The following is a 115343-nucleotide window of genomic DNA, read 5'->3' as shown; positions in this document are numbered from 1 at the left end:
AAAATTTTTGCACCAGCACCTACCACCACATCATTCCCTAAAGTAGGATGTCTTTTTCCGGTGTCCTTACCTGTTCCACCAAGTGTAACTCCTTGATATAATGTTACATTATTCCCAATTTCTGTCGTTTCTCCTATTACCACGCCCATTCCATGATCTATAAATAACCCTTTTCCTATTTGGGCCCCTGGATGAATTTCTATTCCAGTAAAAAGCCTAGCTATTTGTGATACAGCTCTAGATATAAAATAGATTTTATGGTTATATAGAAAATGAGCTATTCTATAAAATATTATAGCATGAGTAGAGGGATATAGAAATATTACCTCCACCCAATTCTTAGCTGCTGGATCTTTTTCTAATACATTTTTAATTTCATATTTCAGCATTTTAAACATATACCCATTCACTCCTACATAGCAATATTGTTGATTTAGTCATAAATCCCCATGGAGATATATTTTTCTCCTCCATCAGGTGCAACAGTAACAACTTTTTTACCCTTACCTATTCTACTCGCAATTTTTATAGCTGCTGCAATATTCGCTCCTGTTGAAATTCCTACTAATATGCCTTCTTCACTGGCCATTAGTTTTGCCATTTCAAAAGCCTCATCATCAGATATTTTTATTATTTCATCAACAACGCCAGCATCATAAATATCTGGTGTAAATCCTGCTCCTATTCCTTGGATTTTATGTGGTCCAGGTTCCCCACCTGATAATACAGGAGATTTTTCTGGTTCAACTGCAACTACCTTAATGTCTTTTCTAATTTCTTTTAATCTTCTTCCTACTCCAGTAATTGTTCCACCAGTTCCTACTCCCGATACAAACACATCTAAATCGGACACGTCTTCCACTATTTCTTCTGCGGTTGTAGCATAATGTTTTTCTGGATTTGCTAAATTAGTAAATTGCTGAGGTATAAAGAAATTAGGTTTTCCCTCGGCTACTTCCTTAGCCTTGTTTATAGCGCCCTTCATCCCCTTAGTACCATCCGTAAGCACAAGTTGTGCTCCATATGCCTTAATTAAATTTCGTCTTTCAACGCTCATGCTATCCGGCATTACAATAATCACCTCGTATCCCTTGATCTTTCCAATCATAGCCAAAGCTATTCCCATATTTCCACTAGATGGTTCAACTATAGTAAATCCTTCTTTTAATAGTCCTAAATTTTCAGCTTTTTCTATCATCCCAAGTGCCGCTCTATCTTTTATGCTTCCAGCTGGATTAAACTTTTCAAGTTTCACATAAATATCAGCCATGTCACCCTTTACTAATTTATTTAATTTTAAAACCGGTGTTGCTCCTATCATATCTAAAACGTTGTTATACATCATAATAATATCCCTCCAAATTTAAAATAATTAATTTGCTTTAAAATCTATCTATATTTCTACATTCCTACAATTCTCTTAAATGAAAAATGACAATTATATACTCGTCAGTAAATTTTCTGAAAAATTTTGGATACAAAAAAAACTCCCTCTAATCTAGAGACGAAGTTTTGCTTCGTGGTCCCACTCTAAGTTATAATCACTATAGTGATTATAAAGCCACTTTTTCAAGCACAGCGCTATGCTCTATCCCTATAACGGGGGAACCCCGATGCAGCCTACCAAAGACATATTCATATGCCTAATTCGGTGCACAACTCCAAAGGGCACTTCATATAAGTTTCCCATAAGAATCTTCTCAGCTTTAGACTCTCTCTCTGTATATTATTCTTATACTACTTTCCTTTTTCTCAGTATTTCCTAGTATTTTAGTATGAATTACTTTTCTTTATTATATTATATTCTTAACATTAAAATATGTCAATACCCTTTAGTTATTTTAGCCCATTGCTTTTTCGAGTAGTTATGATGTAAGTCCATCTGCGGATTAATACTCTTACAATTTCCTACAAAAAAACTGTTAGAATAAACTAACAGTTAATGCCTAAATTTTGTAATCCTTTAGGTATTGCGAAGTAGCAATCCCTATATTTTGACTTTGTTTTACTACTTTTCCAGAAAATTCATACCCACTAGCTACGTTTCCACAAGCAAAAATGCCAGCTATATTGGTTTGTGATTTTTCATTTACTTTAATTTGTCCCGTTGATGAATCAACTTCAATTTTTGCTTGTTTTGCGAGCTCATTATCTGGAAATAATTTTACAGATAAAAGTAATGCATCACAAGAAATATATTCCTCGCTACCTTTAATAACTCTATTATTATTATCCAATTTTACTAAAGTAACGCCTTCAATTCTACTTTTGCCTGAAATGGCAGTGATTTTTTGCTTTGTTCTTAATGGTATATTAAAATCATTAAGGGCATTACCCAGTTTTTTATCAACTGCTTCAATATAATCTTTATCTTCAACTATAGCTTTAACATTAGTTCCTTCAATAGAAAGTCTACTTGCCATTATTAATGCAATATCTCCTGTACCCAATATTATAATTTGTTTTCCTGGCATATATCCTTCTATATTTACAAACTTCTGCGCAGCCCCAACAGTATATATACCCGCACAGGTGCTACCAGCTAAATTAGAAAATCCTCTTGGTCTTTCTCTACACCCAGTGGAAATTATTATAGCTTCGGCTCTTATTTTAAAGATTCCATCATAAGTATTCACCGCACTAATTTCTTTAGTAGGAGTTAAATTTAAAACCGTAGTTTCTAATTTATATGAAATACCCAGTTTATTAACTTTATCTATAAGTTTCTGTACAAATTCAGGTCCAGTCAAGTCTTCACCAAAAGTGTTCACACCAAATCCATTATGGATACACTGATTTATTGTTCCGCCCAATTGATTTTCTCTTTCTAAAATCAGTATTTCACCCTCGTAGTGTTCTTTAGCTGAAATAGCAGCTGCAAGGCCTGCGATGCCTCCTCCAATTACTACTATGTCATATTGCTGCATTACATACCCTCCTATTTTAAGGCATCTAAAAAAAATGACTAGTCGCTATACTAGTCTATTTTTGGAAATGCCTAATACTAAAATTTGATAGTCCATTATAAATAAACGCAAAAACCCGTGAAAATAATTTCACAGGTTTAATTTGGCAGGGGTAGTAGGACTCGAACCTACAACCAATGGTTTTGGAGACCACTACTCTACCAATTGAGCCATACCCCTTTATTGCGTATAAAATTTTAAAAAAATGGCAGGGATAGTAGGGGTCGAACCTACAACCAATGGTTTTGGAGACCACTACTCTACCAACTGAGCTATATCCCTAAAATACATCCAAATTATATCATGTATTTTTAATAAATGCAAGTGTTTTATATTTCCAACTTATTAAGAAACACAGGAGAAATACCTCATGTACGCTCCGCGTTTCTTAATGTCTATTTTACTATTAACAAATTATTCTACTTTAAACCCTGCTGCCTTTACTTTTGCAATGATGTCATCAAAGTTATCTGTCTCAAGTCTTACAACAATCTCCTTAACCTCAGTAAGACTTTTTGGATCAATAACTACAAAACTAATTATATCACCTTTGTTTTCAGTTATTATTTTTGAAAGTTTAGAAATCTGACCTTGAATATCATAAGCTATCACAGCTAAGCGTTTTCCTTTATTAAGCCCAAATAACTCAGTAAATTCATGAAATATAGCATGATGTGTAACTATGCCCTTAAAATCACCATTGTTATCCACTACAGCAACAAAAGAAACACTTCTTGTCTCTAAAAAATGTGCTGCTTCTTCTGCTTGTTGCATTGGATTAATAAGAGGTACATCAGTCCTCATTACATTTTCAACTATAAAATCAGATAACAAGCATTTCTTATCAAGACAATTTTCATAATAGTAAGTATAAATTCTTTCTTTTGAAATTGTTCCAATGAATTTATTACCTTCAGCCACAGGAATTGATAAAAAATTATTTTCATCCATAATTTCTAAAGCTTTACCTATTGTCACCTTTGGTGTTACCGTAATCAATTTTTCTTTTAATACCATCAAATTATTAACAAACATTATTTTCCCCCCCTTAATAAGTATATAAGCTATTATACCTTATTTTATAATTTAAGTATAAACAATTGTTTTTTATTTTAGAAATATAATTATTAAAAATAAATCTATATATTATGAGTAATCACTTAGATTACCTTTTCTTTTTTTATTTTTTAGGATAAAATATCTAGTGAGGTGAAACTTATGGAATTTGTAGTAACTACAGTAGAAGAAACTTATAAAATAGGAGAACTAATAGGTGAGCTTGTAAATTCAGGCGATATAATCTGCTTAATTGGTGACCTAGGCACTGGCAAAACTCATTTAACAAAAGGAATTGCAAAAGGCTTAGGTATTGAAGATCATGTAACAAGCCCTACTTTTACAATTGTAAATGAGTATGCTGGTCGTTTAAAATTATATCATTTTGATGTATACAGGGTAAATGATCCTGACGAAATAGAAGCTATAGGCTTTGATGAATATATATTTAGTGATGCGGTTAGTATTATTGAATGGGCTAATTATATTGAGGAATTGATTCCACGGAATAATTTGACCATTACCATCGAAAAGCTCCCCGAATTTGGAGATAATTATAGAAAAATCAGCACAAGCTATTCTGATAAAAGATATGATTATATAAAGGAGATAAAAATATGAAAATTTTAAGTATAGATTCTGCTACAGCTGCAGCGACTTGTGCCATTCTTGAGGATGACAATGTACTTGGTGAAATAACTTTTAATTATAAAAAGCAACATTCTCTAATACTTATGCCTATAATCGACGAATTATTTAATAATGTAGGAATGTGCATAGGCGATATAGATGCCTTTGTAGCCTCAAAGGGGCCCGGTTCTTTTACAGGGCTTAGAATAGGACTTTCCACCATCAAAGGTCTTAGCCAGGGTACAGGAAAGCCATTTGCAACTGTATCCACCTTAGATTCCTTAGCATATAACTTAGCATATACAGATGGAATTATCTGTCCTATACTAGATGCACTAAGAGATAATGTTTATACATCCTTATATACTTTTAATAATTGCGAGCTTAACCGCATTACTGACTATATAAATATTTCTATAGATGAATTAATAATTATGCTTAAAGAGAAAAACTGCAATATTTCTTTTGTAGGAGACGGTGTTCCAAAATTCAGAGAAAAACTTATAGAACATTTTCCCCTGGCCAGATTTGCGCCAGCTCACTTAAATTTAGCCAGGGCATCATCCCTAGGAGAATTAGGTCTTAAGCTCTTATCTAAGGGGACAGTGGATGATTTATACGCGTCAGTACCTATTTACCTTCGAAAACCCCAAGCAGAGCGAGAGTACGAAGAAAAAATGAGGCAAAATAAAAATGAATAGCGATTTTAAAATTTGTCCAATGGATAAGTCGTCTATTAAATCTATCCTCAATATTAGCGAATTAAGCTTTCCGATTTCTTGGAGTTTAGAATCCCTAGAAAGCGAATTAGATAATAAATTCGCTAAATATGTAGTACTCAAGAAGGGCGATTCTATAGTAGGTTATGGAGGCATGTGGTTAATTATAGATGAGTCCCATATTACTAATGTTGCAATTCATCCCGATGCCCGAGGCCACGGTGGTGGAGATTTAATCGTAGAAGCCTTATTTAGAATTTGTAGAAAGCAAAAAGTAACAGCTATAACCTTAGAAGTTAGAAGTTCAAATTTTCTTGCTATAAACTTATATGAAAAACATGGCTTTGAAAAGGTAAGCGTTAGACCTCATTATTATGAAGACAACGGAGAAGATGCAGTAATTATGTGGAATCGTAATCTGTAACATAAATCATGAAAAATATTAACTAGTAAAGGGGTACCTATAAAATAGGTACCCCTTTACGTCTATGCCATTGTTTTCTATATTTTTGACTGATAATTGCCTTGTCTGTTTTTGTATTCTCTCTCTACATTTTCTTTATGAAGTATAGGAGAAACACTTTTATATAGAGCTAGGGTTACCGATGATACTACTATTCCTTTAATAAAATTGAAAGGAATAATTGACCAAATAATAAAGGAATTTAAATCTATAATTTTATGATTTATTTTTGTCCCCATTCCTACAACAGCAGCTACTGGGAATCCTAATACACTTTCGTATAGTGGTAGAACAACAAAATAGTTTAATATCCCTGCAAAAATCGACATGCAAATTACTCCAAGTAATAATGCAACAACAGCTCCACCTTTACTTTTACGAGCCTTATATATATATCCAGATACTAATACTAAACTTGAACCTACCAGGAAATTTGCAAGTTCTCCCACAAAGGCCGTTTTTCCTGCTAGCATTCCATGTAATATATTTTTAAAAAGTTCAATAACAACTCCCGCTATTGGTCCTAATGCAAAGGCCCCTAACAGCGCTGGTAGATCGCTGATATCAAATTTTAAGAATTCCGGAAATATAGGTATTGGTAATTCAATATACATCAAAAGAAAAGCCATCACAGATAAAAGTGAAATTTTAATAAGTTTAACAAGTTTTTCGTCTCTCATTTTTATACCCCCTAATTGAATATGTCTTCTAGGGATGGATATAATAAAAACCCTGACATAGAACTATGTCAGGGCGAATTCGCATATATCACATCTTCTTTTATCCAGACTTTACTGTCGGCTTCGGAGTTAAACCGAATCTGCCTTTCGGCTCGCGGGCTTTACCGCCGGTGGGGAAATTCGCCCCGCCCTGAAGATTATCAAATTTTATTTTATAACTTAATTATATATACGTTTAATAGAAAAAGCAATATACAAATTATATATTTTTCATAGATAATGATATTCTCTTCCTTTTCTCATCAACTTCTAGCACACTAACCTCTACTATATCTCCAACCGTAACTACATCCAAGGGATGCTTTACAAATTTATCTGATAGCTGACTTATATGTACTAACCCATCCTGATGGACTCCAATGTCAACAAAAGCTCCAAAGTCAGATACATTTCTAACTGTACCCATAAGTTTCATACCCGGCTTAAGATGGGACATTTGAACTACACCTGTTTTTAATAGTGGCTTAGGTAATTCTTCTCTTGGATCTCTACCCGGCTTTTTAATTTCTTTTATAATATCTCTAAGAGTTGGAACACCTATTTCTAATTTTTCAGCCAGTTCATTTAGATTAATAGTTTTAACTCGCTCATCCATATCTTTAAAATTTAGTGATTTTAGATCTTCCTTTGAATACTCTAATAAATCCAATAACTGTTTTGCAGCATTATATGACTCAGGATGAACTGAAGTATTATCTAAAAACTCTTTGCTCTCCATGACTCTTAAAAATCCCGCACATTGCTCATAAGCTTTTGCGCCTAATCTTTTCACTTTTAATAATTGTTTTCTAGCTATAAATTTACCATTCTCTTCTCTATAGGCTACAATATTTTGAGCTATAGCTGCATTTATACCTGATATATAAGATAATAGTGAAGGAGTTGCAATATTAAGATCTACCCCAACAGCATTAACACAGTCTTCAACTACTCCTTTTAAGGATTCATCAAGTTTTTTAGGAGTTACATCATGTTGGTATTGTCCAACTCCAATAGCTTTAGGATCAATTTTCACAAGCTCCACTAAAGGATCTTGAAGTCTTCTTCCTATAGAAATAGCTCCTCTAATAGATACATCTATATCTGGATATTCTTTTGATGCAAGCTCTGACGCAGAATATACTGATGCACCCGCCTCTGAAACTATAACGTAGTACAGATCTTTTGAGCATTCCTCTTTTAATTCTTTAATTATCTGAGCTAAAATTTCTTCAGATTCACGACTAGCAGTTCCATTACCTAATGATATTACTTCCACATTGTGCTTATTTACTAATGCTTTAATAATACCTATGGATTTTTGTACGCCATCCTTACTGCCCGCAGTAGCATATACCGTAGCCATATCTAAAACTTTCCCCGTATCATCAAGCACCGCTATTTTACACCCAGTTCTAAACCCAGGGTCAAATCCAAGCACTACCTTCCCTTTTATAGGAGATTGCATTAAAAGAGCCTTTAAATTAGCTTTAAATATTTCAATAGCCCCTATTTCACCTTTTTCTGTTAGCTCTGACCTTATTTCTCTTTCAATTGATGGAAATATAAGCCTTTTTACAGAATCAGCTATACTTAGCTCTATATACTTATCAGTTTCATTATTCCCCTTTAAGCATCTAGCTCTTAAGTACTCAATAATTTTATCATTGTCAGCTTTAATTTTAACAGAAAGTATCTTGCTATTTTCGCCTCTATTTATAGCAAGAATCCTATGTGGCGGAATAGATTTAACGCCTTCTTTATACTCATAATACATTTCGAATGGTGTAGTGTCGTCACTTCCACCCTTAGTTTCTACCATTCCTTGACTATGCACCAGGGCCCTAATCCACTTTCGGAAGTCAGCTTCGTCTGAAATCATCTCACTGATAATATCACCAGCACCTTCAAGTGCGTCTAAAGATGTAGTAACTCCTTTTTCTTCACTTATAAATTTCTGCGCATACTCATTTATATCACCACTAAACTCGCCACTAAAAATAATTTCAGCAAGAGGTTTTAGCCCCTTTTCTATTGCAATGATGGCTCTGGTCCTTTTCTTAGGCTTAAAGGGCCTATAAATATCCTCTATTTCTGTAAGGGTCTCACATTTTTTTATTGAATTTTCAATTTCCTCTGTTAGATTTTCTTGTTCTCCAATAATACGTAGTACGTCTGTTTTTCTTCCTTCTAAATTTCTAAGATATATAAGTCTCTCTGTGAAATTTCTAAGTACTATATCATCAAGTCCACCTGTTCTTTCTTTTCGATATCTAGCTATAAAAGGGACTGTGTTCCCTTCATCTAATAACTGGATTACATTCTCAGATTGCTGCTTACTTATTCCAAATTCACTTATTAATCTACTTTCTATATTTTCCATATTTTTTCTAGCTATCCTTGCAAGTCACATAAAATAAATACCTAGTCAGTATTCTCGTTATTTATTTTGTATGCCTAAATAGCCAATCCTCCTCTCGCAATTTATATTTTAAGTCTAAGGTCCCAAAATTAACATATTTAATCATACCCCAAGTTCTATCTTCATATCTATATAAAGATAAAATTTTTTAGGAGAAATATATGAAAAAATTAATATGTTCTTGTTTTTTAGCCCTTTGTATTTTATTATTCCTTTATAGTTCACATATATATTATACCCTATATAGATTCAATCCTACAAATGTGTACCAAAATATAAAATATATCTCCTCAAATCACTTCAAAGGTAGACTTACTGGCACTTTAGAAAATGCAGAAATTGCTACTTATATTAACTTGCAGTTCAAAAATAACGGTTTAAAACCTTATAAAGATAGTGAACTTCAAAACTTTAAAGTACTATATCCTAAAAAAATAGATGGCAGTCCATATTTAAAAGTATTAGACAACCAGGGCAAAATAGTAAAAGACTTTGTTTATAGTATGGATTTTAAAGAAGACATGCAAAACTTCAAAAGCAATGATTTAACCTTCGATAAAAATAATATAAGCGTAATAAAAGAAGACTATCTTGAAGTTAATACTATTGATGGATCCTTCATATTCTTTGTTCCTCGCGATAATGATCTGTCCTTTAGAAGTTCTTTTGTTTATGACTCTAATTATAACATGTATATTATGATTACTAAAGAAACCCTTGCATCACTTAAAGATTTATTAAACAGGAATTGCAGCGTTAATTGTTTTATCCCTTTCCGGGTCTCAGAGACCACTGTAAATAATGTTATGGGCTATTTAGAAGGCAAAGATGTCTCTGCTCCACCAATAATTGTTTCAGCACACTTCGACCATTTAGGTACGGATTTAAATGGCACTATATATAGTGGTGCTCTAGATGATGCATCCGGTCTTTCCTTTATGCTAGAAATGAGTAAATATTTAACTTCGCTTGGTAAACCAGATAGGAGCATTCTCTTCTTAGGCTTTAATGCGGAAGAATTTGGTTGCCTGGGCTCAAAGGCTTTTATTACGAAATATAAAGATTATATACAAAATAGTAAAGTATTTAATTTTGACATGATTGGAAGTAATAGTGCTGTTCCTCTATGCATCATGGGAGGAAAAAAAGACACCGATAAAACACCTTTTATAAAATCAGTTTCAAGTACTTGCAAAAAAGAAAAAATATTTTTCAATTATCTTTTTGAAGATGCTAGTGATCACGAAGGCTTTAGAAGTGAAAACATTGATGCTATAAGTTTCTGTGACAATGATATGACTCGAATACATACTCCCAAAGATACTGCTGAATATATAAGTTTAGAGTCTATACAAAGATGCTATGATGTGGCATCTAAAGAAATTATCAAATATACTTTTAAAAATAGCTTTATTATTATATATTATAAAGAATGCTTTCTAATTTCTATAATTGGAATCCTTATATTTTCTTTTCTTTATAAGAAGAATAACAAAGACATTTTTTAATATTTGTAAACAAAACACCTATATTCCATTAGATATAGGTGTTTTGTTATATATTTGTATTTTCTTCATCTAGCAAGACGACGTACTTTCATCCACTCTTCCTCTTCTAAAGCTGACTTTTGACTTGCCTGTATGAAGCTGCCACATATGCCAGAAAACATAAGGTACAATAATTGCAAAATTAAATATCCCCCAATAAAGCAGTACATCCGAGTTAAACCAAGCTGTAGAATCCATTAGTGCTGGAATAACTGGAGGGAAACATGCCTTTAAAAGCATCATAAAAGCTAATGTATATACACGAGATATTATATACAATTCTGGGCGCCTTTTAATAATGGGATATAATTCTGCAGCTACCAATATACATAGAGTACCAGCTAATGCCTTTGGCCACTCAGCAAATACGAAACATGCATTCCATGTGGTGTAAATAAAGTTCCAAGCTATAGTTGTATAACTTATAAGATCCCCAGGTTTCTCTTTTGAAAAGCTCCAAAACTCTGGTGCAAATGGCATTGTTACACAAAGCAAAAATCCACAAGCTGCATTAAAATAATTACCTAGGGTTACATCCTTTATTGTTGCTTCCATTATGTTTAAAAACAATATAGCATAGAAAAACCAAAGAACCCATTTCTTTTGTATTGATTTCCAAATTTTTCCTTGTTTTTTTTCATAAGTTGCGATACGACAAATACCAAGAAAAGCAGTGGGTAAAAGAACGCTGAGGGTCTTAGACCATCTGAACCATCCAATTACGCCTCCGCCAATAATCCAAAGCGGAAAGGTAAATAACGCTGCAATCCAAAACCAGCTTGCAAATTTGTAGTGAATTCTCATATAATCAATAAGAAATAGAAGAAATACAGTATATAAGCCCATTGAAAGTACATACTGCCACCATGGTATATTCATATAACATCCCCCTCTTTTTATGTTAAATTTATTCAAATATATAATAATAATATCATTTATTGTAAATTTATACAATAAAAAGAAAAGAGTTCAGTTTCAATATTTTCCATATATAAAGTTGGAATTTGGAATTTTTTCTGCAATATTTTTAAAAACAGTAAATATAGCATAGCAGTTGTATACATAATATTCATAGAACGTAAAAAAAGATGATTCCTGTTACTTTAACAGAATTCATCTTTTAAATTTAGCCTTTTTTTAAAAAGTCTTAGACAAAGGGTAATCTTTCTTTAAAACCTGTTTTTTTATTCAGATATATTTTATGCTTTTTGTTTAACTGGTTTTAAATAAGACATGAACATTGTAATAGCTGTATAAATTATAACCACAACAACAACCCATTTCAATATATCAAGTGGTAAGGATTTAACAATTTTTGCTGCAATAATTACGCCTATTACTCCAAATACTGTTATTGCCATAGAAGCTTTTCTATCATAAGCTCCTTCTTTAACAAATTTAACAGAAGCTGCTGGCATTAAGAATGCACAAGAACCCATCATAATTGGAAATGCAATTGCTGGGCTTAATCCAAGTGCATATATAAGTGCCATACACGGAGCATAAAGACCTATTCCAAGTGTCATTAAAGCACCAAGTATAAAGTTACCTATAATCGCGAAAATTAGTTTTGCTCCTGTAAGACCAATTGCATCTCCTCCAGCAGGGAACATTTTCAATTGTTGAAGCGTCATAACAACCGCTACAATTATTAATGCAATTGCCATTCCTAATTGAATTTTCTTTACATCGAGTTTAGCAACAAACCCAGCTCCAAGAATTGCTCCTACCGTTGCTGCGAAAAGCAACGCAACAAGTGTAATTGGGTCAACTTTTATAACTGTAATAAAAATAAATGCTTCCAATACTACTGGAATTGTACAGGATACGTTTAATGTTCCCGGTAGTGTTCTATCATTTGTAAGTTTGAATTGTTTTAATAGTGCAGTTGTAGGTGCAAAGCTACCAATACCTAGCGTATCAAAGAAATTTGTGAAGAACCCTACAAATCCTGTAGCTAAAAAACTTGGTTTTTCAAGTCTACCTTCCTTTGAAGCTAGCATGTAGTCCTTAATAAAAATTATTGCGAAATAAAGGGTTAAAAGACCTAGTGCTGATAATACTGCGATTAACATTTTAAATTCCCCCTTGTTTAATTAATATATCATTAGCATGCACCATTTAAAAAGATTTCTAAATAGTGCATGTTAATTGTTACCAAAATTCATACATTATTTGTATTTTAAATAGTTTAGTTAAAAAAGTCACATAAATTTATATTGTTTAGATTTTTATTCTACTACATTATACTTATATTGTCTATGAATTATTCATTTAATAGATAATTCAGTTTATTCCACTAATGGTATATACTAACGTTTAATACTAAATATTTCCTGTTAATTATAGCTTAAATCCATATTTTAGAGGATCTTCTTCATCAATAACAAATTGATTGAATCCAGTAATATATGCACTGCCTGTTATTTCTGGAATGACACCTTTGAACTGCCCTACTTGCACTTCTTCAAGTACTTTGCCTTTAAACATAGTTCCAACAATACTTTCATATACAAATTCTTCATTTTGTTTCAAATGGCCCTTTGCATACAAATATGCAAGTTTAGCACTTGTTCCTGTCCCACAAGGAGATCTATCTACTTGTCCGTCTCCAAATACTACTACATTTTGAAGAGTAGCCTTTGGATTTTTAGCAGGTCCATATATTTCAACCAAATCTACTGTGTTTATATGAGGTAGCAATGGATGCTTAACAGGAATAGATGCATTAATTGCATTTAGAATTTTCATTCCTACTTCACACAATTTCTGTGCATTTTTAGGACAAATATCAAGATCTAAGTCAACAGCTTTAACAAGTGCAAAAAAACTTCCTCCAAAAGAAATATCAAGAGTTATTTTACCGAGTTCAGGAACATCCACTTGTACATTTTCCTTATAAAGAAAAGAAGGAACATTTTGGATAGAAACTTCTTTTACCTTTTGATTTTCCACTTTAACTTTTGCCTTAACTAGTCCTGCCGGCGCTTCTAAAGTTAGATATGTGTAAGGTTCTACCATAGGAATTATTCCAGTTTCTACAACTACTGTTGCAGCTCCAATAGAACCATGACCGCACATATTTAAATATCCGCCACCATCCATAAAAATAATTCCTAAATGAGCTTCTGGCATTGTTGGAGCAGTAATAATTGATCCAAACATATCATTATGCCCTCTTGGTTCAAGCATAATTGCTGTTCTCAAATAATCCAAATGTTTTTCCAAGTATTCTTTCTTTTCAGGCATAGTATTTCCTGGAATTACCGGTACACCGCCAGTTATAATTCTTGTTGGTTCTCCCATGGTATGTGAATCTACTGCATTGATCATTCTCATTGCTTTCATAATTTATCCCCTCATCTTTCTATTCATTTTAAGTTTCAAAAGCGCTAGCGCTTTTTTTGCATCTAATTCACAAACTGTATTTTGTCCTACTATTTCTGTTTCAATACCCTCTACTGATTTGTTGAAATCAACAATTGTATCCATATATTTATTTGTAACTACAAATTGTGCTTGAGTACCTACAAAGCTAAGCCCTACTACCGGTATGTTTCTCTTTCCAATTTCTTCGATAGTATTAGCATAGTCTACATGACTATTACCCCAACCATCTACAGATATAATAACCCCATCAGCTCTCATAGCTTCTGTCCATGCTGCTGCTCTTTGTCCAACAAACAATTTATCTTCATTAGATTGAGGTGTTCCAACAATAATTATGCCTAACAAATCAATATCCGCATCCTTAGATATAACATCCAGCAGTGGATCTCTAAAATGATGCAACGTTGTTTCCTTTGTAGATGGACCAACTCCCATAGTATTCCTCCTCACCAGGATTACATAGTTTAACGACACTGAAAGAAGTGCCGATTAATGACACCAAAGATGATTATTAATGCATAGCCCTCAAAGCACCATCTCTATATTCATTCGGGCTCAATATTATTGGTACATTCCCTAAATCTATAATAGATCTGCCACTTTCAAAGCCACCCGGTTCTTTGCCGAGTAACTGTGTATCATACATTGCACCTTGACCCGCTACCTGTTTTATAACAACTACTTTCTTTTTTCCAAGTTTAATTTTGTCAAAATATTCAAACTTCTCATCATATACTTTTCCATTCATTTTCTTTAAAGCTTCCCTTATTTCCTGAACTAATCTATCACAGGCCCTATGTGCTGCTGTGGGTCCTATCCTTACTGCGCCCATTCCATCTTTGAGTATTACATCTACATGAATTATAATATCTGTTTCATTTGGAGTACCTGCACGACCAAACACTACTTGCTCTGATAAAATGCCTTCTGAAGATCCAAATTCTGCAACTTGAATTCCCATTTCATCTATACCCGTGAGCATAACATAGACTCCTGTTAAAGTATGTGTTATTCCATCACCAATTTTCCCTAAAACCTTAGTTGCTATTGGTGAAAAATCCATAATGCTATTAACAAAAAAATCATGTTGTTTTGGATTTACTATTTCCACTTCGATACACTTTATAATATCTATAGATTCTTGCATTAAATCCTTCTTTATATCTTCTCTTAAGTACAATATTTTATTTTGGATAATAGTTTTTTTACCAAACTCTACTTTTTCAATATGGAATGTTTTAATCAATAATTTTCGCATTTCAATTTCATTTTCCATACATCTCACCACAATTCATTTTTTTATATAGGAATGCGCCAAAATTAAATTTGGCGACATTCCTAATTTTATTTAATTATAACCTTCGCAGCTGTTCATCACCTTCGCAGCTGTTCATCACCTTCGGTGCTGCAATGTCGTTAAACTTTTGCTGCGTACTCATAAGGTAATGGAACAATTTTTCCAGCTGATGGTATAGCTATAAGTTGTAATAAAGTAGCTTTTAATATATTTGTTTGCATTTCTTTATCATTTGGTGCTCCAGCATTTGCTCCCATTGGAACAAGTGGTGCAACAGATCTTGGTGTTCCAGCTTGCCTAACTACTGGTGGCAGCGCTGCAATAAGTATCGTAGGAATCCCTGATTCCTCTATCGCTCTCTGTACAAGTACAGCGGAGCGGTGACAAGTTCCTCAGCCAGCTGTTAAAACAACTGCGTCTACACCTTCAGCTTTTAGTAACTTTGCAATAGCAGGACCAGTTTCGTTTTTAAACTTATCTTGGTCTCCGCCGCCGCCCATAAATCCATAATGCATTGGAGCAATTTCTTTTATAAATCCTTCAGCTGCAAGTTCTCTTAATCTATCAATGGGGAACATACAATTTATATCTTTGTTTACGTCTCCATTATCATATCCACCATGGGATACCATTAAGTCATTAGATTTTGTATTACCTGGAACAGCTCTAAAAGTAAAGTCTCCTGCTAAATTAAATCTCTTGTCTGTTTTCAAATGTACTCCTGAAGCAGTGGCAAAAGCAACTCTCATTTCATTTAATGGTTTTGTTACCGGTGTCCAAACTGGTGGTGGTGTAATTGGTACAAATATTTCTGATTGTAATCCTTTAACGGTTGTTAAACTCATTATACTTTCCCTTCCTTTCTGTTTCTTGTCTCTATATTACTAACGTATTTTTCGTTGGGTTCTTCAGAAAGAACCTCAATGAAACTCATTCTAAATCCGACTTCTTGACCTACCTGCACAGGATAATCTGTAATTAGCATCCTCATTGGTATCTTCATGTACCCTAATCTTCCTTTTAAATCGATACATACCATACCCTCATGCTTTTCTACTATAATTCCATACATTTCTATTATCTTATCGCCGTATTTCATTGTTTCTCCTTATTTTGCTGAATATTTTTCTAATCTTTTTTTACTTACTGGAATTGAAGTTTCATTTTCTACTCTTTCAATGGAAACTGCATATGTTTTCTCAACAGATTCAAGATTGCTTTCCTTAACATTTGCATTCCAATGTCTTTCTGCTGCTACTACTTCTTCTCCTGCTATTGCAGTTTTAAGCATTGCAAGCGCACGGATTGCATCTTCTTTGCAAAGTGTATTACATCCTAAAACTTCATTTTCAATTCCTGCTTCTGATTTATTGTTGTCAACCATGTACTTAGTATACTTATTACCAACAACTAGAGCACCTTGAACTCCACAGAAAGACATTCCTACAACGCCAATTCCACGCATACCTATTTGCTCAATGTGGCTAGCAAAGTCGATATGGTTATTTCCAAATCCTTCTGTTGTAACAATTGCACCTGCAACATCCATTGTCTCAATAGTCATTCCAAGTCTTTCAGATACATAAAACTTTTCACTATTGATTTGTGGGCTTCCTACAAGTACAACTCCGCAAAAATCAACTTCTGGATCATTCATTGCTGCTATAACAAGTGGTTCTCTCCAGTAATGTCTTGAACATTCTTTTGATGCAGGTCCTATACAAGTTAATGCATGAATTCCACCATCTAATACTTCTAATGGTGAAAGTACAATTGGTAAATTTCCAAGGTCAACGTTTGGTTTTCCACCAAGTATTCCAACTGGCTCTACTGGAAGAATTAAGTTATCATGCATTGCGCCTTGGCCCATGATTTCTTTTACTACTACTATTTTCTTTCTACCAGTTCTTCTGTATTGAACAAATTCTTCACTGTTTACTACTAAGCTTTCATCTAGTTTCTTTAGAGCTTCTCTAATTTCTTGTGTGATCATATCTGTTGCTTTATGAGCAGCAAAAGGTCCTGGTCTTTCCATGTTCATTCCTGCAAGTATTGTAACTTGAGTTTTAATGAAAATTTCACCTTTATCTGGTGCGCTTGGTCTTCCCCACATAATATTTTCTTCTAAAATACCTTCTGAAGAACCAAATTCTCCAATTTGAACGCCATTTTCATCTGTTCCGGTAACCATAACGATAACACCGTCTAATACTCTTGTTACCCCTTGACCTAATTTATGTTCTCCTTCTTTTGTAGCAATTGGCTGTACATCCATAATTGTTTCACTATATGTGTTGTACTTATCTGGTGTAATTATATCAATTTTAATATCTGTAACAAGTTCGCTGATTTTCACAGCATCTGTGCAGATATTTTCTCTAATATAAAGTGTTGTTCCTTCAATTTTAGTTTCAGGACCAAATTTAACTTCTTCTATTTTGAAGTGTTTTTTAACAAGCTTTCTTACAATTTTGTCTTCGAGCTTTACTTCTGGAGTCTTACTTTCTTTTACAGCTTCTTTAGCTACAGCCATTCCAGCGCTTGCTGTTTTTACTGTTTCTACTGCTTGAACTGTATTTTGACTAAATGAATTAAGAGGGATTTCTATATCAATACCCTTACCTTCTGCAATTTTAATTTTTAACACTCCACCACTTATAGCAGATGACATTACTGGTGCTTCAGCTTTCATAGATACTTCCTCCTTAAATCCTTCTAAAATGTTTGGAGTTACAGGAGTTAATGCTACTGCATCTACTTTTAAAGTTGCACCAATTACTTCGCTTCTACTTAAAACACTCTCATCTAATTTTAGAAGTAGAGAGTCTTGTAGTTTATCAAAATGCATTGGGTTTTCTAAATCCTCAGCTGTAATAACATCTCCTGCACTTTTATTATCTTTTAATACTGCCTTTTCATTACCATCAGTTAATTCTACTACTTTCTTCTCTTCTGTAGTAGCAATTACACCCTCTACTATTTCTGGTGTTAATGGTACTAGTGAATCAATTGTCTTAGTAAGTTTTGCCCCAATAACCTGACCTATTTTCAAACAGTTTCCAGGTATTGTTAATAATCCTGAATCCACTAAATCTGGGAATATTGATGGATCTTCTAAATTAGCTGCAGTAAGAATTGTTCCCTCTTCTGTTCTACAACATACAACTGCGACTTCATTTTTAAATTCTGCTGCGTGCTCATCACTCATTGACATGAACATAACCTCCTTATTTTTTTTACTTTTCTTCCATTGGTAATCTTCTTGTAAGCGGATAATCTATTGTTCTAAATACATGATCTGTGTGGTGATATACTGGAATCCCCATTTTAGGAGCACAACACATTACTGTATTTGAGCAGTCACTACAATTTGCTATTAATACTCTTTTTGCGCCTTGTTTTTTAAGGTAAAGTATTGCTTCTGCCTGCCCTGGACAATCTCCTGGGGTTAAGCATTTGTTTAAACCTCTTACTTTAACTACATTTTTGCATGTTGCAACCCCAACTACTTCTGAATGCATTTTTTCTGCAACATTCCGTAATCTCGCTTCATCTGCTGCGCAAGCACATACAAGAAGTCCTATTGGTCCTTCATATTTCGGAAGTGGTATTGTAACAATTGCACCACCTGATGTTTTTGTAACAACTGCACTTTCTATGTCTTCAGATTTTCCTGTATATGGTCCACCAATAATGATTTCACCATATTCTCCATCTATTCCACCCGCTTTTTCAATTAGGTATTTCACTGGAGTTCCTACAGGTACCTGTAAGAAAACATGACTTTCATTTCCACCTTTTAATTTTCCAACTATTGTAACGTCTTTATCTATTACTGGTTTACCTTGCTCTATGGCATTTGTTAGATTTTCTAAAGTTTCTCCATTTAGAACTACACATTTTGCTTCAAAAGGCAATTGATCAGGATTAAGCCATGTTCCAAATATTTCATGAATCAATGCTCTTTCCTCACCCATTGGATATATATCTCTTAACTCTTTTACTTCTACATCTATTGCTCCAGAAAGTGCCTTTTTAAGTGATGCAATAGCTTTTTTGTTTTTTGCTTTTACTGCTATATAACCCTTTGGCGCCCCAGTTGCAGTCATAGCATATCTTATTCCCTTAATAATACACTCTGGGTTTTTTTCTAAAACTTCTATATTATGATGTAATGCTGGTTCGCATTCAACACAATTTGCAATTACATATCCATCAGGCACCTGTGTTTTTAATTTAATATGAGTAGGAAATCCAGCTCCACCGGCACCAACAATACCTGCTTCATAGGCAGTATCTTCTATTTTCCCACATTTTTTAATTTTTATGTACTCCGTACTTTGATTTTCGTCCGCTAAAATAAAGATTTCATTTTCTGTAATTTTAGTTACTTTTCCAGTGATACTAGAATGAATTTTAGCACCGCATCCCTCTGGGTTTGCAATACATTCGCCTCTTTTAACAATTTGCCCTTCTTTTACAATTGTAGTAGAAGGTGCACCTACGTGCATTTTAAGAGGAAATTTATAGGTCATTGGCATAAAACCACCTCCATATTCTTTCACTTAAATATATACGCAATTAGTGTGCCAACTTTTCAAAGATTTTATACTTTGCCTATAGATGTTGTAAATACTGATTTGTCAGTCTATAGAGTTCTTCAATACAAGCTATTATTTTTTAATCAAAAAAAATAGCGTCTATTTTCCGACACTATTTTCACATTTCATTACCTAAAAGTCGTTTTATAACGCTTTTTAGCAGTATTAGGCGTGTCGGAAAACCGACACACTGTTTAGTTTTCTGACACTCTAGTTTTGCTTTTCTAAAAGACCATATTGATTTAATTTATAATATAAAGTACTTCTCTTTAAATTTAATATTTTTGCGGCTTTCTGTTTATTTCCACCCACGGATAGTAACACTTCTGCTATGGTGTTTTTTTCTACGCTCTCAACGATTTTCGCCAAATCATATTTATTTTGCTCTTGCTCCAAAATTTGACTTTCATTGGTATATATGTCTATTTTTTTTTTGTCTTCACTATTTTCTAGAATGTATTCCGGAAGTGTATCTAATGTAATCTTCCCTTCTGTAGAAAGTACAATCATCCTCTGTATTACATTTTTTAGTTCTCTAATATTTCCTTCCCACTTACAATTAACAAGCAGTGGGTATATCCCCTCATCTATGCTATCTATGTCTATATTTTCTTTATCAGCTACTTGCTTTATAAATAAATCTACCAACTCTTTTATATCTTCTTTTCGCTGCCTAAGTGGTGGTAATTCAATTTGAACAACTGCAAACCTATAATATAAATCATCTCTAAATTTTTTTTCTTTCATCAAATCATTTAAATTCCTATTTGTAGCAGCTATTATGCGTGTATCTGTAACAACGCCCTTTTCACTTCCCAGTCTATATACTATACCATCTTGCAGCACCCTCAAAAATTTTACTTGCATTTCCATGGGCATATCCCCAATTTCATCTAAAAACAAAGTCCCATTATTTGCAAATTCAAACTTTCCTATTTTGCCTTTCCGAATGGCACCAGTAAAAGCGCCTTCTACATATCCAAAAACTTCACTTTCAATTAATTGCTCAGGAATTGCACTACAATTCACTGCTACAAAATTCCCTACTCTACCACTAGCTTCATGAATTGATCTTGCAAAAACCTCTTTTCCTGTACCACTTTCCCCAGTAATTAATATGCTAGCAGAACTTTGTGCTACCTTTTGCGACATTGCAATAGCTTCAATTATTTTTTTGTTTTTCCCTACAATTGAAGAAAAATTATAGTTTGCCGCAATTTCTTTCTTATATGCAATCTGCAATAATTCAACTTTTCTTTTTTCTTTTTCTAATTGTTTTGATAATGTTACTACTTCCGTAACATCTCGATCCGTAGATACTACCGCCACTAATTTTCCTTTACCATTGAATATTGGCACTGTACTTAAAACAACAAACTTACCTGTAACAGGCTCATTTCCCTCATTGTCTCTTCGTTTACCATCTTTTAAAGTTTTCATAATTAACGCATTAGGAAAAAAAGACCCAATATACTTTCCAAGTATATTTTCTGCCCTTACACCATATAGTTGTTCAGAACTCTTATTCCAGTAGTTTACTATTCCACTATCACTACAAATACATACCGCTTCATGTAAGTTGTCAATAATATTATTTTGAAGATCAAACATTTCATCAATCTTCAGGTAAAAAGTATCCCTTATATTATTGCTGGTAATTACCCCTTTAATTATTTTATTTTCTATTACTGGTAATCTTCCTATTCCATTCTCTATCATTAGATTTCTTGCAGCTCTAGCAGAAGCATTCATATCTATTGTAACTACATTTTTGTTAGTATATTTTATAACTTCTTCCTGAAAAGATATGTTTTTATTTTTTTTAATTTTAGATATATCTTTTTTTGTAAAAACTCCAATTAGCATCCCCGCCGAATCTACTACTAAAACTTCATCTTTGTTTGCATCAATCATTTTATTTAAAGCCTCTTTGATGCTTTCACTTGTTTTTACTTTTATGAATTTTTTATTCATAATTTCCTTTACAGTGTAAAACATTTCTGCAATTACCAATTCATCACCCTCTTTATTATTTCCCCATTTATTTCATTATACTAACTTTATTTAAAATAACAAAGCAAACCCTTGAATTATATAAAATTTTTTATTATTTTTACACTCTCTAAATACTTTGCTCTATTTTTTAATATACATGCATATCTTCAATCATTTTTCATTAAATCATCATCTGTGAAGCTACAATATCAATGACTTCAGACGGATATTTAGACTCTCACTTATAGAAGCGAGGAAGCTTTCCTTCTAAAATGTCGTTAATTTGCACGTAAAATATTAAAACCCCTAATTTCAGGTAAAAATAGTCTTGACATATTATTATTTTTATTCTATGATTAATTCTAAAGTATAAAGTAAACTGTCATTAAAAGTGAATATACCCAATACAAAGAAAAGGATTAGTAAAAATGAGATCTTTTCACAGCGAGAAAATCATTGGTGTAAGATTTTTAAAAGATCATTTTGAACCCACCTTGGAGTTCTGTACGAAATGTTTTTTTTGCAGTAAGCTACAGCGGTTTTCTACCGTTATCTAGAATCTGAGTGGATATTTTTTATATCAACTAGGGTGGTACCACCGATATTTCTCGGTCCCTTTTCGGGATGGGGTTTTTTTTGTATTCATTTTTAAAAATTTTATTAAATGAGAGGAGATTAATTATGGAAAAAGATAAAAAATTTGTAGAATCTATCGCCTCTATGGAAGATGATTTTGCACAATGGTATACAGATATTGTAAAAAAAGCAGAACTCGCTGATTATGCAAGCGTTAGAGGTTGCATGGTAATAAGGCCTTACGGATATGCAATTTGGGAGAATATTCAGAAAATTTTAGATCAGATGTTTAAAGATACAGATCACGAAAATGTATATATGCCAATGTTCATTCCTGAAAGCCTTCTAAAAAAAGAAGCAGATCATGTTAAAGGCTTCGCACCAGAGGTTGCTTGGGTAACACATGGCGGTAACGAACTATTAGCAGAAAGACTTTGCGTGAGACCTACTTCTGAAACATTATTTTGTGATCACTATGCAAAGATAATTCAATCTTACAATGATCTTCCTAAATTATATAATCAATGGTGTTCTGTAGTAAGATGGGAAAAAACTACTAGACCTTTTCTTAGAAGCTCAGAATTTTTATGGCAAGAAGGACATACCGCTCATGCAACTGCGGAAGAATCAAAAGAAGAAACCCTTAAAATGTTAAATATATACGCAACTTTTTGCGAAGAAACCCTTGCGATTCCAGTTATAAAAGGTCAAAAAACTGAAAAAGAGAAATTTGCAGGAGCAAAAGATACTTACACAATTGAAAGTTTAATGCACGATGGGAAAGCACTGCAATGCGGTACTTCTCATAACTTCGGAGATGGTTTTGCCAGAGCATTTAACATTCAATATACAGATAAAACAGGAAAACTTGCTTATGTTCACCAAACTTCTTGGGGAATGTCCACAAGACTTATCGGTGCTATAATCATGGTTCATGGTGATGAAAGTGGTTTGGTACTGCCACCAGCAGTGGCTCCAATTCAACTTATCATAGTTCCAGTTGCACTCCATAAAGAAGGCGTAATTGAAAAAGCTACAGAACTTAAGAATATGTTGTCAAAGGTAGCTAGAGTAAAAATGGATACTAGCGACAAAATGGCTGGATGGAAATTTAGCCAATATGAAATGAAAGGTGTCCCACTAAGGCTTGAAGTTGGACCAAAAGATATAGAAAAAAATCAAGTAGTATTAGTTAGACGTGATACAAGAGAAAAAATCATTGTTCCAATGCCTGAACTAGAAGCATTAGTACCAGAAATTTTAAAAGATATTCAAAAATCACTACTTGAAAAAGCTAGAAATATACAAAATAAAAGAACCTTTAGCACAACCACAGTAGAAGAGCTAAAAGAGCTTCTTGATAAAACTTTAGGATTTGTTGATGCTCCATGGTGTGGTGAACTCGCTTGTGAAGAAAATGTAAAAGAAGTAGCTGGTGCATCTTCTAGATGCATGCCACTGGATCAACCAGATAAAAAAGGTGTTTGCTTATGTTGTGGAAAACCAGCTAAGGCTATAGTAACTTGGGGAAGAGCTTATTAAAATTAGACATTAGCTCTGAACCTAAATTTAAAATATAAATAAAAATCGCCTCACTTTATAAAAAAATGAGGCGATTTTCATTTGCATTTTAAAAATAGCATAATACCAAAAATTCAATGTTAGTAAGTGACAAGGATAAAAAATAAGGAGACGTTATTATGAATTGGTTTAAACAAAATATTCAAGGTATACTATTTGCATTTGTTCTAGCACTTATTTCCACTTGGCTAGGTAATCTTTTACCCATAGTTGGTGGCCCTGTATTTGGTATTATTATAGGAATCATTATAAATAATATATTTGGAAAGCCAAAAAATACTTTAAAAGGGATAGGCTTCACTTCTAAAAAAATACTTCAATGGTCAATAATTGTGCTTGGCGCTGGATTAAGTTTAACTACGGTGTTACAAACAGGCATGGATTCATTATCTGTTACATTTTTCACCTTATCAGCAGCCTTTATATCAGCTTATGGCTTTGGAAAATTACTAGGCATTCCTTCAAAGCTTAAATCCTTAATCGGCGTAGGCACTGCCATATGTTGCGGATCCGCCATTGCTGCAATAGCTCCTATAATAGAAGCTGATGAAATGGAAATAGCCTACTCAATTTCTACTATATTCTTATTTAATATTATTGCAGTTCTTATTTTCCCACCTCTTGGCCATTTACTTCATTTTTCTGATAAAGCCTTTGGACTTTGGGCCGGTACTGCTATTAATGACACTTCTTCTGTAGTGGCTGCGGGTTACGCTTATAGTAATGCAGCCGGCAGCTATGCAACTATAGTTAAACTTACAAGAGCTACTTTAATTATACCCATTTCAATTGTATTTAGTATTATAGTTGCTATAAAAAAGAAGAAAGAATCAAAGGTGGATACAACTGCTAACTTTAGTTTTAAAAAAATATTCCCTTGGTTTATATTATGGTTTTTAGTAGCTTCACTATTAAATACTTTGGGTCTATTTAAAGGAAACAGCATATCATACATAAATACACTAGGCAAATTTATGATAGTAATGGCTCTTTCAGCTATTGGGCTCTCTTCAGACTTTAAAAAGATGATGAAAAATGGTGTTAAACCTATCTTTCTCGGTCTTATAGTTTGGTTCACAGTTGCCATTGTTAGTATAGGTGTGCAAATTTTAACAAAACAAATGTAAAATCACCTTATTAGTTTTAATAATCATATATTTATATACGATCAAAATAAAAGTTCCAGCAGAATTCTGCTGAAACTTTTATTTAAAGCTGTATTTTTATTTGTTCATTCTAAGGTACTCCACAATGAAAATATCAATATCCCCATCCATAACCGCATCTACATTTCCCATCTCAGTATTGGTTCTATGATCCTTAACCAAATTATATGGATGAAATACATAAGATCTAATTTGACTTCCCCAACCATTATCTTTTAGATCCCCAGTTAAGTCTTCAATTCTATCCTTTTTAGCTCTTTCCTTTAAATCTAAAAGTTTTGCCATAAGCATCTTCATTGCAGTTTGTTTATTACTATGCTGACTTCTTTCATTTTGACACTGAACCACTATACCCGTAGGTATATGAGTAATCCTTATGGCTGACTCAGTTTTATTTACATGTTGACCTCCAGCACCACCTGACCTAAAAGTGTCTATTCTGAGGTCGTCAGGTCTTATATCGATATCTTGACTTTCAGTTAGCTCTGGAAGTACTTCGCAAGAAGCGAAGGAAGTTTGCCTTTTGCCATTTGCATTAAAGGGTGAAATTCTTACAAGTCTATGCACTCCCTTTTCAGCTTTTAGATATCCATAGGCAAACTCACCAGTTATTTTTAATGTAACTGCTTTAATACCTGCTTCATCAGAGGGCTGATAATCTAAAACTTCGATTTTATATCCCTTTTTTTCACACCATCTTGAATACATCCTATACAGCATTTCTGTCCAGTCTTGAGCATCATTCCCACCTGCACCGTTGTGAAGGGTTAAAATAGCATTATTTATATCATATTTTCCAGATAGTAAAATTTCAATCCTAAACCTGTCAATATCACGGGCTAAATCTCTTAATTCAATTTTTATTTCTCCTATAGAGGAATCATCTTCTTCCTCCGCGCTAAGCTCAATAAGCACATCTAAATCCTCTATTTTGCTAATCAATAGGTCAAATCGATCAATCCTATCTTTAATTGCCTTAGCTTTCTGAGCAATTTCTTGCGCAAGGTCAATATTATCCCAAAAACTAGTTTCTTGCATTTTAAATTCAAACTCTCTTAACTCTTTTTCCAATGTTGTTATGTCAAAGAGACACCCTGATTTCTTCTACGTTAACTTTTACTACATTTAATTCACTTACTATTTCTTCTATTTGTACTATCAATTATTGCACCCCTTTTTTAGTTTAAATTAAAAATTGACAGTAAACAGTTTAGTTTTCGTTTTTCCACTGGGAAAAATTTTATTAACTGTCAACTGTCATCTATCAATTTCCAACTATTACTATTCCTTGTTTTTGTCCAGAATTGCTAATCCTTATGAATTTCTCTGGTGAAGTTAATGATTATTATCCCCTGCCACAGCAGTTTTTATATTTCTTCCCTGAACCACAAGAACAATCATCATTTCTTCCTGGTTTAACTTCTTTTTTAGTTGGCTCTTTTTTAGCAGAATCATCATGATTGGTTGATGTAATCTTTGCAACCATTTCTCTTTCAGGCGCTTTTTCTATTTGCACATGGAATAGATATTTAACTGTTTCCGTCTTTATATTGTCAATCATTTCAGCAAACATATCACTACCTTCCATTTGGTAGGCTTGTGATGGATCCTGCTGTTTATAAGCTCGTAGTCCAATACCTTGCTTCAAATGCTCCATATCATCAATATGGTCCATCCATTTACTGTCTACAACCCTTAGAAGAATAACTCTTTCAACTTCTCTCATTTGTTCTTCACCGAAATGTTCTTCTTTCTGAGCATACATTTTCTCAGCTATATCTAAAAGAGTAGCCTTAATTTCATCATTAGATGTTTTACCCAATTCTTCTACTGAAACAATTCCCTTTGGAAGATATATTTGTTCAAGGAAATTAATTAATTTTACTAATTCTTCGTCGAAACTTTCCTCTATACCAGTAATATGAGATGCAACTGCAGTTAAAACAACATCTTTTATCATTTCTTCAACTTGATCTTTTATGTTTTCTCCTTGAAGAACTTCTGTTCTTTGTCTATATATTATTTCTCTCTGTTGATTCATTACATCATCATATTGAACAACATTTTTTCTTATATCAAAGTTATTTCCTTCAACTTTCTTTTGAGCGCTTTCTATAGCTCCACTTACCATTTTACTTTCGATAGCATCCTCATCAGTTAAGCCTAATTTTTCTACTACTCCTTGAAGCCTTTCAGAACCGAATATTCTCATTAAGTCATCTTCCAGTGATATGTAGAATCTTGAGCTTCCTATATCTCCTTGACGACCAGAACGTCCTCTAAGTTGATTATCAATACGCCTAGATTCATGTCTTTCCGTTCCAATTATCTTGAGTCCTCCTGCTTCAACAACGCCATCTTCAAGCTTAATATCCGTACCACGACCTGCCATATTAGTTGCTATAGTAACCATGCCAAGTGCTCCTGCATGGGATATTATATCAGCTTCTTTTTCATGATATTTAGCATTAAGTACTTGATGAGGAACTCCGCGTCTTTTAAGCATTTCAGATAATAATTCTGATTTTTCTATACTAACAGTACCTACAAGAACAGGTTGCTTGCTTTTATATGTCTCAACTATTTCATCCACTATAGCCTTATATTTCCCCTTAACAGTTTTATAAACTAAGTCTGCATTATCAAGTCTTGTGAGCGGCTTATTAGTAGGTATTACTAATACGTCAAGTCCATATATTTCTCTAAATTCATTTTCTTCTGTAAGTGCAGTACCAGTCATGCCTGATAACTTATTGTACATTCTAAAATAGTTTTGGAAAGTAATTGTAGCAAGGGTTTTTGACTCTTTTTCAATTTTTACGCCCTCTTTTGCTTCAATAGCTTGGTGAAGTCCATCACTATATCTTCTACCTTCCATAAGTCTTCCAGTAAACTCATCTACAATTATAACTTCTCCATCTTTATCCATGTAATCTTTATCTTTTCTCATGATATAATTTGCTTTTAAAGCTTGAACCACATGGTGCTGCACAGTCATATTTTCTGCATCAGCATAATTTTCTAGATGGAAATATTTTTCTGCTTTGTCTATACCAGCATCAGACATTATAACAGCACTAGCTTTTTCATCTATAGTATAGTCTTCTTCTTTCACAAGGCTCTTAACAAAAAAATCTGCTACTTTATAAAAGTCTGTAGATTTTTCTCCTTCTCCAGATATTATAAGTGGGGTTCTAGCTTCATCTATTAATATGGAGTCGACCTCATCCACCACTACAAAGTTTAATTTCCTTTGAACTCTTTCTTCTTTATAAACAACCATATTATCTCTTAAATAATCGAACCCAAATTCATTATTTGTTCCGTAGGTTATATCTGAATTATAAGCCTCTTGTCTTTGAGTTTGGTCTAAATCATGAATAATTACGCCCACAGAAAGGCCTAAAAATTCGTGTATTTGACCCATCTCGTCTCTATCTCTTTTTGCAAGATAGTCATTAACTGTAACTATATGAACACCCTTCTCTGTTAGCGCATTCAAATATGATGGAAGTGTAGCCACTAATGTCTTTCCTTCGCCAGTTTTCATTTCAGTTATTCTTCCTTGATGTAGTATTATACCACCAATTAGTTGTACTCTAAAATGCTTCTTGCTAAGAACTCTCCATGAAGCTTCTCTAACTGCCGCAAAGGCTTCAGGTAATATATCATCCAAAGTCTCTCCCTTATTAAGCCTAGTCTTAAATTCTTCCGTTTTTGCTTTAAGCTCTTCATCAGTTAAGCTAGTCATTTTTGTATCTAATTCCTCTATCTTATCTACCGTTGAAATTATTCTTTTTATTTCTCTATCACTATAAGTACCAAATAATTTATTGAAAAAATTCATAATTTTCATCCTCACTATTCATTTTAATAATTCCTATTAATAATTCCTAAATATACAATCTAAATTATACCACTTAATTTGCTCGTATTCAACTTATATGCTTTGTTAATTGTAAAATTATTGTTAATAATCTTCCATTGTCATATTATGTAGAATGCAGGTTTAATAAATGATATTGAAAAGCTATCATATTTTTTAAAATTAAAAAAGGACTAAAGTAAAGATAAACTTACTTTAGTCCTTTTAATTCAATATTTCTTAAAACTCTGGCTCTATCAACCCATAATTCCCATCTTTTCTTTTATATACTACGTGCACTTCTGATGTTTCATCACTCATATATACGAAAAAGCTATGACCAACGAGCTCCATTTGAAGAACTGCTTCCTCTGCTGACATAGGTTTAAATGCAAATTTCTTTGTCTTTACTATTTTGGGTTCCATATCTTCTTCATTATTATTAGTATATAGTGGTATACCCTTAAATTTAAGAGAAGTTCCACGATTTCTTTTTTCTAATTTTGTTTTATGTTTTCTAATTTGTCCTTCTAATTTATCAACAACAAGATCTAATGAAGTATACATATCATCATTTTCCTCTTCTGCTCTTAAAACAACTTCGTTAAAAGGAATTGTAACTTCTATAGTATGTCTGGTCTTATGAACACCTAAAGTTATCTGAGCTTCAACATCTGGATTAAAATACTTATCAAATCTAGATATTTTCTTTTCCATAATATTTTTCAAGGCCTCTGTTATCTCTATGTTTTTTCCTATTATTCTAACTTTCATACTGTCCAGCCCCTTTCTAATATCTATACAATGCTAGATTACTAAGCATGTTATATAGTTGTATTTCTATACTATTACTTTTAATACTAAATAGCAACCATTAAAATCAGAATTCACATAATATTAATTCAATTTAAAGCGTACTATCACAATATTGCTTATTATTCCCCTGTTTATTTATGTACATTGTCCATTGTTTTCAGGCAACCCTTATTGTATAGTTAAATTACATGAGTTTTAGAAAACATACTCAAATAATTATATATATATTGCATATTTTTTATATAATATAAAATAAAAACTCCCAATATAATATTAGGAGTTTTTATATATTAAGTTAGTTGACCTGGTCTTTGACCCCACACTCGCCTGCTGGAGCTTTTGCTACCCGGAATTATCCTCTCACTACTTACACTCTCGCCCGTTAAGACGGCAGGACTAACCTCTAAGCCGCACCATGCTCGCTAAACTTTGTTTAACTTACGTGGATCGTTTCGCCTGCGACTGGCATCGACTTTCAACCACAAACCTAACTTACTACAATAAATATTATACCTTACTTTTGGCTATAGTCAATATGCAAACATTATTTACTCCACTTTTTTTTAGCCTGCTTGCACAATAAAAGGCTGTAGCGCCTGTAGTTATAACATCGTCAACTATTAAAATTTTTTTATTTTGTATAAATTTATTTTGTTTAATCTGAAAACATTTGTCCATATTATTCCAACGTTCTTCACCACTTAAACCTATTTGATCCTTAGTATCCACGATTTTAATTAAATTGCAAATTACGGGAATATTTAAAAACCTCGCTAAGTAATTTGCCAAAAATTCACTTTGGTTATATCCTCTATTTTTTTGTGCTTTCTTAGTCATAGGTACATAAGCTATTAAGTCAAATTTTAATTTATTGTTTTTTACAAGTTCTAGCATGTACCCCGCTAAAATTTCTCCACATACAAAATCGCTTTTATATTTAAGCCTGATAATTAACTCTTTTACTATATTTGAATAATAAAACACTGACCAAACAAGATATTTCTCTTCATTATGGCATAGATAAAAACTTTCGGTGCATCGCCTCATTTTTTTCCTGCATTGCGTACATAATGCTTCACTTTCAACCGTATATTCATTGCAGATTACACAATGTTCATCGCCTGAATATATTAGCTGGATTAAACAATAAATTAGATTTTTTATATATTTAATAATCCTTTTTCCCACGCTTTCTCATTAAATTTTCTAGCTATATTTTTAGCCTTATCCATTTGCGCAGTTTCAACATTAGCTAAAAATATTGCCTCTCCCCTTTGTATATTTTCATATCTTCCAACCTTACTTGATAGATATAACAGCTGCTTATGATTAAATTTAATATTATCAGCAAAATAGACTATAACATCCACCGCATGGAATTCTAAGTAACTTTCTTCAAAGTCATTAGTTACTATTATCCCCTTATCTTTATTCATAAACGTTATAGGAATATCAGCATCACTTTTTTTACTAATATATAAAAATAAATTTTCACTCAACTTTTCTTTGAAATTACTTAGATACTCGAATACAGCCACAGCTTTTTCTCCATCTGGTGTAAAGATTATCACCTTTCTATTAGATATAATTGACCAATTTAAATATTCATAAACTACCAAAGGTATCTCAATATTAAGATTTATTCTGGTAGTTATGATTCTAGGCTCTATAATCGGAATTTTATTATTTGTTAACGGAAACATAATAGTAGCATCTTCACTTAAAACATTCTCTACGGAATAAGCTATAGCTGTGCCTCCTGCTCTGCACAGTTTAAATAATATTTTTTTTATTTGTTGTTTGCTATATTTAGGGAAACTTCTAATCTCATTATAAATAACTAAATCAAATTTTTCTTGGAGTCTTAATGTACTTTCATGATTGCATATATGTAAATATTCATTGACACTGCTATAATTTTCTCCATGGACATATACATATTTGCCTAAATTGCTAAAGTTATTCATATAGTAAACAATATCAATTTTGCGTACATCTTCGTTAGTTATATACAATATATTTTTCTTTTCATTAGCGTATGTAATTATAGTTTCCAGCAATATATCAGAGGAATTGTAAAACATAGACACAACATCAATTCTTTTTTTGCCATTTAATGAACATCTTAAAATTTCTTTGCTAATTTCATCTTTTTCCTTGCTAAGGTTTAAATTTGCGTAGAAATACATGTAAAATCTCCTTTACAGTTAAATATTTGTCTTAATTTAATTGTGCTGATTTTCATCATGGCTTAGATCTGCATCTACTATTTGTCTTATCCTCCAGCCTAGCGCAGAGTATCTTTCGAAACTTCTATTATTATCCTTCATAAAATTAATAGCTTTTGTTTTTCCCACTAAGACAACCATATGCTTTGCCCTAGTTATTCCTGTATAAAGCAAATTTCTATTCATTAAAAGTGGCGGTCCCATAAACATAGGCATAATTACCACTTCAAACTCACTACCTTGGCTTTTATGTATAGTAATAGCATAAGCTAAAGTTAGTTCATCTAAAAATACTCCCTCATATTCTACCCGCTTATCATCATCAAAAACTACAATGACATTTTCATTATCTTCATCGATATCGCAAACATACCCTACATCCCCATTAAAAATTCCAACGCCATCTTTTTCATGATTTGCACTCAATTTATTCCATTTCATAGAATAATTATTTTTAACTTGCATGACCTTGTCCCCTACCCTAAATATAGTATTCCTATATTCCTTTTCTTTTTTATATTTAGACTTAGGATTTAATATTGCCTGAAGTTTTTCATTTAAATTTTCTATGCCTAGTATTCCTTTTCTCATAGGTGAAAGTATCTGAATATGCTTCATTTTGTCCCACTCTTTGTTGAATTTTGGAAGTCTAGTATTAATTAAAGTAATTATGCTGTCTAAAATTTTGTCTGGCTCATCATTTTCAATAAAGTAAAAGTCCTTATCCTTTTTATTTAAGATGGGCATTTCACCATTGTTAATTTTATGAGCATTTACAATAATCATGCTTTCCCTAGCTTGCCTAAAAATCTCCTTAAGCTTAACTACTTTAACGCAGTTACTGTCAATAATATCTCTTAATACATTCCCTGGTCCCACAGACGGCAATTGATCCACATCGCCCACAATTATAAGCCTAGTCCCTACGCTGATAGCTTTTAATAAACTATTCATAAGCATTATATCTATCATAGAAGCTTCATCAATAATTAACACATCGCAATCTAAAGGGGCTTCCTCGCCTCTAAAAAACTGCGACCCATCATCGCCTCCCATTCCAAGCTCGAGTAACCTATGTATTGTTTTAGCTTCCCTGCCAGTAGCTTCTGTCATTCTTTTAGCGGCCCTTCCAGTAGGCGCTGCCATAAACACTTTCATTCCAGCTTTTTCAAACACATCTATAATACAATTGATTATAGTAGTTTTGCCTGTACCAGGTCCTCCAGTTATAACCTCCATACTATTCTCCGCAGCACCACATATAGCAGCCTTTTGAGACATTGCAAATTTTATACTTTTTTCGTTTTCAAATTTTTCGATTTCCTCTTCAATGTCTAAATCTAATTTTTCATATTTTGCTATAGATAAATTTATGACTTTTTTAGTAATACTTAATTCGCAATAGTAAAAAGGCATAGTGAATACACATTTTTCTTCATCAATATTTTCCACTTTCAATTTTCCCTGCACAACATTGTCAAAAATACTCTTCTCAATTTCTTCCTCAGAAACCCCAAGAATATTTTTAGCTTCCTTATGTAACTTTTCTAGTGGCATATAAGTATTCCCCATAGCACAAAATTCATTAACAACATAATTAATTCCACTTTGTATTCTAAAAGGTGACTCTTTGTCAATACCTAAGCTTCGAGCTATCTTATCAGCAATTTTAAATCCCACGCCAGCAATAGTTTCTGTTAACACATATGGATTATCTTGTACTACCTTTATAGAGTCTCCACCATATTTTTTATAAATCTTCACACATTGGTTAGGTGTTACCCCGTAGGTTTGAAGAAATATCATTATATTTTTAACTTCTCTTTGCTTAGAATAAGATTCCAAAATTAATTTAATCTTTTTCTCTCCCACACCATCAATTTCCCTTAGTCTTTGGATTTCATTATCTAGTATATTCATGGTATTTTCTCCAAAGTGTTGTACAATTTTTTTAGCAGTCACTGGTCCAATTCCTTGAATAACTCCTGAAGCTAAATATTTTTCTATACCTGCAATAGAACTAGGTATTATTTCCTCACAGGAAATTATTCTAAATTGCTTTCCAAATTGAGGATGATTAACCCATTCTCCTGTTAATTTTAAATTTTGCCCTTCACTTATGTAGGGTACAATTCCTACAACAGTTATTTGCTCTTTAATAGCATTTAAATGAGCAATAATATACCCATTTTCTTCATTGTGAAATACTATATCTCCTATGGTTCCTTGTATTTCTGGCATAAAATCTCCCCTATTTATAAATTTATATAGTAGCAATGCTAATAATATTATTATTTGCATTATTGTTGTTATTATATCATATGTACTTTAGGCTTTTTACCTTTAGTATACCCCTATCTTAAGTTTTATCATAATGCCAATTACTAATCAAGATAATGGATTAAAATTTAATATTTATAGAATTATTTCAATCGTTTAGCACTAACCTTTTAAATTCTATAATAAAAAGAGAGATAACAATTACTACTTGTTATCTCTCTTTTTATTATAGATATTTTTTTTATTTTATTTTATAAGTATTTTTTTATTTGTTCAACCTTGTTTAGTCTTTCCCAAGAAAGGTCTAAATCAATTCTTCCAAAATGTCCATAAGCTGCTGTCTGTTTGTAAATAGGTCTTCTAAGGTCTAATTCTCTTATAATAACAGCTGGCCTTAAATCAAATACTTTTCCAATTATTTCAACAATTTTATCTTCTGCAATTTTTCCTGTTCCAAAAGTTTCAACTTCTATAGATACAGGTTTTGCTACACCTATAGCATAAGCTAACTGAATTTCTAATTTATCTGAAACTCCTGCTGCTACTAGGTTTTTAGCAACCCATCTTGCAGCATACGCAGCGGATCTATCAACTTTTGTTGGATCTTTTCCAGAAAACGCTCCACCACCATGCCTTGCATATCCTCCATAAGTATCTACTATTATTTTTCTTCCCGTTAAACCAGAGTCTCCTTGAGGTCCTCCAATTACAAATCTGCCTGTAGGATTTATATAATATTTAGTGTTTTCATCTAATAACTCACTTGGAACTATAGGTTTTATTACATGTTCTATTAAATCACTTTCAATTTGATCGTGAGTCGCCTCTTCTCCATGTTGAGTTGAAATAACAATAGTATCTATTCTTACTGGCTTATTATCTTCATACTCTACAGTAACTTGAGTCTTACCGTCTGGTCTTAAATAGTTCAGCTTGCCATTCTTTCTTACTTCACTTAATCTTCTTGCCAGTCTATGAGCCATCGCAATTGGAAGTGGCATGTACTCCGGTGTCTCATTAGTGGCAAATCCAAACATCATACCTTGATCTCCAGCGCCTATTGAATCTATCTTATCCTGTGTGCCTTCCTTAGACTCTAATCCTTCGTTAACTCCCATAGCTATATCTGCTGATTGTTCTCCAATAGAGGTTAGAACCGCACAGGTACTAGCATCAAATCCATATTTTGCTCTAGTATATCCTATACCTTCAATGGTACTTCTAACAACCTTAGGAACATCTACATAACAAGTAGTTGTTATCTCTCCCATAACTAAAACCATTCCTGTAGTAACTGCTGTTTCACAAGCAACTCTAGCATGTGGATCTTGCTCTAAAATAGCATCAAGTATAGCGTCTGAAATTTGGTCGCAAATTTTATCTGGATGTCCTTCTGTAACCGATTCTGATGTAAATAGTCTTTTCATTATATTTCTCCTTTCTAATGCTGAAAAAATTTATTTTTTAAAAAAATAAAACCCCTTCTAAATATAAGAAGAGGTGTTTTAACCATCTTTCTTATCTCGCAGAATAAACCTGCAGGAATTGGCACCATGGTACATTGTACCGGTTGCCGGGTTTCATAGGGCCTTTTTCCCTCCACCTCTCTTGATAAGAGTTATCAATATTAAGTTTTAATAATAATACCATATAAGTTTTTCAGTGTCAACAAATCCTACTTGGCTTTAAAATAAAATAAATAAAAAAGACATCTACAGATGTCTTTTGGTGGAGGAAGATGGATTCGAACCATCGAAACATTACGTAACAGATTTACAGTCTGCCCCCTTTGGCCACTCGGGAACTCCTCCATATATGGAGCTAGCAATAGGAATCGAACCTACAACCTGCTGATTACAAGTCAGCTGCTCTACCGTTGAGCCATGCTAGCATTCATTCTATTCTTTGAAAATTATTATGGTGGGAACAACAGGGTTCGAACCTGTGACCCTCTGCTTGTAAGGCAGATGCTCTCCCAGCTGAGCTATGCTCCCATAATTTGCGATAATGATAGTGATAATAAAAATGGTGGAGGAGGACGGATTCGAACCATCGAAACATTACGTAACAGATTTACAGTCTGCCCCCTTTGGCCACTCGGGAACTCCTCCACTTTTGGAGCTGGCAATAGGAATTGAACCTACAACCTGCTGATTACAAGTCAGCTGCTCTACCGTTGAGCCATGCCAGCATATTATACTTTTGTGTCTTTATCCTGTCGACAAGAATTATTATATAACTTTAAACAATTAATTTCAAGCCCATTTTCTTCGAATTAACGACTTCTTCTCTACATTACTATAGCATTCGCATATTTACTCTATTTTAAGCATCAATGTAACTTATTATTATTCATTAAAAAAGTAATTGTTTTTTTATATTGTTTACTAGAATACAATTATTTTAGTCTCTCTGCAGCATCCATATCTATAAACTTCGCAGCTATTTTTCTCACTTTTCCATATTCTTTTTTTGATAAATCTTCTTTTAATAACTTCAGGGCTTTAAGAACACCTTCCTCAGCATCAACCGCATATAAATATTCTTCCACTTTTTTATAATTCTTTTTGCCTAGCTTGAAGCTTATATATAGTAATTTTATTTTATCAGAAGCAGTTAGATTTTCTTCTATTTTCCCTGTCGATACTTTAAATACTGATTGTATCTGCTGTTTAGTGTTGTAATTAAAATTTTCTATACTATCCCCTGTTTCAAGCGAATTTATGTCACTTGGGATATCCTTGTTCCAATTATTTTTTTCCCTGTCTCTAGTTGATGAATTTACATTCAAACTATCAATACTTTTTTTCTTCTCACTTAATTTTTTTTTAGCCAAATATTCTTTTTTAGTTAAATCTTCTTTCGTATTAGAATTTTCTTCAACAACTTTTTTCACCACCTTACCTTGATTGTCATTAGTTATTTTTTTTGGGGGAGTGTAAGCCTTTTTATATCCAGTTACTACCTGTTTTCTTGGATTATCTTCTTCGTAAGCCTTTACCTTAATTACAACACTGCTGTAATACCCCATATTAAATACGCTTACAACAGTAGAAAATATAATAATAAACAATAAATTTTTTTTCTTCATGTTAATACCACCTCAAATAATTAGTATATATAGATTATTTTCCAATTTATCGTTTTTTTATTCTTTTATCATAATAATACACAGAATTTATTCATATAAATTATTGTTAGGAAAGTAATTTATTCACAGCGCAATACAAGGAGGTATATTTCTTGAGTAAAGCTAAAACCCATTATAAAGACCCTCTAGCATACTATACAATTTCAAACTTTCTAAAAGACTATATTGACCAAAACACTCTAGTTGTTTGTATAGGCACTGATAGATGTATAGGTGATTGTCTAGGCCCACTCGTGGGTACATTTTTAAAAGATAGTTCCTTCCCACTACCTGTATATGGCACTATAGATAACCCAATCCACGCCTTGAACATCGATAGTAAATTATCTAAAATAAATGCACTGCACCCAAACTGCACTATAATAGGTGTTGACGCATGTTTAGGAGACACATCGAATATCGGTGAAATCCAAGCTAGAAATTATCCAATTCATCCTGGTAAAGGTGTAGGAAAAACACTTCCTAAAGTAGGTAATGTTTCATTAATAGGTATAGTAGATTCAAGTGATGATAGTGAATTGTTCACTAATAGAAACATAAGACTTAGTTTAGTAATGGAAATTGCTTCAGTTTTGAGCCGCTCCCTTTTGCATTCATATTATTTATATTCACTTAGTAATGAAGATAAAAATTCAAGTCTTATTTAATAATTATCCACGGTTTTAAATTTAAAGTACATTATATAACAAAAAATAAGCAATACAATTATTAGTTTAATTGTATTGCTTATTCATATAGCTTGTTTACACTTTTTAGTCTGTTAAATATCTGTCTCCCCCATTAAATGAATTATCTAGCTTATCCATATAATCCAATACTTTGCCTGTTCCCAGTGCTACGCATGAAACGGGATCCTCAGCAAGATATACTGGGACTTTGGTAATTTCCTGTATAAGTTTATCTAGTCCTTTTAATAGTGAACCTCCACCAGTCATGACTATACCTTTGTCAGCTATATCGGCTGACAGCTCTGGTGGTGTTTTTTCTAACACGGAATGTGTACATTCTGCTATTGAATTTACAGCCTCTTTTAAAGCTTCTCGCATTTCTTCCGAAGTTACTTGTAAATTTTTAGGAAGTCCTGTGATTAAATCCCTACCTCTTATCTCCATTGTAGTCTCTTCATCTTGTTTATAAGCACAACCTATGTTAATTTTTAAATTTTCTGCGGTTCTCTCACCAATCATTAACTTATGTTTCCGCCTAATATACTTTATAATATCGTCATCAAACTTATCTCCAGCTACTTTAATTGATTCACGTACAACCATGCCACCTAAAGAAATAACTGCAACATCTGTAGTACCTCCACCAATATCAATAACCATATTACCGCTTGCGCGAGTAATATCAAGTCCTGCTCCGATTGCCGCCGCTAATGGTTCTTCTATAAGATAAACTTTCTTAGCCCCAGCATTTCTAGCTGCATCTTGTACCGCTCTTCGTTCTACTTCCGTTGCTTCGCAAGGGACGCATATGACAACTCTTGGGGCTGATAACCTTCTTTTCCCACAAGCCTTACTAATAAAATGCTTTAACATTTTTTCTGTTATATCATAATCTGATATAACTCCGTCCCTCATAGGACGTATTGCCACAATATTGCCTGGTGTTCTTCCTATCATCTGCCTAGCTTCTTCTCCTACTGCCAATACCCTATTATTATTTCTATCTATGGCAACAACAGATGGCTCCTTTAAAATAACACCTTTTCCCTTGATATATACAAGTACCGTGGCTGTACCTAAATCTATTCCCATATCTGTACCCATTCTAAAAAAAAACATCTCAAAACTCACTCCTGCTCTTTAGTATATTCATTATTTAAATTATACTAATCTCTATTCTATAAAGCCATAAAAAAATCCTCTTTTTTAGCTTTAATATTTATTATTGTTTTTTTTTGAAATGTTTTTATCCTTCTACTGCCTTGTATTTAAGTCTTGTTGCTCTTCCTCCCCTGATATGTCGTTCAGATTTATTTAAATCCAAAATTGTTTTTGCTTGGTTAGCAATTTGAGGATTTATTGTAGGCAATCTTTCCGTCATATCCTTGTGTATAGTACTCTTGCTAACTCCAAACACTTTGGCGGTTCTTCTTATTGTAGCTTTAGACTCAATAATATACTTAGCAACTTCTAGTACTCGATCTTCAATATAGTCTTTCAAAGTGTTACCTCCTTGACCCTTCTCTATTTATAAATATGCAATAACTTGCTTTTACATTCCATTCCAATTAGTCATTTTGCCATATATTTAGGAAAAATGACTAATTGATATGGTTATTTATTATTGTTTTTTTGCTACTGGTTGATATTTCTCATATTTTACATATCTAGCAGGATCAACGTTCTTACTACTTTGCAAAATTTCAAAATGCAGATGAGATCCATAGTCTTCCTTATATGAGTTTAAACTAGTGTTTCCCACAGAACCAATTTTCTGTTTTTTTGTGACTTTATCATTTATTTTTACTAATATATTTTTATCTAAATTAGAATATTTAGTAATAAAGCCATTTCCATGATCTATTACAACCATCTTACCCTTTTGCTTAGCTACGTCGGTTCCAACCTCTTTAACTGTTCCATCCATAACTGATAGAACTGGCTCGCCTATCTTTGCTTGAATATCAACACCTAAGTTAGTTCTATAGCTTCCATCAGTCTTCCACACAACTGGATCAATATCTTTTGAATATGCTCTTGCAAGCAATCCATTAGCTACAGGTTTTGCAAATGTAGCATTAACTGATTTAGAAACAGGTGCCGTTAAATTTCCAGTTGTACCCTTTTGAATATTAGGTACTGGTTTAAGCACCTCAGTCTTAGCCAATTTTTCTTTTTTTACTTGAAGAGCGTCTTGATATTGTTTTTCTTGTTCTTTCAAAACGTCTCCTGCATTTGCTTGTTCCTTTTGAATTGCTTCTTGCTTGCTTGCTTGTTTTTTATTATTACCTGCCGTTATAGTTGCTACTGTAGCCACTATACATAAACAAATAAATAAAACTACATAGAAGCCCTCCTTCTTGAAAAAGTTTAATGCCTTATTGTTTGCTCTTTTATCCATACAAACACCTCCATTTGTATTTTTGTCCATATTGTAATAAAACATACATATTTTATAAATTTTTTTCAAATTATTTCACATTTTTATTATACTTTTTCAAATTTATGTTTTATAAATTAAAATATAGCCCTAATTTAACATTTTTTTACTTTTTTTAAAATCATTATAAAAAATAAGCTAGTTATCCTTCGCAAAAAAGTTAACTAGCTTATTATTGTAATTTTTCATTTAGATATAACAGTTCCATTATAGTAATGATTTAATATTTTAATATAATCTTTCCCTTCCTTAGCCATAGCATTTGCACCCCATTGGCTCATTCCTACACCATGACCATATCCAGTGCAGTTTATTTCTACATTTTTTAAATTAAACACTATTTCAAAATTTGATGATTTAAGGTCTAACATAGTTCTAAATTTACTGCCTGTCATTGTTATGCTCCCTATTTTAATGTTTTTAACACTTCCTGCCTCCGTCCTATCAATTACTGCTATTTGTTTTTTTATGCTAGCTGAGGTTACCTTAGCATTATTATAATTGCTATTTATAATCTGACTTAGCTCATTGTATCCAAAAATTTTAATGCTTTTAAAATTTTTTGTTCCTTCTTCACCCGGACTTTCTACACTCCTTAAATAAGGTATACTATTGCTAAATACATCCTCAGAATTTTCAGTTTTGCCACTGCTAGTTGCAAAATAATAAGGCTCCATTACCAATCTGTTGTTATAGGTTAAAACTTGTCCTTGTGTTCCAACCACCGCCTTCTTAATCTTATCCCAATATTTTTCGCCATCCTTAGCCCATATTTTTATACGCTCTTCTTTCGTGGTGTATACCTGACAGTGAACTGTATCGCATAAATTTGCTCCATTAGCATTTTTGCATAGTATTCCACCTAATTCAGTAACATGAGCTAATGCGTAAGTCCTAGCAGCCACTGCTTGGGCTTTTAAAGCATCTATCTCAAATCCTGCAGGCATTTCGGCTGCAACAACTCCAGTAATGTATTCTTCTAAACTGATTTCTTTTGTTTTGTTTTCCTTTGATATGAACACTTTAATTTTAGAAATTTGGGAAAGTGAGACGCTTTTATTAAGATTTTTATATTCTTCTGATTTAATTATAGAGTTTTTACTTTTATTTAAGCTTTTATTATCCCCTACTCCAACTATTAACACAGAAGCTATAACTATAAAAGAAATAAATGCAATGCTTAATAGAAAGAAGTTTTTCAAATGTACCGTAATAAAAACTCTTCTCATTCTTTTCTCCTCTCGTTATAAAATAAATATTACTTTATACATATTAAATAAATATAAATAATATTACTTTTTTCAAAATTCTAATTCCCTAATGAATAAAAAAATCAAGAAAATATTAATCATAAATAAAGAATTGAAATATATTAATAACTTATATCTCAATTCTATAAATTTCATATTAACTTATCACCTTTGCAGCCATAATATTAGCTACATCTATCATTATAATTTAATTTCCCCAGTGTTTTTAAGAACTCACCCTTTCTATATCTGCACCTAATCCCTTTAATTTCTGTTCAATAGAAACATAGCCCCTATCAATATGATATATATCGCTTATTGTAGTTGACCCCTCTGCAGTAAGTCCTGCTAGTATTAGTGCTGCTCCTGCTCTTAAATCTGTAGCTGTGACTTCCGAACCTGTAAATGTGTCTATACCTTCTATTACAGCACTTCTACCATCTATTCTTATATTTGCTCCCATTCTCTTGAGTTCTACGGCTTGCATAAACCTGTTTTCAAATATAGTTTCCGTAATTATACTTGTACCTTTTACAGTACATAATAAACTCATCATCTGAGCTTGCATATCTGTAGGAAATCCAGGGTATGGCATAGTTTTTATATCTACGGGGTTTAGCTTTTTCCTTCCGTCAACTATTATGCTGTTTTTATTAATCTCCATTGCAACTCCCATTTCTGTAAGCTTTGCTATTATCGGTTTTAAATGAACCTCATCAGCACCATTTATTTTAATTAGGCTCTTTGTCATTGCAGCAGTTATCATAAATGTACCCGCTTCAATTCTGTCATATATAGGCTTATAAACAACCTCCTTAAAATCTTTAACCCCTGAAATCCTTATAGTGTCTGTTCCTTCACCACTTATTTGTGCTCCCATAGCCCTTAGAAATCTTGCTAAATCTACAATTTCAGGCTCTTCAGCTGCATTTCCTATTACCGTTTCACCATCTGCAAGCGTTGCCGCCATCATTATATTTTCTGTAGCGCCTACTGAAGGATAATCTAAGTATATGTTGCTGCCTCTTAGTTTTTTTGCTTTTGCTTCCACATACCCGTGGCCTACTGATATATCTGCTCCAAGTGCTGCGAGTCCTTTTAAATGAAGATCAATTGGCCTTGTTCCAATATTGCATCCCCCGGGTAGTGAAATCTTGAAAGTTCCAAATCTTCCAAGCATGGGTCCCATTATTAAAAAAGATGCCCTCATTTTTCTTACTAATTCATCGTTAGCATCATTATCAAATAGATTGGCAGTATTAATTTTCACCTTTTTATTTAACCTATCTATACTAACATTTGCTTTAAGAGATTTCAGTACTTCACAAATTACAAATACATCTTCAAGCATAGGCGCATTTTCAATGGTACAATTATTGCCGTTCAATATAGTTGCTACAAGTATAGGAAGCACTGAATTTTTAGCTGAACTAATATTGACTTCACCTTGTAATTTTTTCCCACCTTTTATAACTAATTTATCCATTTTTTTCCTCCATTATATTGTTAGTTTTTAATAAGTTGTAATTATTTCAGGTGTGCCGATGATAATATGCCTGCCAGATGAATAATTACATACAGCATAATTAAAATCTATTAACTTGTTATTGTTTACCTTGCTAGCATACTTTTTTGTATATGCTATAGTACTTAGTCCATTATTTATACTTACAGTCTCAATATTGCACGTTCCATGAGATTTTAAAATTTTTATTATCCTTTCATTAACACCATAAATGTCTTCATTGCCTACATTTACAATATTCTCTGGCATTTCTGCCTTCAAGTATTGAAAATATTTAATATTTTCACCTCTACTTCCAATAGCCTGAGCAACTTTATTTCTAAGAGATTCTAACCCATTTTCATTATCTGTTTTGCTTATGTTTATTGTTATATCATCTTCATTATTGTATTTTATGGCTTCTATATAACCCTTAACATCTTTATTTGAAAAATCTATACAATACGAATCTTCTTTTTCATAAACATTTAATTTTATTCCACTACTATCAAATCCTAAATTTCGGATTAAATAGTTACAAACTTCTTTTGGGTCTTCCTCAGTTTTAAAAGATGTTTTCAATCCATATTCTACAGTTTTGCTTTTAGTTTCTAATAATATTTGGTCAAATAAATTGACCTTCTCCTGTGCATTTGAAAATATAACATTAATTTGCAAGATAATTTGGCACAATACTATACACAAAAGTGCAATTCTTTTTCTTTTCATTTTTATCCCCCTACCCTTCAATTAAATTGTTGACCATAATTTATTTTTTTATTCTATAAATAATGATTTTTAAATATTTTGCTATTAATAAAATCATCCCTCAGCACAAATGTGAAGAGGGTTATTCCATTCATCATATGGATAGGGGTATTTTGTATTTTAACAATTTATTTCACTATAAATCTATACACTATATTATTAATATATAAAATTTCAATGAAATTGTGCTTAAAAAAATTTAACCACATTTTTAAGTATAAAAAAAAATGGAGATAAATTAATATCTCCATTTTATATTCTCTATTCTTTTGTCTTTATTCTCATAAGGGATCTTAAAATAGCATTTTCTGCTCTTTTAACATCGACACCATCCTTATTAAGTAATCTTTCTTCTGCTCTTTCCTTAGCCTTTTCTACTCTTAAAACATCTATATCTTCCGGCCATTCGCAGGCACTGCATAATATTTCTACCTTACCCAGATATACCCTTAAAGTTCCTGTTGATGTAAAAGCTTTTAATTCTTTACCAGATAAATCTGTAAATGTTGTAACTGTTGGTTTTAATGTGGATACCATAGGAACATGATTCGCAAGGATACCAAATCTCCCATCCTCACCTTCCGTGTTCAGCCTAAGGATTTCGCCACTATAAAACTCCTTTTCAGGGGTAAGTATAGTTAGTTTTATACTTTTTTCCATATAAAAACACTGACCTTTCTAGGTGCATATTCTTAAAAACGCCTTATTCACTAGCCATAGTTTTTGCTTTTTCTATTGCCTCTTCTATAGTTCCAACAAACATAAATGCTGCTTCTGGTAATTTGTCATGCTTGCCTTCAAGTATTTCTTTAAATCCCCTTACTGTTTCTTTTACGGGTACAAATTTGCCCTTCATTCCCGTAAATTGCTCAGCTACAGTAAATGGTTGTGATAAAAATCTTTGAACTTTTCTAGCTCTTAGTACCACTACTTTATCTTCTTCTGATAATTCATCTAGCCCTAATATTGCAATAATATCTTGAAGTTCTTTATATCTTTCAAGAATATGTCGAACTTTTATTGTAACATCATAATGTTCTCTACCAATTATTCTAGGATCAAGCATTGTTGAAGTAGATTCTAGTGGATCTACTGCTGGATAAATTCCAAGTTCAACTATTCCTCGAGATAGCACTGTAGTAGCATCAAGATGACTGAATGTAGTAGCCGGAGCCGGATCTGTTAAATCATCTGCCGGTACATATACAGCCTGAACTGATGTAATAGATCCTTGCTTTGTTGAGGTAATTCGTTCTTGTAATTCCCCCATTTCTGTCGCAAGTGTTGGTTGATAACCAACAGCACTTGGTATTCTGCCAAGTAGCGCAGATACTTCTGAACCAGCCTGTGTAAATCTAAATATATTATCTATGAATAATAGTACATCTTGCCCATGATCTCTAAAATACTCTGACATAGTAAGACCAGTTAATGCAACTCTCATTCTAGCTCCAGGCGGCTCATTCATCTGACCAAACACTAAAGCTGTTTTCGATATAACTCCTGATTCTTTCATTTCATTATAAAGGTCATTACCTTCACGAGTTCGCTCACCCACTCCGGTAAATACCGAAAGTCCATTATGTTCTTTCGCAATATTATTCATAAGTTCTTGAATAAGGACAGTTTTCCCCACTCCTGCTCCACCAAAAAGACCAATTTTTCCACCTTTTTGATAGGGCGCTATTAAATCTATTACCTTAATCCCTGTTTCAAACACCTCAGGTTCAACAGACTGTTCCTCAAAAGTTGGGGCTAATCTGTGAATAGGCATATATGTATCTACTTTAACGTCTCCCATTTCATCCATAGGCTTTCCAAGAACATTGAATAACCTTCCCAGCACTACATTTCCAACTGGCACTGTTATTGGATTGCCTGTGTCAAGAGCCTCAAGCCCTCTCCTTAAACCTTCAGTGCTTTCCATAGCCACTGCTCTAATAATATCATCACCAATATGTTGCTCAACCTCAGCTACAACTACCCTGTCGTCCATTTGAATTTCAATACTGTTGTATATATTAGGAAGACTATCTGAGTCAAACTTTATGTCTATAACAGGGCCTATTATTTGAACTACTTTTCCGATATGTCCTGGCATTATTTTCTCTCCTTTTTACCTTTGAGCTTCTGCTCCTCCAACTATTTCTGCAATTTCTTGTGTAATTGCGCTTTGTCTAATTCTATTATAACTTAAATTAAGTTTATCAAGTATATCATTGGCATTGTTAGTAGCTGACCCCATCGACTCCATTCTGGCTCTGTGCTCACTAGCTTTTGAATGTAGCAATGAATTGATCATTTTACTACTTAGAAATAAGGAAATAACTCCATCCATTGTTTTTTCATTTATTGCACTAATGTCTACATATTCTTTATTAGCATTATTTCCTTTGTTATCAAAACTTAGGGGAAGTAGCTTTTCAATTTTAACTTCATTTTTCAGTGCTGAAACTAGCTTTTTATAGACGATGTGAACTTCACCCACTTCACCACTTATATACATGCTAAGTGCATGATTAATAATAGTAGTAGCGTCCTTTTGAGAAGGTGGATCCGAAATTTCAACGTATTCAGCAACTGTTTCAATATTAAGCTTTTTAAATATAATTCTTCCCTTTTGGCCTACAATAATTATATTATAATCTTCTTTACTATTTTTCAAGCTACCAATAATTTTATTTACTACTGACCAATTAAAACCACCACAGAGACCTGTGTCTGAGGTCAATACAACATACAGTTTTTTGCTGTTATTATTTCCTCTTATATAGATACTATCATCTTCATAATTATCGCAAATTTGCTTAATAGTTTCCTCAAGCGCATAAAGATAATTATTATTAGTATCTACCTTTTCCCTTATTTTCTTATATTTAGATGTGGCGACAAGTCCCATGGCTCTGGTGATTTTAGTAGTGTTTGTTATGGATTTTATTCTTCGTTTAATTGCAAGAAGCCCCATACCTGCCATGTTTCACCTCTCCTCCGCCTTCATAATATATTATGAAGGCAAATTAATTATCACCTAAAGGTGTTGTATTAACTATTTCTTTACGAAATGTAATTAATACTTTTCTATTGAAAATATTTTTTTAAACTCTTCTATTGAATCAATAAGTTGTTGCTTTATTTTATCATCTAGTTTACCGTTATCCGCTATTTCTTTACCTACTTCTCTATGATGTGTATCCATGTACTCCAAAAATTCATTTTCAAATCTGGTTACTTGATGTACTGGAATATCCATAAGATAATTATTAGTTCCAGCAAAGAAAATCATAACTTGATTTTCCACTGATACTGGCATATATTGATCTTGCTTTAATATTTCAATTAATCTTTTTCCTTTTTCCAGTCTCATTTTAGCATCGCGATCAAGATCTGTACCAAATTGCGCAAAAGCTGCAAGTTCCCTATATTGAGCAAGTTCTAGCCTTAAAGTTCCTGTAACTTGTTTCATAGCTTTTGTTTGAGCATTCCCACCAACTCTTGATACAGATATTCCAGCATTAACAGCGGGCCTTTGTCCTGAATGAAAGAGTTCCGCCTCAAGAAATATTTGACCATCAGTTATGGAAATAACATTAGTTGGTATATAAGACGTAACATCTCCTGCTAAAGTTTCTATTATAGGAAGAGCAGTTAATGATCCCCCACCTAATTTATCTGAAAGTTTTGCTGCTCTTTCTAATAATTTTGAGTGGATATAAAATACATCTCCTGGATATGCTTCTCTGCCTGGCGGTCTACGAAGTAATAGTGACATTGCTCTATAAGCTACTGCGTGCTTAGATAAATCATCATATACTATTAATACATCTCTGCCTTTGTTCATAAAATATTCTCCCATGCTGCATCCGGCATAAGGTGCCAAATACTGAAGTGGAGCTGAATGAGAAGCTGTAGATGCTACAACTATTGTATAATCTAAGGCTCCCATTTCAGATAAAGTGTTAACAATATGTGCAACAGTAGATTGTTTTTGACCAATGGCAACATATATGCATACAACATCTTTACCTTTTTGATTTAAAATAGTGTCTATAGTTAAGGCTGTCTTACCTGTTTGCCTATCTCCAATTATAAGTTCTCTTTGTCCTCGTCCAATTGGTACCATAGAGTCTATTGCTTTTATCCCTGTTTGAAGAGGTACTTTAACGGATTGTCTTTCAATAACTCCAGGTGCGTCTACTTCTACTGGTCTTGTCTCTGTAGTCTTAACTGGACCCTTACCATCTATTGGCACCCCTAGAGAATTTACAACTCTTCCTATTAAGGCTTCTCCAACGGGAACTTCAACTACTTTGCCACTTCTCTTTACTACGTCACCTTCTTTGATGCCTTCTCCGCTTCCAAGTAGCACACATCCAACATTGTCTTGTTCTAAATTCAGGGCCATACCATATATTCCATTAGGAAACTCTAAAAGTTCACCTTCCATGCAGTCATCCAAACCATATACTCTAGCAATTCCATCACCTATTTGAATTATGGTTCCTGAATCAACAGTGTCAATTTTCTTTTCATATCTTTCTATTTCTTTCTTTATTATGGATGTTATCTCTTCTGGTTTTATATTCATAAACTCACCTCTATTCTATTTAAACATTATTCTTTTCATTTCTTCTAATTTGTTTTTTATTGTACCATCAATAACGTCATCGCCAACCCTAATATATACTCCGCCTATAATTTTTTTATCTAATTTTTCATGAAAGATAATATTCTTATCATACATTTTAAATAATTTAGTACGCAAGTTTTCTTTTTGAGAATCTTCAAGTGGTATTACTGTTACAACCTCCACTAATAGTGTATTATTACGCTCTAAGTGGATTTTTTCCATTTCTTTAAGCTTTTCTTCAGTATACATTATTCTATCTTTTTCTATAAGAATAAGTAAAAAAGATAAAAGATCCTCATCAATTCTGCCCTTGAAAATATTTATGAACATTTTCTTTTTTGAAGAAGTACTTATTTGCGGATATTTAATAACTTTAAGAAACTCATCATCATTCTTCATAAGTGAAACAATTTCCCGAAGGTCATTTAAATATTCTTCTACTTTTCCTTTTTCCTCAGCAACTGTGTATAGTGCTAGTGCATATCTTTTATCTAAGTATTCATACATTTTAGCTACCTACCTTAAAGATAAAGTCCTCAATCAATCTTCTATGTTCCTTTTCATCTATATGCTGTTCAAGAGCTTTTTCAGACAATATTAGTGATAAATCTATAACTTGTTTTTTAATTTCACTTTGTGCTTTTTCTTTTTCTCTTTCAATTTCAAGTCTTGACCTTTCAATAATAAGTGTAGCTTCTTGTTTTGCATCTTCGATTAATTCGCCAGATATCTTTTCTGCTTTTTGCTTGTATATTTCAACTATTTCCTTGCCTTCTTTTTTTGCTAACTTTAACTTCTCAACATTTTCTATTTTCAACCTTTTAGCTTCTTCTTTATCAATTCTTGCTTGTTCAAAAGAAGAATACAATTCTTCTTTTCTCGTATCTAGAATTTTATTTACCGGTATAAACAAATAACGTTTAGCAATGAAAAGTAGTATAAGGAAATTTATCATTGCAGCTATAATATTACCTAAATTCATCTCCATCTATATAAAATCTCCGTTTATATTTTTTTTTATTTTACGCAAACCGAGACTTTCACCTACCTTTCCTTAACTATTTCACTTTAACCTTTTACACCAAATAAAATTAATAATAGTGCTATTAAGAAACCATAAATAGCTGTTGCTTCAGATAACGCACCACCTATAACTAACGCTCTTGTAATTTTATCTGCAGCCTCTGGCTGTTTTGCAATACCCTCTACAGCTTTTGCTGTAGCATTTCCTGTTCCTATTCCACCACCTATAACCCCTAGAGCTGCTATTCCTGCTCCTATTGCGCACATTCCTGCTATAAATCCTGCTGAATCCATAAAATATTCCTCCTATTTCATTATTATTTTAGTGTTCTGAAATTATTACAATATTAATCATTGTTAACATTACAAAAATAACCATTTGAATAGTACCATCAAATAAATCAAAATACATATGTAATGGTATTGGTATTCCTAATTGCGCCACCCAAGCCACACTACTAAGTGCACTATAAACTAATTCCATGATTATAGTTGCGGCAAACATATTTCCAAACATTCTTAGACTTAAAGATACTGGAAGCATTATTCTCTCCATTATATTCACTGGTAGTAGTACAGGCAGTGGTTTTGCATAACCAGTAAAATAATGTCCAATACCAACCTTTTTAATTGTATAACCCTGTATCACTATAAATGTAGTTAAGCCCATTCCTAAACTTACACTATAGTCCGTAGTAGGGGGCTTTATTCCAAATATACCCACCAAATTCATTGACAATAGATAAATACCCAATGTACCTATATACGGAACAAAATTCTTAAAACTTTTACCCATGGTCTGTTCTACTGTTTTTTGGACAAATTCTACAAAGATTTCAACTACACTCTGCTTTTTGTCTGGAATCTTTTTAAGATTTTTATTAATAAATGCTATTAGTAAGGTCAGAACCAAAATTATCACCCATTGTATAATTAAGCTCTGCGTAATTTGAAAATTATATCCAAATAAATTCACACTAGGCAATTGTGTAATTTCTCCCACTTACTCACTTCCCTTCACACTCTTTAATATTAATTCCGTAAAGTACTAGAGAAATCAGCTGTGAACTATACCCTAATATAAACGTAATTATAGCAAATTTTAAATAATTAAAAACCATCAAGCCTATTACAGATACTATAATCACCCTAAATGCAAAGCTAAAAGAAGTAGCAAACCTATATTTTTGTGCTTTGCATAATATAAAATTAACAGATATTAAATTAAATAATAAATTAGTACTTGCTAATATTAGACCTAATAAAAAAAAGACTGCGTATTTTTTATCAATAAAATAAATTACAGTAGTTCCAATGAGTGCAACGAAAAAATTAAAGAAATTAATTTTTTTATACATTTGCGCCGACTTAATATTCACTTTTTTTCTTCCTCTCGCCATTCACTAACAATTTCATTATAGTCTACTAATTTTCATAAATAAAACCTAGAATTTCTTATTTTTTTGAGATATACAAGCATTTAAGTCGATTTTTTAAATAAAATCTCTTAGTTCCTCTGAATATATCCATATTACGATATATTACGACTTATCAAATAATTTGCAAATGGATTATTCAATTAATTTATTTATTTTAACATGCTTAATATTCTCAATATTCTCAATATAGTAAGTAAAGCTTTCAACACTATTGATTTTACTAACCTTTAAGAACTTTTTAATATAATTTATATTTAGTTAAACATTTACAAAAACTTTATGGAAAAAAATTTTTTTTAATTGTTTTTCTTTTTTTTCGAACAATTGCAATATACTATTTTTTATATTTCATTTTTTCTTAAAATTTTTTTATTGTTTATGTTATTCTTTTCATTAGTCACTTAAAATATGCATTGAATTACTCTTATTTAGCTTGCTATAAGCTTTTAAATACCGTATATCAGGATAAACAATACTTTTAAGCGCCCTAGGTTGTTGTAGCTGAATATGAATTTTTCAACCTTAGAAACTTTTATTTTTAAGGTTTTCATTTGAATATATGGTAAAAAATAAGTTCAAGAATTTAATTTCTAAATTCTTGAACTTATTTTAACGACATTTCAGAAGGAAGTCTCCCACTTCTATAAGTGGGGGTAATACGCTATAACAAAAAGAAAACTTCAGTGGGACTCTAAATCTCCTTCTGAAGTCGTTAATTATAGCATCGCAGATGATGATTTAACAACATTTTAATATATTCTAAAATACTTTAACAGTGAATCTACTATTTTAATAGAAGCATTTCCATCGCCATAAGGATTAATTGATGTGCTCATGTGATTATACTCATCTTCATTTCTTAAAAGCATATTAGCATTTAATACAATTTCCTTTACATCTGTTCCAACTAATCTTACTGTACCAGCATGCTGTGCCTCCACTCTCTCCGTAACATCCCTAAGAACTAAAACCGGCTTACATAAATGGGGTGCTTCTTCTTGAATTCCTCCTGAGTCAGTCATTACTAGATAACATTTCTTCATTAAATTATGCATTTCATCCGTATCAATAGGTTGAAGCAAATGTATCCTATCCACATCTTTTAAGATTCTGTGAACCATATCTTTCACCACTGGATTTGGATGAACCAGATACAATACTTCTACATCTTTGTTTTCGCATGCAACAATTTTTAGTGCATTACATATATTTTCAATTCCACTCCCCCAATTTTCTCTCCTATGAGCTGTAACCATTATTACTTTTTTGTTTTTATAGTCAATTTCATTTAGCTCATGGTTTTCAAAAATATAGTCTTTTTTAATTGTAAACTTCATAGCATCTATAACTGTATTTCCTGTTACAAAAATAGCACTCTCCTCTATTCCCTCTCTTAATAGGTTTTCTTTAGAGGTAGTAGTAGGTGCAAAGTGTAAATCTGCTAGTGCTCCAGTTAGTTTCCTATTAATTTCTTCTGGATAGGGAAAAAACTTATTATGAGTTCTAAGGCCAGCTTCTACATGCCCAACAGGTATTTTTCTATAAAAAGCTGCAAGCGACGCTGCAAATGTCGTGGTAGTATCTCCATGTACAAGCACTATATCTGGCTTCTCACTTTCAAAGATTTCTTCTAGCCCAGAAAGCACAGAGCAGGTTATCCCTGTTAAGCTTTGTTTTGATTTCATTATGTTTAAGTCATACTGAGGCACTATGTTAAAAAGCTCCAAGACTTGATCCAAAAGTTCTCTATGCTGAGCCGTTACGCATACTACACATTGTATTTGAGATTTTTTTTCTAATTCTTTAACTAGAGGTGCCATCTTTATGGCCTCAGGCCTTGTACCAAATATTACTATAACTTTAATATTTCCCACCAAATGACCTCCTAATTTAACTCAATTTAAATTATAACTATCTGTAAATCAGTAATTTCTAAATCCAAAGATATACAAATTACTCTTTGTGCTTAAAAATGCCATATTTCCAGGCTGCTGAAACTGTTATAACTGCTGTGAGCCCTAACAAAAAATACGCCCTTTGATTACTCATTTGCATTGTTATAATGGCAATCCCGCCTAGCACAGCACTTATAAAATACATAATAATAACTGCCTGCTTTTGACTGAGTCCCATATCTAAAAGCCTATGATGCAAATGACCTTTGTCTGCTTGCATTATAGATTTCCCATTAGCTTTCCTTCTAATCATAGCAAAAAGGGTGTCATAAATAGGTAATGCAAAAGCTAAAATCGGTACTGCTATAACAAATGCTGTTGCAGATTTAATAGCACCTTCAATTGAAATTGCAGCTAAAAGAAAACCTAGTAATTGAGAGCCCGTATCCCCCATAAAAATAGAGGCTGGATTGAAATTATATGGTAAAAACCCTAAAATAGCTCCACTTAACACCGCAGTTAAAAATGCTGGCTCCAGTCTTCCATTAATTATAGAAACTATCATTAAAGTGACACAGGATATAAATGCTATTCCTGCTGCGAGCCCATCTAATCCATCTATTAGATTAAAAGCATTAGTCACACCTACAATCCATATTATTGTTACAGGTATACCAACCCACCCTATATTTAGATAAGGATAAAATTCTCTAAAAGGATTGGTTAGAATCGATATCCTTACATCTGACATTAAAAGGCATACAGCAGCCATAATTTGTATTAGAAGCTTGTATTTAGGGCTTAAATCTTTAATATCGTCTATCATGCCTCCCATAACAATTATAGTTGCCCCGATAATTATGCCTAGTTGAGAAGGTGTTAAAATACCATTATATAAAATTGTTCCTATAACAAAAGCTATGTATATAGCTAGCCCTCCCATAACTGGAACAGGTTTTTTGTGGACTCGCCTTTCATCTTTAGGAATATCAATGGCATTAACAGCTATTGCAAATTTTTTAACTAAAGGGGTAATTATAAAAGAAATTAAAGCTGTGATTATCGCTAAAATATAAAAATTACTCATAAAAAAAACCTTTCTTTCACAAAAACAGTGTTTTTATTTGATAAATATAGGTTGAAATTTAAGAAATTAATAAATAACTGTGATTTATAAAATTTCATAATTAATATCCACCATCACCTTGAAGTGAGTCATCATTTTCTATCCATTCTTCTACATATACGATTTTATACTGTATTTTGCTATCTCTAATTATTACTTTCTCTATACCTGAATTAATTATAAATCTCTTGCATAAAGAGCAAGGAGATGCATTATTAACTAATTCACCACTACTCACTTCTTTTCCAACTAAATACAAAGTTGACCCCATCATATCATTTCTTCGAGCTGATATAATTGCATTTTGTTCTGCATGTACCGATCTACAAAGCTCATACCTCGTACCTCTTGGAATTTTCAATTCTTCTCTTCTACAAACCCCTAAATCGCAACAATTCGCTCTACCTCTAGGTGCTCCTGTATATCCAGTAGACATAATTTCATCATTTTTCACTATTATAGCTGCAAAATTTCTCCGCATACAAGTTCCTCGTTCAGATATGGTTTCACATATATCTAAATAATAATTATGTTTGTCAATTCTTACCATAAATATACCTCACATAAATATATTTTAATTATGTAGATGAGAAATCAAAACTAAATCTATAATCTAATAATCAATCTATACCATTTTACACTAAAAAATCAAGAATTTAAAGTGTTTAATACCGTATTTATGTTAATTTACTATAAACTAAAAAAGCATATATTATTTTTCATAATATACGCTTTGTTAAATATACTTTTAAAGCATGGTTATAAGCATTAAATTATTACTCCGTTTATACCAATAGTTACCTCTTTATAAGGTACTATTATTCCAGCCTCAAGCATCGCTCCCTTTACGCAGCTAACAATACCTGTGCAACAAGGCACTTCCATTCTAACTACAGTAATGCTCTTAATATCATTGTTTTTCAATATTTCACATATTTTTTGTTTATAATAATCATTATCATCAAGCTTTGGACATCCTATCAACGTAACCCTTCCTTTAATAAACTCCTTATGAAAATTCCCATAAGCATAAGCTGTGCAATCTGCCGCAATCAAAATATCTGCACCGTTTAAAAATCCCGCCTTAGAATTAACTAACTTTAACTGCACTGGCCATTGATTTAATTCAGAAGATACTGAGACCTCTCCCCCATTATTTATATTAGTTGGTGCCTGTTTTATATTTAAATTCACATTTCTTTTTATGGACTTTTCCATTGTACCAGGGCATCCACAAGGCAAATTAGGCTTTACCCTATATTTCTCTTTTTTTATTTCGACAGCCTGAAGATCATAATCTGCAGCATCTCTTTGGATTATTTTAATAGCATCTGTAGGACACTGTGGCAGGCAATCCCCCAGTCCATCACAATACTCATCGCTTATTAATTTAGCCTTGCCGTCAACTAGTTCTATGGCACCTTCATGACAACCACTTATACATATTCCGCAACCATTACATTTACTTTCATCTATACTAATAATATCTCTTTTCATTTTAACGCCTCCTAATTTTTTTATATATTTTCTTTAAGTCACATTTAAATAAATAACTCTTATTTTCATTTGTTTTCATATACTTCACTAATGATTTCATTGACTGTATATACAAATTATATTAGAATTACTTATGATAATATGTAACCCATGTTACCAAATTTAAGATTTGAGGGTGATTTTATGGATAAACTAATAGATTGTTTAAAGCATTGTATTTTATTTAAAGGTTTAACTTGTGATGAATTGCAAAATTTAATCGAAAATATAAATTACTCCATTTCAGATAACTGTAAAAACTGTGATGAATGCCGCACTTGCATAGTGGCATTAGAAGGCGATATCTGCAACTATTTAGGAATTGTAATGGCCGGCGAGCTTGAAGTACAAAAACACTATGCCAGTGGTAAAGTTGTTACCCTGGCAAAATTAAATATAGGAAAAACCTTTGGTGAAGCAATCGCTTTTTCAGAAACAAATATATACCCAGCTACCATAGTATCATCTAAAGGTTCAATGATACTTTATATTTCAAAAAAAGATATTATAGCTATGTGTAGCTCTTACCCTAAAGTATTGAATAATTTTATGCAACTTCTATCTAGTAAAATTCTTTTATTAAATACAAAAATTAAAGAACTATCTTTTGAAACACTAAGACAAAAAGTTTCTAATTACTTACTCTCTCAATACGAAATTCAAAAAACCACAGCCCTTACTCTGCCTATATCTAGAAAAAGCCTTGCTGAGCATCTAGGTGTTCAAAGACCTTCCCTTTCAAGAGAGTTTGTTAATATGAGAAACGATGGCTTAATAGATTTTAATAAGAGTTTAGTCCAAATTAAAGATTTAGAGGGTCTTTACGATATATTAGTTTAATGCAAATGTAGAACATATTATACTATTTTTATAAATATTAAATTTTACTTGATAATAGTTATCCAATAGTGTATAGTTATTGTTATAGGTAATCTAAGTTTAAATTTCCTATTTACATCGTAAATTGTATTACTTATAGTAATGGTTATGTTATATAAAACAATGTCATGTAGATACAATTGATAATTGCTATCTACTCCAGCGAACTACATGAGGGGATAACAATCCATAATTGTTATCTACCTCAGAGAATTATAAGGGGGAAATAAATATGAAAAAATTTGTTTGTACAGTATGTGGATATATCCACGAAGGAGATTCCGCACCAGATGTCTGTCCAGTTTGTGGTGCAAAAAGTGATAAGTTTGTAGAGCAAGATGAAAATGATATGTCCTGGGCAGATGAACATAAAATTGGAGTTGCTAAAGACGCAAGTCCAGAAGTTGTAGAAGCATTAAGAGCTAACTTCGTTGGAGAATGTACTGAAGTTGGTATGTATTTAGCAATGAGCCGTCAAGCCGATAGAGAAGGCTTTCCAGAAGTTGCAGAAGCTTATAAAAGAATAGCTTTTGAAGAAGCTGATCATGCTTCAAAATTTGCTGAGTTACTTGGTGAAGTAGTAACATCAGATACTAAGAAAAACCTTGAAATGAGAGTTGCTGCTGAACATGGAGCTTGCCAAGGTAAGAAGGACTTAGCTACTTTAGCTAAAAAACTTAACTATGATGCAATCCATGATACAGTACATGAAATGTGCAAAGATGAGGCACGTCACGGTGCAGCATTTAAGGGTTTACTTAATAGATATTTTAAGTAGAATTGAATTAAGTAAAAATCAAAAGCAACTTACAGATATTTTTCTGTAAGTTGCTTTTTAAAGTTTCATGCCCCTAAATTATTATAATTAACTACTTAGTTCCGAATAATCTGTCTCCAGCATCACCAAGACCTGGTACGATATATCCTTTTTCATTTAATTTTTCATCAATTGAAGCTACATATATATCCACATCTGAGTGTTCATCCGTAATAGCCTTAATTCCCTCTGGTGCAGCTATAAGACACATAATTCTTATGTTTTTTGCTCCTCTTTTTTTAAGAGCTGAAATTGCGTCTATTGCGGAACCTCCTGTAGCTATCATAGGATCTGTAATAATTACATCTCTTTCATTAATGTCCTGAGGTAATTTACAGAAATACTCAACAGGTTGCAATGTTTCCTCGTTTCTATACATTCCTATGTGACCAACCTTAGCTGCTGGTATAATTTTTAGCATACCATCAACCATTCCGAGTCCTGCTCTGAGTATTGGAACTATAGCCATCTTCTTTCCAGCTAAAACACTACATTTAGTAGTACAAATAGGAGTTTCGATTTCTACTTCTTCTAATTGTATATCACGTGTAACTTCATAAGCCATAAGCATTGCAACTTCTTCAACTAAGTCTCTAAAATCCTTTGAACCTGTGTTTTTATCTCTTATGTATGCCAATTTGTGTTGTATAAGTGGATGTGTTATTTGTGTTACTTTACTCATATTATTGCCTCCAATTTTTAAATGTTTATTTAGAATATTTTTTCTCAATTTCAGTAATTTTATTAATTCTTTTTTGGTGTCTTTCTCCTTGAAATTTAGCATTGATAAAAGCATCTACAATATCTAATGCTAACCCAATACCGATAACTCTTTCGCCAAGAGTAAGTATATTAGCATTATTATGCTCTCTTGCAGCATGAGCGCTGAAAGTATCATGACATAGTGCCGCCCTTATGCCAGGCACTTTATTAGCAGCAATTCCTATTCCTATACCTGTGCCACATATTAATATACCTAATTCAAACTCTTCTTCTACTACTCCTTTTGCAACTTCTAATGCATAGTCTGGATAATCACAAGAATCCTCAGTATAAGTGCCCAAGTCTGTTACCTCAATATTTTTACTCTCCAGATGCAGGATTATCTGTTTTTTTAAATTTAAACCACCATGATCACTACCCAATGCTATTTTCATAGTAAAACACCTCCAAGATATATTTTCATATTATAAGATATTATATTACAAAAAAAGAAGATATCGGCATTTAAATAAACTATTTAAATACCATTATCTTCTTTGTATTATCCCATAATAAGAATGCATTATTTCTTAATCCGTCAAAAAACTTTGAATAAATCGGAATATAGACAACACATGGTCCAATATTATTTACAGTAAATATTTTATTGAAAATAGCTTCTATAATATAGCTTTTTCGCATTTTTTCATTACAAATATACAATATATCCATAGTTCCTCCTCATATTCCTCTAGAATAGATACCAATTACAAACAGCTATCTACCTATACGTAAATTATATCAAAACCCGCTGACTTCTTAAGCCTATTCATTATAGCAACGCCTATACCCTTTTCTTCAAAGGCTTCTGACAATATTAAATCTACATCTACAGCATCAAAACTTCTTAAAACTTCAAAAAGATTTCTTCCTACAGTATCTAGATGTTTTCTGCTACCTAAAGAAATAACAGTGCCACAAGGATATTTGTCTTTAGTTTCATCTGTTGCCATAATCCCTATTTTTTTCTTGCCCATACTAGTCTGCACTATTTCATTGATTTTTGCAACAGTTTTTTCTAAATCTCCACATATAATTTTTACTGGGGCTTTTGGTGCATAATGTCTATACTTCATACCAGGTGCTTTAGGCTTAAAATCATTATTTGGTTTAGACATTACATTTTTATCAATATATATTCCATTATCTATTTCTCTAAGCATCTCAATAGTTATAGCTCCCGGTCTTAGTATACATAGTGGAGTACAAGTACAATCCACTATTGTTGACTCAAGACCTACCTCACTTTTATCTCCGCCTATAATGTACTCTATCTTTCCACTTAGATCCTCAATACAACTCTCTACATCAGTAGGACTAGGTCTACCCGATATATTAGCTGAAGGGGCTGCAATAGGTGTTCCCGCTGCCTCAATGAGTTTCTTGGCAATTAAATTTGAGGGCATCCTTATGCCTACAGTATCCAGATTTGCACTTGTAGTACTGGGAATCAAATCAGACTTATTAAAAATCAAAGTTATCGGTCCAGGCCAATATTTATCCATAATTTTCCTTGAAATTTCCGGTATTTCTTTAACTAGATACTCTATATTAAAATCAGCTACATGCACAATAAGGGGGTTATCCTGTGGTCTTCCCTTAGCTTTAAAAATTTTTTCTACAGCGAGTGTATCTAAGGCATTGGCTCCAAGACCATAAACTGTCTCAGTAGGAAAAACAACTAACCCACCTTCGGCTATAACAAGCCCTGCCTCATCAATTATATTTTGGTCAATATTATTTTGGTCCATTATTGCTATCTTCGTTTTCATCCTTACACCTCTTCATTAATCATCTTCTTCAAAGCTGATCATCTTCTTCGAAGCTGAAATGTCGTTAAATCACATTAGTCATTATTAATCCTACTATTATACCCAAAAGTATTCCTAATGTATTTGTTATTCCCGGCCAAAGCTTTTTAGACTGTGGAAGCATCTCTCCATAAATAACATATAACATAACACCTGATGCAAACGCTAGAGCACTACCTAGTATATTTACAGATATGCTCCCAATATAAATTCCTATCCATGCACCAATTGCAGTAGGAAGCGCTGTTAAAAATGCATAAAATAATATTTTTCCGCTTTTTGTTCCCGAAAGCATTAGAGGTGCTGCAACGGCTAACCCTTCAGGCACATCATGTATTGCAATTATCACACTCATTTTAAGCCCTAGGTTTTCTCCATTAACAAACCCAAATCCCATTATTAGACCTTCCGGAAAATTATGAAGCATTATTCCAATTGCAACCATAAAAGCCACCTTTGTATATTGAGAATTTGCATTACCACTTAAATTGCTTATTTTGTCTATTATTACAACAATAATAATACCTAGAATTAAAAACAATAAAGTTCCTAGAAGTCCTGTCTTTTCTGTAGCTTCTGGTATAAGTTCAAAAACCACAATAGAAAGCATAAGTCCCGATGCAAATCCTATAATATTTCCTAGGAACTTTCTTGAAGGTTTTTTCATAACAACACCTAAAAACGCCCCTACCATAGTACCAATCAAAGCTATTACTCCAGAAAATATGATTATCAAAACAATCCTTCTAATCAATTTTATACCCCCACTTCTATAGAATTATAATCCTATGTCTTACAATTCCATATGAGAATAAAGTATAGAAGCGTTTATGCACTCTACTTATTTCTCTATATATAATTTTATTCCATCAGTGGGGGTTTATGCCGTATTCTCTATATTCTTTAATTTTCTCTATAGCATCGTCTGAAAATATTGCGCCAACACAAGATCTATATAAGTCATCTAATAAAATATATTTCTTAAATCCACCATGTTTAATTATAATATAGAAATACGTTTCTTCCGGATTTTCGATTTTAATTTTATTATACATCTGTGCTACATAGGGGTGATTTTTTAAAAAGTATATATCTATGAGATGAATTTTTTTGTTTCTAAATTTAGATTTTGTTATTATAATAAGCTCTAAGTTCTTGCCCTGATCCTCAGTATGAACAAAAGCAACTTTTTTGCATACAATAATAAATTTAACTTTTGCAATTCCACACCATATACTGATTTTGTACCCTTCCAGTTTGAAATCAATATATTCTTCATTAAATCTAAGAATCACAACAATAGCAATAAGCAGCTCATTGCAAACTAAATATATTACAAGGTATGCATTTGCAATCTTTGACACTATTAACATAATAGGTAATAAAACAAAAATAAAGCACATCGATAGCATAAACCCTTTATAAGTTTTTTTTTGCTTTCTAATGGCTTTATTTATATTCATTACTCTCACCTTTCACTTGTAATAATAAGTTTTTACGAAAGCACACTTAAATAAATAACCAGTAAATCTACTAATATATTTTCATATGCACAAAGTAATTTCTAATCATTATTCCCCATTGCTTTCATCTTTTCTGCTTGATCAGCAGTTATTAATGTATTCATCATCTCATCTATATCTCCATCAAGAAAAGCTTCCAGTCTATACAGCGTTAAGCCTATTCTATGATCCGTTACCCTTCCTTGAGGATAGTTGTAAGTTCTTATTCGTTCACTTCTATCTCCCGTACCTACCTGACTTTTTCTTTCCTCAGCTATCCCTGCAGATCTTTCAGCCTCAGCTTTATCAAATAATCTAGATTTTAATATCTTTAGAGCTTTTTCTTTGTTCTTTAACTGGGATTTTTCATCCTGGCAAGAAACTACAAGGCCTGTAGGAATATGTGTCATTCTTACTGCTGAATCTGTTGTGTTAACACACTGTCCTCCATTACCTGATGCTCTAAACACATCTATCTTTAAATCATTAGCACTAACTTCAATATCTACGTCGTCAACCTCTGGTAGTACAGCAACAGTTGCAGTAGATGTATGAATTCTTCCACTGGACTCAGTGTCTGGAACTCTTTGAACTCTGTGTACTCCACTTTCATATTTAAATTTGCTATAAGTAGATTCACCTTTTACCATAAATACCACTTCTTTAAATCCACCAATATCAGTTTCATTAGCACTCATTACTTCAACTTTCCATTTATTACGCTCTGCATACCTTGTATACATTCTAAATAGATTTGCTGCAAACAATGCTGCTTCATCTCCACCTGCACCCGCTCTAATTTCAACAAACACGTTTCTTTCATCATTAGGGTCCCTGGGCAAAAGCAAAATTCGAAGTTCTTCCTGCATAGTTTCTTTAGTTTGAATTAAGTCTTTTATTTCATCTTGAATCATCTCTTTCATTTCTCTATCTGATTCGTCTTTAAGCATTTCTTTGTTTATTTCTAAATCTTCTTTAGCTTTTTTATATATTCTATATTTTGTAACTACTATTTCCAATTCTGCGTGCTCTTTGCAAAGTTTTTGCCATTCCTTTTGATTAGCAATAACCAAAGGGTCGCCAATTTTCATTGTAATTTCTTCATATTTACTTTCTGTAAACTCAAGCCTATCTAACATTTTTATCACTCCGTATATATATTTTCACATCCTAATATTATACCATAGTTATGTATAGTATACAAATTAACATAACTATGGACTTACTCTACTTTATTGCTCTAATTCACAAGACGCCCTAACTCACTAAAGTATCCTAATCCATTAAAATGCCTTTAACAACCCTATCATTCCCCGATAAATCTTTAATACATACTATACTCTTAAATCCTGATTTCAAAAGAATATCTTGAACTTCTTCTCTTTGATCATATCCTATTTCAAAAGCTAAAAGTCCACCCTTTTCTAAAACCTGCAAACTTTCCTGGGTAATTCTTCTATAAAATTTCAAACCGTCCTCCCCACCACTAAGGGCTATGTAGGGCTCATAATTTTTTACATCCTCCATTAAAGTAGGTATAACCGCTTCTCTTATATAAGGAGGATTAGAGACCACAACTTGAAATTTCTTATTTTGCTGTATAGCACTTTGCAATAAATCGCTGTGCTGCTCATTGACCCTACTTTCCAAATCAAATCTTTCTATATTTAATTTTGCCACAGCTATTGCATCATAAGATATATCATAAAGCGTTACCTTTGCACCTTTAATAAATTCAGCTATGGCTATGCCAATAGCTCCACTTCCACTACAAACATCGCACACCTGCGTATAAGCTTTTTCATTTATATGCTTAATTACTTCTTCAACTAAAATTTCAGTATCAGGCCTTGGTATTAAAACTCCAGGCTTTACTATTAATTTCATACCCATAAATTCACATTCCCCAAGAATATATTTTATAGGCATCTTACTTTTTCTAAGCTGGATTAGCCGTGAAAACTCATTTTCCTCTTGGTGGTTAAGATCAAAACCTCTATTAGTCATTATGAACAATTTATCCACATTTAAAACCCTACCAAGTAAAAGTTGTGAATCTAGCAAATAGCTCTCAATGCCAACATTTTTTAAAATTCCATAGGACTTAAGAAGTATTTCTCCTATATTCATTACTTGCCACCGCCCTTCATAATCACCATTCTAATTAATCTTCAATACCCTCCGCTACTTTAAGAGCTTTTATTGCCACCTCGAGTTGTGACAAATCCGGTTCCCTTGTAGTCAAATTCTGCAGCTTAAGTCCTGGATAAGAAAGAATTTTAGCTAATGAGCCCTGACTTTTTCCCATCCATTTAATAATTTCATAGCTTACGCCTGAAATTAGTGGCAGAAGTATAATCCTATACATTATTCTCTCCCCAATTGAATTCCAACCAGTAAAAGAGAACATTATTATACTAACTATCATAACTAAAAATAAAAAATTCGTGCCACATCTTGGATGTAATCTCCCAAATTTAGCTGCATTTTCTGGAGTTAGTTCAACATTGTTTTCATAGCAAAATATGGTTTTATGTTCTGCACCATGATATTGGTACACTCTTTTAATATCCTCCATTTTTCCTATAAGATACACATATAGTAGAAATATTAAAACCCTAATAATTCCTTCTACAATATTCATGCCTATGTTGCCTGTACCCATTTTGCTAAAAACATTAGCTACCAGGGTTGGTAAAATAAAAAATAACCCTATAGATATAACTAGAGAAATAACAAGGGATATTCCCATAATTACATCATTACTTTTCTCTTTAAATATTTTTTCTATCCATTTATCTAATTTTGAAGCTTCGCCCGCTTCTTCGAAAAAAGAAGCCGAATAATTTAAAGTTTGTACACCTATAACTAAGGATTCAATTAGTGAAATAAATCCTCTTATTATGGGTAATCCAAAAAATTTATTCTTTTTAGTGTAGGATGTATAGCATTTTTTTTCCACTACGATTTCCCCTCCGACAGTTCTCACCGCAGTGGCAATGCCATTACTCCCCCTCATCATAACTCCTTCAATTACTGCCTGACCTCCAACATTAACATTTTTAGCCATAGTTACACCCCTTCTCTAGGAACAATATGACATTTTCTGCAACGTGCCTCATAGGATTCCGTCGCCCCAATTAATACAATAGGATCCTCATATTTAGCTGGCCTTCCATCGATCAAACGTTGAGTTCTAGTCGCAGGATTACCGCACACTACGCAAATAGCCTGGATTTTATCCACAAATTCTGCTACAGCAAGAAGTGCAGGTATAGGCCCAAAAGGTTCCCCTCTAAAATCCATATCTAGTCCCGCGCATATAACTCTTTTATTATTATCAGCGAGTGTAGTAATTACATCAATTATACCTTGATCAAAAAATTGAACCTCATCAATAGCAACAACTTGTGTATCTGCTTCTAATAGGGCTAATAACGATGCACTATCCTTAACTGGAACAGCCTCTTCCTTCTCTCCACAGTGAGATACCACGTCTACCTTGCTATATCTATTATCAATTTCCGGTTTAAAAACTTGTAATTTTTGCTTTGCAATTTTTGTTCTTCTTATTCTACGTATAAGTTCTTCAGACTTACCACTATACATAGGTCCTATAATTACTTCCACCCAACCATGGTTTTTTGGTCCATACATACTTTTACCTCCAATATTATAAAAAAAACTTACTACATGTATTTTATCAAATATAAGCTATATAATAAAGTCAAATTTAATTTTATTCTTATTGACTTAATAATCAATTATATGATAAACTTGAATAGTTGACAATACGGGTATATATCTATTTTTTGAAAGAGGTGAAAAATATGCAAGAAGGAATACATCCAGAATACCATAAAGACACAGTTGTTAAATGTGCATGTGGAAACACTTTTATTACAGGATCTACTAAACAAGAACTTAAAGTAGACGTATGTTCTAACTGCCATCCATTCTACACTGGAAAGCAAAAGAATATTGATGCTGGTGGAAGAGTAGACAGATTCATGAAAAAATTCAATTTAAAGAACGAAGTAGAAAATGACGCAGAATAATATATTAATGGAAAAGATTTAATTATCTTTTCCATTTTTTCATTTATATTATTATATTATCTAGCCAATACTTCAAAATTCTTGTTTAGCATTTCTAAAAATTCTCTATTATTCTTAGTTTTAGCTATTAAGTTTAGGAGTTTTTCTGTTACTCCTGTAGCATTACCTTCTCTATACATTATCTTTCTTAGATTATATATAGTTTCCATTTCAATCTTAGTAAGCAATAAATCTTCTCTTCTTGTTCCTGACTTATAAATATCAATGGCTGGGAATATTCTTCTTTCTTGAAGTTTTCTATCTAAGTGAACTTCCATATTTCCTGTGCCCTTAAATTCTTCAAAAATCATATCATCCATTCTGCTTCCTGTTTCTATAAGTGCAGTAGCAAGAATTGTTAAACTTCCTCCCTCTTCAATATTTCTAGCCGCTCCAAAAAATTTCTTTGGCATCAAAAGCGCACTAGGGTCAAGGCCTCCGGATAGTGTCCTTCCTGAAGGGGTTACAGTTAAATTATATGCTCTAGAAAGTCTAGTTAAACTATCTAATAGAATAACTACATCTTGGCCTTGTTCAACCATTCTTTTAGCTCTTTCAAGTACCATATAAGCGACTTTTGTATGATGATCTGGTTCTTCATCAAAAGTCGAATAAATAACTTCGCCCTTAATAGATCTCTGCATATCAGTAACTTCTTCTGGCCTCTCATCTATTAAAACAACAATTAATTTTACTTCTGGGTGATTTATAGAGATACTATTAGCGATTTTTTTAAGAAGTGTTGTTTTCCCTGCTTTTGGTTGTGCAACAATTATGCCTCTCTGACCCTTACCTATAGGAGAAATAATATCCATCATTCTTGAAGACAAGTCAGTTGGAGTGGTTTCCAGTGTCAACCTTTGTGTTGGGTAAATAGGAGTTAACTTTTCAAAAGGTTTTCTACCTACCGCTCTATCAGGATTTTCTCCATTTACTCCCTGTACATACAATAATGCTTTGAATTTTTCTCCTTCTTTAGGTGTTCTAACCTTGCCTTCTACCTCATCGCCTGTTTGCAAATTAAATCTTCTAATTTGAGAAGGAGAAACATAAATATCGTCCTGACCTGATAAATAATTATGCCCTCTTAGAAAACCATAACTATTATTTTCAATTATTTCTAGAACTCCTCTTGCTGATCCTGATTCATTTATCATTTCCTGTAACTTTTCTTTTTTATTTTCATTTTGATTTTTAAAACCAGTATCAATGTCTTCATTATCAGGAGTTTTCTCAGTCTGAATTGGATTATTTGTGACTTGTGCCTCTGAATTTTCTATAATGTCATCTTGAACTTTAGAAGTGATTTTAGGACTTATTTTTTCTTTTAAAATAACTCCATCTCTTTGCACTGAAACTGGCGTCATCCTCTTTATTTCCTCTATTAACTCACTCTTTTTAAATTTAGAAATGTTTTTAACACCAAGTTCTTTGCAATGTTCCCGTAGCTCAACTACTGTCATATTTTCAAAATCTTTGTTTATCAAAAATCTGCACCTCCGAAGGGTATATTATATATAATATCTATTTAATAAATATCATGGGAATTAAAAAACGTATTTGCTATCCAATGAATTTTTTGAAATGATATACTTTTTTAAGTATATCCTATTTTAAAACTTTAATCCACTATATTAAATCCCGTAAAGGTTTGTCTATTTATTAATATATTTTATATCATAGCATAAATTTTCTCTGTAATCTGTCTATGTTCATTTACTTTTTTTATAACTTTTTCATTTTTACCAATGAAAAATATAGGTAATGCTAATTGCTCACATCCACCTATGACCATATTGGTTTTTAAAAGTTCATTAATATTATAATGATAAGAATGATACTCGCCACATAGACAGCATTTAACTTCAATTAATATTTCATTACTTTTATGCACTTTAACATATAGACGTGGAAATTTAGTCCTCATACTCTCTATTTCAAATATTGTAAGTTCTTCCACCTTATATTGACCATTAGAATCCTTTAAAGCCATAGCAATATTAGTATCGAGTATCAATTTTTCCACCCCCATATTTTTCATTCGATTTATTTTAATATTGATAAAAGTTATTAATGTCTATAATATTAAATTCTATAAATTTCGTAAAATTCCTGCTTAATTTAAATTGAAAGTATTAGTAATTTTATTTTTGGAAATTATCATATTATTCAAGGCTCTTGCATTATAAGATTCCATGAGCAATAGAAACTAAGGAATAGAATTAATAATTCTATTCCTTAGTTGGGCTATTTAAGTTAAATAAATAAATTAAAAATTTCCCCATTTCATTAGGGTTTGCTGATGATGTCTAAAAAACCCTATAGATTAGACTTTTTCGCTTGTCCACTCTATATGATATATTTAAAATATGGAGATTCATCATTTTTTGACACCATTTTATAAAAACTGGGTCTCATTCATCAATATTATCCTCCATAATTACAGATTGTTCTTCAACATAGTTTATGTATTCTCTAAATAATATATCTACTAAAAGGAAGAATAGCGCTGTTGGTTCATGAATTCTATCCTTTGATACATTTATAGGTGTAATAGAAATATATAGATTATAATTAGTATTTCTTGCTATTATATTATCGCTAAATTTTGTCATTGATATGTACTTAACTCCACTCAAATTTAAATTATTTATTATTTCTCTTAAAACATCTCCATTGCCAGATAAACTTATTAAAATTATTACATCTTTTTGTGTTATATCTGAAAGCAATGTCTGCATCTCTGTATCTCCTTCTATAACATAGAAATACTTGCGCGATGCTACAAATGTTCTTTGCATCTCCTTTGCTATAGCTTTTTGAGTCATTCCTGTTCCATAAATAAATACTCTATCCGCCTTATATAGCAATTCACATATTTCCCAAAGGTTTTTCCTTTTTAAATTCTTCTTTGTTTCTTCTAAATCTAAGTAGAATTTATTAACATAATCCTTCTCTATTTCATTATCCTCTTCCTCTTCTTCCTCCCATCTTAAAAAAACTTTAAATTCACTATATCCTTTAAATCCTAATTTTTGCGTAAACCTTAAAATTGTTGTTCTTGAAACATTGCATTTATCACCAAGATTATTAATTGTTAAGTTACTACATTCTTTTTTATTACTGCATATGATTTTTAAAATGTATAAGTCATTTTCATTTAGCTTAGAATAATTATTGTTTATTATTTCTTCAAATCTCATTACTCTCACCACCTAATTATCTTAAATTATAACAAAGTTTTATATAATTAGTGTATGAAATAAATGTAATTTACTAATATATAAGGCGCATTAACCAAAACAAACAGGAAACTTATCTGTTATCTTGGTTAATGTGCCTTATTAAATCCTCACCTAGGGTGTTATAATATTAAATATATTTTTATTTTAATGTTGGCCAATATTCTCTATTCGCTTCAATTAAATCATCAAGAATTTGTTTCGCAATTTTTGCACTTGGTACCGTCCTTGATAATGTGATTGCTTGCCATAATTTTTGGTATGAACCTTCTGCCCATGCTTCAACTGTTAATTTTTCTACTGAAACTTGTTGCTCCATTAACCCCTTTTGGAATTGAGGAATAGTTCCAACTACAAGTGGTTCTGGTCCATTGCTACCTACTATACATGGAATTTCTATCATTCCAGTTTTATCAAAATTTTCAATAGCTCCTTTATTTTCTACTATTAATAACATTCTTTCTTTAGTGTTATATGCAATAGCTCTTGCTAAGTCAACTATATATGATGCATGCTCATCAATATGAAGTTCGCATCCCTTTGTAGATCCTTGCTTAATTACTTTTCTGCATTCTCCAAATACAAATTTTTCTCTTCCATCCATAACTTCATTTGCTCTAGTGTACTCTTTATTAGAATGTTCCACAACATAGTCTGGGAACAGGTAATACTTTAAATATGTGTTTGGCAGCATGGTTGGATCTACTGCAAATACATCCTTTGCCTTTCCAAATGTGTCAGTCCAGCTATCTTCTGTCTCTTTAAATTCTTCATCATTAATGTTATATCCATGTTTTGCAACATGCTCTTTTATCTTTGGCATTAAGTCATTTCCCTTTTTATCAGTAATACTTGTCCACCAGCCAAAATGATTTAATCCATAGTATTTTGTTTCCATTTCTGCTCTTGAATTTAATCCAGCTATTTTAGCCATATGTTCTTCTATTCCAACTGGCATATCACATATATTTAATATCTTTGAAGTTGGTCTTAACTTTCTAGTAGCTTCTGCAACTATAGCTGCTGGATTTGAATAATTTAACATCCAAGCATTTGGCGAATATTTTTCCATGAAATCTATAATTTCAATTATTCCACCAATTGAACGCATTCCATATGAAATTCCTCCTGGTCCACAAGTTTCTTGTCCAAGAACATCATATTTCAGTGGAATTTTTTCATCTAATTCCCTCATTGCATATTTACCAACTCTAATATGAGCCATTATAAAGTCTATATCTGTAAACGCTTTTTGGGGATCTACTGTTGCTTCAAATTCTATCTCTGGTGCCTTTTCTTTTAAAATTATTTCGCAAGCTTTTGCTACTATTCCTTGTCTTTCTGGATCATTATCATAAAATTTTATCTTTCTGATAGGAAACCTTTCTAAATTTGCAAGTAACATTAATACTATTCCTGGTGTAAATGTACTTCCACCGCCTGCTATTACTACTGAGAATTTTTTCATCATATATTCCTCCTAAAATTTTATAATTGTGCTTCAAATCTTTCTCTTATTTGTGGTACTGATAACCCCACTATAACTTGCACCGCTTTTCCGTTATTAACAAGTCCATGAGCCCCTAATTTTACGAAAACCTTACTTTCCTGAACTAAAGATGGATCTTTTACTGTAACCCTAAGTCTTGTAGCACAATTAGTTACATCTTGAATATTCTCTTTTCCACCTAATGCTTGTAAAAATGCTTTCGCTTTAATATCCCTAGAATCTTCTTTTATTCCATCTTTTTTAGCTTTATAATCAGCTTTTTTATATAATTTCTCTTCACCATCTTCATCATTTGTACGCCCTAAAGTTTTGAAATTAAACTTTAGTATTAAAAATCTAAAAACAATAAAGTAAATTGCTGTAAATATTAGTCCTATTACTATTTGGGTTATATAAGTTCTTGGATGATATTTAAATAACGGAATCCAATTTTGAACTGCCCAGTCTATTAATCCATTTCCAAAATTTCCTGATACTCCAAATGCATATGATGTGGCTGATAATGTTGCTGCAAGCAATGCATGTACTAAAAACAATACTGGTGCAACAAATAAAAATGTAAATTCAAGTGGTTCAGTAATTCCTACAAGTACCGCTGTTAATGTTGCTGGTATTAAAAGCCCCGCTGCAATTTTTTTCTTTGATGGTTTTGCTGTTGCGTACATAGCTGCTGCTATTCCTATGCACCCAAAAACCTTTGATAATCCATGTAATGAAAATCCTCCCTGAGGGAACATTTGTTTCAATGTATGAGCTGCAGTTGAGAAATCTTTTATATGAGCAGGCCAATAAGCTGCTATTCCATCACTAACAACTGCCGGTCCAAATATAAATGGTGTATAAATAAAATGATGTAACCCTGTTGGTATTAAAATACGCTCTAGGAATGTATATACCCATACTCCCACTATTCCTGAAGTCTTTAAAAATCCCTGCATTGAACCAATTCCAATTTGAACCTTAGGCCATATGAAGCATAATATTAATGCTACAGGAATCATAACAAAAAATCCTACTATACATACAAGTGATGAACCTTTAAATACTCCTAGATAATCTGGCAGTTCAGTATCAAAAAACCTGTCATGCAAATATACAACAATAGCCGCAATTAGTATTGCTCCAACCATTCCTAGATCTAAGGTTTTTATATTTGATATCATCGCTAGTCCACTTGTGCCACCAACTTCTAATGAATAATTCACACCAAAACTTGGTCCCCATAATTTAAGCATTGCTGCCATAAAATAATTAAAGGTAGTGTATAATACAAATGACTCTAAACAAGCACGAGCTTGATTCTTTTTTGCAAGTCCTATTGGAAGCCCTAATACGAATAACAATGGTAATTGCTTAAATACTGTCCATGCTCCCTGTTCTATTATGTACCATATGTTATACCACATACTTCCTTCTGTTGCTATCGAACCTACTATATCAGGATTTTTAAGTAAAATCGCTAGAGCAACCATTAGTCCTGAAAATGAAAATAATAATACTGGCGTAAACATGGCTCCACCAAAACGTTGGATTTTCTGCATCATAATTTTTTTCCTCCTCGTATTTATTTCTTCATAATCAGAATCTCATATACTTTTTAATGATTAGCACTTTGATGTTTTTATCTTAGCATCTAATGTTTACGTATACAATAGAGTTGAATCACATAGATATTTTTCACGTTTACTGTTACTTAGTATATTTTATGTGAATTTTCACATCCGCTTAAAATCATATTGTTTTTATTTTAAATTACATAAAAATACCCTATAAAATAGACTTTTATTTATCTACTTTATAGGATATATTTTAATATTATTTAATATGTTCTAATGACGCCTTAATGAAATCCTTAAATAGTGCATGTGGCTTATTAGGTCTAGATTTAAGTTCTGGGTGAAACTGAACTCCAACAAACCAAGGATGATCTTTAATTTCAACTATTTCTACTAATCTTTCATCAGGGCTTGTTCCCGTACACAAAAGTCCTGCATCAGTTATTGTTTTCCTATACTCATTATTAAATTCATATCTATGTCTATGTCTTTCATATATCACTTCATCATTGTAGGCCTCATGGGCCTTAGAATCTTTTGTTAATTTACATGGGTATAACCCTAGTCTCATAGTGCCACCTTTTTCATCTATATCCTTTTGATCCGGCATTAAATCTATTACAGGATACTCAGTCTTTACATCAATTTCTGAACTATTAGCTCCTTCTAGGCCTGCCACATTTCTTGCATATTCTATAACCGCACATTGCATACCAAGGCATATCCCGAAAAATGGCACTTTATTTTCTCTAGCATATCTTGTAGCCTCTATTTTTCCTTCTATTCCTCTGTCACCAAATCCTCCTGGAACCAATATGCCATTAGCATCCCCTAATATTTCGCCGGCATTTTGTGAAGTTACATCGCAAGCATCTACCCATTTAATCTCTACATTAGCATCATTATGAAGACCTCCATGACTTAATGCTTCCACAACAGAAATATATGCATCATGAAGTTCCACATATTTACCAACTAATGCTATTTTCACATTTCCAGATAAATTCTTTAATCTACCTACCATGGAAATCCACGCAGCATTATCTATTTCGTGGCAATTTAGTTTTAATTTTTTACACACTAGAGTATCTAAGCCTTCTTTATGAAGCATAAGCGGTACTTCATATAAGTTCTCAGCATCCAAGTTTTGAATTACTGAGTCTGCTTCTAAATTACAAAATAGCCCAATTTTAGCCTTCATATCATCAGATATTTCCTTTTCAGAACGACATACTATAATGTCTGGTTGAATGCCTATACTTCTAAGCTCTTTTACAGAATGTTGAGTAGGTTTCGTTTTAAGTTCTCCTGCCATTTTTAAATATGGCACCAATGTAACATGAATAAAGCAAACGTTCTCTATTCCTACTTCATATTTCACCTGTCTTATAGCCTCTAAAAACGGTAGTGACTCAATATCTCCAACAGTTCCACCAATTTCAGTTATAACCACATCTACATCTTTTTCTTTAGCCACTCTATAAACTCTTTCTTTTATCTCATTAGTTATATGCGGTATCACTTGTACTGTACCACCTAAATAGTCTCCTCTTCTCTCTTTTGATATAACTGACCAATATACTTTTCCTGTAGTTACATTACTACTCTTACTTAAATTTTCATCAATAAATCTCTCATAATGTCCTAAATCCAAATCCGTTTCCGCTCCATCATCTGTAACAAAAACCTCTCCATGCTGATAAGGACTCATGGTGCCTGGGTCTACATTTAAATACGGGTCGAATTTTTGAATAGAAACCTTTAATCCTCTATTCTTTAAAAGCCTACCCAAGGATGCTGCTGTTATTCCTTTTCCTAGAGATGAGACTACCCCACCTGTGACAAATATGTACTTAGTGCTCATAATTGTTCCTCCTATGTTTTATTTCCTACTTTACTTATATATTCTTATTTTCCTCTAATATTGTTAATACATACCTCTATAAATACCCTTAAAAAATTTATACTTATTTTTCTAAATATAGCTTGACAGATGTTGTTTATAACTCTATAATAGAAATTACCCTATAAATAGAATCGTATAGTAAACTGGTATATTTATTTTCAAAAACAATAATAATATCTTATCACACTTTTTTATCATTAACCAGTGTTTTTTTTGGTTTTCTTTTTTTTGGAGAATTTTATTATATAAAATTGTTATTACAAAATAAATAATCTAAACAAATAAAAACTATGAAATTAAGGTGTTTAGCCTATATTTCATAGCTTTTTTCATTTAAAATGTAATTTATATTCTATAAAATCACAGAAACTTGGCTTTTGGCACAGCCCCTTAATTACTATTGTGCTTTAATACTAATTTTCAAAGTTGTACTTAAAATTTGTTGATTTCCTATTATCATATCATAATCTATAAATACATCTCCACCATTACTATCCACGTTCATCTTTAACTCCCTAGTATCTACAGTTAGGTCTAACGCGCCATGAGGCGTATTGTACAGCGTTAAATCCCTTGCATATTTTTTAAATTTCATTTCTGTATTAGTAGTTCCAGTTCTTATAAGGGTAAAATGTTCTTCATCAATTTTTAATGTTGTAGTAGTTCCCTTCATTCCTGAAATCTCCGTCTCTTCGTATATAGCATAATAACAATTATCTTTTTTATAAAATTCGCCAGGTGTCACTACCTCAATAGCATCTCCAACCTCTTCATTGTCAGACTGTTTGCTAACAATTGAAATTACTGCATTTTTCTTCATAATCTTGCTCCTCACTAATTTAAAATATATTTGTTTATTTCTTCCTCTGTTGCAGGCACTATCTCTATAGAATTATTTAAAGGTTCACCATATTTGCCATAATTAACAGATATAATTTTTTCGTCCTTACCCTTACAATATCTTCCTGAAACTTTAGCCGCCAACTCAATATCTTCATTTGTGGCTTTGCCAATTATAACAATGGTAGAACCATTGTAGTCACTAGTTTGGAATATTAAATCTTCAGACCTTAAAAGCGGTTTTAATAATTCTCCCTCTTCCTGCGTTCTAGTAGATATAATTTTAGCATCTTTAGATAACCTAAAATGTCTTCCTATTTTTAATAAGTCTAGATCATTTTTAGATGCACCCTCTTTATGCTCTATGAGTTCCCTAAGTCTTACAGAATAATTTGGCTCCGTAAGTTTACAACCGCCAGCTGGCGACGGATAGTCTTTAATCCCCCACTTTTCTGCTAGTTCCATTTGGATTTTTCTATTTCTACCACTTATATCCAAAAGAGTTTCTCTATCTATTAAACCATCTATCTCCATTTCAGTTGGTTTAAGATTTTTAGCACATAAGGGCCTTAAAATTTTATGTCCTATTCCAGATTCATTTTTCACTATATCTAAAGCTGACCTATTTTGAGACATAGGCCTTTGATTTAAAACTTCGCCTGTTATGATAAAGTCCGCATGATATTTTTCTAATAACTCTCCACAATATCTCATCATCATAGCGTGGCAGTCGATACAAGGATTCATATTTTTACCATGACCATGTTTTGGATCTTTCACCATCGCAAAATGTTCTTCTGAAAAGTCTACAATTACTAAGGGTATATCGATTTGTTTAACCATTTTTAATGCATTTTCTTCATTAAAAAAGTATGATCTAAAGCATATGCCTATAACTTCTATACCCTGATCTTTTACAAGTTTTGCTGCAAGGATGCTATCCAGGCCTCCAGAAACCATAGCTAAAGCTGTTGTCATAAAACTCCTCCTTTTATTATTAAATTTTATTAGATACTAATAAAACTATTATTTATTGTTTCTTTCTATAGCCAGTTCAATAAGCTCATCAATAAGCTGACCATAAGTCTTTCCTGTGGCTTGCCACATTTTAGGGTACATACTTATTTTAGTAAACCCGGGTATAGTATTAACCTCATTTAAATAGATATCTTCCGTTTCTTTATCTACTAAAAAATCCACTCTTGCCATACCCGCACAATCTAGTATTGTATAAATTTTTATAGCTTGCTCTCTAATCGTCTGTAGCTTAGCTTCACTAAGTGTTGCTGGTATTAAAATTTTAGATGCTTCGCTTTTGTATTTAGCTTCATAATCATAAAACTCTTTGGCTGGTATTACTTCTCCTGGTATAGATGCTTCTGGGTAATCATTTCCCAGTACAGCCACCTCTATTTCTCTTGCATTTATAGCCTTTTCAACTAAAACTTTTCTATCATATTTTAGTGCTTCTTCTACTCCTAGTATAAGCTCTTCTCTGTTATGTGCTTTTGTTATACCAACAGAGGACCCGCTATTAGATGGTTTAATAAATACGCAATAGCCCAACTTCTTTTCTATTGTTTCTATTAATATATCTTTATTTTTTGCATATTCATGTGCATTAATTACCACGTAATCCGCTTGTTTAATATTAAAGTTTTCTAATAAATATTTTGTGTATATTTTATCCATGCAAATAGCAGAAGACATCACCCCTGGTCCCACACAAGGAACATCTAATAATTTACACATACCTTGAATAGTGCCATCTTCTCCAAAAAGTCCATGCAATACCGGAAATACTACATCTACGTCTTTATTAAATAAAAACTTTTGTCCCTGCGGCACTTTAAAAAATTGGTCCTTTTCCCATTCTCCACTTTCTATGTTATCTAATTTTCCGGTATATTGAAACCATAACCCATCTCTGGTTATTCCAATAGGGTATATGTCATATTTTGTTTGATCAATATTTTTCAATACTGCTGTTGCTGAAACTCTAGAAACCTCATGTTCTGTAGACTGTCCGCCAAATAATACTGCTATTTTCTTTTTCATCTATCATCTCTCCTTATAACCATAATAACTAGTTTATGAATAATAAAAACATAAGTTTACTAAATAAATTCATTATTATATTATATCATTTTTATCTATTACTTTGTATTTTAATTTTTAAGCTCTAAATCCTAAGTCCACCCCAAATTATAATGGTAAATCTAAAATAATTCAATAGAAGAGAGGATATATGTGCACATTATGCAATATATCCTCTCTTTAACAAGGCAGCCTTTGCAACCTCTTAGCCCTTATATATCTAAATAGTTAATTTCCCATTAGGAGTATCGATTATTTCCATTATTTTTTGCTCATACCCAGTGTCAGCATTAATATATACTATAAAGTTCTTCTCCTTATATGAGCCTAAAAATTCATAGCATAAAACCTCTTTATTCATCTCAGTAGGTACAATCGCCAAGCTGATTTTATTAATTTTCAGACGCTTACCAACTCTTTCTTGCGCTTTTACTGCAGTTATCTTAGGCTTAACTATTTGTCTTTTTTCAACATGAGACACTAAAAATTTTTCAGATTCTATTCCTATAATACTACCATCGTCTAGTGCAATCTTAAGCTTTACTTGATCTGGATAAACAGCTACCTGGCCTTGATTATATACATAACTTACTACTGCTGTATTTTCATAATTTAGCGCATAGGTAGGCTCCATATTTTTATATCCTATTTTACCAATAAACACACTTCCACCTTTTATTGCCTTATTAATATCTATAGCTTTTTTCCCTATAGTCCTATTATCTAATAAATATACTATTCTTCCTCCGTTTTTACTTACTTCTATTACTGTTTTAGGTTCTCCTTTATCTCGCCCTTTAAACATCACGTAAAAGGTATAGGATGGTATCCTGGTTTTCCCTTGTACTGCTTTATTTTCTATGCTTTCTATTTTATCTTCGCCAAATATATTTTTTATTGTTTTAGCTGCTTCACTTTGACTTACCTCTTTTTGAGACATTATTTTAGGCTTTATTTCTAACACATTATCAGAAAAAGGCCCATCATAATTTAGTGCTGGGTATTGAACTATTTGTTTTTGTATACCCTTAAATTTTTCATTTACAAGATCATCCCCTACTTTTGCAAATGCAAAAGTACTTTTTTTTCTAATCTCTCCCCATTTCACTTTACCATCATTTATATCAGAAAGCACTCCATTTAATTGTTCTTGGAGTGTATATGATTGCCTTTCTAATTCGTCAATTACTCCATATTCCTTAACACTCAGTTCCTTTCCTTCCGATGTTGCTTTGGCTAAACTATAACAGAAATCTCCTACTTGAGTTAAAAATTCACTAGTGTCCCCAACAACTGATTGTTCTATTGGCAAGGAATGTAATTTATCGTTTGCAGTAGCAGAATATCTGAAAACTTCTTCAAACACCACTATACTCTGTTCTCTAGAACCCACAATAGCAGCTTTGCCTAGATTTATTCTTATGTTTTGTACAGAGCTTATAAGTTCATACATATTTTTACTGTATTGTCCTTGAAGATAATTTCTATAATCTAACCGTTCCAAAAACATTAGTATAGCAAAAGTAGTTGAAAATACAACAATTATAGTTACAGCACTTGTATACAATATTCTTTTCTTTAGCATTTTCATATATTTCCCTCCTGGAATTCCTCACTAGTAGATACCAATTATGGCTTGGTATCTACTAGTAGTTTTCTATATATTTTATTTAACTAAATAATTTATTAAAAATTTCTAATAGTTTAAATTTCACAACTATTTTATTGTTGTCATTTACAGTATTATCTACAAACTTATATTCATCATCTGATAATACTTGTTTCATTTCACTCTCAGTTTTTTGGTAGGATACATTTCCTTTTGTAATATCCACAAAGCATAATGGTGGAAACATAACGCACCACCAGTTTTGACCGCTACCGCTTCCAATAATTATTCTGTAAGCTTCGTATTTTCCTTGAGGTAAAGTAATATTTCCGTAAGTTTTAACTGGAAAATTTTCCTGTGACATGGTTGTAGATACTGAATATTTAAATCCATTTTTATTTATAACATTTTGAGCAATTTTTTTAATATTTTTATCTTCATTATTTATAATTTCTCTTGACTCATATATATTTTTGCAATCCACAAGTTTTGGTGATACATATTTTAAAACAGAATCTCTTACTTTTAATTTTAGCCCTTGATCTATTTTGTTATCACTATTAGCTATTACATGAAATCTTATAAGTTTACAAGCAATATCACTTTGAGTAGCTTGCGTAGCTACGTTACTGCCATTTAAAACTATGGAGATTATAATAATTATAGTAATACTGGTTAATATAAATTTTTTCATGGTTATCCCCCCTGAATACAATAATTTATATTAGAATTATTACCATATTGTGTAATTATATTCACTGAACTGCTCCGATTCTTCTTATCTCAGTATTAACAGTAACCTTAACTATTGCACTTTTATATTTGTCAATCCAATCCTTTTCTATTTTATTCCATAAAGAGGGTTTAAACTTTTCAATATTTTCGCGCACACCAAAGGGGTCTATTCCAAATTCACCTATAGCAATTTTCATGATTTTTTCACACTCTACACTAATTGAGCTATTAAAAGTATTCTGCAAAATTTTCAGTTCCTCTTTTCCCAGTATTTTCTTATCTACATAGTATCCATTTATCTGCCCCTCTAGGCCTAAATCTATATTAATGACTAACTTATCCCCTTCTTCCTCCACCCTGATTTTCCTTTCATATCCGTTGATTATATAATCAACAGGGTGTCCATCAATGTAAATAACTTTCTTTCCAATGTTAAACTTACCACTTAGAAGTTGTATGTCCATTAGTTCTAATGGAGTAAAATATCCTTTTAATTTATAATTGTTAATTATAGCTGCACCAGTTAAAATCAATTCATTTTTTTCCTTTTCTAAAGTTATTCTAGGCAATAACGCATTCCCATTTTCACTTAAAAGAATAAGGAATTCATTTAAATTTATGCTCATAATCCTTGAATTTCTTTTACTGTTAGCCATAAGTCCAGAAATATAATATTGAGTGCTGTTTTCCGTCATAGGTTTGAATTTCATATAGTCTTCAGCTTTGCCATCCGAGACAACGATATCCATCATCCTATTTATATTAGGATTCCTTTGCAGATAATCTACTATCTCTTTCACAGTATCTTTATATTCTAATAAATTGCTACTTAATATAAGTAGCTTAGTATGCCCCATATATATGTCCCTACTACTTTTAGCCATAGCTTCTGAGGATGCATCTTCCATAGAGTAAGCCTGGGTATTAATGTATTTTTCCTGCGCGCTTCCACTTTTCCCAGCCCCTAGCATACTCATATCTGGAAATCCATAGGTTACATTAATTTTTTTAATCTGCCCCTCAGCAAAGGGCTCTTTTGAGTTAATGCTTTTTAACTCCTTTTCTTTACCAATATCTTGTCCTGGGTCAATAGCTATAGTAGATATGAAATTAAGCCTATCTATTTCTACTTTATCCCAGCATCCGCTAAGTAAAACGCAGCTTAGGATAATGGGTAAACCCACCTTAAATTTCATCTGTACTTCTCCTCCTCCCTTTACGTTTAACCTTAACTTTACCCATGAGCAGTATAAGTATGGGTAAGATTACAAAAACAAATATAGCAGTGCATAGAACAGGAGCAGTTTTGAATTGAAGCGTATAAACTTCTGCTATATTCTCTGGGTATAATGCTATGACGTAAATAATAGGCATAATTAAAAGCGAAGAAATTTTAATATCTTTTAATTTAAATACATTTTTTACAATCTCACTGGAAAAGAAATAGGTGTTAACAAAGGTAGTGAAATAAAAAAGTATCCACAGTGCCATTACTATTCCTTCCCAACGCTCTATAAATGTGCCCGGTATAAATAAAGACCTGATCATAGAAATAGTTGGCCATAATAAAATCCTACTCTGTGCTTTAGAAAACACAGCTAAAACAAGTATCATTACAATTATATAAAAAATCGATACAAACATAATACTCTTTCTTAGAACACGGGATGAATTTTTCTTATTCTTAACATAAGGAAGAATAAGATAGGCTATTTCAAATCCCCCAAAACATAATAGTGCATATCTAGAAGCACTAAAGTAATTGTTAGGTTGATTATTAAGTACTGGTAATAGCTTTGTAAAGTCTGCATTTATTGCGATAAGTATGAATACTGCAAAAGCTGGAATGAACATAATCCAGAAGGAAATCTCATTAAATTTAACTAAATCACCTATTTCGCCTCTAACTAAATAGGTGCCTGTTAAAATAGTGGTCATCAATATAAATTCTGACGGAGTCCGCCTTAATAAAAATAGTCTAATTACTTCAACAAATTCTCTCATCCCAAGAGACACAATAAATATACTATAAATTGCAAAAATAATAGCGAATACCCCTCCAAGGAATCTACCAAAATTATTCTGTAATATATTAGTAAGATCTTGAAAATCATTTTTTTTCATAACCAAGTATATAAGATATAGTAATAAAAAAATTACTATTCCTGAAGTTAGAGTAACTATCCAAGCGTCACTACCTACTTTATCTATTACTTCCTTTGGACAAGAAAATATTCCTATACCTACCATCGCTACCACTAAAGTTGAAAATAAACCAAAATCTCCAATATTTTTTTTGTCTTGCATAATAACACTTTCCCTCCACATAAAAGATGATACGAATTATTTCTGTCTTACCTTATCTCCAGTTTTCATGTATTTAGGCCTTTCTTTTAACTGAGATATTGGCGCTCTAATATACATATCTTTTAAATCCGCAATATTAGTATCCACCATTGGTGCTAAATAAGGTATTCCAAAACTTTTCATTCTAACTAGATGAATGAGAATTACAATTAGCCCCATCACTATCCCATAAAAACCTACAATCGCCGAAGCGATAATAAGGAAAAATCGCACAAGTCTAAAAGCCGCAGTAACTTCATAATTAGGAGTTACAAATGTAGTAATAGCGGTAATTGCCACAATAATTATCATAATGGGACTAACTATTCCTGCACTCACTGCAGATTGACCTATAATAAGGCCTCCTACAATACCAATAGTTGCTCCAATAGGCCTTGGCAACCTAACAACAGCCTCCATAAGAAGAGCTAAAAACAATTCCATAATTATAGCTTCTACAAATGCCGGAAATGGCACTCCTTCCCTAGAAGCTGCTATAGCATAGGCTAATTTAGTAGGTATTATAGCTGTATGAAAAGATGTGATTGCTACATAAAGTGCCGGTGCAGTAAGAGATATAAATATAGAAAGTATCCTAATAAATCTAACCATAGAACTATGCATCCACCTTTGATAATAATCATCAGGGGACTGAAATAAATTAGGCAAGGTTGCTGGAACAATAATTACAAAGGGAGAATTATCTACAACTAGCGCTACCCTACCTTCGTACAGCGCCGCCGCTACTACATCTGGCCTCTCTGTACTTTGTATTTGTGGAAAGGGAGAATATTTATTATCCTCTATTAGCTGCTCAATATAAGCAGAATCAAAAACTGCATCAATGTTTATTTTATCTACCCTCCGATTTAGCTCCTCTAGTACTTCTTTATTGACTATATCGTCAATGTACATAATTGCCACGTCAGTCTTAGATCTAGCTCCTATAGCTTTAGGTTTAACTCTTAACCTTGTATCTCTAATTCGCCTTCTTATTAAAGCAGTGTTAAATCTTACAGTTTCTGTGAATCCGTCTCGTGCTCCTCTAATTACCGTTTCACCAGACGGGTCACCTACCCCTCGAACAGGCCAAAAACGTGTTGCAATAACATAAGCGCAGTTTAACTCATCTATAAACATTAATGTGTCCCCTGAAAGGGCTGCATTAACTCCTTCACTTAATTTCTTTACTTCGTGCATATCAGTCACTGAAAGTATATTGTCTTTTATTTGCTTCGTTTTCTCTATTCCCTTTGAACATAACATTAATGGCTCTAAAACATAATGGTCTAATAGAAGTTTATCTGCCATTCCGTCAATATAAACTATTGCAGCTTTCCAATCTCCTACATTGAAAGTTCTAAAAATCACATCGGAGTTATCTTTTAAAAGTTCTTTCAAGTACTCTATGTTTTTTTCAGCTTCAAGCTGAATTTTATCATCAATTATCTCTCTCATATTGCTTCACATCCTTATATATGTAAAATTTGCATTAATTTAAATCATTACATTAGGCGCTTAAATTCGATTAAATCCTCACCTGAAATGTCATTAGAATATAACCCTTAGTATAAATAGAATAACAGCTATAATAATTGCTAAAAATCCTAAGATGCGTGCTTTTTTACTAATACAGTCATTACCTAATTTTTTAAAACTTCTTGCGTCCACCGTAAGTACAACTGAACCTTGTATCACCATCATTATTAAAAAATATACATCAAATATGTCTAAAATTTTCATTATTTTTCTCCCTGCTTTATTCTAATTAGTAAAAAAATAAATTATAAAACTTTATACGTAAGCAAATTGATTTCACTTCGCTTAAGCTAGTTTTAACGACACTTGCAGAAAATATTCACTTAGGCACAGGAAAATAAAAAAACGTAAAAAAGCACAAATGCTTTTCCACGTTCTTATATTTTACTGTAAAACTAATTTTAGATGGTTCTTGTTATATATACTTCTTTATATTGAGTTTTAAATTTATCATAACATCTTTGAGCTTTTAACATATCATCGAAGAAAGCAAATATTGTGGGACCGCTGCCGCTCATCATTGCTCCCATTGCACCCATTCTAATCATATCCTCTTTTATTCTTTTGAGAACTGGATATTTTCTAAGGGTAACATTTTCAAGTAAATTTTTCATACTGTTACATACATCTTCTAATTTCTCTTCTTCCATAGCTTTTATTAACGCCTCTGTATTTGGATGCTTAAAGATTTTACTAATATCTAAGTTTTTATAAACCTCTTTGGTGGATACTCCAAAATTAGGCTTAACCAATACTAAAATTTGGTTTTTAAAAGATGCCAGCGGGGTAATAATATCCCCTATCCCTTCACACAGTGCAGTTCCTCCCATTATACAATAAGGGACGTCTGCGCCTATCTTGACACCTAATTTCATAAGTTCATTGTCGTCTATATCTACTTCGAATAACTGTTTCAATGTTTTAAAAACAGCTGCTGCATCTGCACTTCCACCTGCCATACCCGCAGCTACTGGAATATTTTTCTTGAGATATATATTTACACCTTCACTAATATTATAAGTGTCTATAAAAAGTTTTGCAGCTTTATATACTAAATTCTTCTCATCTGTAGGTATGTAAGGTTTATTACAGCTTATATTAATACCTTTATCGCATTTTTGAAAGGACATAGAATCATATAAATCTACGTTCTGCATAATCATTTTGAGCAAATGATATCCGTCATCTCTTTTACCTACTATATCTAAAGATATGTTTATTTTTCCATAAGCTTTTACTAACATGATTTTCCTCCAACTCTTTATTGTGAATCCACTAAAGCCGCTTAATTAATGAATAACTGTTTATTCCTCCTTAGGAATTCAGAGACTTATATAAGATTAGCTTTTCCTTGTGAAATATTGTTAATAAAATTAGTATATTACAACAAATTTAATATTGCTACATATAATTTTAAATAATGCACATGTAAAATAAATAACAAGTCAAATATACTAGTATACTGACTTGCTATTTATTAAAATGTGCCTATATAATTATTCTACCCGGTATTATAAGTTTTTGTGAAACTTTTATAACATTAGGCTCTTCTATTCCGTTAACCCTTGCAATTTCTTGCATTGTAGTATTATACTTTTTAGCAATTTTCCATAAAGTATCGCCAGATTGAACTACATAAATGGTAATACTAGCTTTTTTCTTAGGTACTTCGGCCTCTATTGGGTAAACGTCAACTAAAAATTTCTTTTGTACCATATAATTTACTCTTGTATATACTTTTACCACAGCTCTAATTGCTATATTTCCAACCTCAATATCTGCATTTATATTTTCAAGTGTTACCTTACACACACTGCTCATATTTATCTTAGTGCCTAATATCTCTGCCCCACAAGTAAAAGGAATCTCCTCTGACACAGCAGAAAGATATTTTTCTTCATCATCGCTTCTATATAGTACGGTTACATTCATTATACCCTCAATTATAACTTTATCCTCAATGACTTTTTTGTCTGTTACGCAAACGCTAGCATTACACATAATAACCTTGCTAGGTTTTGCCATAGTATTATTTAATTCTATATCTCCCTTAACTAAGGTCTCAGTTAATAATTGTCCTTGCATTACATTAAGTCCATAATCTTTTTTATCCATCTCAAGCTTTGTAGTTGGTGAATAAACATCTTCAATCATATCCACTTCTTCTTTGTGCATAGCCCTTGTATTGGTTTTTATCAAAAACTCTACATCAACAATTCTTTTTTCTCCTAAATCATCTTCCTTAATGTCAAATCCCATAGCATCTACCCTAAAGTCTGTATAATTGTCCATATAAGGATTTACATCTTGGGAATCCAACTCTTTATTTAACATAACTTCCTGCTCGATATAAAACAATTCCCTGCTGTCTTTCCCCTTATACATCATATTAATACAAGCAAAAGCATTGATTTGAATTTTTCCGTCAAATAACTTTACTTCTTTTTTGTGAATATTAACATCATATTTTATAACTTTAGCAATCTCCGGTTTGTCCATTGGAACTTTTATATTGCCTTTACCAATAAGCTCTCCATTAAAACTCTTTGTAACTTTATCTATGCTAGTTGGATTTTTTAAATATTGAACATCCTTTACAGCTTCGATATCTTTAACTATTTGGAAACTAAAACTTTTATACACTTCAGATTTTAATTTCAAAATACCTTCTAGACATATTTTTCTTTCATTAACTATTTTACACTCCATATGTTCTACAAAACACTCAGCATCACAAAGCATTTCAGGCATCGCGCCCATTATATCTATTGTATTTGAAAATTTGGAACTATATACAACATTTTCCACATCAGTACGTTCTTGATCTTTTGAAATATAAAGTACATTATATTGAAGTTGCCCCTCTAAATATACCTTATCTTCAATTATTTCTTTAGAGTTTATAACGGCCTTAACATCTAACATAAGAATTTCTCTAACGTCTGGATGAGTATCCGGAATTACATATTCTTCTTTTACTACAGTATCCGCAGTATTTTCTCCTAGCAGTTGTTCATACTCTATATTTTCTCTTATTAAATTTATCTCCATACTATACCTCCTTGTATTTCTATTGTGGCAACACTTATGAATTGTTACCCTCTTAAAATACCTACTATTAATATATATAGAAGTAGTAAGGAAAATATGATATTCCATGTTTTTATTCGTATTACAAAATTCATCATAATTTTACATTAAATCATCATTGCGCAGCTGAAATGTCGTTAAAATAAAAAAAAGCACATATTATTTAGATATCCGCCATTATTAATAACGGAATATATCTAAATAATATGTGCCCTGCTAATTTATAAATGTAAAAAACGATACCGAGGTACAGTATCGTTTTATCCTGCAAAAACTATTTGAACTGTTTTTGTTAAAACATCTGAATAACTATATGTCACGGTTCTGCGGGTGTCATTTTCTAATCTAATAACAAAAATACTTGTATAGGTCTTTTCAATAACTCCATTATCTACAAGAATCTTTCGTCTTCCACCATTAGCTTTTAATGTTACTCTTTCGCCAACATGACTTTCAATTTCATCTTTTATTGAAGTCAGTACATTTATCTGTTCCAAGTAAACACCTTCTCTCCACATTTTATATTATACACGGTATATTTATATTTGTCAAGCAAACTTATTATTTTATCACTAATATAACAATTTTGTCAATGTTAATTATATGTTAACAAAGTACATTTTTATAGATTATTCTACAGTGAATTGATTTTTCTCTGTTTTATGCATCTTCACATTATAATACACTAATACATTAAAATTGCGTAACCTTTTAAATACTAACCTTAATAGTATCTCCTTTAATTATATATATATTCAGTTTTATAAACAAAGCTCCCATACAAAATATGGGAGTTCATTCAGGCGTTAAAAACAATATGCATGTATTTCTTGAGGATTCCTTGCCTAAGCTATATATACTGAGACTTAGGAAATCCCTCTCTATATTTACCTCTAGTTTGTAATCCGCCTATACCCTTTAGTCCTGTTATAGTGTTCTGTATAACGTCTTCTATGGCTACAACATTTTCTATATTTGTATAGGCTATCTTCTCCGCTACTAGAACAGGGTCCAAGCAATGGATTAAGACACGATTTGGAGAAGAAGCAAAATTAGCACCCGCATCTAAAATCGCCTCATAACAAGATTGACATGCTCCTGCGAATATAACCAAATCATCATAGTTACTATTATAAGATCTAAGAGCTATAACAGATTCTACAAAGTACTTTGAGTTTCTGTAACTATTTAAATTTACATAATCAGTTATTCCTTTTACCATACCATCATGCCCCGTAATTACTACTATATCTGGTTTAACTTCTTTAACTAAATTTACTATTTCATTTGGTTGATTTACTTCTGATATTACTCTTCCTACAGCATCTAAAGATAACTGTTTATAAGTTTTTAGGCAAACCTCTAGATATTCCGCATCCCCATCAACATGTAGTATTTTTCCTGGTCTTCCAAAAACCATTTCTTTGTTTTTATATTCTTTGTATTCTTTGTATTTTTCTTGTTTTAACTGTATATCTTTCATTTTACCATTAATATCTATGGTGGACCCTCTGGTTCCTTTAATCCTACTCATTAATACCTTTTTAATAGCTGCATTTACTTTTTTATTAAAGACCTTGTCAATTTCACCAATTTTATTTTCTGATACTAATTGTAAATCCTCACCTAAAGAGTCTGCTTCAATCCTTAAATTTATTCCCTTAAGTAAATACACCGACCTATTACTTACGGACATAATGTCTATTATTTTAAATGTAATATCTCCACCGTAAGATTTTCTTACTACAATATCTCCTATTTTCAAAATATCATCTCCATATTAAGCTTGTAATATATATTATGAAAATATAGTTAATAGGTGAAAGTAAAAAAGTTATGTAAACATTATATCTACATAACTTTAATATATAGTATGCATAATATTTACAGCATAATGTACTCTACCTCTGATTGAAGACTTTCTTATATTCTTCAATAAATGCCATACACTTTTCTTTTTCAGAAATTAACTCCTCCATCTTCTTGTTAAAGGTATTTTGAATCCAAGTAACTTCATTATAATAATATCTATTACAAAGCCTCCAATAACGTTGTGGAAATACTAAAAATGCATATATAAGTCGATACTCTTCTTCTAACAGAGGATTTACACTACTATATGCCTGGAGTACTATTTCAGCATATTTTATGTCCCAATCCTGCTTTTTAAGCACTTTAATCAAAAAATTAGATAAATCAAATGCTTTCACTTCTCTTTTGCAGTAATCAAAATCAATTATGTTAACATCATTATTTTTATCAATAATAATATTATGATGTGTATAATCATGATGGCAAAAGCCTTTTTCTTCTTCTGTTTGCCTACATATATCAAAGTACAATGAATCATCGAGTATTGCCATAGCTCTTTTGCCGAGTTCCTTTTGAGCGTCCACACTTTTAATGTAATTAATATCAAAATCAGTTTTAAAATTTTTCTTTTTTCTAATCATGTCTTTCATTTTATCAAAAGACTTTATTCTTTTTTCCATTAAATGTGGCCATCTTCCAAGATCTGTTTTTAGTTTACTATTTTCTGGTGGTTCATATCCCTTAGATGCAATATGCATATAAGCTAATTTTTTTGCAGCGGAAATTAAATCCTCCTCGTTATGAAAATCACATTCGCGACCATCTATCCAGCTTGATAGTGTGTAAATATCTTCATTAACTAAGGCATAAGGATTTCCTTCAGTATTCAAAAAATATCTATCCACCTTGTCAAATCCATTATTTACAAGATGTTCTTTAGCTCCGTATACAAACAAAAGTTTTTGTGTTCCATAATTAATTTTCTTTAGACATTTAGCTCCGTCGTCTGTCTTTAGAAGATATACTCCCTTGTTGGGACGTATACTTTCTATTTTAATACCATATTGTCTTTCAATTTCAAATTCCCTCATCATGTTACTCATCCCCTCCCCTTATAATTTATATTACTAATATTTTTTTTTAGAATATATTCTTATATGTTTTAATAACATTTATGCTTTCTTTTAATATAATAAAGTATATTCATATATTAATCAGTATTTAAGGAGTCTTAAAATGAAAATTGGAATCGATGCAAGAGCTGCAAAATGGTACAGGGGAACTGGTATAGGAACTTATTGTTACCAACTAATTCACTCTTTAAATAAAATAGACAATTATAATGATTATTCGCTTTTTGTACCAAATGATTGTATGCTTGAAATACCTTTTAGTGAAAATTTTCACATAAAAAATATTAAACAAGAAAATCAAAATAACTTCTGGAATGAGGTGAATATTCCTAACCCATTAATAGACAAATATATGGACATATATCACGTTCCTCAAAATGGCATTGGATTACCTGAAAACAAAGACTGTCCCTTCGTTATTACGTTGCATGATGTTATTCCCTATAAAATGCCAGAAACAGTGGGCGAGCAATATTTAAAAATTTTTAAGGAAAAATTGCCCAATATTATTTCCCTGTGCGATGGAATAATTACTGTATCTGAATATTCAAAACAAGATATTGCTGAAACTTTTAACTTTCCAAAAGAAAAAATATTTGTTACTTATTTAGCTAGTGAAGGTATTTATAAACCCTATGATAAAACTCTTAGTAAATCCATTATCGAGAAGAATTACGCTATATCTGGAGACTATATTCTATATATAGGAGGATTTAGTCCTAGAAAGAATATTATTGGACTTCTAGAGTCTTTTAGCATCCTTTTACCAAAATTAAAAAAAGATATGAAACTCGTCATTGCAGGTAGCAAAGGTAAATCTTACGATGTGTATAAAAAAAGAGCACAAGAGCTGAATATTGAAGATAGTGTTATTTTCCCAGGATTTATATCTATGGACCATATCCCCTTCATGTATAATGCTTGTGAGCTCTTTGTATATCCTTCTTTTTATGAAGGTTTTGGATTACCTCCAATTGAAGCAATGGCTTGTGGCGTGCCTGTAATCGCCTCCAATGTTACCTCTATTCCAGAAATAGTTAAGGATTCAACGCTGCTTGTAAATCCATATGATATTGTTGACTTAAGTGAAAAAATGTATAATGGTCTCCTTGATAATAACTTAAGGCAATCTCTTATAACTAAAGGCTTAAAAAGAGCCTCTACTCTAACTTGGGAACATACCGCTGCAGATACTCTAAAAGCTTATGAAAATATATTATTGAATAAATAACACTACCTCTCATCTTCATAAAACAGCTAGTATGTGACTAGTTGTTTTATGAAGATGCCTTATTAAATCATCGCCTGCGGTACTGCAATTTTAAATCCCCATATAGTATATTTAACACTATATGGGGATTTTCAGCTAACAATTATAGTAATTCTTAAAGCTCTCTAAAAACTCTTCTCTATTTTCTCTGCATTCCACTTTGCTTTTTAATCTGCTTAGAAACACCTCTTCACTCCACTGTTTTTTCCTTGTGTAATAATCCCTTGCTATACTATAAAAATCCTCTGGGAAGCTAAGCATACCGTACAATACCTCTAGTTCCCTATGATCTAATGGATTTACTGATATATATTCATTTAAAATGCTATGGCATTTTTCTATATCGTAGGCAAAATTTTTAATGGCTTTATTTATAAAATTACAAATATCATGTATTTTTAAATCTACCACCGCATAATCAAAGTCTAAGAAATATACTTGCTCAATATTAATTAATATATTATGATGAGCCAAATCATGATGACAAAATACAATTTTTTCTTTTTCCCTGCATAAATTGAAATACTCTGATCCATCCAAAATTTTTATGCTTTGTATTATATTATCTTCATAATATTTTTCATGTTCTAAAAATATACAATCAAATTCATTTTTATTCTCATATAGCGTCGCTATACTTTTAAAAAACCTAAGTTCCCTTAACTTTTCATTAAAATTTTTTATTATCCTACCGCATAAATACCGCTTTTGATTTTTTACTAATAGCATTTCAAAGGCCTCTTCATTTATAAGCCCCTCCGACGCCCTGTGAAGTTCAGCGAGTGCTCTAGATGTTAACATAACATCTACTGGATTGCTATATTCACACTCCCTCCCTTCCACTAAATTCATGATACAATATATATCATCTTTCCAAGGAACATATATAAGTTTATTTTTTGTCTTTTCGAATTCAATAATTCTACTAAAATTATTGTTTTTAATGTACTCAATACCATAATTAATAAATTCAAGTCGAGAAACACCGTAGCTCACTTTTTTTAAAACCTTATCACCTTTATCGGTATTAAGAATAAATACTTTCCTTACTGGAATAACATCGCTCACCAATAAATCAAATTCGGTAAATAAATTTACGTCTAAATCATATTTACTTAAATAAGTCTTATCTTTATATCTAACGTCTAACATGTCCTCACCTCTTTAAATCATACCTTTGTAACTATTTATCACTTTGATAATAAATATTGTGTTTTTATTATGACCTCTCTAATTTAAAACAAGGAATCTCCATCTTGAGTTAAGGCTTTTAAAAGCTTTTTAGAAAACCTGTCCTCCTGATCTTTATTTTTACCTTCTCTATATTTATTGCAACATTTCATAAATTCATGTGGATAAGAAATTAAAGCTATTAGAAATTCTGAGCTATTTGCATCTAATCCTTCGATATAACAGAATTCACGAGCAAGTCTTTGGAAATCAAGCTGCGCCCCTTTTCTTCTTAATTTACTAAGCAAAATAAAACAATCCATTTCCACCATGTTATAACTACAATCTTTAAAACTAACCACATAAGTAAAATCGTTCTTTCGGAGGTTTTGAAAATCTGTATTTCCTAAGCATATTTCTGTTTTCTTCATACTTCTTGATATAATTCCTATATAGTCCATTTGATATACTTCTCTTATACATTCTTCCCCCCTTTTTATAGCTCCTTCTCCATATTTAATAATTAATTTTTCAAAGGAATTTTTAGGTTCATCTCTTTTAATGTTATTTATATCAGAAGCCAGCTTTTTAATGTAAATTTTATATTCTTCTATTATTTTCCCTGTATTGTTATTTAACCTACTCCTGAGATATCCATTAAACCCCAAAGATTTTTGATGAAAATCATAAATCGCACGGAACTGCTCCATTACTAATCCTTCAGTTATGTCTACATCTATATTTTTATATTTAAATTCAATTGCATCTACCTTTTTAATACCTTTAAACACCATATAGTCAGAAAAATCATTATAGATGCTTATTGTCACTGGCACCACCTCTAATTAGATCTATTAATTTACTATCTATTCTTTTTATAATTTTTGTCCATCTTCTTTATTATTTCTCTTTGTTCTAATTCTAACTCTCTAAGTTTTTTTTGTCTTTTTCGTATTTTCTTAAGGTTCTTAACCTCCTCCTTCATGTTGTCAAGTCTCATATCATATTCCTCTACAGTTGATTCCTGCGGCTGCATGATTTCCATTTCGCTTTCTTCCATGTACATATCATCTTTGCTTTTTCCCACAATACTACCTCCCATAATTTATTTTTCTTAATTTCTCAATAAAAATTTGCCTATCTATCCTATCCTCATAAATCTTTTCAAGTTTCTTTAAGAAAAACTCTTCTCCCCAGTCTTTTTTTTCCCAGTAATACTGGATTCCTGTTTGCCAATACTCCTGAGGAAATTCCATAAATGCTGCCATTACATCTATATCACTTTTATATATTGAATTTATAGAATTATACTCGTCCATTATAAAAAGTGCATTATCTAGGCTCCATTTGCCATTTTTCATTCTTCTTATAAGCAGGCTACTTAAATCATGTAAATGAGTGTCTAAGATACAATAATCAAAATCAATAATGTTCACGCGTCCATTTTTTTCTATTAATACATTATGATGAGCATAATCATGGTGACATAATCCCCTATGTTTAATTTCCTCTTTCATTTTATTTATATATTCACTTTTATATAAGTTATTTATTGATCTACTGCTCCGCGCCAATTCTTGTTCCATTATTATTAAATAATTTTTATCAAATTCCGTAATGTATTCTTTTTCATTTATCCTTCTTTTGAAATCTAGTATTTCCCTTTGTCTAGTTTTAAAAGTTTCTATCCATTTGAGCCATCCTATTCTAGGGTTCATATCAGGTGTAACTTTAAAATTTAAACTTTTTTTGTGAAGGTCTGCAAGCTTTGAGGTGCATAATTTTATTTCTACAGGATTATCATAATTGCATTCTCTTGCATTTAACCAGGGTGTTAAATAAGCATATTTATTCTCAAGCGCTATATAGTCCTTGTTATCAATAGTTGCAATAATTTGAGGTATCTTTTGAAAACCATTACCCTGTAAATGTTTTATTGCACCAATAATAAATAAAAAATGCTTAAAGTCATAATTAATGACTTTCAAGCAATACATCTCATTTTCAGTCTCTATTCTGTAAACATTTTTTATTTTCTCTACATTATTAATACAAAGGGAATAGTTGTCTTTTACTAAATCCTTTAATTCCTGGATTTCCAAGTGCATGCCTCCGAATATTGTTCTATTGTAGTATATGAACACACTGAATAATTTGTGCACAATTATCTTTAGGCAAATAGCACACTTCTTAAGTTGAAATAATATATTAATATATATTATCTTTTAAATGAGATAATATAATTATGAATACATTTTTTTCTAATAATTTTAAGGAGTGAATACTATGAGAATTGGAATTGATGCTAGAGGCATCAATTTCTATAGTGGCACTGGTATAGGAACTTATACAGAAAATGTACTTAAAAATTTAATTAACATAGATTCTGTCAATAACTACAATGTTTATTGGTCAGGTAATAATTATGAAAGTATAAAAAAAGAAAACTGCAAAATAATAATGACCTCTAAAAAACATCAAAGATTCTTTGAAGATCACTATTTTCCAGCCAACTTATCAAAGGAAAAAATAGACATATATCATATGCCGCAAAATGGAATAGGTTTTTGTGATGAAATATCTTGCAGAAAAATAATCACTATACATGATTTAATTCCATACGTTATGCCAGAAACTGTAGGAAAAGGATATTTGCTAAAATTTCTAAAAGAGATGCCTTTAATCGTAGGTGGTTCTGATGGAATAATAACTGTGTCAGAATTTTCAAAGCGAGATATTCTTAAATTTTTCCCTATAAATGAAAACAAGATTTTTGTAACTCCATTAGCTGCAGATAAAAAATATGCACCTTTAGATAAAGTCCTCTGCAAGAATTTTCTAAAGGATGTGTATAATTTAACAGATCCATTTATACTTTATCTAGGTGGTTTTAGTGAAAGAAAGAATGTGGCTTCCGTCTTGACTGCTTTTTCTAAAGTATATAAAGATTTAAACAAAAATTATAATTTAGTTATTGTAGGTGGCTATAAGGATTCCAGCCAAAGGCTTCTAAAGCTTACAAATGAATTGAATATAGACTCTAATGTTATTTTTACTGGTTTTGTACCAGAAGAACATTTACCCGTTTTCTATAACTCTTGTGATACTTTTGTGTATCCTTCTTTTTACGAAGGCTTTGGACTCCCTCCTCTAGAGGCAATGAATTGTGGCACTCCTGTAATAGCATCTAACCTTACCTCTATTCCAGAAGTCGTTGGAGATGGAGGGATTTTAATAAATCCCTATGATATTTCAGAAATATCTTCAGCTATAGGAAGCTTGCTAAGTAACGATAAGTTAAGGGAAGAATTGAGCTATAAGGGATTAAAAAGAGCAAGTGAATTTTCTTGGGAGAATACGGCAATTAATACCCTTAAAGCTTATGAGAGTGTGTATAATTCTAACTCTATATAATCACTCCATGATGGTGAAAGAATGTAGGCTGTTCTGATAGTAGAGAATTCGCTAACAGACTCCTACATTCTTTCACCATCACGATTATAATTTATCTTTATAATAAGTTAAATTTGGTAACGTAAAAAAGGTGCTTCATACCCCATTTTTAGAATAAGCGTAATCCACACCTTATAAAAATTAAATCATGATTATAACTTATTAATAATGCTTGCTAAATATCCGGCTCCAAAGCCGTTGTCAATATTAACAACACTAACTCCACTTGAACAACTATTTAACATGGATAATAGCGCAGCAAGGCCATTAAAACTAGCTCCATAGCCTACGCTAGTTGGGACAGCTATAACTGGTTTATCCACGAGGCCTCCTACCACACTAGTTAAAGCGCCTTCCATGCCTGCTACAGTAATAACTACCCTAGCGCGCCTAATAACATCTAGATTTTCAAATAATCTATGAATACCAGCTACCCCTACGTCATAAATTCTTTCAACCTTATTTCCAAAAATTTCTGCTGTAATAGCCGCTTCTTCCGCTACTGGTATATCAGAAGTTCCTCCTGTTACTAATGCAATATAGGTACTTGAAATTTCTACTTCCTTTTTTTTAATTACAATTGTTCTTGCAAGCTCATTGTACTGTGCATCATCACATATTTCTTTTACTCCTTCATACATTAACTGCGATGCCCTTGTGCCAAGAATGTTTACATCCTTAGTAAGCATTAAACTAACTATGCCCTTTATCTGCTCCACAGTCTTTCCCTCACAATATATAACCTCTGGGTACCCAACTCTAAGCTCTCTATGATTATCTATTTTTGCAAATCCTAAATCTGAATAGGACAAATCTTTTAATTTATCTACACCATCTTCAATAGATATATCACCACTTTTTATGGACCTCAGAAATTCCTTGGTTTGTTCTGAATTCATATATTCCCCACCTTTTTTAATTTAAGCTTCCCATTTTATATCCTTCTAGGTCTAATGTTACATATTTAAATCCAAGTTCTTTAAGCTTAATTGAGATTTCCTCTAAGCTTTTTTCATTTAAAATCTTATCAAAATACTTCTTTGGCAATTCAATTCTTGCTAAATCATCATGACTTCTAACTCTAACCCCACTAAAGCCTAATCCCATTAAATATACCTCAGCAGCTTCTATTCTTTCAAGTTCTATCTCAATTACTTCTTGTCCATAGGGTATCCTTGACAAAAGACATGCATAAGCAGGCTTATTCCAAGTTTGCAGCTTAAGTTCTTTAGATAAAGCTCTTATATCAGCTTTCGTAAATTCATTTGCCAACAGAGGACTTATTATATTTAATTCCTTTAGCGCCTTGAGTCCCGGCCTATAATCTTTAGTATCATCAAAATTAGTGCCATCTAAAACATTATATATTCCCTGAGCACTGGCTTCTTCTTTTATTTTAGTAAAAATAGCATTTTTGCAAATATAGCATCTATCTCTTGGGCTAAATCTTATTTCATCAATCATTTCCACTTCAATAAATTTATATTTAACCCCAAACTGTTTTAGCAAAACCTTAGCTTCTTCAACTTCCCATTTAGGTGTATAAGGAGCTATTACCATAATCGCTAGAACATTTTCATTAAGTACATCACTGCAAACTCTCAGCAAGAGAGTACTGTCCACCCCTCCTGAAAATGCAACGGCAACACTGCCAAGCTTCTTTAAGTAGCTTATCAAATTATCGTATTTTTGTTTTAACATATTTGCCTCCAATATTTTTTTATAATAAGATTTTTTTCTTAAAGGATGCTCTAACTAAAAGTATATATTGCTAAAATGCTTTTGCTCGCATCCTCTAAGAAAAAAGAGTTTATTTAAAATTTAATTGTTAAATTTTTTTACTATAGTATATTTATTGTAACGCTAATTAAGTCAGGAGAATATCGACTTTAAAGACTCTCCGCTTTAGTCTCATCCCTTAATTTCTTATATACTTCTCTTAAGGATATTCCCCCATCTTCAGCTATTTTCTTACACTCCTCGTATTCTAACTTACTTTTTATCTTTTCACCTTTGTAATAAGCCTCTTTAACTGTAACTTCACCGTAAGAAGTGTTTACTTTGGTGAATTTTCTTTGGAGCATGGTTTTATTTACTTTAAAACTCCTTACTCCAAAGGTAGTCGTCTCTCTAAATAAGACTTCTTTCATCTTTTCTAATTTAGCTGACCTGCATAAAACGCTTATTTTCACACCCGGTCTGCCCTTTTTCATTATAATTGGAGTTAAATATACATCTAACGCACCCTCACTAAATAGCTTATCAATGATGAACTCATATAACTCTGGATTCATATCATCTATGTTACATTCCACAATTTCTTCAAATACCTTTTCTTCATTTTCTACCTTATGAGTATTAGACAAATTATTCTCTTCTACGAGCATTACTCTTAATACATTAGGAATTTCAGTATCTCTGTTACCTATACCATAGCCGATTTTATTTACAGTGAAATTATTATTATCTTTAAATTCGCAAACATTAACTGCAATAATTGCGGCACCAGTAGGTGTTGTAGTTTCAAAGGGTACAGCTCCAAGTTTTACTGGTATACCCTTTAAAATTTCTACAGTAGCAGGTGCTGGTACTGGTATAATTCCATGGGCACATTTAACAAACCCGCCACCAAGCTCCACTGAAGAACTCATTATTTTATCAACATTTAAATGATTTATGCATATAGCCGCTCCCACTATATCTACAATAGAATCTACTGCACCTACCTCATGGAAGTGAACTTCATATAATGGTTTTCCATGAACCTTCGCTTCTGCCTTTGCAACCTTCATAAACATTTTTTTGCTTAATTCCTTGACATTAGAACACAACTCACTGCAATCTATGATTTTCTCAATGTCTTTAAGATTTCGCTGGTCATGATGATTATGATTATTACTCATATGTCCATGTAAATGTCCATCTCCATTTTCATCATGAGAATGTTCATGATTATGCTCTTGCAGCATTACATCCACCTTAGTTCCCTCTATGCCTTTTCTAATGCCTCTTGATACTTTTATTTCATATCCATTTAGCCTTAGCTTATCTAATTCCTCTATTAAATATTTCTCATCTACACCTAAGTCTAGCAATGCTCCCAAATTCATATCTCCACTAATACCTGAAAAACAATCATAATAAAGTATTTTCATTTTCATTTTCTCCATTTCTTTTGTATTTATCTCATTGTACCAAAAAAACAAATATTATAGAATAAATATAAAAAAATATCTGATAATATAGTATTTGTTCGTAAATTTTAGGTGGGACAATTAAGTTATTTATCTAATCCAACTTTATTATAAGTGCTGATCCAAAGATTACTGAAGTTAATATGCTTTAATGCATTTAAATTATTATATAATTCTTGCAATGAATCCAATTATTTCTGACGCAGGAACTAACACTAATTGAGCTAATATAGTACCGGCTATTAATGCCCCTACAATAAAAATTATACATCTATCAAATTCTAGCTGTGAACACTCGCCTCTTATAACATCATCAGTTAACATAGAAACAAATGGATCCACAAATATAAACATCAATAAAGTAGCCCCTCCATTGATAACAGAAGATAATGTAATGCAAGTACTTCTTAAGTCTGGATTTAAACATCCCGCATACAATGATGCTAAAACGCCCACAGTTGAAATTGAAAAAGCTACTAAATTTACAATAATTATTTTCTTAGGTACTTTTCTAAAACTCTTTAGCTGTGCAAAATTATCCTTTTGAGGCTTAGTAATACTCTTCTTAAATTGTTCTACTCCTGATTTAGAAAACCCATGTAACAAAAGTCTAGGCATAGAACGGTGAATACTAAAAGATTCGACCGCCCTGCTAAAAACTTTTATAAATGTAGGTATTAAAAGTGCCCCTGTAATTGTTGCCATTGTTTGTGCTAATAAAATCCATCTAAAAACACCTAGCATATCACCTGCTGTACCCTGTTTTATTCCATTTTCAATAGTTTTGCTTAATAATGGCCCTTGTATTGTAGATGCAGTTCTAGATATCAATGCAAAAATATTAAAAACTGCAAATGAAACCGCTATTCTCCTTGTTCTTACCCCTACAATTCTTACAGCATATGCCAATGTAGCTATAACTGCCATAACAAATGAAAGAATAATTACAATAATGACCTGTGTCGTCATCCCTTTTACCTCCATTATTTCTATTTTGTTCTATCTCAACCTATTTAATTATACATATTATTAATATAATTTTCAAATATTTAACATCTTGATGTAAAATTGGGGTCAATTCCAATACACACTCTCCTTAACATGTCGTTAAAAACAAAAAAAATCTAATAATATAGTTTTATAAACTTATATTATTAGATATTTTGTTATTTATTAGAATATAATAATCTTTCCAAACGCTATGCATGTTTTTTTTGGTGGAGATGATGGGGCTCGAACCCACGACCCCTTGAATGCCATCCAAGTACTCTCCCAAACTGAGCTACATCCCCTCATATTAAAACCATCTTTAAATCTATTATATTACAAAAATAGTATTTTAGAAATGTTTATTTATAAAATTATTAAGCTGCCCATACAACTAATGACCCTCGTGCATAAAGCAGCTCTATTATTTGAAAATTTATTATGTTACCTTTTGATTTTGTAACATACAATTTTGTTTTTCAACTTCCATGTAAACTTTCTCCACACTTTCCCCAAAGTACTTGGAAGATAATGGTTCTATACCATCATAAGCATTTTTCACCATAGTGGCACATTCTTCTTTATTCATTAAAACTTCGAACAATATTCCAGCTAAATCTTCATCTTTATAAAAAATTCTTCCATTTATTTTATCTTTAATTAAATCATCTAAATTTTTATCATACTTAGCTACCACAGGGATTTGTGCCGCCATAGCTTCTGTAAAGGTTAATCCCTGAGTTTCAGTTAGTGAAGCTCCTACAAACACATCTCCCATTTGATAGTACCTACCAATTTCTGCCCAAGGTTTTTCACCTGTAAATACTACAGATTTTTCAATATTCAGCTCAGCAACTAAAGCTTCTAAATTTTCACGCTCTGGTCCATCACCTACAACCAGAAGTTTACAATTTGGTATTTTCATAACTAGTTCTTTCATACTATTTATAATGATATCTACGCTTTTTTCTTTTGCAAGGCGTCCGATAAATAATACAACTGGCTCAGTTTGGCTTATTCCAAGAGATCTTTTTTCCTCTTCTATAAGGTCTTCATTGTAATTACTTCTTTTGAAAGGTTCAATGACAACTCCCGTAGGTATTACATCTATATGTCTTAATAATCCGTATTGATGTAACGCATTTTTCACCTTTAATGTTGGCACTATTATGGCACTGCAATCCCTGCAATATAGTTTACTTGCCTTCTTAGCAATTTGCGAAACGGGCTTAATCATTATGCCCCTGGATACATAGTGCATATAATCCTCATACATAGTATGATAAGTATGAACTACAGGAATATCTAATTTTTTAGCAACTATTCTTCCAAATAGCCCTATACTAAATTCTGTTTGTGTATGTATAATATCTAAATCCAATTTCTTTATTTTAAGCATAATTTTATGCGAATATATCATCCCAACTCTTTGAGAAGGTAAAAGAAAAAATGGTATGCTAGGCAATCTCATTATACCCTCTTCTTCTTCTACATCTGGGTGTGCAACTGTAATAATGGTTACACTATGTCCAAGTCTAATTAACTCATTTTTCAATATAAAAGTAGAAGTAACAACTCCACTTACTTGTGGAAAATAAGCATCAGTAAAAATCCCGATATTCATAATCGGCCCCCTTTAAACACTATAATTTTCTTGTAAAAACCTTCTTTTAATATGTTTTAATGAGTTGTACTTAATTCTTCATAAACGCATAAAATCCGAAAATTATACAAGAGTAAAATGTAATTAATCTCCATAACAATATAGCAGCCATTATGTTATTAGCTACAAAAAACAAACTAAAAAACATAAAGAAAGCGCCCTCTGCTCCACCAACGGCTCCAGGTAAGGGTATAAATGCTGTTAGCATCATTACAAATGCAGTCCCGGCTATCATACTTTCTATGCTAGCACCTCTCATTCCAAAACTAAGATAAATAAGATAAGGTATACTAAAAATTATTGTTAGTTGAAATATCGTATAAATAACAGCCTTAGCTATCATTGCCTTACTATGTTTTACTATCTCCATATTATCATGAAACTGGTCTAAATTGTCGTTAATACGTGTTTCTAACTTTGATATATCTTTTACCAATTTAAATTTATTTAATATTTTAGAAAAGGTTGTTATTAATTTATGTGTTAATTTTCGATATTTTGAAAATATAACTAAAAATACAATTACGCTAGCATTAACTGTAAATCCTATGGCTATTAAATAAAATAAATTGCTCATTTTTGCTTTGAAAAAACTTGCCTTCCAAAATATAAGGATTAAAGAATATATAGTTAATACTGATTGATAAATAATAAATTTAATCATCAGCGCTGATCCAGCACTACCGGCCCCTAATTCTTGTTTTGTAAGTGAATATAGCTGCATTGGCTGTCCCCCAGATGCAAATGGGGTAATTGAATTAAAATATTGACCTATCATAGTAACTTGAAATGCTTTTTTAAATTTATAGTCTTTTTTCATTAAAAGTACAATACACTGCAATGTTTTAGCTTCAAAAACCCAATATAACACCATGGCAATAAACGCTATAATTATCCACTGAATTTGTAAGTTTTTCATTTGATGAATTAAATCCATCCACCCATTTGTGAAAACAATAAGCAAAATAAATATAATTCCCGAAGCTATGCCCAAAATAACATTAAACTTATAATTTTTCATTAATTTACCGTCCTTTTGTTCGATATACCTTTTTATAAAAATCTTTCCACATAGCAAGCACATTCTCTCTTGAATAAAACTTATGCCCCCTTATGGCTTTTTCTTTAGCTTCTTCATAATAACTTGAATCATTTTTCAACTTTCCTATAGCCTTAATAAATCCTTCGTTATCATGTTCTTTTAAATAATAATCAAATAATATATCCTCATATAACTCCAGATCTCTTAATAGTATTGGAGTATAAGTATTCATTGATTCGAGTATTGACATAGGGAAAAGCTCGTTATAAGATGGCATAAAAAGAACATTAGATACATTATATATATCATTCATCAAATCTCTATCAACTATTCCCGTAAATAAAATATTTTTAGGTGCATTCTCTATTTGATTCTTTAATTCCTTATATCCATCTGTAATATTTCCAAAAGAAAAACCACCTGCCCAAACAAATTGTACTTCAGGCATTTTTTTTGCTATATCAATAAAATCAATGACACCTTTACGAGTTTGTATCTGACCTACTCCAAGTACAACAAAAGCATCCTTTTCAATTTTTAATTTTTCTTTTGCTATGTACATATCCTCCGTTGAAAGATTATAGAATTTTTCTTCCGAAACAAAATTAGGTATGTATGTAATTTTTTTTCGGTCAATATTGTAAGCCTCAAGCTTAGTTATAAAATTAGGGTTTACTGTAACTAAATAATCCATACTATTATAAAAGCTTATAATATACTTATAAAAAATTTTTTCAATTAACTTAGGTAATTTTATACTTCCTTCAATAGTCTCAGGCAAAAAATGCACGTAGCCTACTGTTACGCCTTTCTTTTTAGCAAAAGGTATGCTTAAATAATGCTTAAAATCAATAGTATGATAATGCATTATCTCGGTTCTTACTCTCTTATTTATTACAACTTTATATTCTTTATCTAATCCATTTCGCACTAAATCTACTTGTTCTAGGTAAGCTGACCCTACCCCTTGACCTTTGACTTTGTCTGCTGAGGAAAGCATATTTATAGTAGGCATAATTGTCACTCCCATCTAGTTTAACCTTGTTTATACATTTATTGTACACTATTATTATTAATAATTGGTTAATATCACCTTAAACTTTTCTTAAATTTACACTATCTAATACAAAAAATTGTATTAATTTTTTGTATTAGATCTTTAATAACCACTTATAGATAATAATCAAATTATATATTGATATTACATTAAATTACCACTTATATTTTATTATAAATAGCAGACAATATCGTTGTAGTTGTTTTAATAAAAAAATTGGAGGTAACAAATATGATGAATGCTACAGATAAACAATTAGAAAGCAACAACCTAAAAGTTATTAAAGATCAATTAGGATACGAGTCATTGCTAAACAAGAAGTTTAATGAATATGGAACGCAATGCACCGATCAAAATTTAAAGAACCTTTGCACTGAAGCTAGCCAAACACACAAACAAAACTTCAACACATTAAAAACTTACCTTGATTCTCATCAATAATATATATAAATGGAGGGATATAGTATGAATACAAGTATGAGTGAAAAAGACTTAATGCAAGATTTACTTGCTACAGAAAAACAAGTTATTTCTGCTTACAGTACAGGAATAACTGAGTCTTCTTGCCAAAATTTAAGAAATACACTAATAGATAACTTTAAAAACAATCAAACTATTCAATATAAGATATTTGATGCTATGAAACAAAAGGGATGGTATCCTACAAAAGATGCTCCAGATAATGAGGTTCAACAATTAAAAACTGAAGCTACACAAATGATGAATGAATTAAAATAATGTAATAAACCACTATAAATTTTAAACCCCTCTAAGGTATTATTCCCTTAGAGGGTTCCTATGTATTCATAAAATTTTCATCGTATCTATTTTCCCTTTTGACATAATAAGAATTTTATCAGAAAGAAAATTTGCTTCTTCTTTAAAATGAGTAACAAAAATAGTTGTAACTCTATTTTCCTTATGTATTTTATATAATAGTTCCCTCATATCTACTCTTAATTCTTCATGCAATGCGCTAAAAGGCTCATCCATTAAAAGCACTTTCGGTTTTATAATCAATGCTCTTGCTATTGCTACCCTTTGCTTTTCTCCTCCACTTAGCTGAGAGGAAAATCTTTTTTCTAGTCCATTTAAACCAAGGTTACTAAGTATTGTAGCCGCTTTGTCTAATCTTTCACCTTTACTAACTCCCTTCATTTTTAACCCAAAAGCTACATTATCTATAACATTCATATTTGGAAATATCAAAGGCTGTTGAGCTACCAATGCAAAATTTCTTTTCTCAATAGGCATTTCTGTAATATTTGTGTTTTCTACAAATAGATTGCCCCTATCTGGCTTTATAATTCCTGTAATAATACGCAATATGGTGGACTTACCGCAGCCAGAAGGACCCAAAATGGATATAAATTCTCCATCCTCTATAGTTACATTTATATCAGCCAGCAAAAATGAGTCAGCTCCTGACTCATAGTGCTTATATATATTTTTAAGCTCCAGCTTCGCCATAAAATCACTCCTAAATAATTTTAAAATATTTCTTTTTATAATATCTTTTAAGCAAGAAGTCTATTAAAACTAAATTTATTATTGCCAGTGAAGAAAATAATACCCCATATACTGAACCAATTGCATTGTCTCCTCCACTTATAAAAGGAAACATTAATATAGATATAGTAATAACCTTTCCCCCACCAACTAAAAAGGTTAAAAAATACTGACTTATAGAAATTAAAAAACATAGACTAGACCCTGCAACCATACCCGGAAGTATATGTGGAAGACTTATATAAATAAATCTAGAAATTGGTCCAGCCCCTAGCACTGCCGCCTGATCCTCTAAAGCTGTATCTATAGTTTCATAACTTACCATTAAAGCCTTTATCATGTAAGGTAGCGTAGGTAAAATATGAGCTAAAATAACTCCATATATAGATTCTGTTAAACCAAGTTTTATAAAAACTACATACATTCCCATAATTGCAGTAAAAGCTGGAATAATAATAGGTGCAAATAAAACCACTTTTATTATAAATTTCCCTTTAAATTCATATCTCACTAATGAAAAGGCTGCCGGAACAGCTATTATAACATCGATGACAACTACAGAGGCAGCAATAATTAAAGTATTAAAAATCGCCTCATACGTATTTGGATTTTCGTAAAAGACATATTTAAAGGCCCTCCACGTGGTGTTACTTGGAATGACTCTTGGCCATCTGAAATCATAAGCAAAACTATTTATAACCAAAGGTATAAACGGCAATAAAAAAACTAGCAGTAGAATCCCTATTGTAACGTAGTATTTACCCTTATTCTGCTTTTTCATTGCTATTTCACCATCTCGCTTCCTTAGTATCTCCTTGTTTGGCTAATTTATATGCTATAAGCCCTAGCATGGCTGTAATAATGGCTAAAATAAAGTTTGCAGCTAGAGCCAAAGGTCTATCTGAAAGTTGTCCATTATAGTACATGTTATAAGCATATACAGAAATAAACTTTGGATAGGTTATACCTAATAAATAGGGTACCTCAAAGTCTGAAAATGTAAAAGCAAATACTATCAGCACCGAGGATAGCCAGGTTGGTATAATTAAAGGTAATATTACCTCTTTAAAAAACTCCTGCCTCCTAGCTCCAAAAACCTGTGCTATTTCTAACCAAGAGTCTTTAGTTCTACTAATTATAGGGAAAATCATAAGCATTATAAACGGTGTTTCTTTCCATATATATGTTAAAATAATTCCTAAACTATTGGAATTATTAACTACACTAGGGAATGCATCCATGCTTTTAGTTATCCCCAACGAATAGGTTATGCTAGATAACCAACCACTATTCATAAACAAAATCATTATTAAGTATGCCGCAGTTACATGGGGTACCAACATAGGAACTTGAAAAATTTTTCTGAAAATAGCAGTTTTTTTATTTTCCCCTAATATAAATAATAATCTAATTATTATTATTGCTAAAATTCCAGACAGAATACTTGAAACAACTGCCACCTTTAAAGTTAAAGCTAAAGAATCCGTAAAATCTTTTGACAAGATAAGTTGTTTATATGCATTTATAGTAAAGTATGAATTTCCTCCAACATCCATGAGTCCCAGACTCTGTAGTAGTCCTAGTGTTAATCCTCCAATAAATAGTGTCCCTATAATTATTAATGAAGGTAAAATTAATATATAAGGTCTACTTTTTTGCCACATTATTATTCCATCCCTTTTCAATAAATTTTACGTAATCAGCTTTTATCTCAGGGATTCTATGGCTTTGAAGTTCTTTTAACCCTAAAGTTGATTTACCTCTATCTATTGCATTTACCTTTTTAACATCCTCTGGTGATAACTTATTAATATCTATTGACAGTCCATCTCCCCAATTATTGGGGTCAAATTTTGCTATTTGCGCCTCTGGAGATAATAAAAAATCTATTACTTGTTTTGCCGAATTTTTATGGTATGAGTTGAATGGAATAGTTAAAAAATGAGTATTAGCAAGTGTCCCCCCATCTAATACAAAGGTCTTTGTAGATTTAGGAAAGGTTCCTTTTTTTATCTCACTTTCAGCTCTTGCTTCATCATAGCCCATTGTCATCCATACTTCTCCATTAGAATAAAGCTTATCCAATTTCGCAAGGTTTTCTGGATAAGTCTTGCCTTGCTGCCATAGATAAGGCTTTATTTCATTAAGATAATTCCATAGTGGCTTTGATGCACCCTCCATGGCTTTTTCATTAAAATCTATCATGAATTTTTCATAACCACCATTTAGTTCAAATAATCCTTGTCTTAAAAAAGCACTCCCAGTAAAATCCTCTGAAGCTGGATAAGAAAATTTACCTGGATTATTTTTCATCCATGTTTTTAGCTGTTTAAAGGATTTAGGAGGATTCTTTACTTTTTCAGAGTCATATATGAAAACAAATTGAACTTTCCCCCAAGGTGCTTCAAGGCCATTAGTTTCTTCCCCAAAATCATATTTCACTTCTGGAGAATCCACTGCAACATACTTATTATAGCTTGGTAATGTATCTACAAAAGGTTCTGCTAAAATTTTACTATCCTTTGATAGTCTAAAATTTTCACCATTTAACCAAAGTATATCTACACTTCCATCATCTTTACCTACTTGTTTTTCAGTAATTAATTTATTTATTGTATCCTTTATATCTGTTACTGGTACTCTATTTAATTTTATGCCCTTTTCCTTTAATTTAGGAGCTACCCACTTATCCATATAATTATTTATAGATTCGCTACCTCCCCACATATACATGCTTACGTTTTTTTCACTATTATCTTTGATTTTCCCACATCCTACAAATAACATTACCGAAACAACTAAAAACACTAAATTTATGAGCTTACACTTTTTCTTCAAAAAAACACCTACTTATATTTTTTTACATAATTTTCACATTCATTATATCATTAAAAATATGATTTATAGTATCTAAAGTGTTTTTTTGTATTTCATTTTACAATAGAAGTATTTAAATTTATAGTTTTCTTTAATACAAAAAAATCTCCAACCTATGACAATATTAATTATCCTAGGTTGGAGATAGGCTTTGACATCTAATTATTTTTTTATTTAAATCAACTTATATTTCTATAAATTTATTATATATGTCTGGTACATTTCTAATTTTATTTTGCTCATACCCTATACAAGCTATGACTAAAAGTATAACACCTAAAGCAAAAAGCATTCCATGAACTCCCAAAGCATGGTTCCCTCCTATTAATGCAAACCTAGAGGAAACTGAAAGAGCCAGTAAATTATTTATGAAATGTGCAAATATGCTTAAATAAATTGACTCCGTTGTTAAATATATAAATCCGATAACTAGGCCTAAAAAAAATGCATTTATGCCTTGAGGAACGTTTAAATGAACTACTGCAAAAAATACTGCAGATACCACAAGGGCTATAGTTGGATTTATTTTTTTAGCCATTCCTTTTAATAGTATACCTCTAAAAATTATTTCTTCGTATATAGGTGCAACCACCGCAGCACTAAGTATTAATATAATTGGTGAAACGGTAAGTTCATCGAAGGCTCCATTTGTAAAATCTGGCATGGATATTCTACTAACCCACAAGGTTAAACTGTTATCAAATACAAGACGAAATGCTATAATCATGAGGGCCGTAAAAAGAAAACTCATTGGATTTAAGTGATATTTAAGTTTTTGCTCATTCCTTGAGTCACTAAGGCACTTTAGTAAAATGATAACAACATAATATTTAAAAAGCACCCCAAAAGCAAAAATTACATATGGCAATACTTTTTCAAATCTGCCAGAAAATAAATTTTTAATTTCTACAGGTACTTGTCCTAACACCTCCAACAAAATTGATAGAAGTACTACAAGAAACCCTTTAATGATTCCCATTCTTTTAATATTTATGGCTCCATTTTCTATGTTTCTTAAAAATTTCATTCTATCACACTCTCTAACTTATTATAACCCTTTAACTACTGTAATAACCTACTTTAATAGTTACTCCAATTAGTTTCCAGTTTAATATATTTATATTCTATGCTTTCCACTAAAACTATATATCTCTATTTTAATTAATGTAGTTTTTTTCTTTGCTCTATCTATATATAACTGTCCCTCTTCTATAAATTCGGGACTATATTTTCTTATAAACTCCATTAGTGGTTCATATTTTTCCTCTTCCGCAAGCCTTATAGCGCGTCCAAAAGCTACCACACTTTCATATTCCGCACTAAATTGGTCTTGCAGAACTTTAGTTTTTCCAACTACTGTGAAACTCACCTTATCATTTACACTGATATTATCTAGTTTAGTGCCAACACTTGCACAATGAATATATATTTTTTTATCTATAAGCACATAACTTAGTGGTATTCCATAAGGCTGGTTATCCTCATCACAAGTAGAAAGTATGCCATATTCGCCCTTCTTTAAAAGTTCAAGAGCTTCCGTGTCATTCATTTGTCTTTCAATTCTTCTCATTATTTTCATTGCATCCTCACTATCCTTTCTAATATTATATTTTTAAGTGTACCATAAATTTCGTACAAAAATCTATGAACTTAATGGCAACTTTCCTTATGTATAATTCTTATTATAAGCCTATTCAAAGTCCTTTATTCCATAAAAAAATCTGTGTTTCTAAATATTTAAAAAATAAAATATTTAGAAACACAGATCTATATTTAATTATTTATTTTCCTATAAACTGTTGAGTCCAATAAATAGTTCCACTTTTATCTTTTGCTACTCCAACTCCTATTTCAGTGAAATTCACACTTAAAATATTAGCTTTGTGTCCCGGAGAATTCATCCAACCATTCATTACTGAAGCTGCGGTTTGTTGACCCATTGCAATGTTCTCTCCAGCTGCCGTATATGTTATTCCGAATTTTTTCATCATGTCAAAAGGAGATCCATAAGTTGGTGATGTATGAGAAAAATAGTTATTAGCTACCATATCCTCTGACTTATATCTAGCTACATTTGAAAGCTGCGCATTTTCCTTTAAGGGAGCTAGTCCTTGTTTTGCTCTTTCCTGATTAACTAATGTTACTACTTCTTTTTCTAATTTATTATTCTCAGTTAAATTTGTTGCTGCTGGTATCTTTGTAGAAGCTGGCTTTACTGGTGCTGGTGCCGGTGTTGCCTTACTAGGTGCTTCCTTTGCAGTCGTTGTTTTTGATGGTGTTGCCTTTGCAGGAGTCGTTACCTGTGGTTTAGCCTCTAAACCCTTCGGAACTGCAACACCATACTTAGCACATATATCCTTCAAACTCTCTCCTGCCTTAACTGTGCAATTAATAGTTTTAGAATCTTGAGCGTTAACCATTTTATAATTAGTTGTATTACAATCTTGGGCGTACACTGTTGAACTTATTCCTGTTGTTGCTAAAACACCTAAAGTCAATATTAATGCTCTTAAAGTCTTCTTCATCTTTTGTACCTCACCTTCATAATTTAAATATACAAAGTATGTTTTCTCTTTGCATTCACATATTAACATCTAAATGAGGTTTTTGCATCTTTTGTTTGTGGTTATTTTGTAATATTATGTCGTAATTACTCATATTTGCGGTTATTGTGTTGTTTTACTAAAGCTAAATATCAATATACTGCTATGAGATTACTGAAAATCAACTCCTTGCTAACTACATCAAAATAAGCACCAATAGCTACTACTGCAGCTACTGATGCTCACTCTAAATTTCAACTAATTAATTTACTATTTCCCAATTAATAGTTCTCTTAATGGGATACTATCGCCCCACTTGCTACCGATATGCAGAGGTAACCCTCCTACTATTAGATACAGTGAGGTCCCCCTGATTGTTAGTTATATCTTGCTGATAATTCTGTTATACTAGTTGCAGTAGCACCTTCTCCTGTTGCCGTGAACTTCCATTCGCCGTTGTTTCTATAAACCTCACCCATTATTAGAGATGTCATATTATCGTAATCATTAGTGAGATTAAATTTAACTAACTCACCGCTCGCTGATTTATCCATTATTCTAATATATGCATTTTTGATCATTCCAAAGTGTTGTCTCTTAGATGCACAATTATAGATATTAACAACGAAAACTATCTTTGCTATATCCTCTGGTACTTTTGTCAAATCTATAACTATTTGTTCATCATCGCCTGCACCTGCACCAGTAAGATTATCCCCTTGGTGAATTACACTCTTACACTTACTTTTCTTGTTACCAAAGTATATTATACTATTGCTACTAGATATTTTTCCATTTCCACCTAACATTATAGCTGATGCATCACAATCAATAGTATCGCCACCATTACTACCATCCCAGCCTAGACCTATTACTAATTCCTTTAATGCTGAGTTACCTTTTGTTAAATCTACCTTTTGCCCTTTTATTAAATTAACTCCCATATTAATATTCCTCCTTGTGAAATGTGGTCAAATCATCCTCTGTGGTGCTACCTTTAATAAACCAAATAAACTACTGTGTAATATTTAAGGTACACAGTAGTTTATGATTATTAAATGTTAGATACTAACTCCAAAGTTAGTACATAAAGCTCCGAGTCCACCTTCGAATCCGCTACCTAATGCAGTGAATTTCCATTCGGCTCCATTTCTGTATAGTTCTCCAACTACTACAGCTGTTTCGATACTGAAGTCCTCTCCTAAGTCAAATTTAATTAACTCGGTAACTCCGTCTCCACTCATTACTCTGATGTAAGCATCTGAAACTTGTCCGAAGTTTTGTTTTCTTTCTTCTGCTTCATTAATTGTTACAGTGAATGAAATCTTCTGCACCGCTACCGGTACTAAAGATAGGTCAACAAGTATTTGTTCATCATCTCCGTCTCCAGCTCCCGTCTTGTTGTCTCCCATATGTTTAACTGATTTAGATGCATGTTCTGCATTGTTATAGAATATAAAATCTGCATCTGAAATTACTTTTCCATTTTCTCCTGTTAAAAATGCTGCTGCGTCTAAATCGAAGTCTGAACCACCGTCATACTTGTTTGTGCTCCAACCTAGTCCTACTAATACCTTTGTTAATCCTGGATTTGTCTTTGTCAAATCTACTTTTTGACCTTTTTTTAAGCTAACTGCCATTTTTATATACCTTCTTTCTTTTTTATTTTTGTTTTCAATTGTTAATATATAGTAAAATTTGCATACTATCTGCCAAACAAATTGCTATAGTATGCAATTATTTACTTTCATGTTTATTCCCAGATGTTCAGCTTGTCTATTAAATATGCTAAGGTTGGCCATAAATGGTCCGCTTTTCTATATTTGCTACTGTATGTAATACATTGTAACATAAAAACTAAGTTGCAACACTGCATATCTGGAGTTTTTTCTACCTAAAGTTAAACACATTACTTTTATACATTAATACATGTATTGACCATCTTCACTAACTTTATAGAAGTCCCCATAGTTAATATCTAATACACTCTTCTTGATTTTAGAAACATCAATTTTATTTTTAATTAATTGGGTTAAAATTCCACAATAAGAAATATCACCTTGTAGAATCGCTCCATAAATCACTCCACCTTTGTGTATAATCTTCTTATAAATACCTCTATACACTCTTGTTTCAACTTCATAAGTATTATCTGGAGCTTCTAATATCCCTAAGGATACAGTTTGAATTCCAAAGAAATTCATGGAATTCTTAGAGCTAAAGTAGTCTTCTAATTCTTTTACGTTTCCTGTCATATTATACGCAGCTACAATTCCCTGTTTAACAGCCATAGGCCATATTGGAGATACTCCGCATACATCACCTGCTGCGTATATATCTTCTACTGATGTTTTACAAAGTGAATCTATAACTATGCCTTTTTCCATTTTAATCCTGTTATCCTTTAGAAAATCCACATTAGGTCTTACCCCTGCTGCACATATTATAAAGTCGCAATTTATTTCTCTTCCATTTCCCAATTTAACTGCTTTCACATCTTTATTTTCATCTATAATTATTTCTTCAACAGATACGCTTGTAAACACCTGCGCACCATTTTTAATAAGTTCATTTTCATATACTTTTGCAGTTTTAATATCTAGCTGAATTGGAAGAATTCCTGGCGCCATCTCTACAATATTAACCTTTACACCTTTTTCTATTAAACCTATAGCTGCATCTATCCCAACTAAACCTGCTCCGATAATTACTGCTGAAGTATTTACTTTGGCCGCCCTGTTAATATTCACTACATCTTCCATGTGTCTAAGAGCATAAACATTATTTGCTCCTCTTAAATTCTTAATAGGAGGTATAAATGAATCTGCCCCAGAAGCTATAAGTAGTTTATCAAATGTGACAATTCTTTCATCATCTGTTGTTAAAAATTTGTTATATATATTAATCCCTATAACCTTTTTTCCTGAAATCCAGTTAATTTTATATTTATTAAAAAAATCATCTTCAGTAAAACATATATCTTCCTCAGTTTTACTTCCACTTATTACATAGTGTAGCATACATCTTGAATATACTTTTGTATCCTTTGATATTAAAGTTATTTCTGCATCCTTGTCCAATCCTCTTAAAGTCTTAGCTGAATTTATACCAGCAGCACTAGCACCTATTATTACGTATTTCATCATTACCACCCCTCAACTATACTAGGTATAGTGCTCCAGTAGGGCAACTCTCCACACATCTTGGGATTTCCCTACCATCACACATATCACATTTTACAATAATCTTTTTAGTTTCCTCATCGGATTTTAATACACCATAAGGGCATGACATTACACACATGTAGCAGGAAGCACATTTTTCTTTATTGTAACTCACTATCCCAGTTTCACTGTCTTTAGTCATTGCACCACTCATACAAGCAATAACACACTCTGGCTCCTGGCAATGTCTACAAAACATAGGACAATTCTTATTATCCTTATTTTGAATAATATAATTTTTACTTACATTTTTTATATCTTGAAGATCTAAATCATATATGGATTTTCCTTTTTCATTATGCTCTGACATACAGGCAAGGCTACAATTAAGGCAACACTGGCATTTTTCATTGTCTATCATTATTCTCTTCATTTATTATCCTCCCATATTCTTAAAACTAGTTAATTCCTAATTTTCCTCTTTTGTTTAATATTATTTTTTCTAACTTATCCGCGGCTTTAACAACATCATCTTCAAGAATCAATTTTCCACCAGTTAACTTTTCTAGGTCCTGCGTCAATAGCTTTGTTACTACTTTACTTCCTGTTATAAATGGAGGAATTGCAAGATGAAGTGGCAGTCCAAGTGCTAGTCCAAATACCCCATCTGCCAGAGCCTGTTCTTCAAGCCATTGTGGTGCTGATAGTACAAGTGGAAGCTGTGGAATATCTATCCCTAAATATTTTGCAAGTTCTGTGGCAACAATTTCAAGTCTTCCTATGGCTAAACATGGTCCAAAGTTTAATACTGGAGGAATCCCCAGGCTTACACAAACTTCTTTTAAGCTATCTCCTGCAAGACTAGCTGCTGATGGCGACATTAATCCAACATTCTCAAGCCCACCGCTAGAACATCCTGCTGAAAGTACAAGTATATCTCTCTTAATAAGCTCTTTTGTAAGCTCTACTGTAAATATATCATGACCTTTTGCAGTTAAGTTAGAGCATCCAACAACTCCAGCTATCCCTTTTATTTTTCCTGATACAATTAAATCTATGAGCGGTTTCCATGTCCCACCAAGGAAATTCTTCAAAGACTCTTCACTGAGTCCTGTTAACACATCGTCGTGTCCATGATTTTTAGGAATGTTTATTTGTACTTTATCTCTTCTATTTTTATAACTTTCCAATGCTTGTTCAATTATTCTTTCACTTATATTTTCTCTATCTTTAAAAGTATACTCAATGTACTCTGCATTTGCTTTTTTAGCTACATCATCAAGACAAATCTGTTTAACCATAAATTTATCTGCAATTGGCTCTATTCCTGGAAGTGTACAGTTAAACTCAGATACTATAGCATCTATTCCACCAGTTGCAAGTAAAGCTTCACTTGTAAAGTTATTTCCTGCATGACCTGCAAATACTTCTTTATAATGTTCCCCTCTTAATTGTAAATCCTGACCTACACATGTACAGCCTACTATTCTAAAGCCTTTTGCTCCAACACGCTTTGCTTTAGCTGTTACATCTTCCTCTACTAATCTATCTTGCAGATGGGCAATCACTGAATGCTGGTGTCCTGTTACCATTAAGTTTATATAATTTTCATCTACAACTTTAAACCCTACTTTAGCTTGTCTAATAACTGGTTCTCCAAGCATTACATCATTTAAAAGATTTGTTAATGTTAAACCGTATAATCCTGTTGAAATACCTAAATTCAAACTATTTAAAATCATATTTAGTGGATCGCTACTTAAATTTGTTGATGTCTTTACCATAGCATCAAATACTTCTGATTTTGCCCCACCAGGCATAATCCCAAGCTTTTTCCAATTCTCCACTCTTGGTGCATATGCTAATTTGTAAACAAGTTCCATTTTCTCAAATTTTGGCTTATATAAATCTGCAATTATTTTATCTGCAACTTTTATTGCCTTTTCATAAGTATCCTCTTCTTTTATTTCAAACATGTCAGCAAGTCTATTTAAAGTTGCTTCACTTTTTATTCTTCCTTTAGTTTCTCCTATAGCTTTTAAGTTTCTAGCAGTTGTTTCTACTATATGTATATAACAAGCAGAACCTGCGCCAACAGCTCTTAGAAAATTTCTAGCAACAATAGTATCTGCATCAGCCCCACATATTCCTTTTGGAGCATTTGGTGTAATCCTACATGGCCCATTTGAACAAAGTCTACAACAAACACCTTGCATGCCAAATCCACACTTAGCCTTTTGACTTTCTACTCTATGATGAGATGTCTCTACATCTAATCCCCCAATAAACCCCTCAAGTACTGTATCTGCTGATTTGCATATATTACAATTTCCACACATTAAAAAATTCCTCCTCATATTGTCTTTCTTATATACTCATTTTATTTT

The 115343-nt window shown here is 32.0% G+C and carries 110 protein-coding genes, 8 tRNA genes, 2 riboswitches and 2 other annotated features (1 of these 122 only partly in view); of the genes, 14 read left to right on the top strand and 104 right to left on the bottom strand.

Annotated elements, in window-relative coordinates:
* The 6 genes from epsC to ACREV6_RS25125 form a co-directional block, all read right to left on the bottom strand.
* Positions 1 to 398 carry the 5' portion of a serine O-acetyltransferase EpsC gene (gene epsC / locus ACREV6_RS25150; protein WP_431580779.1) on the bottom strand. 187 nt of this gene lie to the left of the window's left edge, so the window shows 398 of its 585 coding nt (coding positions 1-398); the start codon lies at positions 396 to 398; its stop codon lies beyond the left edge, outside the window.
* Between the two features lie 35 nt (positions 399 to 433).
* Positions 434 to 1345, bottom strand: a complete 912-nt coding sequence (gene cysK, locus ACREV6_RS25145; RefSeq protein WP_431580778.1) for a cysteine synthase A — start codon at positions 1343 to 1345, stop codon at positions 434 to 436.
* Between the two features lie 152 nt (positions 1346 to 1497).
* Positions 1498 to 1763 (bottom strand) — a binding site (T-box leader).
* Positions 1764 to 1946: 183 nt separating this feature from the next.
* Entirely contained in the window at positions 1947 to 2927 is a 981-nt protein-coding gene (locus tag ACREV6_RS25140) for an NAD(P)/FAD-dependent oxidoreductase (RefSeq protein WP_431580777.1), read from the bottom strand.
* 143 nt (positions 2928 to 3070) lie between these two features.
* Positions 3071 to 3146 (bottom strand) — tRNA-Trp (locus ACREV6_RS25135).
* 26 nt (positions 3147 to 3172) lie between these two features.
* Positions 3173 to 3248: transfer RNA gene (locus ACREV6_RS25130), tRNA-Trp, on the bottom strand.
* A 132-nt stretch (positions 3249 to 3380) separates the two neighbouring features.
* Positions 3381 to 4001 carry a CBS domain-containing protein gene (locus tag ACREV6_RS25125; RefSeq protein WP_431580776.1) on the bottom strand — a complete coding sequence of 207 codons (621 nt, stop codon included), beginning with the start codon at positions 3999 to 4001 and terminating at the stop codon, positions 3381 to 3383.
* Between the two features lie 183 nt (positions 4002 to 4184).
* Between ACREV6_RS25125 and tsaE the strand changes: the two genes are divergently transcribed.
* Genes tsaE through rimI form a run of 3 tightly spaced genes read left to right on the top strand, consistent with a single transcriptional unit; the run spans position 4185 to position 5795 of the window.
* The gene (tsaE, locus tag ACREV6_RS25120) at positions 4185 to 4643 is read left to right on the top strand and encodes a tRNA (adenosine(37)-N6)-threonylcarbamoyltransferase complex ATPase subunit type 1 TsaE (protein ID WP_431580775.1); all 459 of its coding nucleotides are present in this window, start codon (positions 4185 to 4187) and stop codon (positions 4641 to 4643) included.
* Entirely contained in the window at positions 4640 to 5353 is a 714-nt protein-coding gene (gene tsaB, locus ACREV6_RS25115) for a tRNA (adenosine(37)-N6)-threonylcarbamoyltransferase complex dimerization subunit type 1 TsaB (protein WP_431580774.1), read from the top strand. Before tsaE ends, tsaB begins: the two co-directional genes overlap by 4 nt.
* Positions 5346 to 5795, top strand: a complete 450-nt coding sequence (gene rimI / locus ACREV6_RS25110; protein ID WP_124997192.1) for a ribosomal protein S18-alanine N-acetyltransferase — start codon at positions 5346 to 5348, stop codon at positions 5793 to 5795. The genes tsaB and rimI overlap by 8 nt, the downstream gene beginning before the upstream one ends.
* Before the next feature lie 77 nt (positions 5796 to 5872).
* On the opposite strand, the gene ACREV6_RS25105 is transcribed toward rimI, so the two are convergent.
* Together ACREV6_RS25105 and ACREV6_RS25100 are read right to left on the bottom strand one after the other, a co-directional pair.
* Entirely contained in the window at positions 5873 to 6514 is a 642-nt protein-coding gene (locus tag ACREV6_RS25105) for an ECF transporter S component (RefSeq protein WP_431580773.1), read from the bottom strand.
* 88 nt (positions 6515 to 6602) lie between these two features.
* A riboswitch (FMN riboswitch) is annotated at positions 6603 to 6716 on the bottom strand.
* A 57-nt stretch (positions 6717 to 6773) separates the two neighbouring features.
* Positions 6774 to 8936, bottom strand: a complete 2163-nt coding sequence (locus ACREV6_RS25100; protein ID WP_431580772.1) for a Tex family protein — start codon at positions 8934 to 8936, stop codon at positions 6774 to 6776.
* 200 nt (positions 8937 to 9136) lie between these two features.
* Here ACREV6_RS25100 and ACREV6_RS25095 point away from each other — a divergent pair, with 200 nt between their 5' ends.
* Positions 9137 to 10483: a M28 family metallopeptidase gene (locus ACREV6_RS25095; protein WP_431580771.1), complete on the top strand. Its 1347-nt coding sequence runs from the start codon at positions 9137 to 9139 to the stop codon at positions 10481 to 10483.
* A 69-nt stretch (positions 10484 to 10552) separates the two neighbouring features.
* Here ACREV6_RS25095 and ACREV6_RS25090 read toward each other — a convergent pair whose 3' ends face one another.
* The 10 genes from ACREV6_RS25090 to ACREV6_RS25045 form a co-directional block, all read right to left on the bottom strand.
* Positions 10553 to 11401 (bottom strand): hypothetical protein, encoded by an 849-nt coding sequence (locus ACREV6_RS25090; protein ID WP_431580770.1) that lies wholly within the window; start codon positions 11399 to 11401, stop codon positions 10553 to 10555.
* A gap of 320 nt (positions 11402 to 11721) precedes the next feature.
* Positions 11722 to 12597, bottom strand: coding sequence for a sulfite exporter TauE/SafE family protein (locus tag ACREV6_RS25085; protein ID WP_431580769.1), 876 nt, complete (start codon positions 12595 to 12597; stop codon positions 11722 to 11724).
* 268 nt (positions 12598 to 12865) lie between these two features.
* Positions 12866 to 13870, bottom strand: coding sequence for a proline racemase (locus ACREV6_RS25080; RefSeq protein ID WP_431580768.1), 1005 nt, complete (start codon positions 13868 to 13870; stop codon positions 12866 to 12868).
* A 3-nt stretch (positions 13871 to 13873) separates the two neighbouring features.
* The gene (locus tag ACREV6_RS25075) at positions 13874 to 14347 is read right to left on the bottom strand and encodes a glycine/sarcosine/betaine reductase component B subunit (protein ID WP_431580767.1); all 474 of its coding nucleotides are present in this window, start codon (positions 14345 to 14347) and stop codon (positions 13874 to 13876) included.
* 76 nt (positions 14348 to 14423) lie between these two features.
* The gene (prdD, locus tag ACREV6_RS25070; RefSeq protein WP_431580766.1) at positions 14424 to 15188 is read right to left on the bottom strand and encodes a proline reductase cluster protein PrdD; all 765 of its coding nucleotides are present in this window, start codon (positions 15186 to 15188) and stop codon (positions 14424 to 14426) included.
* A 140-nt stretch (positions 15189 to 15328) separates the two neighbouring features.
* On the bottom strand, positions 15329 to 16054 hold the full coding sequence (prdB, locus tag ACREV6_RS25065; RefSeq protein WP_431580765.1) for a D-proline reductase (dithiol) protein PrdB: 726 nt from the start codon (positions 16052 to 16054) through the stop codon (positions 15329 to 15331).
* On the bottom strand, positions 16054 to 16308 hold the full coding sequence (locus tag ACREV6_RS25060) for a CBO2463/CBO2479 domain-containing protein (RefSeq protein ID WP_431580764.1): 255 nt from the start codon (positions 16306 to 16308) through the stop codon (positions 16054 to 16056). The genes prdB and ACREV6_RS25060 overlap by 1 nt, the downstream gene beginning before the upstream one ends.
* Before the next feature lie 9 nt (positions 16309 to 16317).
* Entirely contained in the window at positions 16318 to 18423 is a 2106-nt protein-coding gene (gene prdA / locus ACREV6_RS25055; protein ID WP_431580763.1) for a D-proline reductase (dithiol) proprotein PrdA, read from the bottom strand.
* 22 nt (positions 18424 to 18445) lie between these two features.
* Positions 18446 to 19750 (bottom strand): proline reductase-associated electron transfer protein PrdC, encoded by a 1305-nt coding sequence (gene prdC / locus ACREV6_RS25050; RefSeq protein ID WP_431580762.1) that lies wholly within the window; start codon positions 19748 to 19750, stop codon positions 18446 to 18448.
* Between the two features lie 270 nt (positions 19751 to 20020).
* Positions 20021 to 21823 carry a sigma 54-interacting transcriptional regulator gene (locus ACREV6_RS25045; RefSeq protein WP_431580761.1) on the bottom strand — a complete coding sequence of 601 codons (1803 nt, stop codon included), beginning with the start codon at positions 21821 to 21823 and terminating at the stop codon, positions 20021 to 20023.
* A 382-nt stretch (positions 21824 to 22205) separates the two neighbouring features.
* Positions 22206 to 22425 (top strand) — a binding site (T-box leader).
* Positions 22426 to 22486: 61 nt separating this feature from the next.
* On the opposite strand from ACREV6_RS25045, the gene proS reads away from it, so the two are divergent.
* Together proS and ACREV6_RS25035 are read left to right on the top strand one after the other, a co-directional pair.
* Positions 22487 to 23923 (top strand): proline--tRNA ligase, encoded by a 1437-nt coding sequence (gene proS, locus ACREV6_RS25040; RefSeq protein WP_431580760.1) that lies wholly within the window; start codon positions 22487 to 22489, stop codon positions 23921 to 23923.
* Positions 23924 to 24081: 158 nt separating this feature from the next.
* Positions 24082 to 25089: a YeiH family protein gene (locus ACREV6_RS25035; RefSeq protein ID WP_431580759.1), complete on the top strand. Its 1008-nt coding sequence runs from the start codon at positions 24082 to 24084 to the stop codon at positions 25087 to 25089.
* A gap of 96 nt (positions 25090 to 25185) precedes the next feature.
* Here ACREV6_RS25035 and prfB read toward each other — a convergent pair.
* The 13 genes from prfB to ACREV6_RS24970 all read right to left on the bottom strand — a co-directional run bounded on the left by prfB (position 25186) and on the right by ACREV6_RS24970 (position 37408).
* Positions 25186 to 26290, bottom strand: a protein-coding gene (prfB, locus tag ACREV6_RS25030) for a peptide chain release factor 2 (protein WP_431580758.1) whose coding sequence is annotated in 2 segments (ribosomal slippage) — positions 25186 to 26211 and positions 26213 to 26290 — 1104 coding nt in all. Because the reading frame shifts where the segments join, the coding sequence is not laid out codon by codon here.
* Positions 26291 to 26473: 183 nt separating this feature from the next.
* On the bottom strand, positions 26474 to 28975 hold the full coding sequence (gene secA, locus ACREV6_RS25025; protein WP_431580757.1) for a preprotein translocase subunit SecA: 2502 nt from the start codon (positions 28973 to 28975) through the stop codon (positions 26474 to 26476).
* A gap of 258 nt (positions 28976 to 29233) precedes the next feature.
* Complete coding sequence (hpf, locus tag ACREV6_RS25020) at positions 29234 to 29767, bottom strand: ribosome hibernation-promoting factor, HPF/YfiA family (protein ID WP_431580756.1); 534 nt, start codon at positions 29765 to 29767, stop codon at positions 29234 to 29236.
* A 549-nt stretch (positions 29768 to 30316) separates the two neighbouring features.
* The gene (locus ACREV6_RS25015) at positions 30317 to 30856 is read right to left on the bottom strand and encodes a ComF family protein (RefSeq protein ID WP_431580755.1); all 540 of its coding nucleotides are present in this window, start codon (positions 30854 to 30856) and stop codon (positions 30317 to 30319) included.
* Positions 30857 to 30969: 113 nt separating this feature from the next.
* Positions 30970 to 31998 (bottom strand): hypothetical protein, encoded by a 1029-nt coding sequence (locus ACREV6_RS25010; protein ID WP_431580754.1) that lies wholly within the window; start codon positions 31996 to 31998, stop codon positions 30970 to 30972.
* Between the two features lie 36 nt (positions 31999 to 32034).
* Positions 32035 to 34278 (bottom strand): SF1B family DNA helicase RecD2, encoded by a 2244-nt coding sequence (gene recD2, locus ACREV6_RS25005; RefSeq protein WP_431580753.1) that lies wholly within the window; start codon positions 34276 to 34278, stop codon positions 32035 to 32037.
* 290 nt (positions 34279 to 34568) lie between these two features.
* A complete protein-coding gene (gene metK, locus ACREV6_RS25000) occupies positions 34569 to 35744 on the bottom strand; it encodes a methionine adenosyltransferase (protein ID WP_431580752.1) in 1176 nt (391 codons plus the stop codon).
* An 88-nt stretch (positions 35745 to 35832) separates the two neighbouring features.
* A riboswitch (SAM riboswitch) is annotated at positions 35833 to 35935 on the bottom strand.
* Between the two features lie 108 nt (positions 35936 to 36043).
* Positions 36044 to 36128 (bottom strand) — tRNA-Tyr (locus tag ACREV6_RS24995).
* A gap of 5 nt (positions 36129 to 36133) precedes the next feature.
* A tRNA-Thr gene (locus ACREV6_RS24990) sits at positions 36134 to 36208 on the bottom strand.
* Between the two features lie 27 nt (positions 36209 to 36235).
* Positions 36236 to 36311, bottom strand: a tRNA-Val gene (locus tag ACREV6_RS24985).
* Between the two features lie 32 nt (positions 36312 to 36343).
* A tRNA-Tyr gene (locus tag ACREV6_RS24980) sits at positions 36344 to 36428 on the bottom strand.
* Positions 36429 to 36433: 5 nt separating this feature from the next.
* Positions 36434 to 36508, bottom strand: a tRNA-Thr gene (locus ACREV6_RS24975).
* Between the two features lie 207 nt (positions 36509 to 36715).
* Positions 36716 to 37408 (bottom strand): hypothetical protein, encoded by a 693-nt coding sequence (locus tag ACREV6_RS24970; protein ID WP_431580751.1) that lies wholly within the window; start codon positions 37406 to 37408, stop codon positions 36716 to 36718.
* Positions 37409 to 37560: 152 nt separating this feature from the next.
* On the opposite strand from ACREV6_RS24970, the gene yyaC reads away from it, so the two are divergent.
* Entirely contained in the window at positions 37561 to 38115 is a 555-nt protein-coding gene (gene yyaC / locus ACREV6_RS24965; RefSeq protein ID WP_431580750.1) for a spore protease YyaC, read from the top strand.
* Between the two features lie 105 nt (positions 38116 to 38220).
* On the opposite strand, the gene ACREV6_RS24960 is transcribed toward yyaC, so the two are convergent.
* The 19 genes from ACREV6_RS24960 to ACREV6_RS24870 form a co-directional block, all read right to left on the bottom strand.
* Entirely contained in the window at positions 38221 to 39255 is a 1035-nt protein-coding gene (locus ACREV6_RS24960) for a rod shape-determining protein (protein WP_431580749.1), read from the bottom strand.
* A gap of 127 nt (positions 39256 to 39382) precedes the next feature.
* The gene (gene spoIIID, locus ACREV6_RS24955) at positions 39383 to 39637 is read right to left on the bottom strand and encodes a sporulation transcriptional regulator SpoIIID (RefSeq protein WP_164956902.1); all 255 of its coding nucleotides are present in this window, start codon (positions 39635 to 39637) and stop codon (positions 39383 to 39385) included.
* Between the two features lie 120 nt (positions 39638 to 39757).
* Entirely contained in the window at positions 39758 to 40537 is a 780-nt protein-coding gene (locus ACREV6_RS24950) for a peptidoglycan DD-metalloendopeptidase family protein (protein ID WP_431580748.1), read from the bottom strand.
* Positions 40538 to 40761: 224 nt separating this feature from the next.
* Positions 40762 to 41805: a stage II sporulation protein D gene (gene spoIID / locus ACREV6_RS24945; RefSeq protein ID WP_431580747.1), complete on the bottom strand. Its 1044-nt coding sequence runs from the start codon at positions 41803 to 41805 to the stop codon at positions 40762 to 40764.
* Between the two features lie 247 nt (positions 41806 to 42052).
* Positions 42053 to 43312, bottom strand: coding sequence for a UDP-N-acetylglucosamine 1-carboxyvinyltransferase (murA, locus tag ACREV6_RS24940; protein ID WP_431580746.1), 1260 nt, complete (start codon positions 43310 to 43312; stop codon positions 42053 to 42055).
* Positions 43313 to 43339: 27 nt separating this feature from the next.
* Complete coding sequence (locus ACREV6_RS24935; RefSeq protein WP_431580745.1) at positions 43340 to 44059, bottom strand: YwmB family TATA-box binding protein; 720 nt, start codon at positions 44057 to 44059, stop codon at positions 43340 to 43342.
* A 300-nt stretch (positions 44060 to 44359) separates the two neighbouring features.
* Positions 44360 to 44758: a F0F1 ATP synthase subunit epsilon gene (locus ACREV6_RS24930; RefSeq protein WP_431580744.1), complete on the bottom strand. Its 399-nt coding sequence runs from the start codon at positions 44756 to 44758 to the stop codon at positions 44360 to 44362.
* A gap of 43 nt (positions 44759 to 44801) precedes the next feature.
* Positions 44802 to 46199, bottom strand: coding sequence for a F0F1 ATP synthase subunit beta (gene atpD / locus ACREV6_RS24925; protein ID WP_431580743.1), 1398 nt, complete (start codon positions 46197 to 46199; stop codon positions 44802 to 44804).
* Positions 46200 to 46214: 15 nt separating this feature from the next.
* A complete protein-coding gene (gene atpG, locus ACREV6_RS24920; protein WP_431580742.1) occupies positions 46215 to 47072 on the bottom strand; it encodes an ATP synthase F1 subunit gamma in 858 nt (285 codons plus the stop codon).
* Between the two features lie 93 nt (positions 47073 to 47165).
* Positions 47166 to 48683: a F0F1 ATP synthase subunit alpha gene (gene atpA, locus ACREV6_RS24915; RefSeq protein ID WP_431580741.1), complete on the bottom strand. Its 1518-nt coding sequence runs from the start codon at positions 48681 to 48683 to the stop codon at positions 47166 to 47168.
* Positions 48684 to 48698: 15 nt separating this feature from the next.
* The gene (locus ACREV6_RS24910) at positions 48699 to 49232 is read right to left on the bottom strand and encodes a F0F1 ATP synthase subunit delta (protein WP_431580740.1); all 534 of its coding nucleotides are present in this window, start codon (positions 49230 to 49232) and stop codon (positions 48699 to 48701) included.
* A gap of 1 nt (position 49233) precedes the next feature.
* Complete coding sequence (locus ACREV6_RS24905; RefSeq protein WP_431580739.1) at positions 49234 to 49707, bottom strand: F0F1 ATP synthase subunit B; 474 nt, start codon at positions 49705 to 49707, stop codon at positions 49234 to 49236.
* Positions 49708 to 49793: 86 nt separating this feature from the next.
* Positions 49794 to 50042, bottom strand: a complete 249-nt coding sequence (gene atpE, locus ACREV6_RS24900) for an ATP synthase F0 subunit C (RefSeq protein WP_431550961.1) — start codon at positions 50040 to 50042, stop codon at positions 49794 to 49796.
* Positions 50043 to 50070: 28 nt separating this feature from the next.
* A complete protein-coding gene (locus ACREV6_RS24895) occupies positions 50071 to 50751 on the bottom strand; it encodes a F0F1 ATP synthase subunit A (protein WP_431580738.1) in 681 nt (226 codons plus the stop codon).
* A 4-nt stretch (positions 50752 to 50755) separates the two neighbouring features.
* A complete protein-coding gene (locus ACREV6_RS24890; protein ID WP_431580737.1) occupies positions 50756 to 51127 on the bottom strand; it encodes a hypothetical protein in 372 nt (123 codons plus the stop codon).
* Positions 51128 to 51936: 809 nt separating this feature from the next.
* Positions 51937 to 53061, bottom strand: a complete 1125-nt coding sequence (gene wecB, locus ACREV6_RS24885; protein WP_431580736.1) for a non-hydrolyzing UDP-N-acetylglucosamine 2-epimerase — start codon at positions 53059 to 53061, stop codon at positions 51937 to 51939.
* 79 nt (positions 53062 to 53140) lie between these two features.
* A complete protein-coding gene (locus ACREV6_RS24880) occupies positions 53141 to 54169 on the bottom strand; it encodes a glycosyltransferase family 4 protein (protein WP_431580735.1) in 1029 nt (342 codons plus the stop codon).
* Positions 54170 to 54269: 100 nt separating this feature from the next.
* Entirely contained in the window at positions 54270 to 54758 is a 489-nt protein-coding gene (locus tag ACREV6_RS24875) for a deoxycytidylate deaminase (RefSeq protein ID WP_431580734.1), read from the bottom strand.
* A 218-nt stretch (positions 54759 to 54976) separates the two neighbouring features.
* Complete coding sequence (locus ACREV6_RS24870; RefSeq protein ID WP_431580733.1) at positions 54977 to 55705, bottom strand: ATP-binding protein; 729 nt, start codon at positions 55703 to 55705, stop codon at positions 54977 to 54979.
* A gap of 183 nt (positions 55706 to 55888) precedes the next feature.
* Here ACREV6_RS24870 and ACREV6_RS24865 point away from each other — a divergent pair, with 183 nt between their 5' ends.
* Positions 55889 to 56584, top strand: a complete 696-nt coding sequence (locus ACREV6_RS24865; protein ID WP_431580732.1) for a Crp/Fnr family transcriptional regulator — start codon at positions 55889 to 55891, stop codon at positions 56582 to 56584.
* Positions 56585 to 56855: 271 nt separating this feature from the next.
* The gene (locus ACREV6_RS24860; RefSeq protein WP_431580731.1) at positions 56856 to 57401 is read left to right on the top strand and encodes an NADH peroxidase; all 546 of its coding nucleotides are present in this window, start codon (positions 56856 to 56858) and stop codon (positions 57399 to 57401) included.
* A gap of 91 nt (positions 57402 to 57492) precedes the next feature.
* On the opposite strand, the gene upp is transcribed toward ACREV6_RS24860, so the two are convergent.
* The 10 genes from upp to ACREV6_RS24810 all read right to left on the bottom strand — a co-directional run bounded on the left by upp (position 57493) and on the right by ACREV6_RS24810 (position 65172).
* Positions 57493 to 58122, bottom strand: a complete 630-nt coding sequence (upp, locus tag ACREV6_RS24855) for a uracil phosphoribosyltransferase (protein ID WP_431580730.1) — start codon at positions 58120 to 58122, stop codon at positions 57493 to 57495.
* A gap of 25 nt (positions 58123 to 58147) precedes the next feature.
* Positions 58148 to 58597 carry a ribose 5-phosphate isomerase B gene (gene rpiB, locus ACREV6_RS24850; protein ID WP_431580729.1) on the bottom strand — a complete coding sequence of 150 codons (450 nt, stop codon included), beginning with the start codon at positions 58595 to 58597 and terminating at the stop codon, positions 58148 to 58150.
* Positions 58598 to 58676: 79 nt separating this feature from the next.
* A complete protein-coding gene (locus ACREV6_RS24845) occupies positions 58677 to 58874 on the bottom strand; it encodes a hypothetical protein (protein ID WP_431580728.1) in 198 nt (65 codons plus the stop codon).
* 53 nt (positions 58875 to 58927) lie between these two features.
* Positions 58928 to 59974: an L-threonylcarbamoyladenylate synthase gene (locus ACREV6_RS24840; RefSeq protein ID WP_431580727.1), complete on the bottom strand. Its 1047-nt coding sequence runs from the start codon at positions 59972 to 59974 to the stop codon at positions 58928 to 58930.
* 64 nt (positions 59975 to 60038) lie between these two features.
* A complete protein-coding gene (locus ACREV6_RS24835; protein ID WP_431580890.1) occupies positions 60039 to 60707 on the bottom strand; it encodes a ZIP family metal transporter in 669 nt (222 codons plus the stop codon).
* A 175-nt stretch (positions 60708 to 60882) separates the two neighbouring features.
* Positions 60883 to 61476: a hypothetical protein gene (locus tag ACREV6_RS24830; protein ID WP_431580726.1), complete on the bottom strand. Its 594-nt coding sequence runs from the start codon at positions 61474 to 61476 to the stop codon at positions 60883 to 60885.
* 101 nt (positions 61477 to 61577) lie between these two features.
* Complete coding sequence (gene prfA, locus ACREV6_RS24825; RefSeq protein WP_431580725.1) at positions 61578 to 62654, bottom strand: peptide chain release factor 1; 1077 nt, start codon at positions 62652 to 62654, stop codon at positions 61578 to 61580.
* A 136-nt stretch (positions 62655 to 62790) separates the two neighbouring features.
* Positions 62791 to 63645: a peptide chain release factor N(5)-glutamine methyltransferase gene (prmC, locus tag ACREV6_RS24820; protein ID WP_431580724.1), complete on the bottom strand. Its 855-nt coding sequence runs from the start codon at positions 63643 to 63645 to the stop codon at positions 62791 to 62793.
* Positions 63646 to 63679: 34 nt separating this feature from the next.
* Positions 63680 to 64585: a DUF1385 domain-containing protein gene (locus ACREV6_RS24815; RefSeq protein WP_431580723.1), complete on the bottom strand. Its 906-nt coding sequence runs from the start codon at positions 64583 to 64585 to the stop codon at positions 63680 to 63682.
* Between the two features lie 2 nt (positions 64586 to 64587).
* The gene (locus ACREV6_RS24810) at positions 64588 to 65172 is read right to left on the bottom strand and encodes a thymidine kinase (RefSeq protein WP_431580722.1); all 585 of its coding nucleotides are present in this window, start codon (positions 65170 to 65172) and stop codon (positions 64588 to 64590) included.
* A gap of 173 nt (positions 65173 to 65345) precedes the next feature.
* Here ACREV6_RS24810 and rpmE point away from each other — a divergent pair, with 173 nt between their 5' ends.
* Positions 65346 to 65573: a 50S ribosomal protein L31 gene (gene rpmE / locus ACREV6_RS24805; protein WP_431580721.1), complete on the top strand. Its 228-nt coding sequence runs from the start codon at positions 65346 to 65348 to the stop codon at positions 65571 to 65573.
* Positions 65574 to 65629: 56 nt separating this feature from the next.
* Here rpmE and rho read toward each other — a convergent pair whose 3' ends face one another.
* The 20 genes from rho to ACREV6_RS24705 form a co-directional block, all read right to left on the bottom strand.
* A complete protein-coding gene (rho, locus tag ACREV6_RS24800) occupies positions 65630 to 67099 on the bottom strand; it encodes a transcription termination factor Rho (RefSeq protein ID WP_431580720.1) in 1470 nt (489 codons plus the stop codon).
* 185 nt (positions 67100 to 67284) lie between these two features.
* Entirely contained in the window at positions 67285 to 67629 is a 345-nt protein-coding gene (locus tag ACREV6_RS24795) for a hypothetical protein (protein ID WP_431580719.1), read from the bottom strand.
* 397 nt (positions 67630 to 68026) lie between these two features.
* Positions 68027 to 68815: a MurR/RpiR family transcriptional regulator gene (locus ACREV6_RS24790; RefSeq protein ID WP_431580718.1), complete on the bottom strand. Its 789-nt coding sequence runs from the start codon at positions 68813 to 68815 to the stop codon at positions 68027 to 68029.
* A gap of 181 nt (positions 68816 to 68996) precedes the next feature.
* Positions 68997 to 70322, bottom strand: a complete 1326-nt coding sequence (locus tag ACREV6_RS24785; RefSeq protein WP_431580889.1) for a 6-phospho-alpha-glucosidase — start codon at positions 70320 to 70322, stop codon at positions 68997 to 68999.
* A gap of 20 nt (positions 70323 to 70342) precedes the next feature.
* Positions 70343 to 71908: an alpha-glucoside-specific PTS transporter subunit IIBC gene (locus ACREV6_RS24780; RefSeq protein WP_431580717.1), complete on the bottom strand. Its 1566-nt coding sequence runs from the start codon at positions 71906 to 71908 to the stop codon at positions 70343 to 70345.
* 271 nt (positions 71909 to 72179) lie between these two features.
* Positions 72180 to 73784 (bottom strand): CTP synthase, encoded by a 1605-nt coding sequence (gene pyrG / locus ACREV6_RS24775; protein ID WP_431580716.1) that lies wholly within the window; start codon positions 73782 to 73784, stop codon positions 72180 to 72182.
* 439 nt (positions 73785 to 74223) lie between these two features.
* Positions 74224 to 74646: a YwiB family protein gene (locus ACREV6_RS24770; protein WP_431580715.1), complete on the bottom strand. Its 423-nt coding sequence runs from the start codon at positions 74644 to 74646 to the stop codon at positions 74224 to 74226.
* A gap of 14 nt (positions 74647 to 74660) precedes the next feature.
* Positions 74661 to 75644 (bottom strand): tRNA 4-thiouridine(8) synthase ThiI, encoded by a 984-nt coding sequence (locus ACREV6_RS24765; protein ID WP_431580714.1) that lies wholly within the window; start codon positions 75642 to 75644, stop codon positions 74661 to 74663.
* Positions 75645 to 75692: 48 nt separating this feature from the next.
* Positions 75693 to 76724: a D-alanine--D-alanine ligase family protein gene (locus ACREV6_RS24760; protein WP_431580713.1), complete on the bottom strand. Its 1032-nt coding sequence runs from the start codon at positions 76722 to 76724 to the stop codon at positions 75693 to 75695.
* 259 nt (positions 76725 to 76983) lie between these two features.
* Positions 76984 to 78354, bottom strand: a complete 1371-nt coding sequence (ypeB, locus tag ACREV6_RS24755; protein ID WP_431580712.1) for a germination protein YpeB — start codon at positions 78352 to 78354, stop codon at positions 76984 to 76986.
* A 79-nt stretch (positions 78355 to 78433) separates the two neighbouring features.
* A complete protein-coding gene (spoIIR, locus tag ACREV6_RS24750; RefSeq protein WP_431580711.1) occupies positions 78434 to 79066 on the bottom strand; it encodes a stage II sporulation protein R in 633 nt (210 codons plus the stop codon).
* 61 nt (positions 79067 to 79127) lie between these two features.
* Positions 79128 to 80303, bottom strand: a complete 1176-nt coding sequence (locus tag ACREV6_RS24745; protein ID WP_431580710.1) for a Ger(x)C family spore germination protein — start codon at positions 80301 to 80303, stop codon at positions 79128 to 79130.
* Positions 80293 to 81414 carry a GerAB/ArcD/ProY family transporter gene (locus ACREV6_RS24740; RefSeq protein ID WP_431580709.1) on the bottom strand — a complete coding sequence of 374 codons (1122 nt, stop codon included), beginning with the start codon at positions 81412 to 81414 and terminating at the stop codon, positions 80293 to 80295. The genes ACREV6_RS24745 and ACREV6_RS24740 overlap by 11 nt, the downstream gene beginning before the upstream one ends.
* Before the next feature lie 36 nt (positions 81415 to 81450).
* Positions 81451 to 82911 (bottom strand): spore germination protein, encoded by a 1461-nt coding sequence (locus ACREV6_RS24735; protein WP_431580708.1) that lies wholly within the window; start codon positions 82909 to 82911, stop codon positions 81451 to 81453.
* A gap of 93 nt (positions 82912 to 83004) precedes the next feature.
* A complete protein-coding gene (locus ACREV6_RS24730) occupies positions 83005 to 83196 on the bottom strand; it encodes a CLC_0170 family protein (RefSeq protein ID WP_431580707.1) in 192 nt (63 codons plus the stop codon).
* Between the two features lie 197 nt (positions 83197 to 83393).
* Positions 83394 to 84236 (bottom strand): 4-(cytidine 5'-diphospho)-2-C-methyl-D-erythritol kinase, encoded by an 843-nt coding sequence (ispE, locus tag ACREV6_RS24725; RefSeq protein ID WP_431580706.1) that lies wholly within the window; start codon positions 84234 to 84236, stop codon positions 83394 to 83396.
* A gap of 244 nt (positions 84237 to 84480) precedes the next feature.
* Complete coding sequence (locus ACREV6_RS24720) at positions 84481 to 86043, bottom strand: DUF3794 and LysM peptidoglycan-binding domain-containing protein (protein ID WP_431580705.1); 1563 nt, start codon at positions 86041 to 86043, stop codon at positions 84481 to 84483.
* A gap of 299 nt (positions 86044 to 86342) precedes the next feature.
* A complete protein-coding gene (locus tag ACREV6_RS24715) occupies positions 86343 to 86600 on the bottom strand; it encodes a Veg family protein (protein WP_431580704.1) in 258 nt (85 codons plus the stop codon).
* Between the two features lie 332 nt (positions 86601 to 86932).
* Positions 86933 to 87847: a sporulation peptidase YabG gene (gene yabG / locus ACREV6_RS24710; protein WP_431580703.1), complete on the bottom strand. Its 915-nt coding sequence runs from the start codon at positions 87845 to 87847 to the stop codon at positions 86933 to 86935.
* Positions 87848 to 87983: 136 nt separating this feature from the next.
* On the bottom strand, positions 87984 to 88988 hold the full coding sequence (locus tag ACREV6_RS24705; RefSeq protein WP_431580888.1) for a CotS family spore coat protein: 1005 nt from the start codon (positions 88986 to 88988) through the stop codon (positions 87984 to 87986).
* Positions 88989 to 89130: 142 nt separating this feature from the next.
* Here ACREV6_RS24705 and ACREV6_RS24700 point away from each other — a divergent pair, with 142 nt between their 5' ends.
* On the top strand, positions 89131 to 90258 hold the full coding sequence (locus tag ACREV6_RS24700; protein WP_431580702.1) for a glycosyltransferase family 4 protein: 1128 nt from the start codon (positions 89131 to 89133) through the stop codon (positions 90256 to 90258).
* A gap of 135 nt (positions 90259 to 90393) precedes the next feature.
* Here the strand turns inward: ACREV6_RS24700 and ACREV6_RS24695 are convergent, their stop codons facing one another.
* The 4 genes from ACREV6_RS24695 to ACREV6_RS24680 all read right to left on the bottom strand — a co-directional run bounded on the left by ACREV6_RS24695 (position 90394) and on the right by ACREV6_RS24680 (position 93569).
* Complete coding sequence (locus tag ACREV6_RS24695) at positions 90394 to 91449, bottom strand: CotS family spore coat protein (protein ID WP_431580701.1); 1056 nt, start codon at positions 91447 to 91449, stop codon at positions 90394 to 90396.
* 83 nt (positions 91450 to 91532) lie between these two features.
* On the bottom strand, positions 91533 to 92297 hold the full coding sequence (locus ACREV6_RS24690) for a hypothetical protein (protein ID WP_431580700.1): 765 nt from the start codon (positions 92295 to 92297) through the stop codon (positions 91533 to 91535).
* 32 nt (positions 92298 to 92329) lie between these two features.
* Positions 92330 to 92554 carry a hypothetical protein gene (locus tag ACREV6_RS24685; RefSeq protein WP_431580699.1) on the bottom strand — a complete coding sequence of 75 codons (225 nt, stop codon included), beginning with the start codon at positions 92552 to 92554 and terminating at the stop codon, positions 92330 to 92332.
* A gap of 4 nt (positions 92555 to 92558) precedes the next feature.
* Positions 92559 to 93569: a CotS family spore coat protein gene (locus ACREV6_RS24680; RefSeq protein ID WP_431580698.1), complete on the bottom strand. Its 1011-nt coding sequence runs from the start codon at positions 93567 to 93569 to the stop codon at positions 92559 to 92561.
* Positions 93570 to 93753: 184 nt separating this feature from the next.
* Between ACREV6_RS24680 and ACREV6_RS24675 the strand changes: the two genes are divergently transcribed.
* On the top strand, positions 93754 to 94881 hold the full coding sequence (locus tag ACREV6_RS24675) for a glycosyltransferase family 4 protein (protein ID WP_431580697.1): 1128 nt from the start codon (positions 93754 to 93756) through the stop codon (positions 94879 to 94881).
* A gap of 191 nt (positions 94882 to 95072) precedes the next feature.
* On the opposite strand, the gene larB is transcribed toward ACREV6_RS24675, so the two are convergent.
* From larB to ACREV6_RS24635, 8 genes are all read right to left on the bottom strand, one after another.
* Complete coding sequence (larB, locus tag ACREV6_RS24670) at positions 95073 to 95819, bottom strand: nickel pincer cofactor biosynthesis protein LarB (RefSeq protein ID WP_431580696.1); 747 nt, start codon at positions 95817 to 95819, stop codon at positions 95073 to 95075.
* Between the two features lie 16 nt (positions 95820 to 95835).
* On the bottom strand, positions 95836 to 96621 hold the full coding sequence (gene larE, locus ACREV6_RS24665) for an ATP-dependent sacrificial sulfur transferase LarE (RefSeq protein WP_431580695.1): 786 nt from the start codon (positions 96619 to 96621) through the stop codon (positions 95836 to 95838).
* 188 nt (positions 96622 to 96809) lie between these two features.
* Positions 96810 to 98075, bottom strand: coding sequence for a nickel pincer cofactor biosynthesis protein LarC (gene larC / locus ACREV6_RS24660; protein WP_431580694.1), 1266 nt, complete (start codon positions 98073 to 98075; stop codon positions 96810 to 96812).
* A 204-nt stretch (positions 98076 to 98279) separates the two neighbouring features.
* Positions 98280 to 99083 carry a lipid II flippase Amj family protein gene (locus ACREV6_RS24655; protein WP_431580693.1) on the bottom strand — a complete coding sequence of 268 codons (804 nt, stop codon included), beginning with the start codon at positions 99081 to 99083 and terminating at the stop codon, positions 98280 to 98282.
* A 246-nt stretch (positions 99084 to 99329) separates the two neighbouring features.
* Positions 99330 to 99406 (bottom strand) — tRNA-Ala (locus tag ACREV6_RS24650).
* 134 nt (positions 99407 to 99540) lie between these two features.
* Entirely contained in the window at positions 99541 to 100725 is a 1185-nt protein-coding gene (locus ACREV6_RS24645; protein ID WP_431580692.1) for a glycosyltransferase family 4 protein, read from the bottom strand.
* Positions 100726 to 100795: 70 nt separating this feature from the next.
* The gene (locus ACREV6_RS24640; RefSeq protein ID WP_431580691.1) at positions 100796 to 101785 is read right to left on the bottom strand and encodes a lysylphosphatidylglycerol synthase transmembrane domain-containing protein; all 990 of its coding nucleotides are present in this window, start codon (positions 101783 to 101785) and stop codon (positions 100796 to 100798) included.
* 4 nt (positions 101786 to 101789) lie between these two features.
* Positions 101790 to 102821, bottom strand: a complete 1032-nt coding sequence (locus tag ACREV6_RS24635) for a glycosyltransferase family 4 protein (RefSeq protein ID WP_431580690.1) — start codon at positions 102819 to 102821, stop codon at positions 101790 to 101792.
* 276 nt (positions 102822 to 103097) lie between these two features.
* On the opposite strand from ACREV6_RS24635, the gene ACREV6_RS24630 reads away from it, so the two are divergent.
* Both ACREV6_RS24630 and ACREV6_RS24625 read left to right on the top strand, forming a co-directional pair.
* On the top strand, positions 103098 to 103304 hold the full coding sequence (locus ACREV6_RS24630; RefSeq protein ID WP_431580887.1) for a hypothetical protein: 207 nt from the start codon (positions 103098 to 103100) through the stop codon (positions 103302 to 103304).
* Positions 103305 to 103328: 24 nt separating this feature from the next.
* On the top strand, positions 103329 to 103601 hold the full coding sequence (locus ACREV6_RS24625) for a spore coat protein (protein WP_431580689.1): 273 nt from the start codon (positions 103329 to 103331) through the stop codon (positions 103599 to 103601).
* 66 nt (positions 103602 to 103667) lie between these two features.
* Here ACREV6_RS24625 and ACREV6_RS24620 read toward each other — a convergent pair whose 3' ends face one another.
* From ACREV6_RS24620 to cooS, 12 genes are all read right to left on the bottom strand, one after another.
* A complete protein-coding gene (locus tag ACREV6_RS24620) occupies positions 103668 to 104333 on the bottom strand; it encodes an ABC transporter ATP-binding protein (RefSeq protein ID WP_431580688.1) in 666 nt (221 codons plus the stop codon).
* A 10-nt stretch (positions 104334 to 104343) separates the two neighbouring features.
* Positions 104344 to 105153: an ABC transporter permease gene (locus tag ACREV6_RS24615; protein ID WP_431580687.1), complete on the bottom strand. Its 810-nt coding sequence runs from the start codon at positions 105151 to 105153 to the stop codon at positions 104344 to 104346.
* A 7-nt stretch (positions 105154 to 105160) separates the two neighbouring features.
* On the bottom strand, positions 105161 to 106036 hold the full coding sequence (locus tag ACREV6_RS24610) for an ABC transporter permease (protein ID WP_431580686.1): 876 nt from the start codon (positions 106034 to 106036) through the stop codon (positions 105161 to 105163).
* Positions 106020 to 107210 (bottom strand): ABC transporter substrate-binding protein, encoded by a 1191-nt coding sequence (locus ACREV6_RS24605; RefSeq protein WP_431580685.1) that lies wholly within the window; start codon positions 107208 to 107210, stop codon positions 106020 to 106022. Before ACREV6_RS24605 ends, ACREV6_RS24610 begins: the two co-directional genes overlap by 17 nt.
* A 223-nt stretch (positions 107211 to 107433) precedes the next feature.
* Positions 107434 to 108276: a CPBP family intramembrane glutamic endopeptidase gene (locus ACREV6_RS24600; protein WP_431580684.1), complete on the bottom strand. Its 843-nt coding sequence runs from the start codon at positions 108274 to 108276 to the stop codon at positions 107434 to 107436.
* A 90-nt stretch (positions 108277 to 108366) separates the two neighbouring features.
* The gene (locus ACREV6_RS24595) at positions 108367 to 108828 is read right to left on the bottom strand and encodes a pyridoxamine 5'-phosphate oxidase family protein (RefSeq protein ID WP_431580683.1); all 462 of its coding nucleotides are present in this window, start codon (positions 108826 to 108828) and stop codon (positions 108367 to 108369) included.
* A gap of 202 nt (positions 108829 to 109030) precedes the next feature.
* Entirely contained in the window at positions 109031 to 109774 is a 744-nt protein-coding gene (locus ACREV6_RS24590) for a CAP domain-containing protein (protein ID WP_431580682.1), read from the bottom strand.
* Positions 109775 to 110169: 395 nt separating this feature from the next.
* Positions 110170 to 110736: a TerD family protein gene (locus ACREV6_RS24585; RefSeq protein WP_431580681.1), complete on the bottom strand. Its 567-nt coding sequence runs from the start codon at positions 110734 to 110736 to the stop codon at positions 110170 to 110172.
* Between the two features lie 117 nt (positions 110737 to 110853).
* Entirely contained in the window at positions 110854 to 111432 is a 579-nt protein-coding gene (locus ACREV6_RS24580; protein ID WP_431580680.1) for a TerD family protein, read from the bottom strand.
* Positions 111433 to 111714: 282 nt separating this feature from the next.
* The gene (locus tag ACREV6_RS24575; protein WP_431580886.1) at positions 111715 to 112935 is read right to left on the bottom strand and encodes an NAD(P)/FAD-dependent oxidoreductase; all 1221 of its coding nucleotides are present in this window, start codon (positions 112933 to 112935) and stop codon (positions 111715 to 111717) included.
* A gap of 16 nt (positions 112936 to 112951) precedes the next feature.
* Positions 112952 to 113389, bottom strand: coding sequence for a 4Fe-4S dicluster domain-containing protein (locus ACREV6_RS24570; RefSeq protein WP_431580679.1), 438 nt, complete (start codon positions 113387 to 113389; stop codon positions 112952 to 112954).
* A 25-nt stretch (positions 113390 to 113414) separates the two neighbouring features.
* A complete protein-coding gene (gene cooS, locus ACREV6_RS24565; protein WP_431580678.1) occupies positions 113415 to 115295 on the bottom strand; it encodes an anaerobic carbon-monoxide dehydrogenase catalytic subunit in 1881 nt (626 codons plus the stop codon).
* Positions 115296 to 115343: the final 48 nt, after the last annotated feature.

The organism is Clostridium sp. (assembly GCF_050717515.1).
Lineage (GTDB): Bacteria > Bacillota > Clostridia > Clostridiales > Clostridiaceae > Clostridium_AD.
The sequence above is the reverse complement of the archived record's forward strand: the minus strand, read 5'-3'. Positions and strand labels throughout refer to the sequence as shown.

Excerpts from the sequence above, each read along its gene's own strand:
- cysK (WP_431580778.1), bottom strand. The coding sequence starts at position 1,345 with ATGATGTATAACAACGTTTTAGATATGATAGGAGCAACACCGGTTTTA.
- ACREV6_RS25140 (WP_431580777.1), bottom strand. The coding sequence starts at position 2,927 with ATGCAGCAATATGACATAGTAGTAATTGGAGGAGGCATCGCAGGCCTT.
- ACREV6_RS25125 (WP_431580776.1), bottom strand. The coding sequence starts at position 4,001 with ATGTTTGTTAATAATTTGATGGTATTAAAAGAAAAATTGATTACGGTA.
- tsaE (WP_431580775.1), top strand. The coding sequence starts at position 4,185 with ATGGAATTTGTAGTAACTACAGTAGAAGAAACTTATAAAATAGGAGAA.
- tsaB (WP_431580774.1), top strand. The coding sequence starts at position 4,640 with ATGAAAATTTTAAGTATAGATTCTGCTACAGCTGCAGCGACTTGTGCC.
- rimI (WP_124997192.1), top strand. The coding sequence starts at position 5,346 with ATGAATAGCGATTTTAAAATTTGTCCAATGGATAAGTCGTCTATTAAA.
- ACREV6_RS25105 (WP_431580773.1), bottom strand. The coding sequence starts at position 6,514 with ATGAGAGACGAAAAACTTGTTAAACTTATTAAAATTTCACTTTTATCT.
- ACREV6_RS25100 (WP_431580772.1), bottom strand. The coding sequence starts at position 8,936 with ATGGAAAATATAGAAAGTAGATTAATAAGTGAATTTGGAATAAGTAAG.
- ACREV6_RS25095 (WP_431580771.1), top strand. The coding sequence starts at position 9,137 with ATGAAAAAATTAATATGTTCTTGTTTTTTAGCCCTTTGTATTTTATTA.
- ACREV6_RS25090 (WP_431580770.1), bottom strand. The coding sequence starts at position 11,401 with ATGAATATACCATGGTGGCAGTATGTACTTTCAATGGGCTTATATACT.
- ACREV6_RS25085 (WP_431580769.1), bottom strand. The coding sequence starts at position 12,597 with ATGTTAATCGCAGTATTATCAGCACTAGGTCTTTTAACCCTTTATTTC.
- ACREV6_RS25080 (WP_431580768.1), bottom strand. The coding sequence starts at position 13,870 with ATGAAAGCAATGAGAATGATCAATGCAGTAGATTCACATACCATGGGA.
- ACREV6_RS25075 (WP_431580767.1), bottom strand. The coding sequence starts at position 14,347 with ATGGGAGTTGGTCCATCTACAAAGGAAACAACGTTGCATCATTTTAGA.
- prdD (WP_431580766.1), bottom strand. The coding sequence starts at position 15,188 with ATGGAAAATGAAATTGAAATGCGAAAATTATTGATTAAAACATTCCAT.
- ACREV6_RS25060 (WP_431580764.1), bottom strand. The coding sequence starts at position 16,308 with ATGAAATACGGCGATAAGATAATAGAAATGTATGGAATTATAGTAGAA.
- prdA (WP_431580763.1), bottom strand. The coding sequence starts at position 18,423 with ATGTCAATGAGTGATGAGCACGCAGCAGAATTTAAAAATGAAGTCGCA.
- prdC (WP_431580762.1), bottom strand. The coding sequence starts at position 19,750 with ATGCCAATGACCTATAAATTTCCTCTTAAAATGCACGTAGGTGCACCT.
- proS (WP_431580760.1), top strand. The coding sequence starts at position 22,487 with ATGGAAAAAGATAAAAAATTTGTAGAATCTATCGCCTCTATGGAAGAT.
- ACREV6_RS25035 (WP_431580759.1), top strand. The coding sequence starts at position 24,082 with ATGAATTGGTTTAAACAAAATATTCAAGGTATACTATTTGCATTTGTT.
- secA (WP_431580757.1), bottom strand. The coding sequence starts at position 28,975 with ATGAATTTTTTCAATAAATTATTTGGTACTTATAGTGATAGAGAAATA.
- hpf (WP_431580756.1), bottom strand. The coding sequence starts at position 29,767 with ATGAAAGTTAGAATAATAGGAAAAAACATAGAGATAACAGAGGCCTTG.
- ACREV6_RS25015 (WP_431580755.1), bottom strand. The coding sequence starts at position 30,856 with ATGAGGCGATGCACCGAAAGTTTTTATCTATGCCATAATGAAGAGAAA.
- ACREV6_RS25010 (WP_431580754.1), bottom strand. The coding sequence starts at position 31,998 with ATGTATTTCTACGCAAATTTAAACCTTAGCAAGGAAAAAGATGAAATT.
- recD2 (WP_431580753.1), bottom strand. The coding sequence starts at position 34,278 with ATGCCAGAAATACAAGGAACCATAGGAGATATAGTATTTCACAATGAA.
- metK (WP_431580752.1), bottom strand. The coding sequence starts at position 35,744 with ATGAAAAGACTATTTACATCAGAATCGGTTACAGAAGGACATCCAGAT.
- ACREV6_RS24970 (WP_431580751.1), bottom strand. The coding sequence starts at position 37,408 with ATGAAGAAAAAAAATTTATTGTTTATTATTATATTTTCTACTGTTGTA.
- ACREV6_RS24960 (WP_431580749.1), bottom strand. The coding sequence starts at position 39,255 with ATGTTTTTTTTTAGAATGGGTACAGATATGGGAATAGATTTAGGTACA.
- ACREV6_RS24950 (WP_431580748.1), bottom strand. The coding sequence starts at position 40,537 with ATGGATAAAAGAGCAAACAATAAGGCATTAAACTTTTTCAAGAAGGAG.
- spoIID (WP_431580747.1), bottom strand. The coding sequence starts at position 41,805 with ATGAGAAGAGTTTTTATTACGGTACATTTGAAAAACTTCTTTCTATTA.
- murA (WP_431580746.1), bottom strand. The coding sequence starts at position 43,312 with ATGGATAAATTAGTTATAAAAGGTGGGAAAAAATTACAAGGTGAAGTC.
- ACREV6_RS24935 (WP_431580745.1), bottom strand. The coding sequence starts at position 44,059 with ATGAAAAGAAAAAGAATTGCACTTTTGTGTATAGTATTGTGCCAAATT.
- ACREV6_RS24930 (WP_431580744.1), bottom strand. The coding sequence starts at position 44,758 with ATGGAAAAAAGTATAAAACTAACTATACTTACCCCTGAAAAGGAGTTT.
- atpD (WP_431580743.1), bottom strand. The coding sequence starts at position 46,199 with ATGCCAGGACATATCGGAAAAGTAGTTCAAATAATAGGCCCTGTTATA.
- atpG (WP_431580742.1), bottom strand. The coding sequence starts at position 47,072 with ATGGCAGGTATGGGGCTTCTTGCAATTAAACGAAGAATAAAATCCATA.
- atpA (WP_431580741.1), bottom strand. The coding sequence starts at position 48,683 with ATGAATATAAAACCAGAAGAGATAACATCCATAATAAAGAAAGAAATA.
- ACREV6_RS24910 (WP_431580740.1), bottom strand. The coding sequence starts at position 49,232 with ATGTATGAATACTTAGATAAAAGATATGCACTAGCACTATACACAGTT.
- ACREV6_RS24905 (WP_431580739.1), bottom strand. The coding sequence starts at position 49,707 with ATGAATTTAGGTAATATTATAGCTGCAATGATAAATTTCCTTATACTA.
- atpE (WP_431550961.1), bottom strand. The coding sequence starts at position 50,042 with ATGGATTCAGCAGGATTTATAGCAGGAATGTGCGCAATAGGAGCAGGA.
- ACREV6_RS24880 (WP_431580735.1), bottom strand. The coding sequence starts at position 54,169 with ATGAGTAATTTTTATATTTTAGCGATAATCACAGCTTTAATTTCTTTT.
- ACREV6_RS24875 (WP_431580734.1), bottom strand. The coding sequence starts at position 54,758 with ATGGTAAGAATTGACAAACATAATTATTATTTAGATATATGTGAAACC.
- ACREV6_RS24870 (WP_431580733.1), bottom strand. The coding sequence starts at position 55,705 with ATGAAAAGAGATATTATTAGTATAGATGAAAGTAAATGTAATGGTTGC.
- ACREV6_RS24865 (WP_431580732.1), top strand. The coding sequence starts at position 55,889 with ATGGATAAACTAATAGATTGTTTAAAGCATTGTATTTTATTTAAAGGT.
- ACREV6_RS24860 (WP_431580731.1), top strand. The coding sequence starts at position 56,856 with ATGAAAAAATTTGTTTGTACAGTATGTGGATATATCCACGAAGGAGAT.
- upp (WP_431580730.1), bottom strand. The coding sequence starts at position 58,122 with ATGAGTAAAGTAACACAAATAACACATCCACTTATACAACACAAATTG.
- rpiB (WP_431580729.1), bottom strand. The coding sequence starts at position 58,597 with ATGAAAATAGCATTGGGTAGTGATCATGGTGGTTTAAATTTAAAAAAA.
- ACREV6_RS24845 (WP_431580728.1), bottom strand. The coding sequence starts at position 58,874 with ATGGATATATTGTATATTTGTAATGAAAAAATGCGAAAAAGCTATATT.
- ACREV6_RS24840 (WP_431580727.1), bottom strand. The coding sequence starts at position 59,974 with ATGAAAACGAAGATAGCAATAATGGACCAAAATAATATTGACCAAAAT.
- ACREV6_RS24835 (WP_431580890.1), bottom strand. The coding sequence starts at position 60,707 with ATGGTAGGGGCGTTTTTAGGTGTTGTTATGAAAAAACCTTCAAGAAAG.
- ACREV6_RS24830 (WP_431580726.1), bottom strand. The coding sequence starts at position 61,476 with ATGAATATAAATAAAGCCATTAGAAAGCAAAAAAAAACTTATAAAGGG.
- prfA (WP_431580725.1), bottom strand. The coding sequence starts at position 62,654 with ATGTTAGATAGGCTTGAGTTTACAGAAAGTAAATATGAAGAAATTACA.
- prmC (WP_431580724.1), bottom strand. The coding sequence starts at position 63,645 with ATGAATATAGGAGAAATACTTCTTAAGTCCTATGGAATTTTAAAAAAT.
- ACREV6_RS24815 (WP_431580723.1), bottom strand. The coding sequence starts at position 64,585 with ATGGCTAAAAATGTTAATGTTGGAGGTCAGGCAGTAATTGAAGGAGTT.
- ACREV6_RS24810 (WP_431580722.1), bottom strand. The coding sequence starts at position 65,172 with ATGTATGGACCAAAAAACCATGGTTGGGTGGAAGTAATTATAGGACCT.
- rpmE (WP_431580721.1), top strand. The coding sequence starts at position 65,346 with ATGCAAGAAGGAATACATCCAGAATACCATAAAGACACAGTTGTTAAA.
- ACREV6_RS24790 (WP_431580718.1), bottom strand. The coding sequence starts at position 68,815 with ATGAGATTTGAAGAAATAATAAACAATAATTATTCTAAGCTAAATGAA.
- ACREV6_RS24785 (WP_431580889.1), bottom strand. The coding sequence starts at position 70,322 with ATGAAAAAATTCTCAGTAGTAATAGCAGGCGGTGGAAGTACATTTACA.
- ACREV6_RS24780 (WP_431580717.1), bottom strand. The coding sequence starts at position 71,908 with ATGATGCAGAAAATCCAACGTTTTGGTGGAGCCATGTTTACGCCAGTA.
- pyrG (WP_431580716.1), bottom strand. The coding sequence starts at position 73,784 with ATGAGCACTAAGTACATATTTGTCACAGGTGGGGTAGTCTCATCTCTA.
- ACREV6_RS24770 (WP_431580715.1), bottom strand. The coding sequence starts at position 74,646 with ATGAAGAAAAATGCAGTAATTTCAATTGTTAGCAAACAGTCTGACAAT.
- ACREV6_RS24765 (WP_431580714.1), bottom strand. The coding sequence starts at position 75,644 with ATGACAACAGCTTTAGCTATGGTTTCTGGAGGCCTGGATAGCATCCTT.
- ACREV6_RS24760 (WP_431580713.1), bottom strand. The coding sequence starts at position 76,724 with ATGAAAAAGAAAATAGCAGTATTATTTGGCGGACAGTCTACAGAACAT.
- ypeB (WP_431580712.1), bottom strand. The coding sequence starts at position 78,354 with ATGAAAATGCTAAAGAAAAGAATATTGTATACAAGTGCTGTAACTATA.
- spoIIR (WP_431580711.1), bottom strand. The coding sequence starts at position 79,066 with ATGAAAAAATTTATATTAACCAGTATTACTATAATTATTATAATCTCC.
- ACREV6_RS24745 (WP_431580710.1), bottom strand. The coding sequence starts at position 80,303 with ATGAAATTTAAGGTGGGTTTACCCATTATCCTAAGCTGCGTTTTACTT.
- ACREV6_RS24740 (WP_431580709.1), bottom strand. The coding sequence starts at position 81,414 with ATGCAAGACAAAAAAAATATTGGAGATTTTGGTTTATTTTCAACTTTA.
- ACREV6_RS24735 (WP_431580708.1), bottom strand. The coding sequence starts at position 82,911 with ATGAGAGAGATAATTGATGATAAAATTCAGCTTGAAGCTGAAAAAAAC.
- ACREV6_RS24730 (WP_431580707.1), bottom strand. The coding sequence starts at position 83,196 with ATGAAAATTTTAGACATATTTGATGTATATTTTTTAATAATGATGGTG.
- ispE (WP_431580706.1), bottom strand. The coding sequence starts at position 84,236 with ATGTTAGTAAAAGCTTATGGAAAAATAAACATATCTTTAGATATAGTA.
- ACREV6_RS24720 (WP_431580705.1), bottom strand. The coding sequence starts at position 86,043 with ATGGAGATAAATTTAATAAGAGAAAATATAGAGTATGAACAACTGCTA.
- ACREV6_RS24715 (WP_431580704.1), bottom strand. The coding sequence starts at position 86,600 with ATGTGGAGAGAAGGTGTTTACTTGGAACAGATAAATGTACTGACTTCA.
- ACREV6_RS24705 (WP_431580888.1), bottom strand. The coding sequence starts at position 88,988 with ATGATGAGGGAATTTGAAATTGAAAGACAATATGGTATTAAAATAGAA.
- ACREV6_RS24700 (WP_431580702.1), top strand. The coding sequence starts at position 89,131 with ATGAAAATTGGAATCGATGCAAGAGCTGCAAAATGGTACAGGGGAACT.
- ACREV6_RS24695 (WP_431580701.1), bottom strand. The coding sequence starts at position 91,449 with ATGTTAGACGTTAGATATAAAGATAAGACTTATTTAAGTAAATATGAT.
- ACREV6_RS24675 (WP_431580697.1), top strand. The coding sequence starts at position 93,754 with ATGAGAATTGGAATTGATGCTAGAGGCATCAATTTCTATAGTGGCACT.
- larB (WP_431580696.1), bottom strand. The coding sequence starts at position 95,819 with ATGAATTCAGAACAAACCAAGGAATTTCTGAGGTCCATAAAAAGTGGT.
- larE (WP_431580695.1), bottom strand. The coding sequence starts at position 96,621 with ATGTTAAAACAAAAATACGATAATTTGATAAGCTACTTAAAGAAGCTT.
- larC (WP_431580694.1), bottom strand. The coding sequence starts at position 98,075 with ATGAAAATACTTTATTATGATTGTTTTTCAGGTATTAGTGGAGATATG.
- ACREV6_RS24655 (WP_431580693.1), bottom strand. The coding sequence starts at position 99,083 with ATGACGACACAGGTCATTATTGTAATTATTCTTTCATTTGTTATGGCA.
- ACREV6_RS24645 (WP_431580692.1), bottom strand. The coding sequence starts at position 100,725 with ATGAATATCGGGATTTTTACTGATGCTTATTTTCCACAAGTAAGTGGA.
- ACREV6_RS24640 (WP_431580691.1), bottom strand. The coding sequence starts at position 101,785 with ATGAAAAATTATAAGTTTAATGTTATTTTGGGCATAGCTTCGGGAATT.
- ACREV6_RS24635 (WP_431580690.1), bottom strand. The coding sequence starts at position 102,821 with ATGCCTACTATAAATATGCTTTCCTCAGCAGACAAAGTCAAAGGTCAA.
- ACREV6_RS24630 (WP_431580887.1), top strand. The coding sequence starts at position 103,098 with ATGAATGCTACAGATAAACAATTAGAAAGCAACAACCTAAAAGTTATT.
- ACREV6_RS24625 (WP_431580689.1), top strand. The coding sequence starts at position 103,329 with ATGAATACAAGTATGAGTGAAAAAGACTTAATGCAAGATTTACTTGCT.
- ACREV6_RS24620 (WP_431580688.1), bottom strand. The coding sequence starts at position 104,333 with ATGGCGAAGCTGGAGCTTAAAAATATATATAAGCACTATGAGTCAGGA.
- ACREV6_RS24615 (WP_431580687.1), bottom strand. The coding sequence starts at position 105,153 with ATGAAAAAGCAGAATAAGGGTAAATACTACGTTACAATAGGGATTCTA.
- ACREV6_RS24610 (WP_431580686.1), bottom strand. The coding sequence starts at position 106,036 with ATGTGGCAAAAAAGTAGACCTTATATATTAATTTTACCTTCATTAATA.
- ACREV6_RS24600 (WP_431580684.1), bottom strand. The coding sequence starts at position 108,276 with ATGAAATTTTTAAGAAACATAGAAAATGGAGCCATAAATATTAAAAGA.
- ACREV6_RS24595 (WP_431580683.1), bottom strand. The coding sequence starts at position 108,828 with ATGAAAATAATGAGAAGAATTGAAAGACAAATGAATGACACGGAAGCT.
- ACREV6_RS24590 (WP_431580682.1), bottom strand. The coding sequence starts at position 109,774 with ATGAAGAAGACTTTAAGAGCATTAATATTGACTTTAGGTGTTTTAGCA.
- ACREV6_RS24585 (WP_431580681.1), bottom strand. The coding sequence starts at position 110,736 with ATGGGAGTTAATTTAATAAAAGGGCAAAAGGTAGATTTAACAAAAGGT.
- ACREV6_RS24580 (WP_431580680.1), bottom strand. The coding sequence starts at position 111,432 with ATGGCAGTTAGCTTAAAAAAAGGTCAAAAAGTAGATTTGACAAAGACA.
- ACREV6_RS24575 (WP_431580886.1), bottom strand. The coding sequence starts at position 112,935 with ATGAAATACGTAATAATAGGTGCTAGTGCTGCTGGTATAAATTCAGCT.
- ACREV6_RS24570 (WP_431580679.1), bottom strand. The coding sequence starts at position 113,389 with ATGAAGAGAATAATGATAGACAATGAAAAATGCCAGTGTTGCCTTAAT.
- cooS (WP_431580678.1), bottom strand. The coding sequence starts at position 115,295 with ATGTGTGGAAATTGTAATATATGCAAATCAGCAGATACAGTACTTGAG.